The sequence below is a fragment of the Aeromonas sp. FDAARGOS 1417 genome (assembly GCF_019046985.1).
In the GTDB taxonomy this organism is placed as follows: domain Bacteria; phylum Pseudomonadota; class Gammaproteobacteria; order Enterobacterales; family Aeromonadaceae; genus Aeromonas; species Aeromonas veronii.
Map to the genome: position 1 here is coordinate 3,805,001 of NZ_CP077221.1, position 113,420 is coordinate 3,918,420.

General features: G+C 59.1%; 108 protein-coding genes, 2 rRNA genes and 1 riboswitch (2 of these 111 running past the window's edge). Of the genes, 56 read left to right on the plus strand and 54 right to left on the minus strand.

Features of this window, described 5'->3' with window-relative positions; genetic code table 11:
- From I6L47_RS17605 to I6L47_RS17630, 6 genes are all read left to right on the plus strand, one after another.
- Window positions 1-1,869, plus strand: a 23S ribosomal RNA gene (locus tag I6L47_RS17605); it begins 1,021 nt to the left of the window's first position.
- 120 nt (window positions 1,870-1,989) lie between these two features.
- Window positions 1,990-2,104 (plus strand): 5S ribosomal RNA (rrf, locus tag I6L47_RS17610).
- Window positions 2,105-2,387: 283 nt separating this feature from the next.
- On the plus strand, window positions 2,388-2,840 hold the full coding sequence (locus I6L47_RS17615; protein WP_216947978.1) for a pullulanase: 453 nt from the start codon (window positions 2,388-2,390) through the stop codon (window positions 2,838-2,840).
- A gap of 211 nt (window positions 2,841-3,051) precedes the next feature.
- Entirely contained in the window at window positions 3,052-5,199 is a 2,148-nt protein-coding gene (locus tag I6L47_RS17620) for an adenosylcobalamin-dependent ribonucleoside-diphosphate reductase (protein WP_216947979.1), read from the plus strand.
- Window positions 5,200-5,209: 10 nt separating this feature from the next.
- The gene (locus I6L47_RS17625; protein WP_216947980.1) at window positions 5,210-5,893 is read left to right on the plus strand and encodes an NrdJb; all 684 of its coding nucleotides are present in this window, start codon (window positions 5,210-5,212) and stop codon (window positions 5,891-5,893) included.
- A gap of 220 nt (window positions 5,894-6,113) precedes the next feature.
- Window positions 6,114-7,484: a PhoH family protein gene (locus I6L47_RS17630; RefSeq protein ID WP_005339173.1), complete on the plus strand. Its 1,371-nt coding sequence runs from the start codon at window positions 6,114-6,116 to the stop codon at window positions 7,482-7,484.
- A gap of 82 nt (window positions 7,485-7,566) precedes the next feature.
- Here I6L47_RS17630 and thiQ read toward each other — a convergent pair whose 3' ends face one another.
- Genes thiQ through thiB form a run of 3 tightly spaced genes read right to left on the minus strand, consistent with a single transcriptional unit; the run spans window position 7,567 to window position 10,845 of the window.
- Complete coding sequence (gene thiQ / locus I6L47_RS17635) at window positions 7,567-8,262, minus strand: thiamine ABC transporter ATP-binding protein (protein ID WP_216947981.1); 696 nt, start codon at window positions 8,260-8,262, stop codon at window positions 7,567-7,569.
- Window positions 8,249-9,868 (minus strand): thiamine/thiamine pyrophosphate ABC transporter permease, encoded by a 1,620-nt coding sequence (thiP, locus tag I6L47_RS17640; protein ID WP_216947982.1) that lies wholly within the window; start codon window positions 9,866-9,868, stop codon window positions 8,249-8,251. The genes thiQ and thiP overlap by 14 nt, the downstream gene beginning before the upstream one ends.
- Window positions 9,865-10,845, minus strand: a complete 981-nt coding sequence (gene thiB / locus I6L47_RS17645; protein ID WP_216947983.1) for a thiamine ABC transporter substrate binding subunit — start codon at window positions 10,843-10,845, stop codon at window positions 9,865-9,867. Before thiB ends, thiP begins: the two co-directional genes overlap by 4 nt.
- Window positions 10,846-10,905: 60 nt before the next feature.
- A riboswitch (TPP riboswitch) is annotated at window positions 10,906-10,996 on the minus strand.
- A gap of 89 nt (window positions 10,997-11,085) precedes the next feature.
- Between thiB and I6L47_RS17650 the strand changes: the two genes are divergently transcribed.
- Window positions 11,086-11,376, plus strand: coding sequence for a PilZ domain-containing protein (locus I6L47_RS17650; RefSeq protein WP_005339160.1), 291 nt, complete (start codon window positions 11,086-11,088; stop codon window positions 11,374-11,376).
- Between the two features lie 30 nt (window positions 11,377-11,406).
- On the opposite strand, the gene I6L47_RS17655 is transcribed toward I6L47_RS17650, so the two are convergent.
- The 5 genes from I6L47_RS17655 to leuA all read right to left on the minus strand — a co-directional run bounded on the left by I6L47_RS17655 (window position 11,407) and on the right by leuA (window position 17,141).
- Complete coding sequence (locus tag I6L47_RS17655) at window positions 11,407-12,336, minus strand: transglutaminase domain-containing protein (protein ID WP_216949382.1); 930 nt, start codon at window positions 12,334-12,336, stop codon at window positions 11,407-11,409.
- 117 nt (window positions 12,337-12,453) lie between these two features.
- Window positions 12,454-13,053, minus strand: coding sequence for a 3-isopropylmalate dehydratase small subunit (gene leuD, locus I6L47_RS17660; RefSeq protein WP_216947984.1), 600 nt, complete (start codon window positions 13,051-13,053; stop codon window positions 12,454-12,456).
- Between the two features lie 12 nt (window positions 13,054-13,065).
- A complete protein-coding gene (leuC, locus tag I6L47_RS17665) occupies window positions 13,066-14,463 on the minus strand; it encodes a 3-isopropylmalate dehydratase large subunit (RefSeq protein ID WP_216947985.1) in 1,398 nt (465 codons plus the stop codon).
- Window positions 14,464-14,496: 33 nt separating this feature from the next.
- Window positions 14,497-15,582 carry a 3-isopropylmalate dehydrogenase gene (leuB, locus tag I6L47_RS17670; RefSeq protein ID WP_216947986.1) on the minus strand — a complete coding sequence of 362 codons (1,086 nt, stop codon included), beginning with the start codon at window positions 15,580-15,582 and terminating at the stop codon, window positions 14,497-14,499.
- Window positions 15,579-17,141, minus strand: a complete 1,563-nt coding sequence (gene leuA / locus I6L47_RS17675; protein WP_139399027.1) for a 2-isopropylmalate synthase — start codon at window positions 17,139-17,141, stop codon at window positions 15,579-15,581. Before leuA ends, leuB begins: the two co-directional genes overlap by 4 nt.
- Before the next feature lie 408 nt (window positions 17,142-17,549).
- On the opposite strand from leuA, the gene I6L47_RS17680 reads away from it, so the two are divergent.
- The 8 genes from I6L47_RS17680 to I6L47_RS17715 all read left to right on the plus strand — a co-directional run bounded on the left by I6L47_RS17680 (window position 17,550) and on the right by I6L47_RS17715 (window position 24,617).
- Window positions 17,550-18,170, plus strand: a complete 621-nt coding sequence (locus I6L47_RS17680; protein ID WP_005349170.1) for a TetR/AcrR family transcriptional regulator — start codon at window positions 17,550-17,552, stop codon at window positions 18,168-18,170.
- Between the two features lie 126 nt (window positions 18,171-18,296).
- Complete coding sequence (locus I6L47_RS17685; protein ID WP_005339149.1) at window positions 18,297-18,800, plus strand: phosphatase PAP2 family protein; 504 nt, start codon at window positions 18,297-18,299, stop codon at window positions 18,798-18,800.
- The gene (locus I6L47_RS17690; protein WP_005358199.1) at window positions 18,797-19,906 is read left to right on the plus strand and encodes an MJ1255/VC2487 family glycosyltransferase; all 1,110 of its coding nucleotides are present in this window, start codon (window positions 18,797-18,799) and stop codon (window positions 19,904-19,906) included. Before I6L47_RS17685 ends, I6L47_RS17690 begins: the two co-directional genes overlap by 4 nt.
- A gap of 37 nt (window positions 19,907-19,943) precedes the next feature.
- On the plus strand, window positions 19,944-20,096 hold the full coding sequence (locus I6L47_RS17695) for a hypothetical protein (RefSeq protein ID WP_005339147.1): 153 nt from the start codon (window positions 19,944-19,946) through the stop codon (window positions 20,094-20,096).
- A gap of 390 nt (window positions 20,097-20,486) precedes the next feature.
- Window positions 20,487-22,205 carry an acetolactate synthase 3 large subunit gene (locus I6L47_RS17700; RefSeq protein ID WP_043823044.1) on the plus strand — a complete coding sequence of 573 codons (1,719 nt, stop codon included), beginning with the start codon at window positions 20,487-20,489 and terminating at the stop codon, window positions 22,203-22,205.
- Between the two features lie 91 nt (window positions 22,206-22,296).
- A complete protein-coding gene (gene ilvN, locus I6L47_RS17705; protein WP_005311605.1) occupies window positions 22,297-22,791 on the plus strand; it encodes an acetolactate synthase small subunit in 495 nt (164 codons plus the stop codon).
- A gap of 104 nt (window positions 22,792-22,895) precedes the next feature.
- Complete coding sequence (locus I6L47_RS17710) at window positions 22,896-23,522, plus strand: LysE family translocator (RefSeq protein WP_216947987.1); 627 nt, start codon at window positions 22,896-22,898, stop codon at window positions 23,520-23,522.
- Window positions 23,523-23,657: 135 nt separating this feature from the next.
- On the plus strand, window positions 23,658-24,617 hold the full coding sequence (locus tag I6L47_RS17715) for a LysR substrate-binding domain-containing protein (protein WP_216947988.1): 960 nt from the start codon (window positions 23,658-23,660) through the stop codon (window positions 24,615-24,617).
- 90 nt (window positions 24,618-24,707) lie between these two features.
- On the opposite strand, the gene I6L47_RS17720 is transcribed toward I6L47_RS17715, so the two are convergent.
- The 6 genes from I6L47_RS17720 to dusB form a co-directional block, all read right to left on the minus strand.
- Window positions 24,708-25,889 carry a M20 family metallopeptidase gene (locus tag I6L47_RS17720; protein ID WP_064338748.1) on the minus strand — a complete coding sequence of 394 codons (1,182 nt, stop codon included), beginning with the start codon at window positions 25,887-25,889 and terminating at the stop codon, window positions 24,708-24,710.
- Window positions 25,889-26,338, minus strand: coding sequence for a hypothetical protein (locus I6L47_RS17725; protein WP_216947989.1), 450 nt, complete (start codon window positions 26,336-26,338; stop codon window positions 25,889-25,891). Before I6L47_RS17725 ends, I6L47_RS17720 begins: the two co-directional genes overlap by 1 nt.
- Complete coding sequence (locus I6L47_RS17730; protein ID WP_005339140.1) at window positions 26,335-27,153, minus strand: DUF3100 domain-containing protein; 819 nt, start codon at window positions 27,151-27,153, stop codon at window positions 26,335-26,337. The genes I6L47_RS17725 and I6L47_RS17730 overlap by 4 nt, the downstream gene beginning before the upstream one ends.
- Window positions 27,154-27,411: 258 nt before the next feature.
- Window positions 27,412-28,293, minus strand: coding sequence for a DMT family transporter (locus tag I6L47_RS17735; protein ID WP_216947990.1), 882 nt, complete (start codon window positions 28,291-28,293; stop codon window positions 27,412-27,414).
- 112 nt (window positions 28,294-28,405) lie between these two features.
- Window positions 28,406-28,702, minus strand: a complete 297-nt coding sequence (gene fis, locus I6L47_RS17740) for a DNA-binding transcriptional regulator Fis (protein WP_005309538.1) — start codon at window positions 28,700-28,702, stop codon at window positions 28,406-28,408.
- 26 nt (window positions 28,703-28,728) lie between these two features.
- A complete protein-coding gene (gene dusB, locus I6L47_RS17745; RefSeq protein WP_019445016.1) occupies window positions 28,729-29,694 on the minus strand; it encodes a tRNA dihydrouridine synthase DusB in 966 nt (321 codons plus the stop codon).
- A 292-nt stretch (window positions 29,695-29,986) separates the two neighbouring features.
- Between dusB and I6L47_RS17750 the strand changes: the two genes are divergently transcribed.
- The 4 genes from I6L47_RS17750 to I6L47_RS17765 all read left to right on the plus strand — a co-directional run bounded on the left by I6L47_RS17750 (window position 29,987) and on the right by I6L47_RS17765 (window position 34,830).
- A complete protein-coding gene (locus I6L47_RS17750) occupies window positions 29,987-31,402 on the plus strand; it encodes a TolC family protein (protein ID WP_216947991.1) in 1,416 nt (471 codons plus the stop codon).
- A 73-nt stretch (window positions 31,403-31,475) separates the two neighbouring features.
- Window positions 31,476-32,480, plus strand: coding sequence for an HlyD family secretion protein (locus I6L47_RS17755; RefSeq protein WP_088870106.1), 1,005 nt, complete (start codon window positions 31,476-31,478; stop codon window positions 32,478-32,480).
- On the plus strand, window positions 32,480-33,634 hold the full coding sequence (locus I6L47_RS17760; protein ID WP_216947992.1) for an ABC transporter permease: 1,155 nt from the start codon (window positions 32,480-32,482) through the stop codon (window positions 33,632-33,634). The genes I6L47_RS17755 and I6L47_RS17760 overlap by 1 nt, the downstream gene beginning before the upstream one ends.
- The gene (locus I6L47_RS17765) at window positions 33,634-34,830 is read left to right on the plus strand and encodes an ABC transporter permease (protein ID WP_216947993.1); all 1,197 of its coding nucleotides are present in this window, start codon (window positions 33,634-33,636) and stop codon (window positions 34,828-34,830) included. The genes I6L47_RS17760 and I6L47_RS17765 overlap by 1 nt, the downstream gene beginning before the upstream one ends.
- Window positions 34,831-34,940: 110 nt before the next feature.
- Here I6L47_RS17765 and I6L47_RS17770 read toward each other — a convergent pair whose 3' ends face one another.
- The 3 genes from I6L47_RS17770 to I6L47_RS17780 all read right to left on the minus strand — a co-directional run bounded on the left by I6L47_RS17770 (window position 34,941) and on the right by I6L47_RS17780 (window position 37,334).
- Window positions 34,941-35,576: an SDR family oxidoreductase gene (locus tag I6L47_RS17770; protein WP_216947994.1), complete on the minus strand. Its 636-nt coding sequence runs from the start codon at window positions 35,574-35,576 to the stop codon at window positions 34,941-34,943.
- A 133-nt stretch (window positions 35,577-35,709) separates the two neighbouring features.
- Window positions 35,710-36,564: a DnaA/Hda family protein gene (locus I6L47_RS17775; RefSeq protein WP_005349200.1), complete on the minus strand. Its 855-nt coding sequence runs from the start codon at window positions 36,562-36,564 to the stop codon at window positions 35,710-35,712.
- Between the two features lie 71 nt (window positions 36,565-36,635).
- Entirely contained in the window at window positions 36,636-37,334 is a 699-nt protein-coding gene (locus tag I6L47_RS17780; protein WP_216947995.1) for a DnaT-like ssDNA-binding domain-containing protein, read from the minus strand.
- Window positions 37,335-37,574: 240 nt separating this feature from the next.
- On the opposite strand from I6L47_RS17780, the gene I6L47_RS17785 reads away from it, so the two are divergent.
- Complete coding sequence (locus I6L47_RS17785) at window positions 37,575-38,546, plus strand: response regulator (protein WP_129504686.1); 972 nt, start codon at window positions 37,575-37,577, stop codon at window positions 38,544-38,546.
- A gap of 73 nt (window positions 38,547-38,619) precedes the next feature.
- On the opposite strand, the gene I6L47_RS17790 is transcribed toward I6L47_RS17785, so the two are convergent.
- From I6L47_RS17790 to I6L47_RS17810, 5 genes are all read right to left on the minus strand, one after another.
- Window positions 38,620-40,017 (minus strand): peptide MFS transporter, encoded by a 1,398-nt coding sequence (locus tag I6L47_RS17790; protein ID WP_005339123.1) that lies wholly within the window; start codon window positions 40,015-40,017, stop codon window positions 38,620-38,622.
- A 213-nt stretch (window positions 40,018-40,230) separates the two neighbouring features.
- Window positions 40,231-41,142, minus strand: coding sequence for a UTP--glucose-1-phosphate uridylyltransferase GalU (gene galU / locus I6L47_RS17795; RefSeq protein ID WP_100654493.1), 912 nt, complete (start codon window positions 41,140-41,142; stop codon window positions 40,231-40,233).
- 95 nt (window positions 41,143-41,237) lie between these two features.
- Window positions 41,238-41,558: a ComEA family DNA-binding protein gene (locus I6L47_RS17800; RefSeq protein WP_111900685.1), complete on the minus strand. Its 321-nt coding sequence runs from the start codon at window positions 41,556-41,558 to the stop codon at window positions 41,238-41,240.
- 377 nt (window positions 41,559-41,935) lie between these two features.
- Window positions 41,936-44,116, minus strand: coding sequence for a phosphate acetyltransferase (gene pta / locus I6L47_RS17805; RefSeq protein ID WP_005339119.1), 2,181 nt, complete (start codon window positions 44,114-44,116; stop codon window positions 41,936-41,938).
- Between the two features lie 55 nt (window positions 44,117-44,171).
- Window positions 44,172-45,374, minus strand: a complete 1,203-nt coding sequence (locus I6L47_RS17810) for an acetate kinase (RefSeq protein WP_005349210.1) — start codon at window positions 45,372-45,374, stop codon at window positions 44,172-44,174.
- Between the two features lie 304 nt (window positions 45,375-45,678).
- On the opposite strand from I6L47_RS17810, the gene yfbV reads away from it, so the two are divergent.
- On the plus strand, window positions 45,679-46,119 hold the full coding sequence (yfbV, locus tag I6L47_RS17815; protein WP_005339116.1) for a terminus macrodomain insulation protein YfbV: 441 nt from the start codon (window positions 45,679-45,681) through the stop codon (window positions 46,117-46,119).
- Window positions 46,120-46,179: 60 nt separating this feature from the next.
- Here the strand turns inward: yfbV and I6L47_RS17820 are convergent, their stop codons facing one another.
- From I6L47_RS17820 to I6L47_RS17830, 3 genes are all read right to left on the minus strand, one after another.
- Complete coding sequence (locus I6L47_RS17820; RefSeq protein WP_005341125.1) at window positions 46,180-46,680, minus strand: YfbU family protein; 501 nt, start codon at window positions 46,678-46,680, stop codon at window positions 46,180-46,182.
- A 163-nt stretch (window positions 46,681-46,843) separates the two neighbouring features.
- A complete protein-coding gene (bcp, locus tag I6L47_RS17825; RefSeq protein WP_005358255.1) occupies window positions 46,844-47,308 on the minus strand; it encodes a thioredoxin-dependent thiol peroxidase in 465 nt (154 codons plus the stop codon).
- A gap of 24 nt (window positions 47,309-47,332) precedes the next feature.
- Entirely contained in the window at window positions 47,333-47,866 is a 534-nt protein-coding gene (locus I6L47_RS17830) for a glycine cleavage system protein R (protein ID WP_005349229.1), read from the minus strand.
- Between the two features lie 205 nt (window positions 47,867-48,071).
- On the opposite strand from I6L47_RS17830, the gene dapA reads away from it, so the two are divergent.
- The 3 genes from dapA (at window position 48,072) to I6L47_RS17845 (ending at window position 51,350) form a co-directional block, all read left to right on the plus strand.
- Window positions 48,072-48,959 (plus strand): 4-hydroxy-tetrahydrodipicolinate synthase, encoded by an 888-nt coding sequence (gene dapA, locus I6L47_RS17835; protein ID WP_005349232.1) that lies wholly within the window; start codon window positions 48,072-48,074, stop codon window positions 48,957-48,959.
- A complete protein-coding gene (bamC, locus tag I6L47_RS17840; RefSeq protein ID WP_216947996.1) occupies window positions 48,952-50,079 on the plus strand; it encodes an outer membrane protein assembly factor BamC in 1,128 nt (375 codons plus the stop codon). Before dapA ends, bamC begins: the two co-directional genes overlap by 8 nt.
- A gap of 167 nt (window positions 50,080-50,246) precedes the next feature.
- Window positions 50,247-51,350 carry a phosphoribosylaminoimidazolesuccinocarboxamide synthase gene (locus I6L47_RS17845; RefSeq protein WP_254204765.1) on the plus strand — a complete coding sequence of 368 codons (1,104 nt, stop codon included), beginning with the start codon at window positions 50,247-50,249 and terminating at the stop codon, window positions 51,348-51,350.
- Window positions 51,351-51,479: 129 nt separating this feature from the next.
- On the opposite strand, the gene I6L47_RS17850 is transcribed toward I6L47_RS17845, so the two are convergent.
- A complete protein-coding gene (locus I6L47_RS17850; protein WP_216947998.1) occupies window positions 51,480-52,082 on the minus strand; it encodes a short chain dehydrogenase in 603 nt (200 codons plus the stop codon).
- A gap of 97 nt (window positions 52,083-52,179) precedes the next feature.
- Between I6L47_RS17850 and I6L47_RS17855 the strand changes: the two genes are divergently transcribed.
- The 4 genes from I6L47_RS17855 (at window position 52,180) to I6L47_RS17870 (ending at window position 55,100) form a co-directional block, all read left to right on the plus strand.
- On the plus strand, window positions 52,180-53,079 hold the full coding sequence (locus I6L47_RS17855; protein ID WP_216949383.1) for a LysR family transcriptional regulator: 900 nt from the start codon (window positions 52,180-52,182) through the stop codon (window positions 53,077-53,079).
- Between the two features lie 71 nt (window positions 53,080-53,150).
- A complete protein-coding gene (locus I6L47_RS17860) occupies window positions 53,151-53,792 on the plus strand; it encodes a DUF2057 domain-containing protein (RefSeq protein ID WP_216947999.1) in 642 nt (213 codons plus the stop codon).
- 73 nt (window positions 53,793-53,865) lie between these two features.
- Entirely contained in the window at window positions 53,866-54,312 is a 447-nt protein-coding gene (locus I6L47_RS17865; RefSeq protein ID WP_005358267.1) for an HIT domain-containing protein, read from the plus strand.
- Window positions 54,313-54,401: 89 nt separating this feature from the next.
- A complete protein-coding gene (locus tag I6L47_RS17870) occupies window positions 54,402-55,100 on the plus strand; it encodes a DUF3334 family protein (RefSeq protein ID WP_005339098.1) in 699 nt (232 codons plus the stop codon).
- 67 nt (window positions 55,101-55,167) lie between these two features.
- Here I6L47_RS17870 and I6L47_RS17875 read toward each other — a convergent pair whose 3' ends face one another.
- Complete coding sequence (locus I6L47_RS17875) at window positions 55,168-56,154, minus strand: DUF2860 family protein (protein ID WP_019446216.1); 987 nt, start codon at window positions 56,152-56,154, stop codon at window positions 55,168-55,170.
- A gap of 206 nt (window positions 56,155-56,360) precedes the next feature.
- Between I6L47_RS17875 and arcB the strand changes: the two genes are divergently transcribed.
- The 6 genes from arcB to I6L47_RS17905 all read left to right on the plus strand — a co-directional run bounded on the left by arcB (window position 56,361) and on the right by I6L47_RS17905 (window position 68,281).
- Window positions 56,361-58,673, plus strand: coding sequence for an aerobic respiration two-component sensor histidine kinase ArcB (gene arcB / locus I6L47_RS17880; RefSeq protein ID WP_216948000.1), 2,313 nt, complete (start codon window positions 56,361-56,363; stop codon window positions 58,671-58,673).
- Between the two features lie 51 nt (window positions 58,674-58,724).
- The gene (gene dgt, locus I6L47_RS17885) at window positions 58,725-60,089 is read left to right on the plus strand and encodes a dGTPase (RefSeq protein ID WP_216948001.1); all 1,365 of its coding nucleotides are present in this window, start codon (window positions 58,725-58,727) and stop codon (window positions 60,087-60,089) included.
- Window positions 60,090-60,404: 315 nt separating this feature from the next.
- Window positions 60,405-60,608, plus strand: a complete 204-nt coding sequence (locus I6L47_RS17890) for a hypothetical protein (protein WP_167565963.1) — start codon at window positions 60,405-60,407, stop codon at window positions 60,606-60,608.
- Between the two features lie 223 nt (window positions 60,609-60,831).
- Complete coding sequence (locus I6L47_RS17895; protein ID WP_216948002.1) at window positions 60,832-65,073, plus strand: transporter substrate-binding domain-containing protein; 4,242 nt, start codon at window positions 60,832-60,834, stop codon at window positions 65,071-65,073.
- A complete protein-coding gene (locus I6L47_RS17900) occupies window positions 65,054-66,265 on the plus strand; it encodes an EAL domain-containing protein (RefSeq protein ID WP_216948003.1) in 1,212 nt (403 codons plus the stop codon). Before I6L47_RS17895 ends, I6L47_RS17900 begins: the two co-directional genes overlap by 20 nt.
- 39 nt (window positions 66,266-66,304) lie before the next feature.
- Window positions 66,305-68,281, plus strand: coding sequence for a methyl-accepting chemotaxis protein (locus I6L47_RS17905; protein ID WP_216948004.1), 1,977 nt, complete (start codon window positions 66,305-66,307; stop codon window positions 68,279-68,281).
- Window positions 68,282-68,340: 59 nt separating this feature from the next.
- On the opposite strand, the gene rfaH is transcribed toward I6L47_RS17905, so the two are convergent.
- The 4 genes from rfaH to metN form a co-directional block, all read right to left on the minus strand.
- Window positions 68,341-68,841 (minus strand): transcription/translation regulatory transformer protein RfaH, encoded by a 501-nt coding sequence (gene rfaH / locus I6L47_RS17910; protein ID WP_216948005.1) that lies wholly within the window; start codon window positions 68,839-68,841, stop codon window positions 68,341-68,343.
- A 96-nt stretch (window positions 68,842-68,937) separates the two neighbouring features.
- A complete protein-coding gene (gene metQ, locus I6L47_RS17915; protein ID WP_005339072.1) occupies window positions 68,938-69,738 on the minus strand; it encodes a methionine ABC transporter substrate-binding lipoprotein MetQ in 801 nt (266 codons plus the stop codon).
- 25 nt (window positions 69,739-69,763) lie between these two features.
- Complete coding sequence (locus I6L47_RS17920; protein WP_005339070.1) at window positions 69,764-70,417, minus strand: methionine ABC transporter permease; 654 nt, start codon at window positions 70,415-70,417, stop codon at window positions 69,764-69,766.
- Window positions 70,398-71,441 (minus strand): methionine ABC transporter ATP-binding protein MetN, encoded by a 1,044-nt coding sequence (gene metN, locus I6L47_RS17925; RefSeq protein WP_042080560.1) that lies wholly within the window; start codon window positions 71,439-71,441, stop codon window positions 70,398-70,400. Before metN ends, I6L47_RS17920 begins: the two co-directional genes overlap by 20 nt.
- Window positions 71,442-71,946: 505 nt before the next feature.
- On the opposite strand from metN, the gene I6L47_RS17930 reads away from it, so the two are divergent.
- On the plus strand, window positions 71,947-72,402 hold the full coding sequence (locus I6L47_RS17930; protein ID WP_216948006.1) for a hypothetical protein: 456 nt from the start codon (window positions 71,947-71,949) through the stop codon (window positions 72,400-72,402).
- A 104-nt stretch (window positions 72,403-72,506) separates the two neighbouring features.
- Here the strand turns inward: I6L47_RS17930 and ppgK are convergent, their stop codons facing one another.
- Window positions 72,507-73,247 (minus strand): polyphosphate--glucose phosphotransferase, encoded by a 741-nt coding sequence (gene ppgK / locus I6L47_RS17935; protein ID WP_005339062.1) that lies wholly within the window; start codon window positions 73,245-73,247, stop codon window positions 72,507-72,509.
- A gap of 111 nt (window positions 73,248-73,358) precedes the next feature.
- On the minus strand, window positions 73,359-74,513 hold the full coding sequence (gene queG, locus I6L47_RS17940; protein WP_216948007.1) for a tRNA epoxyqueuosine(34) reductase QueG: 1,155 nt from the start codon (window positions 74,511-74,513) through the stop codon (window positions 73,359-73,361).
- Between the two features lie 60 nt (window positions 74,514-74,573).
- Here queG and I6L47_RS17945 point away from each other — a divergent pair, with 60 nt between their 5' ends.
- From I6L47_RS17945 to I6L47_RS17995, 11 genes are all read left to right on the plus strand, one after another.
- On the plus strand, window positions 74,574-76,085 hold the full coding sequence (locus I6L47_RS17945; protein ID WP_216948008.1) for an NAD(P)H-hydrate dehydratase: 1,512 nt from the start codon (window positions 74,574-74,576) through the stop codon (window positions 76,083-76,085).
- Between the two features lie 10 nt (window positions 76,086-76,095).
- Window positions 76,096-76,569, plus strand: a complete 474-nt coding sequence (gene tsaE, locus I6L47_RS17950; protein ID WP_005339056.1) for a tRNA (adenosine(37)-N6)-threonylcarbamoyltransferase complex ATPase subunit type 1 TsaE — start codon at window positions 76,096-76,098, stop codon at window positions 76,567-76,569.
- A 23-nt stretch (window positions 76,570-76,592) separates the two neighbouring features.
- Entirely contained in the window at window positions 76,593-78,281 is a 1,689-nt protein-coding gene (locus I6L47_RS17955) for an N-acetylmuramoyl-L-alanine amidase (RefSeq protein ID WP_254204766.1), read from the plus strand.
- A gap of 70 nt (window positions 78,282-78,351) precedes the next feature.
- Complete coding sequence (locus I6L47_RS22630) at window positions 78,352-78,477, plus strand: hypothetical protein (RefSeq protein ID WP_265177540.1); 126 nt, start codon at window positions 78,352-78,354, stop codon at window positions 78,475-78,477.
- Window positions 78,478-78,480: 3 nt separating this feature from the next.
- Complete coding sequence (mutL, locus tag I6L47_RS17965) at window positions 78,481-80,355, plus strand: DNA mismatch repair endonuclease MutL (RefSeq protein ID WP_216949384.1); 1,875 nt, start codon at window positions 78,481-78,483, stop codon at window positions 80,353-80,355.
- Window positions 80,345-81,274 (plus strand): tRNA (adenosine(37)-N6)-dimethylallyltransferase MiaA, encoded by a 930-nt coding sequence (gene miaA, locus I6L47_RS17970; protein ID WP_216948010.1) that lies wholly within the window; start codon window positions 80,345-80,347, stop codon window positions 81,272-81,274. The genes mutL and miaA overlap by 11 nt, the downstream gene beginning before the upstream one ends.
- Before the next feature lie 72 nt (window positions 81,275-81,346).
- The gene (gene hfq / locus I6L47_RS17975) at window positions 81,347-81,610 is read left to right on the plus strand and encodes an RNA chaperone Hfq (RefSeq protein ID WP_005339045.1); all 264 of its coding nucleotides are present in this window, start codon (window positions 81,347-81,349) and stop codon (window positions 81,608-81,610) included.
- Between the two features lie 63 nt (window positions 81,611-81,673).
- Entirely contained in the window at window positions 81,674-82,960 is a 1,287-nt protein-coding gene (hflX, locus tag I6L47_RS17980) for a ribosome rescue GTPase HflX (protein WP_005339043.1), read from the plus strand.
- Window positions 82,961-83,051: 91 nt separating this feature from the next.
- Window positions 83,052-84,203: an FtsH protease activity modulator HflK gene (gene hflK / locus I6L47_RS17985; RefSeq protein ID WP_005339041.1), complete on the plus strand. Its 1,152-nt coding sequence runs from the start codon at window positions 83,052-83,054 to the stop codon at window positions 84,201-84,203.
- A gap of 3 nt (window positions 84,204-84,206) precedes the next feature.
- On the plus strand, window positions 84,207-85,091 hold the full coding sequence (gene hflC, locus I6L47_RS17990) for a protease modulator HflC (RefSeq protein ID WP_005339038.1): 885 nt from the start codon (window positions 84,207-84,209) through the stop codon (window positions 85,089-85,091).
- 105 nt (window positions 85,092-85,196) lie between these two features.
- The gene (locus I6L47_RS17995) at window positions 85,197-85,385 is read left to right on the plus strand and encodes a DUF2065 family protein (RefSeq protein ID WP_005339036.1); all 189 of its coding nucleotides are present in this window, start codon (window positions 85,197-85,199) and stop codon (window positions 85,383-85,385) included.
- An 81-nt stretch (window positions 85,386-85,466) separates the two neighbouring features.
- On the opposite strand, the gene ispB is transcribed toward I6L47_RS17995, so the two are convergent.
- Window positions 85,467-86,438 carry an octaprenyl diphosphate synthase gene (ispB, locus tag I6L47_RS18000; protein WP_058059475.1) on the minus strand — a complete coding sequence of 324 codons (972 nt, stop codon included), beginning with the start codon at window positions 86,436-86,438 and terminating at the stop codon, window positions 85,467-85,469.
- 242 nt (window positions 86,439-86,680) lie between these two features.
- Between ispB and rplU the strand changes: the two genes are divergently transcribed.
- The 4 genes from rplU (at window position 86,681) to I6L47_RS18020 (ending at window position 90,407) form a co-directional block, all read left to right on the plus strand.
- The gene (gene rplU, locus I6L47_RS18005) at window positions 86,681-86,992 is read left to right on the plus strand and encodes a 50S ribosomal protein L21 (protein ID WP_005304210.1); all 312 of its coding nucleotides are present in this window, start codon (window positions 86,681-86,683) and stop codon (window positions 86,990-86,992) included.
- Window positions 86,993-87,009: 17 nt separating this feature from the next.
- Window positions 87,010-87,267 carry a 50S ribosomal protein L27 gene (gene rpmA, locus I6L47_RS18010; RefSeq protein ID WP_005339028.1) on the plus strand — a complete coding sequence of 86 codons (258 nt, stop codon included), beginning with the start codon at window positions 87,010-87,012 and terminating at the stop codon, window positions 87,265-87,267.
- A gap of 200 nt (window positions 87,268-87,467) precedes the next feature.
- Window positions 87,468-88,670 (plus strand): Obg family GTPase CgtA, encoded by a 1,203-nt coding sequence (gene cgtA, locus I6L47_RS18015; protein WP_005339026.1) that lies wholly within the window; start codon window positions 87,468-87,470, stop codon window positions 88,668-88,670.
- A gap of 366 nt (window positions 88,671-89,036) precedes the next feature.
- Window positions 89,037-90,407: a YjiH family protein gene (locus I6L47_RS18020; protein WP_216948011.1), complete on the plus strand. Its 1,371-nt coding sequence runs from the start codon at window positions 89,037-89,039 to the stop codon at window positions 90,405-90,407.
- A 174-nt stretch (window positions 90,408-90,581) separates the two neighbouring features.
- Here I6L47_RS18020 and I6L47_RS22545 read toward each other — a convergent pair whose 3' ends face one another.
- Both I6L47_RS22545 and I6L47_RS18030 read right to left on the minus strand, forming a co-directional pair.
- On the minus strand, window positions 90,582-90,776 hold the full coding sequence (locus I6L47_RS22545; protein WP_254204767.1) for a hypothetical protein: 195 nt from the start codon (window positions 90,774-90,776) through the stop codon (window positions 90,582-90,584).
- 270 nt (window positions 90,777-91,046) lie between these two features.
- A complete protein-coding gene (locus I6L47_RS18030; protein ID WP_216948012.1) occupies window positions 91,047-91,376 on the minus strand; it encodes a hypothetical protein in 330 nt (109 codons plus the stop codon).
- A gap of 305 nt (window positions 91,377-91,681) precedes the next feature.
- Between I6L47_RS18030 and I6L47_RS18035 the strand changes: the two genes are divergently transcribed.
- From I6L47_RS18035 to I6L47_RS18045, 3 genes are all read left to right on the plus strand, one after another.
- A complete protein-coding gene (locus tag I6L47_RS18035; RefSeq protein ID WP_216948013.1) occupies window positions 91,682-92,671 on the plus strand; it encodes a luciferase-like monooxygenase in 990 nt (329 codons plus the stop codon).
- A 3-nt stretch (window positions 92,672-92,674) separates the two neighbouring features.
- Complete coding sequence (locus I6L47_RS18040) at window positions 92,675-93,118, plus strand: VOC family protein (RefSeq protein WP_216948014.1); 444 nt, start codon at window positions 92,675-92,677, stop codon at window positions 93,116-93,118.
- A 127-nt stretch (window positions 93,119-93,245) separates the two neighbouring features.
- Window positions 93,246-93,746 (plus strand): 2TM domain-containing protein, encoded by a 501-nt coding sequence (locus I6L47_RS18045; RefSeq protein ID WP_021231934.1) that lies wholly within the window; start codon window positions 93,246-93,248, stop codon window positions 93,744-93,746.
- A gap of 119 nt (window positions 93,747-93,865) precedes the next feature.
- Here the strand turns inward: I6L47_RS18045 and I6L47_RS18050 are convergent, their stop codons facing one another.
- Genes I6L47_RS18050 through lptD form a run of 6 tightly spaced genes read right to left on the minus strand, consistent with a single transcriptional unit; the run spans window position 93,866 to window position 100,627 of the window.
- Window positions 93,866-94,687, minus strand: coding sequence for a symmetrical bis(5'-nucleosyl)-tetraphosphatase (locus tag I6L47_RS18050; protein WP_216948015.1), 822 nt, complete (start codon window positions 94,685-94,687; stop codon window positions 93,866-93,868).
- A gap of 6 nt (window positions 94,688-94,693) precedes the next feature.
- Window positions 94,694-95,056 carry a Co2+/Mg2+ efflux protein ApaG gene (gene apaG / locus I6L47_RS18055; protein ID WP_216948016.1) on the minus strand — a complete coding sequence of 121 codons (363 nt, stop codon included), beginning with the start codon at window positions 95,054-95,056 and terminating at the stop codon, window positions 94,694-94,696.
- 4 nt (window positions 95,057-95,060) lie between these two features.
- A complete protein-coding gene (rsmA, locus tag I6L47_RS18060) occupies window positions 95,061-95,873 on the minus strand; it encodes a 16S rRNA (adenine(1518)-N(6)/adenine(1519)-N(6))-dimethyltransferase RsmA (protein ID WP_005339016.1) in 813 nt (270 codons plus the stop codon).
- Window positions 95,863-96,858 carry a 4-hydroxythreonine-4-phosphate dehydrogenase PdxA gene (gene pdxA, locus I6L47_RS18065; protein ID WP_216948017.1) on the minus strand — a complete coding sequence of 332 codons (996 nt, stop codon included), beginning with the start codon at window positions 96,856-96,858 and terminating at the stop codon, window positions 95,863-95,865. Before pdxA ends, rsmA begins: the two co-directional genes overlap by 11 nt.
- Window positions 96,858-98,156 carry a peptidylprolyl isomerase SurA gene (gene surA / locus I6L47_RS18070; RefSeq protein WP_005349338.1) on the minus strand — a complete coding sequence of 433 codons (1,299 nt, stop codon included), beginning with the start codon at window positions 98,154-98,156 and terminating at the stop codon, window positions 96,858-96,860. The genes pdxA and surA overlap by 1 nt, the downstream gene beginning before the upstream one ends.
- Before the next feature lie 26 nt (window positions 98,157-98,182).
- Window positions 98,183-100,627 (minus strand): LPS assembly protein LptD, encoded by a 2,445-nt coding sequence (gene lptD / locus I6L47_RS18075; protein ID WP_088870070.1) that lies wholly within the window; start codon window positions 100,625-100,627, stop codon window positions 98,183-98,185.
- Between the two features lie 174 nt (window positions 100,628-100,801).
- Here lptD and I6L47_RS18080 point away from each other — a divergent pair, with 174 nt between their 5' ends.
- From I6L47_RS18080 to djlA, 3 genes are read left to right on the plus strand one after another with little or no spacing between them, the layout of a single operon-like run.
- Window positions 100,802-101,812: an aminoglycoside phosphotransferase family protein gene (locus I6L47_RS18080; RefSeq protein ID WP_216948018.1), complete on the plus strand. Its 1,011-nt coding sequence runs from the start codon at window positions 100,802-100,804 to the stop codon at window positions 101,810-101,812.
- Window positions 101,809-102,477: an N-acetylmuramate alpha-1-phosphate uridylyltransferase MurU gene (murU, locus tag I6L47_RS18085; protein ID WP_216948019.1), complete on the plus strand. Its 669-nt coding sequence runs from the start codon at window positions 101,809-101,811 to the stop codon at window positions 102,475-102,477. The genes I6L47_RS18080 and murU overlap by 4 nt, the downstream gene beginning before the upstream one ends.
- 19 nt (window positions 102,478-102,496) lie before the next feature.
- The gene (gene djlA, locus I6L47_RS18090; protein ID WP_019444903.1) at window positions 102,497-103,330 is read left to right on the plus strand and encodes a co-chaperone DjlA; all 834 of its coding nucleotides are present in this window, start codon (window positions 102,497-102,499) and stop codon (window positions 103,328-103,330) included.
- Between the two features lie 81 nt (window positions 103,331-103,411).
- Here the strand turns inward: djlA and I6L47_RS18095 are convergent, their stop codons facing one another.
- From I6L47_RS18095 to I6L47_RS18150, 12 genes are all read right to left on the minus strand, one after another.
- Entirely contained in the window at window positions 103,412-104,863 is a 1,452-nt protein-coding gene (locus I6L47_RS18095; RefSeq protein ID WP_216948020.1) for an aminoacyl-histidine dipeptidase, read from the minus strand.
- A gap of 1,137 nt (window positions 104,864-106,000) precedes the next feature.
- Entirely contained in the window at window positions 106,001-106,219 is a 219-nt protein-coding gene (locus I6L47_RS18100) for a hypothetical protein (RefSeq protein WP_216948021.1), read from the minus strand.
- 31 nt (window positions 106,220-106,250) lie between these two features.
- A complete protein-coding gene (locus I6L47_RS18105) occupies window positions 106,251-107,420 on the minus strand; it encodes a phage late control D family protein (RefSeq protein WP_216948022.1) in 1,170 nt (389 codons plus the stop codon).
- Entirely contained in the window at window positions 107,417-107,908 is a 492-nt protein-coding gene (locus tag I6L47_RS18110; protein WP_139461254.1) for a phage tail protein, read from the minus strand. The genes I6L47_RS18105 and I6L47_RS18110 overlap by 4 nt, the downstream gene beginning before the upstream one ends.
- Window positions 107,909-107,920: 12 nt before the next feature.
- Window positions 107,921-110,287 carry a phage tail tape measure protein gene (locus tag I6L47_RS18115; protein ID WP_216948023.1) on the minus strand — a complete coding sequence of 789 codons (2,367 nt, stop codon included), beginning with the start codon at window positions 110,285-110,287 and terminating at the stop codon, window positions 107,921-107,923.
- Window positions 110,284-110,415 (minus strand): GpE family phage tail protein, encoded by a 132-nt coding sequence (locus tag I6L47_RS18120; protein WP_216948024.1) that lies wholly within the window; start codon window positions 110,413-110,415, stop codon window positions 110,284-110,286. The genes I6L47_RS18115 and I6L47_RS18120 overlap by 4 nt, the downstream gene beginning before the upstream one ends.
- A gap of 8 nt (window positions 110,416-110,423) precedes the next feature.
- Window positions 110,424-110,708: a phage tail assembly protein gene (locus I6L47_RS18125; protein ID WP_216948025.1), complete on the minus strand. Its 285-nt coding sequence runs from the start codon at window positions 110,706-110,708 to the stop codon at window positions 110,424-110,426.
- Window positions 110,709-110,771: 63 nt separating this feature from the next.
- Window positions 110,772-111,290 (minus strand): phage major tail tube protein, encoded by a 519-nt coding sequence (locus I6L47_RS18130; RefSeq protein ID WP_164536521.1) that lies wholly within the window; start codon window positions 111,288-111,290, stop codon window positions 110,772-110,774.
- 12 nt (window positions 111,291-111,302) lie between these two features.
- Window positions 111,303-112,481 (minus strand): phage tail sheath protein, encoded by a 1,179-nt coding sequence (locus I6L47_RS18135; protein ID WP_216948026.1) that lies wholly within the window; start codon window positions 112,479-112,481, stop codon window positions 111,303-111,305.
- A 164-nt stretch (window positions 112,482-112,645) separates the two neighbouring features.
- Window positions 112,646-112,921 carry a phage tail assembly chaperone gene (locus I6L47_RS18140; RefSeq protein WP_216948027.1) on the minus strand — a complete coding sequence of 92 codons (276 nt, stop codon included), beginning with the start codon at window positions 112,919-112,921 and terminating at the stop codon, window positions 112,646-112,648.
- Window positions 112,918-113,247 (minus strand): hypothetical protein, encoded by a 330-nt coding sequence (locus tag I6L47_RS18145; protein WP_216948028.1) that lies wholly within the window; start codon window positions 113,245-113,247, stop codon window positions 112,918-112,920. The genes I6L47_RS18140 and I6L47_RS18145 overlap by 4 nt, the downstream gene beginning before the upstream one ends.
- Window positions 113,248-113,256: 9 nt before the next feature.
- Window positions 113,257-113,420 carry the 3' end of a phage tail protein gene (locus tag I6L47_RS18150; RefSeq protein ID WP_216948029.1) on the minus strand. Its footprint extends 844 nt past the window's final position, so 164 of the gene's 1,008 nt are visible here — the last part of the coding sequence; its start codon lies beyond the right edge, outside the window; it ends in the stop codon at window positions 113,257-113,259.

Genomic DNA, 113,420 nt, shown 5'->3' on the forward strand with positions numbered 1-113,420 from the left:
GTGGGAAGGCTCAGACAGCTAGGATGTTGGCTTAGAAGCAGCCATCATTTAAAGAAAGCGTAATAGCTCACTAGTCGAGTCGGCCTGCGCGGAAGATGTAACGGGGCTCAAACCAGGCACCGAAGCCGCGGATTCACACTTATGTGTGAGTGGTAGGGGAGCGTTCTGTAAGTCTGCGAAGGTGTATCGAGAGGTATGCTGGAGATATCAGAAGTGCGAATGCTGACGTAAGTAACGATAAAGGGGGTGAAAAGCCTCCTCGCCGGAAGACCAAGGGTTCCTGTCCAACGTTAATCGGGGCAGGGTGAGTCGACCCCTAAGGCGAGGCCGAAAGGCGTAGTCGATGGGAAGCAGGTTAATATTCCTGCACGACTTGTAATTGCGATGGGGGGACGGAGAAGGCTAGGTGGGCCAGGCGACGGTTGTCCTGGTGAAAGTGCGTAGGTGGTGTTTCTAGGCAAATCCGGAGACACAACACTGAGACACGAGACGAACACACTACGGTGTGGAAGCCATTGATGCCCTGCTTCCAGGAAAAGCCTCTAAGCTTCAGATTACAAGTCATCGTACCCCAAACCGACACAGGTGGTCGGGTAGAGAATACCAAGGCGCTTGAGAGAACTCGGGTGAAGGAACTAGGCAAAATAGAACCGTAACTTCGGGAGAAGGTTCGCTCTTGACAGTGAAGTCCCTCGCGGATGGAGCAGTTGGGAGTCGCAGTGACCAGATGGCTGGGACTGTTTATCAAAAACACAGCACTCTGCAAACACGAAAGTGGACGTATAGGGTGTGACACCTGCCCGGTGCCGGAAGGTTAATTGATGGGGTTAGCGCAAGCGAAGCTCTTGATCGAAGCCCCGGTAAACGGCGGCCGTAACTATAACGGTCCTAAGGTAGCGAAATTCCTTGTCGGGTAAGTTCCGACCTGCACGAATGGTGTAACCATGGCCATGCTGTCTCCACCCGAGACTCAGTGAAATCGAATTCGCCGTGAAGATGCGGTGTACCCGCGGCTAGACGGAAAGACCCCGTGAACCTTTACTACAGCTTGGCACTGAACATTGAACCTACATGTGTAGGATAGGTGGGAGGCTTTGAAGGCGTGACGCCAGTTGCGCTGGAGCCGTCCTTGAAATACCACCCTTGTATGTTTGATGTTCTAACGCAGGGCCCTGAATCGGGCTCGCGGACAGTGCCTGGTGGGTAGTTTGACTGGGGCGGTCTCCTCCCAAAGAGTAACGGAGGAGCACGAAGGTTGGCTAATCCTGGTCGGACATCAGGAGGTTAGTGCAATGGCATAAGCCAGCTTAACTGCGAGACGGACAGGTCGAGCAGGTACGAAAGTAGGTCATAGTGATCCGGTGGTTCTGAATGGAAGGGCCATCGCTCAACGGATAAAAGGTACTCCGGGGATAACAGGCTGATACCGCCCAAGAGTTCATATCGACGGCGGTGTTTGGCACCTCGATGTCGGCTCATCACATCCTGGGGCTGAAGTCGGTCCCAAGGGTATGGCTGTTCGCCATTTAAAGTGGTACGCGAGCTGGGTTCAGAACGTCGTGAGACAGTTCGGTCCCTATCTGCCGTGGGCGTTGGATGATTGAAGGGAGTTGCTCCTAGTACGAGAGGACCGGAGTGAACGAACCTCTGGTGTTCGGGTTGTCACGCCAGTGGCACTGCCCGGTAGCTAAGTTCGGAATCGATAACCGCTGAAAGCATCTAAGCGGGAAGCGAGCCCTGAGATGAGTCATCCCTGACCCCTTGAGGGTCCTAAAGGGCCGTTGGAGACCACAACGTTGATAGGTGGGGTGTGTAAGCGCGGCGACGTGTTGAGCTAACCCATACTAATTACCCGTGAGGCTTAACCATACAACACCCAAGAAGTGTTCTAAGGCTTGTAGCAAATAGAACGAACTACTCAAATTCAGTGATAGTGACAAGCCAAGCGCAACATCACTACTCACGTCAGCTTTCTAGATTAAGAATTTGCCTGGCGGCCATAGCGCCGTGGAACCACCTGATCCCATGCCGAACTCAGAAGTGAAACGCGGTAGCGCCGATGGTAGTGTGGCATTCGCCATGCGAGAGTAGGACACTGCCAGGCACCCAATACAAGAAACCCCGCTCATCGAGCGGGGTTTTTTATTGCCTGCAATTCAGCACGTCGCCGGATTATTAGACTTTACCCTTCTTGTCATTCATTGATTACCCTTCTAAAGCCCCAAAAAGGCCCCTTTTCTGTTCGATATTTCCTCACTAGTTCAATGTGTTGGATATAAAAAGCACAGAATGTGATGCCTCTACCTTTCTTGTGATGCCTGCTCTGGTTTAATTCTTCAGTCCACATGGATGGACCAAGGAATCACAATAATTTAAGGAATAGACCCATGTTCAAAAGAACAGTAACGATGATGCTGGCGGCGGGAACCCTGGTATTAGGCGGTTGCGCATCCAATGGTGGTGCAGAGCAGGCGGGGGCAGACAACAGCGACTTCGGTGGCAAGTCCATCTACCTGCGCGGGGAGATGAACGACTGGATGGCGACTGATGAAAGCAAGGTAGTCAAGGTGGCCGACAAGCTCTATATGGCCAAAGGCACCCTCAAGAAAGAGTGGTCCCCCTACAAGTTCAAGTTTGCTGATTCAGGCTGGAGCTGCGGTACCAACTTTGGCTACAAGAGCCCGAGTGATGGTGTTGCAGTATTGGGTGGTGAGGCGGTGCCGGTCAACCCCTGCTCCAAGTATGAGGACATGAAGTTCTCACCGGATGCCGATGGCGTTTATGAGTTCTATCTGAATATGGCGGGTGAAACGCCGACTGTTTACGTCAAGAAGCCCTGATCTATCTCTGAGTGTTAAATCTCTTAGCAAATTAATCAGTTAAGTGCCCTGGCCCAGAAATCTGCTGGCCGGGGCATTTTTTTAGGTTAGAATCGGCGCCCTCATGGCATCAGGTGTACTATATGTTGTGCCATTAATTTTAGATGGCACCATTGGTTGTGTTTTCTGCTGTTGTCATGATGTTGATGCATTCACATAAGGTTGATTGAAAATGGCTAAATCGAACCCGGTGCTGGAGAGTGAGCTTGGCTCCCGCCTTATCCCCATGCAGGAAACGTCCCTCGAGATCTGGGATAGCAAGTATCGCCTCAAGAGCAAGGATGGCACTCCCATCGACAGCTCTATCGATGAGACTTACCAGCGGGTAGCCCGTGCGTTGGCAGAGCAGGAGCTGGAACCGGAGGCCTGGTATGAGCCGTTCCTGTGGGCGCTGCGCAATGGGGCCATTCCGGCGGGCCGCATCACCTCCAACGCCGGGGCTTTTGAGCACAAGCCTGCCACTTCAACCATCAACTGCACTGTCTCCGGCACTATTGAAGATTCGATGGACGATATCCTCGGCAAGGTGCATGAGGCCGGCCTGACCCTGAAAGCCGGTTGCGGCATCGGCTATGACTTCTCGACCCTGCGCCCGCGCGGTGCCTTTGTCTCCGGTGCCGGTGCCTACACCTCCGGCCCACTCTCCTTCATGGATATCTACGACAAGATGTGTTTCACCGTCTCGTCAGCCGGTGGTCGTCGCGGCGCCCAGATGGGCACCATGGATATCCGCCACCCCGATGTGATCGAGTTTATTCAGGCCAAGCGTGAAGATGGACGCCTGCGTCAGTTCAACCTCTCCCTGCTGATCACCGAAGATTTCGTCAAAGCGGTGAAAGAGGATGCGCCCTGGTCGCTGATCTTCCCCTACACCGCCAAAGAGGTGGAGCAGGATGGCATTGCGCTGGACGATCCCGCTCAGGTGCTCTGGGCCGACTGGCCCAACAGGGAAGGGGTTGTATTCAACGAGTTGGGGCAGGTCGCCTGCAAGGTCTACAAGACCCTGCCAGCCCGCAAGCTGTGGAATGTCATCATGACCTCCACCTATGACTATGCAGAGCCCGGTTTCATCCTGATCGACAAGGTCAATCAGATGAACAACAACTGGTTCTGTGAAGAGATCCGCGCGACCAACCCCTGTGGTGAGCAGCCGTTGCCGCCCTACGGTGCCTGTCTGCTGGGCTCGGTCAATCTGACCAAGTTTGTGCGCGACCCTTTTACTGAAAACGCGGCATTCGATTGGCAGGCGTTTCGCAAGGTGGTGGCCATCTTTACTCGCATGCTCGACAACGTGGTGGAGATCAACCAACTGCCACTGGCCAAACAGCGCGAGGAGATCACAGCCAAGCGCCGGCATGGCATGGGTTTCCTGGGTCTTGGTTCGACCCTCACCATGCTGCAGATCAAGTACGGCTCTGCGGCATCCGTAGCCTTTACCGAGCAGGTATCCCAGGAGCTGGCGATGACCGGCTGGCAGGAGTCCCTGCGTCTTGCCAAGGAGAAGGGCCCAGCCCCCATCATGGAGCAGGAGTTCGAAGTGACCGGCAAGATGCTGCGTCTGCGCCCGGAAATGGCGGCTGATGGCATCAAGGTGGGCGACAAGGTGAAGGGCAAGGTGCTGCACGCACGCTACAGCCGTTACATGCAGCAGGTTGCCGAGGTGGATCCTGCGCTGGTCGCCGAGCTGGCGGAAGTGGGTGGGCGTTTCACACATCACAGCAGTATTGCGCCCACCGGCACCATCTCGCTGTCACTGGCCAACAACGCCAGCAACGGCATCGAGCCGAGCTTTGCCCACCACTACAGCCGCAACGTTATCAAGCCGGGCAAGAAGAGCAAGGAGAGCGTCGATGTCTACTCCTTCGAGCTGCTGGCCTACCGCGAGCTGGTGAATCCGGCCGCCATGCCCTATGCCGATGATGAGGCGAGCCGTCTGCCGGACTATTTCATTACTGCCGATGACATCAGCCCGGCCCAGCACGTGGACATTCAGGCGGCGGCTCAGCGCTGGATTGACTCCTCCATCTCCAAGACCGCCAACGTGCCGACCGATTTCCCGTTCGAGCAGTTCAAGGACATCTACATGTATGCCTCGGATTCTGGGCTCAAGGGCTGCACCACTTTCCGCTTCAATCCGGAGGCCTTCCAGGGCGTGCTGGTGAAGGAGAAGGATCTGGAGAACACCCTGTACGATTTCACTCTGGAGGATGGCTCCGTCGTCTCAGTCAAGGGGAACGAAGAGATTGAATACGATGGTGAGCTGCACACTGCCGCTAACCTCTACGACGCCTTGAAAGAAGGCTATTACGGTAAATTCTGAGAACGACATTATGGTCAAGAAGATCGACAAGAAAATCGTCGCCTACAAGGTGCGAACCAAGGATGAGCCGCAAGAAGATCTCTCTGCGCAGGATGACGTGGTGCACATGCACGAAACCGTGCTGCGCCCGGAGCGGCTGATGGGCACCACCTACAAGCTGAAGACGCCGGAGCATGTCTCCGAGCACTCGCTGTTCATCACCATCAACGACATCATTCTCAACGAGGGCACGGTGCACGAAACCCGCCGTCCATTCGAGATCTTCATCAACTCCAAGAGCCTGGAGCACTACCAGTGGATCGTGGCGCTGACCCGCATCATCTCGGCGGTATTCCGCAAGGGTGGGGATGTCACCTTCCTGGTGGAGGAGCTGCGTTCCGTATTCGATCCCAAGGGCGGCTACTGGAACAAGGGCAAGTATGTGCCGTCGCTGATCGCCGAAATTGGCAACGTGATCGAGAGCCATCTCACCGAGATAGGCATGCTCAAGGCGCCGGGGTTGGACGAGCATCAGCAGGCGTTCCTGGCCGAGAAGCAGGCCGAGTTGAAAGCCGCTCAGGAGGCTGAAGAGCAGCAGGCGAGCAGTGGTTTTCCGGCCAATGCCGTGCTCTGCTACAAGTGCCACACCAAGGCGCTGGTGCTGAAGGATGGCTGCATGACCTGCCTCAACTGTGGCGACTCCAAGTGCGGCTGACAGACATGCCCAAGTAGTTGAACGATAGAAAAAAGACCGGCCACAGTGCCGGTCTTTTTGTTGCTGTTTTTATGCTCAATCAAATCAGGCGGCCAAGTGATTTGTTGCGCGATAGTAAAATCGGGCGTAGCGTTGAGGGTAATAAAACTGTCACGGCCGTGTGGTTTCAATGACATCTGAGATTCACACACGTGGCCCTTCAGTGCCAAGGAGGATGCTTATGGACAATACGGACCGAAAGCTGTTTATCCTGGATACCAACGTTCTGCTTCACGAACCCCTCGCTATCTACTCCTTCAAAGAGCACGACGTGCTCATCCCCATGACGGTGCTGGAAGAGCTCGATAACATCAAGGATCGCAACAAGGATGTCAGCCGCGACGCGCGGGTGGCCATTCGTGCGCTGGAAGATGTGTTCCGCGATGCAACCCCGGATCAGATCACCCAGGGCGTTCCGCTGGCTGGCGAAGCGAGCGGCAATATCTGCATCTTCAGCGATCACCATCTGCCGCAGGATGCCGAGGTGTTTACCGACAAGGAGGCCGACAACCGCATCATCAACGCGGCCCTCTATCTGCAAAAGCACGAGTTGAAGCGTCAGGTGGTACTGGTCACCAAAGACATCAACATGCGCCTCAAGGCCAAGGGGGCCGGGCTTGCTCACGTTGAAGATTACCGTAGCGACCAGCTGATCGACGATATCCGCCTGCTGGCTAAAGGCTTTCAGGTTGTGCCCGGCAGCTTTTGGGAGCGGGTTGGCGAGTGCGAGAGCGAGACCCATGGCCGCGACACCATCCATGTGATCGATGCCAATCTGCTGGAAGGGGTTCACGTAAACCAGTATCTGGTGGATGAAGAGAATTTCTTCGCCGCCCGGGTACTCAGCCACGATGGCAGCAAGATCCGCATCAAGGATCTGGGCCGCGAGCGGCTGATGTCCCGCAAGGCGTGGGGTGTGCATCCCAAGAATGTCTATCAGGGGATGGCGTTGGATGCCCTGCTCGATCCGCACATCGATCTGGTGATCCTGACCGGCCCGGCGGGTTGCGGCAAAACCTTGCTGGCCATGGCTGCTGCGCTGGAGTTGGTGATTGAGAAGGGCATTTACGAGAAGGTGATCGTCACCCGGAATACCCCGGAAATTGCTGAGAGCATCGGCTTCCTGCCCGGCACCGAAGAGGAGAAGATGATGCCCTGGCTGGCGGCGGTGACTGACACCCTGGAGGTGCTGCACAAGCAGGACGAGAACATGAGCGGCTCGCTCAGCTACATCATGGAGAAGGCCAACATCCAGTTCAAATCGGTCAACTTCATGCGTGGGCGCAGCATCCAGAACACCTTCGTACTGCTGGATGAGTGCCAGAACCTGACCGCTTCCCAGATCAAGACCATCATCACCCGCTGCGGCGAGGGCACCAAGATCGTCTGCTCCGGTAACCTGGCCCAGATCGACTCCAACTATCTGAGCCCGGTGACCTCGGGTCTCACCTACATCGTCGAGCGTTTCAAGGATTTTGACGGCAGTGCCAACATCTTCCTCAATGGCGTGGTGCGTAGCAGATTGGCATCCTTTGCCGAGGAAAACCTCTGATTTAGCTGACTATCTTCATATGAAAAAGGGAAGCCACTTGGCTTCCCTTTTTTGATCCCGTCACCAGTTCAGTGTCCTTGGGTCACTGTCCAAGGTAGCGCAGCAGCCCCGGGTGGTTGCTGTTTTGCAGAATATCCGGCTTGCCTTGCAGGGCGATGCGCCCCTCGTCGACAAACAGCACCTGATCGGCAATCAGCTGGGCATCTTCCGGATTGTGGGAGACCATCAGTACGGTAATACCCTGTTCGCAGGCTAGCCTCGCCACTTCCGCCAGCATCTCCCGGCGCAGGGCGGGATCGAGGGCAGAGAAGGGCTCATCCAGCAGCAGCAGCGGTTTGCCGCGCACCAGCGCGCGAGCCAGCCCGACTCGCTGCTGCTGGCCGCCGGAGAGCTGCTCAGGCAGACGGTTTAGCATCTCGCCAAGACCAACCCGCTCGGCTGCATCGATCACCTGTGCCCGCTGGGCGGCACTCAGGCGTAGACCCGGGTGTAGGCCGATAGCGATGTTGTCGAACACCGACAAGTGGAGGAACAGGTTGTGATCCTGAAACAGGGTGGTGACCGGTCGCTCGGCGGGGCCCAGTGGCAGCAGATCTTCACCATCGAAGCTGAGACGGCCTGATTCCACCTGCACGAAGCCTGCGATCATCCCGAGCAGGGTCGACTTGCCCGCGCCGCTTGGGCCGATCAGTGCGGTGATCTCTCCCTGGGGCAGGGTCGCGCTGAAGCTGACGCGCCAGTCCGGGTAGCTGGTCGCAAGCGTATCAATGTTCAGCATGTTTTCCTCCAAGCCCCCGTTCCACCAGCCAGAACAGGGAGAAACAGAGTGTCAGCAGCAGCAGGGCGGTGGCGGCTGCCTCGGTCAATCGATAGCTGCCAAGCTGCTGGTAGAGCAGCCAGGGCAGGGTGGTAAGCTCCTGACTGCCAAACATGGCGATGGCGCCAAGATCCCCCAATGAGAGGATCATCGACAGCGCCATCGCCAGTGCCAGCGGGCGGCGCAGCAGCGGCCACTCCACCAGTCGCAGGCGATGCAGGCCACGTACCCCCAGGCTATCCGCCAGCCGGTCATACTGACGCACCACCAGCTGCATGGGGGCGGAGAGGGTGCGCAGCACGTAGGGTAGCGCCATCAGGGCGTTGACCAGCACCACCAGCCAGGGGCCGAGTGCGAATACATCGGCAAAGGGCATAAACAGGATGAAGAGACCGGTGGAGAGCACCACCGCCGGGATCATCAGGATCATCGAACCGCTGGCCTCCCACAGGGCGGCAGCCCGTCGCTGGCGAGTGCGCACCTTGAGGTGACGGCTGGTGAGTAGCAGGCCGCTGCCAAGCAGGGTCGCCAGGGTGCCCGCCGCCAGCGCAATCAGCAGCGACTGGCCGCTCGCCTGCCACAGCTTGCTGGAGGTGAGCGCTGTCAGCAGGCCGGGTTGAAGGCCTGCCACTACGATGGCAAGCAACGGTGGCAGAAAGATGGCGAGCCCGATACCGAGCGAGAGCAGGTCCACCACTGCCGTGCCCGGCTGATGACGGTCCGGCCGCAGACAGGGGCGACGGGGGGCCACCCTGCTGGCCGGGGTGCTCTGCAGCTTGTGCTGCAGGGCGAGCAGGGCGGCGGTCAGGATGAGCTGCACCAGCGCCAATCCGCCCGCGGTGGCGAGATCGAAGTCAAAGCGCAGCGCCTGATAGACAGCCACCTCCAGGGTGGTCGATTTGGGCCCGCCCCCCAGCGCCAGTACGGTGGTGAAGCTGGTGAAGCAGAGCATAAAGATGAGGCTGGCCAGCCCAGGCAATATGCCGCGAATAAGCGGCCACTCCAGCAGCCGGAAGATGTGGGATGAGCGCATGCCGAGCTGGCTGGCGAGGCGCCAGCTCGATTCGGGGATGCTCTCTATGCTCTGCAACATCAGGCGTGCTGCCAGCGGCATATTGAAGAAGACGTGGGCCAGCAGGATACCGAACAGGCCGTAGAGATAGTTGCCGGGATCCAGCCCCAGTGAGCGCAACAGTTGCGGCAGCCACCCCTGTTTGCCGTGTACCGCTACTATGCCGAAGATGGCGATGATGACCGGCAGTACCAGTGAGAGGCCAAACAACTTGATCAGCAGGGTGCGGCCAAGGAAGCGCCGCCGTGCCAGCGCGCGGGCCACCGGAATGGCCAGCCCCAGGCTCAGCAGGGTGGAGAGCAGTGCCTGCCCCAGACTGAAGCCCAGTACATGACGTAGATAAGGATCTGCGAGCAGAGTGCGGGGGGCCAGCGAACCGGCCTGCCACAGCAGGGCCGCAAGCGGCCCGAGGGATAACAGCAGGATCAACAGGGTGGCAGCACTTCCCGGCAACCACCAGAGGGAACGAGCCTGTGGTTTCAGATGACGGCTCACTGGGTGACGGCTTGCAGCCACTCGCGGATCCACCCTTTGCGATTGGCGGCCACCTCATCGCTGCTGAAGGCGAGCGGCTTGGCTACGGTGATCATCTGCTCGAAGCCCTTGGGCAGCGGTGTGTCGATAACGGGATACATCCAGTTGCCGGTCGGGATCTCGTTCTGGAAGGCGGGGCTCACCATAAATTGCAGGAACTGGTCAGCCAGCTTCTCCTGTTTGGCGCTCTTCAGCTTGGCAGCCACTTCTACCTGACGGTAGTGACCCTCTTCGAAGGCGGCAGCCTGATACTGGGGCTTGTTCTCGGCAATCAGGTGATAGGCCGGAGAGGTGGTGTAGGAGAGCACCATGTCCGCTTCGCCATCGAGGAACATGCCATAGGCCTCTGACCACCCCTTGGTGACGGTGACCGTCTTTTTGGCAAGCTCGCCCCAGGCGGCAGGCGCCTTGTCGCCGTAGACAGACTTCATCCACAGCATCAGCCCCTGCCCCGGGGTGGAGGTGCGGGGATCCTGATAGATCACCTTGAGGTCGGGACGCTCCACCAGCTCTTTCAGGCTCTTGGGCGGCTGCTTGAGTTTGTCTTTGTCATAGACGAAGGCGAAGTAGCCGTAGTCGTAGGGGACGAAGGTGTCATCCTGCCAGCCACCCGGCACCTTGATGCCATCCAGCTTGGCGGGATGGGGGGCGAACAGGCCGCTCTGTTTGGCTTCGCTGATGAGGGCATCGTCAAGCCCCAGCACCAGATCGGCCTTACTGTGGTTGCCCTCCAGCCGCAGCCGGTTGAGGATGGCGACCCCATCTTCGAGGGGAACCAGATTGAGGGTGCAGTCGCACTCTTTCTCGAAGGCCTGTTTGATCTTGGGCCCCGGACCCCACTCGGCAGTGAAGGAGCTGTAGGTGTAGACGGTGAGGGTGTCGGCGGCGAACACATTGGCCGACAGCAGGCCGGTGGTGACCAGCAGCAGGGTCTTCATGGGTGGCACTCCCTATTGCTTGTTAATAACGAGGTGCCAGCGGGTGAGGGCGCAAAAAATGAGCGCCATGCCTCAAATTCCTCCGCCAGCATTATCTGGATCAGGTACACGGGTATAATCTCAGCGGTAAACCGCACCCCGTTTGAGAAACGAACCGCATTGTATTAACGTTCTTTTGGGTAGACCAGCACAATTGTGCAATACCCATGAGATGACGCCCACCCAACAGAGGATGTTCGCGTGCTTACCAATACCAAGGAAAGGCGTGCCTTTGCGCGCATGGTCATCAATGCTCCGGTCACCGTCTATCAGCAGCAGCTGGTGCTGGAGGGGATCTGCCGGGATCTCAGTGCCAACGGCATGGGGATTGCGGTCTCTGAACACCAGCTCGACATCAATCAACCCATCCGGATCAGTCTTGCCACCAACAACAACCTGTTACCTCCCTTTGAAGCCCATGCCCGTATTATCCGGGTGCTGGAGGAGGAGAGCGGGTTGTTGCTGGCGGTAGAGTTTCTGCCTCAAGGTTAATCCTCTCTCCCCATCGGCAGAGGGAGGGGATTAACCTTTCTCCTGAACCGGCTGCACACTCAACTGCTTGCTATCGACCAGCGTTTTGCTGGTCGATGCTATTTGGCCCGCAGGCCAGGTGGCGGGGCCGGTAGGTTCGAGCAGCAGGTAGTTCTGCCCTTGCCAGTTGAGGGTCACATCCCCCGGCTTGGCGGGCAGGTCAACGGCCAGCAGGGCATGGCCGGGGACGAACACCATGGCCTGTTTCAGCTCGGGAAAGAGCTGGGCCAGCATGGCAGCCATTAGGGTTACCTTGCTGTCGCAATCACCCCGGTTCTGCTCCAGCACCTGACGGGGCGGGAGAAAGCCCTTGCCCTGCCTTCCGTTCAGGCTGTCGATCTGCTGATAGGGGATGCTCTGGATAAAGGTGAGCATGTGGGCCACGGTCTTCTGGCGCGCTTCCGTTTCGGTACTGCCTTGCTGCTTGAGTTGATCCGCCAGTGGAGCCAGCCCGCTGCGACTCTCCAGCGCGATGCGCACATGATCCTGCTTCACCGCCAGCTGCCCGTCCGGGGTGTTGAAGTACTGGAAGTAGTGTTTGGTCAGCCACGCCTGCTCCTCTTTGCTCCGCTTGGACTGCAGAAAGGCCATCGCCTCGCGCGCCTTGTCCTGATTGCGGCTTTTCAGATGCAGCTCCAGCGAGGGACGGGCGAGGGTGAACTGCACCTCGGGGTAGTTCTGGCGCACCTCCCGCAGCAACACCTGCAACACCTCCTCCTGCATTCTGGCCGGGCGATAGGCGATGAGAGGCGGCAACTTGCCCTGTTCGAGTCGGTAGGTGAGCTGTTGGGGTTTACCTTCGCTATCCTGCCAGCCGACGCTGATCTGGCCGAGGCTGTTGTTGAAGCTGGTTTGGCTGGCCCCCGCAGGCAGGGCAAGCAGCAGGGCACAGAGCAGAGGGATTGCCGTCGGTCTCTTCATCATCCTTTCCTGTGGCACGGGCCAGTTCCGGTGGCCCAAAGTGGGAAGCGTCGCGGACAGTAAAACAGGGAGCCGAAGCTCCCTTTTGATTCTACTCGTTTTTTTGCAACTGGCGCGTTAAATCCAGCTCGGCTGCTTCGCCTCGAAGGCGCTGATGGCGGCTTCGTGTTGCAGGGTCAGGCCGATGGCATCCAAGCCGTTGAGCAGGCAGTAACGGCGGAATTCGTCGATCTCGAAACCGAAGCTGAGGCTACCTGCTCGCACCTGATTGGCTTCCAGATCCACCTCGATCTCGATGCCCGGTTTGTCGGCCACCAGCTGGAACAGGGCATCGACCTCCTCCTCATTCAGGCGCACCGGCACCATGCCATTGTTGATGGCGTTGCCGTAGAAAATGTCGGCAAAGCTCGGGGCAATGATGGTCTTGAAGCCGTAGTCGGCCAGCGCCCAGGGGGCGTGCTCGCGACTAGACCCGCAGCCGAAGTTCTCGCGGGCCAGCAGAATGCTGGCACCGGCGAATTGCGGCTGGTTCAGTACAAACTCGGGGTTGGGCTGCTGGCCGGCATCGTCGAGGAAGCGCCAGTCGTGGAACAGGTGCTTGCCGAAACCAATGCGGTTGACCTTCTGCAAAAACTGTTTGGGAATGATGGCGTCGGTGTCGACGTTGGCGCTGTCGAGGGGGACGACGATCCCTTTATGCTGTTTGAATCCTGTCATCGTAATGTCCTCTTACAGTACGCGAATGTCGGCGAAGCGGCCGGTGACGGCGGCGGCGGCGGCCATGGCCGGGCTGACCAGATGGGTGCGGCCGGCGCGGCCCTGACGCCCTTCGAAGTTGCGGTTGCTGGTGGAGGCGCAGCGCTCTCCCGGTTGCAGCCGGTCGTTGTTCATCGCCAGACACATGGAGCACCCCGGCAGGCGCCACTCAAAACCGGCCTCGATGAAGATCTTGTCCAGCCCCTCGGCTTCGGCCTGCGCCTTCACCTGCTCGGAACCCGGCACCACCAGCGCCTGCACGCCAGCGGCAACCTTGCGACCGCGAGCGATGGCGGCGGCGGCGCGCAGATCCTCAATGCGGCTGTTGGTGCACGACCCGATAAATACTTTGTCGATGGCAACGTCGGAGAGCTTCTGACCCGGTTGCAAGTCCATGTAGGCGAGCGCCTTGCGGGCTGACTGCTGCTCCATCAGATCGCTGAAGGATTCCGGCGCCGGAATGGGTTCATTAACGGCAATCACCTGCCCCGGGTTGGTACCCCAGGTGACCTGTGGGGCGATATCGGCGGCGTCCAGCACCACTTCGGCATCGAAACGGGCACCTTCATCGCTCTTGAGGCTCTGCCAGTAGGCGATGGCCTGCTCCAGCGCCTCGCCCTTGGGGGCGAACTCCTTGCCGCGGATGTAGTCGATGGTGGTCTGGTCGGGGGCTATCATGCCGGCCTTGGCGCCCAGCTCGATGGCCATGTTGCACACCGTCATCCGCCCTTCCATGGAGAGGCTCGCAATGGCCTCGCCAGCAAACTCCACCACGTAGCCGGTACCACCGGCATGGCCGACCCGGCCTATGATGGCCAGCACAACGTCCTTGGCACTGATCCCCTCGGCCAGCTTGCCGTTGACCGAAATGCGCATGGTCTTGGCGCGGCCCTGTTTCAGGGTCTGGGTCGCCATCACATGTTCCACTTCGGAAGTGCCGATGCCGAACGCCAGCGAGCCGAAGGCGCCGTGGGTTGCGGTGTGGGAGTCGCCGCAGACGATGGTGGTGCCGGGCAGGGTAATGCCGAGCTCGGGGCCCATCACATGGACGATCCCCTGATATTTGTGGTTGAGATCGTAGAGGCGAACCCCGAACTCTTTGCAGTTGTCGGCCAGCGTCTCCATCTGGATGCGGGCCATCTCGCCGGAGGCGGCGATGTCCTTGGTGGTGGTGGATACGTTGTGATCCATGGTGGCCCAGGTCAGATCCGGGCGGCGCAGCTGGCGATTCATGGCGCGCAGGCCGTCGAATGCCTGCGGGCTGGTCACTTCATGCACCAGATGGCGGTCGATGTAGATGAGGGGGGTCTCCCCTTCCACTTCCCGTACCACGTGGGCGTCGAATACTTTCTGATAGAGGGTCTTGGCCATTGCTTCTCTCTTCCTTGTTGTCTGTTATGCGGCTCAGATCCGGGCGGCGATCAGGCTACCCATCTCGGACGTGCTCTGCACCGGATGGCGGGCGCTGGCCTGATGCAGGTCGGCGGTGAAGTAACCCTCGGCCAGGGTCTGGGCCACGGCCTGCTCAATGGCCTGGGCGGCAGCTTCCATCCCTAAGCTGTAGCGCAGCATCAGGGCGGCGGAGAGGATCTGGGCGATGGGGTTGGCAATCCCTTTGCCGGCGATATCCGGGGCCGAACCACCGGCCGGTTCGAACAGGCCGAAACCCGATTCGTTGAGGCTGGCGGAGGGGAGCAGCCCCATGGAACCGGTGATCATGGCGCACTCGTCGGAGAGGATGTCACCGAACAGATTGGAGCAGAGCAGCACGTCGAACTGGGACGGATCCTTGATGAGCTGCATGGTGGCGTTGTCGATATACATATGGCTCAGCGCCACATCCGGATAGGACTTGGCGACTTGCGTCACCACCTCGCGCCACAGAATGGAGGAGGCGAGCACGTTGGCCTTGTCGATGGAGGTGACCTTGCCACGGCGCACGCGAGCCGATTCGAACGCTATCTTGGCGATGCGCTCAATCTCGAAGCGGTGGTACACCTCGGTATCGAACGCCTTCTCGTTCGCCCCTTCTCCCTCGCGCCCCTTGGGCTGGCCGAAGTAGATGCCACCGGTCAGCTCGCGCACACAGGCGATGTCAAATCCGCGATCGGAGATGTCGGCACGCAGGGGTGAGAACTGCTCTAAACCGGTATAGATACGGGCCGGACGCAGGTTGCAGAACAGCTTGAAGTGGGCGCGCAGGGGCAGCAGTGCGCCACGCTCAGGCTGATCGTTAGGGGGCAGATGTTCCCATTTCGGGCCGCCCACCGAGCCAAACAGCACGGCATCGGCCACTTCACAGCCTTTGATGGTGCTTTGCGGCAGCGGGGTGCCGTGGTTGTCGATGGCGATACCGCCCACGTCATGGCGATCATACTCGAAGGCGAGGCCGAACCTGGCCTGCACCTTCTCCAGCACCTTGATGGCCTCGGCCATCACTTCAGGGCCAATGCCGTCACCCGGCAATACTGCGATCCGATAACTGCTCATACTGTCTCCGTCTTGATAGTGTTATTTCGTTCCATCTGTTCGGCGACCTGATCGGCGCGCCAGATGCTGTTGATCACATGGAGCAGGGCGTGGGCCGAGGATTCGATGATGTCGGTGGCCAGACCCATGCCGTGGAATTTGCGCCCCTTGTACTCGGCGACGATATCGACCTGACCGAGGGCATCTTCCCCTTCGCCCTTGCTCTTGAGAGCATATTTATCGATGCGGATCTCATAGCCGGTGATGCGGTTGATGCACTGGTAGACCGCATCCACCGGGCCATTGCCGGTGGCCGCTTCACAGATCAGATCCTGACCCACCTTCAGTTTGACCGAGGCGGTGGCCAGCACCGAGCTGCCACTCTGCACTCCGAGATACTCCAGCTTGAAGTGTTCCGGCTCCTCGTGGATCTGGCTGAAGAAGGCCAGTGCTTCGAGGTCGTAGTCGAACACCTGCCCCTTCTTGTCGGCAAGGGTCAGGAACTTGCCGTAGAGGTGGTCGAGGTCGTAGCTGCTCTCGGCGTAGCCCATGGACTCCATCCGGTGCTTGATAACGTGGCGGCCGGAGCGGGAGGTCATGTTGAGGTTGTTCTGGGTCAGGCCGATGCTCTCGGGAGTGATGATTTCGTAGGTATTTTTCGCCTTGAGCACCCCATCCTGATGGATGCCGGAGCTGTGGGAGAAGGCGTTGGCCCCGACGATCGCCTTGTTGGGCTGCACCGGCATATTGCACAGCTGGCTGACGAGGGTGCTGGTGCGATGAATTTCGTTGTGACGGATATTGGTTTGCACCCCGAGCAGGTCGGCGCGGGTTTTGAGGATCATCGCCACCTCTTCCAGCGAGCAGTTGCCCGCCCGTTCGCCGATGCCGTTGATGGTGCACTCGATCTGGCGGGCCCCCATCTGCACCGCGCCGATGGAGTTGGCCACCGAGAGCCCCAGATCGTCGTGGCAGTGGACCGAGATGATCGCCTTGTCGATATTGGGGACCCGGTTGAACAGGGTGTGGATGATGCCGGAGAACTCGGTCGGCACCGTGTAGCCCACGGTATCCGGGATATTGATGGTGCGGGCGCCAGCCTTGATGGCGGCCTCCACCATGCGGCAGAGATTATCGATCGGCGTGCGGCCCGCATCCTCGCAGGAGAACTCCACATCATCGGTGTAGCGCAGGGCGTGCTTGATGGCGCCGACCCCCATTTCCAGCACATCCTCGAAGCTCTTTTTCAGCTTGCTCTCCACATGGATGGAGGAGGTGGAGATAAAGGTGTGGATGCGAAACGCCTCGGCGACCCGCAAGGCTTCACCGGCGGCATCGATATCTTTTGGCAGGGCGCGGGCGAGGGCGCAGACCCGGCTGTTCTTGATGTGGCGGGCTATGGTTTGCACCGATTGAAAATCGCCGGGAGAAGAGACCGGGAAGCCCACCTCCATGACGTCGACACCGAGCCGCTCCAGCGCCTGGGCTATCTGCAGCTTCTCCTTGACTGTCAAACTGGCCGCCAGGGCCTGCTCACCATCACGCAAGGTGGTGTCGAATATGATGACCCGATCTGACATGTGACTTCCCTCTTCCTAAGTTCGGTAACGTGCATCCTGCGGCGGCATAAAAAAACCCGTGCAGGGTGCACGGGTTTTTGTAAATTCCGGCTATGCCTTAGCCCGGCTACAAGGATCCCGCGCGAGTTAACGCGATTAGGGAGATTAGTAGTAGCGGGGTGGCAATACGCATGACGTTGTTATTCCTTCCAGTCGATAACGCTTTTACCAATATCGAGATTTTTATGCTGTGTCAACACGGAAGGTCAGGGGCAATCTGCTGACGTATTTAATCGGATTGTAAAGGATTGCAAATTTCCTTGTCCCATATTCGGCCCATGACCGATTATCTGGTCATTCCTGCTGTGCTCTATTCTCTGCACAACCAGATCGACTTATCAGCATTGGCTGAATTATCTGAGGTGTTAAATGGAAAAACGTAGACCTGGTCGTCCGGTCGGACGTTCTGACATTCGTGACAAGTTGCTTGCTGCCGCCCGTGAGCGTTTTCTCAATACTCCCTATAGCAAGGTGACTACACGCGAAATCGCGGAGCTTGCTGGCTCTAATCTGGCAATGATCCACTACTACTTCGGCAGTAAAGAGGGTCTTTACAAAGCGGTGCTGGGCGATGTCGCCGAGCCCCTCGACCATGCTTGGCAAGATGAACACAGCAATCACAGTCTCAACGAGCTGCTCAATACCTACTATCAGGTGATGGCGCCCAACAGCGAGCTGACCTCTGCCATCTCCAGTGCATTGTCGACCGAGAAAAGCCCGGGCCGGGATTTTGTGCTGAACCGCCTGCTGGAACGTCAGCTGCCGCAGTTCGATGCCCTGCTGGAAACCATGAAGTCCAACGGTGAGCTGGGTGACAACCTAGATCCCGACATGCTGAAGATCTCCTTCCTCAGCATGATGTGGCAGCCGTTCGTGATGAAAGACCTCTACGAGCAGGTGTTTGGCCTGAAAGTGGATGAGCACTTCATGGCCCGTCTGGCGGACCACAACTGCCGTCTGATGGAGACCGGTCTGCGCGGCAGCCACTGATTTTGCCGCCACATCGAGATTAAAAAGGGCCATTCGGCCCTTTTTTCATAAATCTGTTATCCCTTGTTCAACGTAACGTCATCCCGCTTTCTTACTCTGCAAGCAGAATTCAGGGAAGGAGGGGATATGAACAAGATCCAGCAATGGGACCTGCAGGTGTGCCGGGTCTGCCTGCTTCACGGCTACAACCGGCAGCAGGCGAGGGTGAGTCGTCTCATTTCCCGCACCGGCGATGGCCCGCTTTACGCTGTGCTGGCCGCCCTGCTCTGGTGGCAGGGGGAGGCAGAGCGGGAGCTGGTGCGACTGGCGCTGCTAGCCTTCGCCATCGAACTGCCCCTCTATCTGCTGCTGAAAAACAGCCTGAAACGGCAACGGCCGGTCGGCTTGCCGGTCTTTATCACTCCTTCCGATCGTTACAGTCTCCCCTCCGGCCACACCGCCGCCGCTTTTCTGATGGCCACCATACTGGCCACCGGCTTTCCGCTCTGGGCGCCCCTGCTGTTTGGCTGGGCTGCGCTGGTGGGGGCATCCCGGTTGTTGCTCGGGGTACACTACCTGAGCGATCTGGTAGCCGGTGCCCTGCTGGGTGGCGGTTGCGCCGTGCTGGCGCTCGGCTGGAGCCACTCATGAGGATACTGTTCGGGGTGCAAGGCACCGGCAACGGCCATATCAGTCGCAGTCGCACCCTGGCGCGGGCGCTGCGCACGGCAGGGGTCGAGGTGGATTATCTCTTTAGCGGCCGCCCCGCTGACCGCTACTTCGACATGGAGGAGTTTGGCGCCTACCGCGCCTTTCCCGGCCTCACTTTTGTCAGTCACGAGGGGCGAGTTTCTCCGTGGCGCACCCTGCAAGCCGCCTCGCCGCTCACCTTCTGGCGGGATCTGCGGGCTCTCGATTGCAGCGAATACGATCTGGTGGTGAGCGATTTTGAGCCGCTGACCGCCCACGCCGCCCGCCGCTATGGCAAGCCGAGCCTCACCGTCAGTCATCAGGCCAGCTTCAACTGGCCCATCCCGCGTTGGGGGGAGGATGGGGTCAGCCGCCAGCTGATGCGCCACTTTGCTCCTGTGGATCAGCCGCTCGGGCTGCACTGGTTTCACTTCGGTCACCCCTTGTTGCCGCCGGTGATCGACCCTATCGCCGCTGCGCCGGATAACGGCGAGATCCTGGTCTATCTGCCGTTCGAGCAGACCGAGGCGATCGCCGCCCTGTTGTCGCGCTTTGGTCAGCAACGCTTCGTCTGCTTTCACCCCGCCATTCGCACCCCCAGCCAATGGCGCAACCTGCGCTTCGAGCCGCCGTCGCGGCACGGTTTTATCGCCGTACTGGCCGGTTGTCGCGGCGTGATATCCAACGCGGGTTTCGAGCTGGCTTCCGAGGCGCTCACCCTCGGCAAGAAGCTGCTGGTCAAACCCCTCGGCGGCCAGTTCGAGCAGCTGACCAACGGCAAGACCCTCGAGATGATGGGACTGGCGACCCTGATGGATGTGCTCGATGCCAATCTGGTGCGCACCTGGCTCGACAGCGCCTCGCCGGGGGCAGTCTGTTACCCCGATGTAGCAGGGGAGCTGGCCCGCTGGCTGGCGGCGGGCGCTGACGAGAGCGTGGCCTCTCTGTCGCGGCGGCTCTGGGCTCGCACTCTGTTTCCGGAGGAGGTGAGTGATCGTCTGAGCGAGCTGGATGGCGGCGACTGTTTATCCAGTTGCTGGTTATCGCAAGTGAGCGTTGTTGACTAGACTGAAAGGCGATCCCACCAAGGAGAGGACGGAGCAAATGCGCTTTACCAATGAAAACGGCGAAGTCATGAACCTGGCTGACAATCTCACCCTGCACGAGTTGCTCGATATGGGTGTCAGCATTTCGGTCAGTGAAGAGACCGATCCGGATCAGCAGATCTGGTTGGCAGAGCCGGATCAGGAGAACTGAGTCATCATTCGGCATCAAGCCCATCGCTGAGCGGTGGGCTTTTTTGTGGCTGTTTTTCCCCTCTGCGGAATGATCCGCTGGCCATTCCCCGACTTCCTTCCCTTTTGTCTCATGGTCGCTACGGCAAGTCATTGAATGTTAATAGCCGGTTGAAATGTATGACTGTTCTGGTCAGATAAAGCCGTGGACAAGCGTTATGAAGCGGGTTAAGTTGGTTTTTCACCCTATTTTCGGGTGAATGACGGAAAAATCCTTTTTTTCTACTGTCGACGGGGCTGAATTGGGCCGATCTGCATTCAGATAACAACAAGAAACGGATCGGGCCGTGCCGGGAAGCACGGCATCGTCGGCGGGATTCGCTAAACGGAGCAAAGCCTGGAGGGCTTTATCATGGAGATGTTATCAGGCGCCCAGATGGTGGTTAGAGCGCTGGAAGATCAGGGAGTTGAGCACGTCTTCGGCTACCCTGGTGGCTCAGTGCTCGACATCTATGACGCTCTCTTCGAAAACGGCAAGATGGAGCATGTCTTGGTGCGGCACGAGCAAGCCGCGGTTCACATGGCTGACGGTTACGCCCGTTCCACCGGCAAGGTGGGGACTGTGCTGGTAACGTCAGGCCCGGGAGCGACCAACTGCATTACCGGTATTGCCACCGCCTATATGGATTCCATTCCGCTGGTGATCCTCTCCGGCCAGGTGCCGACCAGCATGATCGGTGAGGATGCGTTCCAGGAGACCGACATGATCGGTATCTCCCGCCCGGTGGTGAAGCACAGCTTCCTGTGCAAGAAGGCGAGCGATATTCCCGAGGCCATCAAGAAGGCCTACTACATTGCCGCCAGCGGCCGCCCGGGGCCGGTGGTGGTGGATCTGCCCAAAGATGTGCAGAACCCGAAAGAGAAATTCCCCTACCAGTATCCCGAGACGGTCTCCCTGCGCTCCTACAACCCGACCAAGTCTGGCCATAAAGGGCAGATCAAGCGGGCAGCCAAGCTGCTGGTGGATGCCCAGCGCCCGGTGATGTACGTGGGTGGTGGCGCCATCAACGCCAATGCGGACCATCTGGTGACCAAACTGGCGGAGCTGCTGAACCTGCCGGTGACCACCACCCTGATGGGGCTGGGGGCCTTCTCCGGTGTCCATCCGCAATTTATCGGCATGCTGGGGATGCACGGCACCTTCGAAGCCAACAAGACCATGCACAACGCGGATCTCATCTTCGCCGTGGGTGCCCGCTTCGATGACCGCGTCACCAACAACGTGGCCAAGTTCTGCCCCAATGCCACCGTGGTTCATATCGATATCGACCCCACCTCCATCTCCAAGACGGTGCAGGCCCATGTGCCCATCGTCGGCTCGGTGGAAACCGTGCTGGAGCAGATGCTGGAAGTGATCCGCGAGTGTGGCTTCGATAACGACAAGGAGGCGCTGGCGGACTGGTGGAGCCAGATCAACCAGTGGCGCTCCCGTCACTGTCTGGCCTACGAAAAGTCGGCTACCCAGATCAAGCCGCAACAGGTTATCGAGACCCTTTACAAAGTGACTCAGGGTCAGGCGTTCGTCGCCTCCGACGTCGGTCAGCACCAGATGTTTGCTGCCCTCTACTACCCGTTTGCCAAACCGCGCCAGTGGATCAACTCAGGGGGCCTCGGCACCATGGGCTTTGGTATTCCGGCCGCCATGGGGGCCCAGTTTGCCAACCCGGATGCGGTGGTCTGCTGCGTCACCGGGGATGGCTCGGTGCAGATGAACATTCAGGAGCTTTCTACCTGCATGCAGTACGGGGTGCCCATCAAGATCATCTCCATCAACAACCGTGCACTGGGCATGGTCAAGCAGTGGCAGAAGATGTTCTACGGCGGCCGTCACAGCCACTCCTACATGGAGTCCCTGCCGGACTTCGTCAAACTGGCGGAAGCCTACGGCCACGTCGGTATCGCGGTGAGCGATCCGGCGGAGCTGGAGAGCGCCATGGAGAAGGCCTTCGCCATGAAGGATCGGCTGGTGTTCATGGATATCTCGGTCGACCCGGATGAGCACGTCTATCCGATGCAGATCAAGTTTGGTGCCATGGACGAGATGTGGCTGAGCAAGACGGAGAGAACCTGACGATGGAACATATTATTTCGGTCGTACCCAAGGAGCTCATGTTTGGTTCCATCAAGGACGAGATGTGGCTGAGCAAGGCGGGGGAAATATCATGAGACATATAATTTCCGTTCTGCTGGAGAACGAATCCGGCGCCCTGAGCCGCGTGGTGGGCCTCTTTTCCCAGCGCGGCTACAACATCGAGACCCTGACGGTGGCGCCGACCGAGGATCCCACCCTGTCGCGCATGACCATAGTCACCATGGGTGACGAGCGGGTGCTGGAGCAGATCCAGAAGCAGCTGCACAAGCTGGTGGATGTGCTCAAGGTGTGCGACCTGAGTGAAGGGGAGCATATCGAGCGGGAGATCGCGCTGGTCAAGGCGCGTGCCGCCGGTGGCGCCCGTGACGAGCTGAAACGGCTGGCAGATATCTTCCGTGGCCAGATCGTCGACGTCACCCCCGAGCAGTACACGGTACAGCTGGTGGGCACCAGCGAGAAGCTGGATGCCTTTATCAAGACTGCCGCCCAGACCAACGAGATCATCGAAGTGGTGCGCTCCGGCGTCTGCGGTATCTCCCGGGCGGACAAGGCGCTGCGGCCCTGATGGCTGGCGGGACAGCTGATGATGCGTCAGCTGCCGCAGAGTGAAAGGAAAGAGGGCTCTGCGGAGCCCTTTTTGTTTGGTTTTTCTTTACGATGGGGGGAGGGATGTTCGGTATTCATGATCTTGCACTGTTTATGGTCTCTGGGCTGCTGCTCAATATCATGCCGGGGCCCGACTCCTTGCTGGTCATGCTGCGCAGCGGTTCGCAAGGGTGGCGTGCCGGTTCGGTCGCGACCCTTGGCATCGGCACCGGTGTCATGGTGCATGTGTTGGCGGCGGCCCTCGGTCTGTCGGCCCTGCTCAGTGCCTCGGCCGAGTTGTTTGCCCTTATCAAGCTGGCTGGCGCCATCTACCTCATCTATCTGGGGTTCTCCCTGCTGCGCCAGCAGGCAACGGGGGCAATGGACGAAGGGGCCACCCTGCCTGCACTCTCCTATGGCCAGATTTACCGGCAGGGTGTGCTGACCAATGTGCTCAACCCCAAGGTCGCGCTTTTTTTCCTCGCCTTCGTGCCCCAGTTCATCGCACCGGATGCCCCCGACAAGGCGCTCGCCTTTATCTTGCTCGGTTGCATCTTCAATCTGGGCGGTATCATCTGGTGTCACTTGCTGGTCTTTACCACCGTCTATGCCAGCCACAGGGTACGGCTGTCACTGCGTCTCGGTCGCTGGCTCAAGCGGGGCATCGGCACCCTGTTTGTCGGGCTCGGGATCAAGCTGGCCAGCGACTAGCTCGCCGCTTTCTGACCTGGGGCAGATTATCGTGCGCCGCGCTGTGGTATGGTCGGCGGTTAGTTGCGGGGCCAGCCCCGCTCTCTCTTTTTCAGGTCAGCCCCACTGGCCGCAGCAGCGAGATCCCTTGCCCAGATGAACATCGCCCGGCTCAAGAACTTTACCGAGATTGTGAAGAACAACTTCAACATCTCGGCGACGGCGGAGAAGCTCTATACCTCCCAGCCGACCCTCAGCAAGCAGATGAAGATGCTGGAAGATGAGCTCGGGCTCGCCCTCTTTACCCGCAAGGGAAAGAATCTGGTCGGCTTGACCAGCGCAGGCGAGCAGGTGATGGAGTTGGCCAAGGGGGTAGTGGCGCAGGTGGAGCAGATCAACCAGCTGTCGCTCGGGGAGCAACTGGCTACCAGCGGGGTGCTGCGTATCGCCACCACCCACACCCAGGCGCGCTACAAGCTGCCAGCGGTGATTACCGAGTTCAGCCGTCGTTATCCCGATGTGGCGATCCAGCTCCATCAGGGGGCGCCAGCCCAACTGGCCCAGATGGTGCAAAGCGGCGATGTGGATATGGCGATCGCCACCGAGTCCATGTATCTGTTCGACGAGCTGGCCGCAGTGCCCTGTTATCGCTGGGGGCGCAGCGTGGTGGTGCCCCACGGTCATCCGTTGATCGACTGCCAGCCGCTCTCGATGGCCGATCTGGCTCGTTATCCCCTCATCACCTATGTATTCGGCTTTACCGGCCGTTCCAAGATGGACAAGGCCTTCAGCCGCCACGGCCTGTCGCCGAAAACCGTGCTGACCGCTACCGATACCGATGTGATCAAGCACTACGTCCGGCTTGGTATGGGGGTCGGGGTGATTGCCAGCGTGGCCTTCGACGAGGGGGACAGGGAGGATCTGGTGAGCCTCAACATCGACCACCTGATCGCCTCGAGCGCCACCCACATCTGCCTGCGCAAGCATGCCCATCTGCGCGACTACATGTACGACTTTATCCACCTCTACGCCCCCCATATCAGCCGGGAGACGGTGCAGCTGCACCTTATCAACCAGCCGCCCGCTACCAATATGGCGGAGTTGCCGTGGCTCTAACCGCGGGGTGTCTGCCGCGTACAGAGCAAAAATACAGAGACAAAAAAAGAGAGGCCTTGGCCTCTCTTCTGGTTTTATCGGTATACGGGATTAAGCGCTGTGGGTCGCCAGATTGATAAAGATCTGGGCTCCGACCAGCAGGCAATCGTCATCCAGATAGTAGGGATTCGCATGCAGGTAGTTGCAGATCCCCTTGGCCTGACAGCCGCTGCCGAGGAAGAACATGGCCCCCTTGCGGCCACGGCAGGCGTTGACCATGTAGCTGAAATCTTCGCTGCCGGTCATCGGCTGACCCTGAGCGTTGATCCCCTCAGAGGGTAATACGTCGGCGGCCGCTAGCAGCAGACGGGCGCAGGCATCGGCGTGGTTCTCGACCGCTGGATACCCGGCATAGACCATCTTGGTCTTGAAGCCGCGCAGTTCGCTCTGGGCCACGATCTCCTTGAAGCTGTTCTTCAGGATCTGGTCGGTCTCGGCATCCATGGCACGGATGGTGCCACGCGCCTGCACATGGTCGGCGATGGCGTTGGGGATGGTGCCGCCGTTGATCATGCCGCAGCCGAATACCGCCGGGCTGAACGGACTGGTGCGTTTGGCAACGATGTAGTCCATATCCTCGATGATCCGCACCGCTTCGCGGATGGCATCCAGCCCCTTGTGGGGGGTCGAGCCGTGGGCTGAGATACCGTGCACATCCAGTGTCCAGGCGGAGCCCCAGGAGGACATGACACCGTGGTTGAACTTGATGGTGCCGGTTTCCATGGCGCCGTCGTTATGGAGGGCATAGACCTCGTCCACCCCCTTCATGCAGCCCAGCTCCACCATCTTCTCGGCGCCCGGTACCCGCATGTCCTCTTCCGCCATCTGGAAGATAAAGCGGACGTTGTACTGCAGGCGATCGCGGTTGGCGGCCAGAAACTTGGCTGCGGTCAGAGCGATCGCCATATGGGAGTCGTGACCGCAGTTGTGAGCCATTCCCTCATGGGTTGACTTGAACGCAACGTCGCTCATGTCGTGCATCTCGAGGCCATCCATGTCGGCCCGGAAGGCGATGGTCGGCAGCACAGGATCAACCACCAGATCGCCGTGAAAACCGGTGAAGCCCGGGTAGTCGGTGAGGCGGTAGCCAAAGCTTGCCATCAGCTCGCGGCAGTAGGCCGAGGTCTTGAACTCGACGCCGGAGGCCTCCGGAATGGTGTGTAGGTGGTGGCGTACTTCGTGGCTGAAGTCGCGCAGGGCCAGCAGGGCCGCTTCAATGTGGATGTTGTTCATCAGATGATCCCTTGCATGGAGAAGCCGATCTGGGCAACCAGCGAGGCGCCGAAGAAGCAGCAGGTGGAGACGATCATGAAGATCAGAATGACTTTCCAGGACATCTTCTTCAGCTCTTCCAGCTGACCGCCCACCGAGAGACCGGCAAAAGCCAGCAGCGGTACGCAGCAGGAGAGGAAGGAGATCTTGGCAACTGCGTCGATAAAGAGACCGCGCACCGGGGTCTCCGGCAGGCAGATGAGAATGCCGATGATGGTGGCATAGGCAAACGCCGGCAGGGAGGAGGGCAGGTAGCGCTTGGCAATCAGCGAAGCGAACACCACCAGCGACATGGCGATGAAGCTGTCACCCATCAGCCAGAGCGGGGTGCCGGTGGTCAGGGTTTGGGTAAACATGGCCAGCAGGATCGCCAGAAAGACGAACCGCATATCCATTACGACGCTTTTCATGCTTTCTCTCCTTTAGCGGTCAGGGCATAGATTTTTTCAGCGAGCGGCAGACCCAGATAGGTGAGGGAAAGCGCGCCAAGAGCCGAGGAGAGCAGGTTCGAGGCTGCCGCGATGCTCAGCACCTGCTGAGCCAGTGCTTCGTCGAGACCGTTGATCAGGGCGCCTGAGGCGGCACTCAGCATGGAGCCTGAGCCCACACCGGAGCCGGCAGCCAGCGCCAGCGGGTGCAGACCGGTGAGCGGGGCGATACTGCCCAGCACGCTGAACCAGAGGGTGCCGATAACGGAGCCGCACAGGTAGATGGCCAGCACGCCGATGTACTCCTGAGAGCCGGTGCCGAACTTGCCCTGAATTACCGCGACGGATGGCTCACGGCTGATGGAGGAGCAGGCCCCGATGGCGCGACGGCCAAAGCCGAACTTCACCGCCAGCGGGATGGCGATCAGGATCGGCAGCAGGTTGCCAATCTCCTGCAGGAACAGCGGCACGCCGACGCTAAGGATCATCTTCAGGTTGGGGATGATCATCCCCGCATACTGGGTGCCCAGGATCAGCAGGCTGAAGCCCACCATCTTGCCGCAGAACCCCTCTTCTTTTTCGGTGAAGAGCTGCTTCCAGCCGGGGATGCGATCCTTGACCGGTTTGGCGGAGACAATCATGCCGATGATCACGGCAAAGAGCATCGGCAGGATCGGGATGATGGCGATGCCGATCTTGATCTCCTGTTTGCCTATCAGGTACTGGGCCACAAAGATCAGCATGGCGGTTGCCAATATGCTGACCGTGACCGTCTTGAGGGGGCTGGTTTGCTGCATAGTTTTTTCTCTTGTTATTCCCATGTGTGGCCATCGTCAGGATTGTCCAGACCGATGATGGGGGCATGATAGGGAGGGTCGCGGGGGAGGAATGTGACCTTCATCAAGCTGGCCATATGGCATTTTTTCATGGGGTATGCCCTTTAACCCTATGGATACCAAGGATTAAAGGCCGTTAACAGAACGTCAGCATTGGCAGGACAAGATAAGCAAACAGGAGGGAAATGGTGACACCGCCCCGCAGGGCGGTGACGCGGATCAGACGGGCGTTTTGAGCCGTGCACTGCGCAGCAGCAGGGGAAGCTGGTAGAGCACCAGAGCGCCGAGCACCAGTCCGGCACCGGCCAGTTTGGCGCCGCCGAGGGGTTCGCTGTAGAAGAGGGTGCTCAGCAGCAGGGTCCAGACCGGTTCCAGCAGCATCATCAGGGCGGCGTGGGCGGTGGTCATCCTGCTCAATGCATGGGTGAGCAGCCAGTAGCGCAATGTGGTGGCGATCAAGACGCTCGCCACAAACCAGCCCCATATGCCGTGGCTGACTCCAGCCTCGGGCCACTGTTCGGTCAGCAGGGAGAGCTGGGTGCCGAGCAGGCCGGTCATCGCCAGCTGGATGCAGGTGAGCCAGGTGGGGGCAATGGATTGGGCGAAGTGGCGATGGACAGCAAGCTGGATGCCGAGGGTGGTGGCTGCCGCCAGAAACCAGAACAGCGAAAGCGACACGCCCCAGTGGGTACTGCTGGAGAGCAGCAGCAAACCGGCGATGGCGATGGGCAGGGTGAGCCAGTAGTGGCGGCCGGGCTTGGCTCGAAAGGCTCCCCAGGCGGCCAGCGGGGCCATCAGGGTGGCGACGCTCATGATAAAGGCGCCGCTGCCCAGTGCATCGCTCTGGCTGATGGCGGTGACCCACAGCAACAGGCTGGCACCGAGCAATGTGCCGCAGCCGGCGGCGCGCGCCAGCTGGGCTCGGGTCGGCGGCGGTTCACGCAGCCAGGCGAGGGGGAGCAGCAGCAGGGCGGCCAGCAGGAAGCGGCTGCCGATAAAGGCGGCAGGGGGCAGTTCGCGGATCGCCTCTTTCGAGAAGAGCCAGCCAGCGGCGGCCAGCAGGGTGACCAGTACCATCAGCAGCAGGGGAGTGCGGTTCATCGGGGTCGCCATGGTGAAATGGAGGGGAGAGCATAAAGGAAAGGCGCCAGGTATTGCTACCTGGCGCCTTTCGCATCTGCCTTGAACCGCCGTCGCGGCTCGCGGCCAGCAATCAGTTCATGCCGTAACGCTTGAGCTTCTTGCGCAGGGTGCCACGGTTGATACCCATCATCACGGCAGCGCGAGTCTGGTTACCACGGGTGTACTGCATGATCACGTCCAGCATCGGCGCTTCGACTTCGGAGAGAACCATATCGTACAGATCAATCACTTCCTGACCGTTCAACTGGGCCAGGTAGTTACGCAGGGCCTGTTGCACAGAGTCACGCAGGGGGCGCTGGGTCGGCTCGGCAGCGTGATTGTGAGTAGTTGTTACCAATGCATCAGAAGTCAGGGTTTGTTCGAACATATTCGGTCGGCTCTTTAGTTATCTTGTTAACCTAATCCATCGAAATACGCTTCGAGTGCCTCAAGTTGCGCGTCTGCGCAATCCAGGGCATTGAAGTGCTTACGGAATTCTCGGCCCGTCTCTTCTTCATCCAGATACCAGCCCACGTGTTTACGGGCTATGCGCGCTCCCAGATATGCACCATAAAACCGGTGCAGGTTGGTTACATGCTCGTTCATCAGGGTGCGAACCTCTTCCCTCTCGGGAGGCGGCAGCTTGGTGCCCGTCTCAAGAAAATGACGGATTTCCCGGAAAATCCAGGGTCGTCCTTGCGCAGCTCGGCCGATCATCACGGCGTCAACACCGGTATAGTCGAGGACATACCGGGCTTTTTCCGGGCTGTTGATGTCACCATTGGCGACAACAGGAATCGATACGGCCTGCTTAATCGCCCTGATCGTGTCGTACTCCGCTTCGCCCTTGTAGAGGCAGGCACGGGTACGACCATGCACGGCAAGGGCCGCGATACCGCAATCTTCGGCGATTCGGGCGATCTCCACGCCATTGCGGTTATCCGGATCCCATCCTGTGCGGATCTTCAAGGTGACAGGTACCTCCACTGCATCCACCACGGCCCGGCAAATTGCTTTGACCTGATCGGGGGCACGCAGCAGGGCAGAACCTGCCAACTTCTTATTCACTTTTTTTGCCGGACATCCCATGTTGATGTCGACGATCTGTGCGCCCTGCTCCACGTTGTAGCGGGCAGCAAACGCCATCATCTCGGGGTCGGCCCCGGCAATCTGGACCGATCGCAATCCGCCTTCTGCAGAGTGATCCATCCTCATCCGGGTTTTCTGGGTATCCCAGACATCCGGGTTGGCCAGCAGCATCTCGGAAACGGCCATGCCAGCCCCCAATCGCAAACAAAGTTCACGGAATGGTCGGTCAGTTACACCGGCCATGGGAGCCACAATCAAGGGAGTTTCAAGCGTGTGGGGACCTATCTGCATTCCACGGTTACCATCGGCTTAGGGCGGCGTATATTACGCATTTTTTAGGCAGGAGAAAAGGTTAGTATTTGAGCGTCAGCCATTTTTTTCTGAAAAAAACGTCGCGCCAAGGCTTGCAAATTCTGGAGTTATTGAAAAACGGCCAGATTGCCGGAGAGTGAGCGCTGTACCATTCGGGTCGGACGCCTGCATAATTGTCAGTCCACTTGCAGGCCCGCTTTGCGTTATGATAGCTGGCTTAAATCGAGCAAATGCTCCAAACATTTATGCAACAAAAGCGGATTGGGGATCTATGACGTCAAGGTTCATTAAATCACTCTGGCCGTGTCTGATGGGGGCCGTGCTGGGGTCGGCGCAGGCGCAAACCATCAGTTTTGGCGAAGCCTGGACCCGGGTCATCCAGCAGGATGAAGGGCTGGCTGCCGAGCAGGCTGGGGTCGATCGGGCCAAACAGCTGCGTGAGGCGGCCAAGGACATGTATCTGCCCAAAGTGGATCTGGGGGCCAGCTATACCCATCTTGATCAGCCGATTGAACTCGACATGATGGATCTCAACCCCATCGCCAACCATCCGGAGATGCTCAAGGCGCTGCAGCAGCTCCTGGGCGGCTTGCCGATCCCGCATCTTACCCCCAATGACTTCGTTACCCCCCTGACCAAACAGAATGTGGTGAGCAGCTCGGTCAAGATGCTCTGGCCGTTGTTTGCCGGTGGTCGCATCGATGCGGCGCAGGATATCCGCCAGGCGCAGGTGAGCGAGGCGCAGCAGTTGCTGGTGCTCAAGCAGCAATCCACCTTCGAGAGCCTCTCCCAGACCTATTTCGGCGTGGTGCTGGCTGCTCAGGTGGTGCAGACCAAACAGGAGATCGAAGAGGGGCTCGCCCACCATCTGGATCACGCCAAGAAGCTCGAAGTGCAGGGCCAGATCGCCAGGGTGGAGCGTCTCTCCGCCCAGTCGGCCTATGACAGAGCGCGCATCGATACCCAGAAGGCGCGCCGCAGCCTCGAGATCGCCGAGCTGGCCCTTGGCCGCATGCTGAAGTTGCCAAATGCCCAGCCGGGCAGCGGCCTGTTCGTCAACAAGGAGCTGCCGCGCCTCGAGGGGTTGGTGAGCCAGACCCTGGAGGTGCACCCCGGTCTCAAGCTGCTCACTGCCAAGAAGGAGCAGGCCAAGGGGCTGATCCGGGTCGAGCAGGGCAAATATGCCCCTGAGGTGTTCCTGTTCGGCAACTACAACCTCTATGAAGATGATTCGCTCGCCTCCAAGACCGCGCCGGACTGGCTGGTGGGGGTGGGGGTCAGCATGCCGCTGGTGAGCCGTGATGGCCGCTCCGAGACGGTGCAGGCCGCCAAGAGCGCCGAGCTGCAGGTCAATCTGCTGCAGGCCAAGACCCGCCAGGATCTGGAGTTGCTGGTAGAGAAGACCTGGCGCGAAGCGGCGCAGGGGCTGGAGGAGTATCAATCCCTCTCTTCCACCCAGGCGTTGGCAGAGGAGAACGTGCTGCTGCGGGACAAGGCCTTCGGGCAGGGGCTCTCTACCTCCCTTGATGTGGTGGATGCCCAGAACCAGCTGGCGGGGGTCAAGACCCAACGTGCGGCGGCGGCCTATCAATATGTGGTGTCGCTGGCCCGCCTGCTGGCGCTCTCCGGCCAGATGAACAGTTTCAATCAATATCAGCACGGTCAGGTGATCGAGGTGAGCTCATGATCGCACTCCAGTCCGTTCCTTTTTCTATCTCTGTTTCGACCGCCAAGGGTCGCCCGTTTGTCGAGGTGAAGTGATGAGCCATCCCCCCATCAAAAAGAAGATGAGCCAGGGTAAACCGCTGTTGTTGCCGCTGGCGCTGGTGATCCTGGTGGTCTGGCTCGGCTGGCGCTTCTGGCTCGCCTATCAACCCGAGCCGGTTCATCTGCAAGGGCAGATTGAAGCGCAGCAATATTCGGTCTCCTCCAAGGTGCCGGGTCGCATCGACGAAGTGTTGGTGAAAAAGGGCGATCAGCTGGCCAAGGATCAGCTGGTCTTTACCCTGGCGAGCCCCGAGATCGAAGCCAAGCTGAGCCAGGCCAAGGCCGGTGAGGCCGCAGCGGGTGCGTTGGCGCAAGAGGCTGAGAAAGGGGCCCGAGCCCAGCAGATCGCCGCTGCCAAGGATCAGTGGCAAAAAGCCAAGGCTGCAGCCCAGCTGCGTGGCAAGACCTATGAGAGGGTTGCCAGTCTGCACCGCGACGGCGTAATGCCCCTGCAAAAGCGAGACGAAGCCTGGACCGCCTGGCAAGCCGCCCGCTACAGCGAAGGGATGGCGTGGCAGCAATATCAGATGGCGCTGGAAGGGGCGCGGGAAGAGACCAAGATCGCCGCCCGCGAGAAGGCCAAGATGGCGGCCGGTTCGGTGGCCGAGGTTGAGGCCTATCTGGCCGATACCCGTATCGTCAGCCCCCACTCAGGCGAGGTAAGCCAGGTGCTGCTGCGCAGCGGCGAGCTGGCGCCCCAAGGCTTCCCGGTGGTGACCCTGCTCGACATGAGCGATGCCTGGGCCCAGTTCCACGTGCGCGAGGATCTGCTGCCCCGCTTCCCGGTCGGTACCGAGTTCGATGCCCGCATCCCGGGCCTTGGCGACCAGACCGTACGCTTCAAGGTGACCCATGTGGCCGTGATGGGGGATTTTGCCACCTGGCGCGCTACCGATACCCGTCAGGGCTTCGACATGAAGAGCTTCCAGGTAGAGGCTCGCCCGCTGCAACCGGTTGAGGGGCTGCGGGTTGGCATGAGTGTGCTGGTTGAACTCTGATGGGACGTGAATTTCGGCTGCTGTGGCAGGATCCATTCAGTCGTGCCCTGATGAGCTGGGTGCCGCTGCTGCTGATGGGGATCCTCTGCTGGATCTTCTCGGCAGGGTTGGCCCGCGACCTCAAGGTAGGGCTGGTGGATCTCGACCACAGCGTGCTCTCGCGCCAGCTCGCCTTCTCGCTGGATGGCTCGGCCGGGCTCAAGGTCGCGCAACAGTTTGACTCCACCGATGCCGGGGCGCACGCCCTGCGCGGTGGCGACATCTATGCGCTGGTGGTGATCCCCAACCATCTGGAGCGGGATGCCCGTCAGGGCACCCAGCCGCAGGTGACGGTGTTCAACAACGGCCAGTTCATCCTGATCGCCAAGCTGGTCAACTCGGCGCTGGCGCAGGTGGTAGGTACCCTTAACGGTCAGGTCGGCGTGCTGGAGGCGATGGCCGATGGCAAGGCACTGCCCGGCGCGCTCGGGCAGTCGGTGCCCATCAGCAGTCAGGTGACGGCGCTCTATAACCTCAACTCCAGCTACGCCCAGTTTCTGCTGAGCGCCATTCTGCCAGCCGTATGGCAGATCCTGGTGGTGCTGTTCGGCCTCAATGCGCTGGCCCGTACCGATCGGCTGGGGCTGGACTGGACCACGCGCGGTGTCTGGTTTGGTCTCTGGCGTACCCTGCTGCCCCACGTGCTGATTGGCTGGGGCTGGGGGATTGTCTGGACGCAGCTGCTGTTCAAGGGCTTCTCCTACCCCATGCACGGCAGCTGGCTGGTGCTGGTGGTGGGTCTGGGGCTGGCCTCGGCCGCCTGCGTTACCATGGGGGCCTTCTTTTACGGCATCATTCGGGATCCGGCCCGCGCCCTGTCGCTGGCGGGGGCTTACACTGCGCCCGGTTTTGCCTTTATGGGAGTCACCTTTCCGGTGAGCGCCATGGGGGATTTCGCCCGCTTCTGGCGCAGCCTGTTGCCGGTCTCTCACTATGTGGAGCTGCAGATTGGCCAGAGCAACTACGGTCTGCCCCTCGCATCGGCGCTACCGCAACTGGGGGCTCTGCTGCTGTTCCTGCTCCCCCTGCTGCTGGTGGTGCGTCGTTACAAGCAGCAGGCCGAGCTGTCCCGTCAATCAGCCGCAGTGGCGAGCGCCGAAAAGGAGCCTGAGTGATGCTGGGATTTGTCGATCTGTTGCGCCTAGAGCTGCGCACCCTGCTGGCGGATCGTGCCATCATGCTCACCCTGTTTGGCGGGGTGATCTTCTACTCGTTTCTCTATCCCCAGCCCTATCTGCATCAGCTGCCGCGGGAAGAGGCGGTGGTGGTGGTCAACGAGGATGGCAGTCAGTTGTCCCGTCAGCTGGAATTTATGGCCGATGCCACGCCGCAGGTAAAGCTGGTGGCGCGAGCCAATTCGCTGGCCGAGGCGCGCCAGCTGATGATGGCCGGGGAGGCGAGCGGGATCCTGCACATTCCCAACCACTTCTATCGGGACCTGATGCTGGGCAAGAGCGTCACCCTGAGCTATGCCGGTGATGCCTCCTACTTTCTGGTCTACGGCACCATTGCCGAAGGACTGGCACAGGCTGGGGGGACCCTCGCTGCGCAGGTGAAGGTGGCGCGGCTGCTGAGCCATGGCGAGGCACTGCCGCAAGCAGCCATGGGCTGGAACGCGGTGGCCCTCAACGTGGTACCGGTGTTCAACCCCACCATGGGCTATGTGAATTACGTGGTGCCGGCGGTGTTCGTGCTGATCCTCCATCAGGTGTTGCTGATGGGGGCGGGGATCCTGGGGGCGACCCAGAACCAGCGCAGTTGCCGCGGCGAGCATGGGTACTGGCAAAGCGCGCCGGTGTTGCCGCTGCTGCTGGCCAGAACTCTGGTGCTGGCGGGGTTGTTCCTGCTGCCGGTGAGCTACTTCCTCGGCTTCTGCTTCGATCACTACAACATCGCCCGTCATGCCGATCCGCTGGAGTTGTGGCTGTTCGCCCTGCCGTTCCTGCTGGCGACCTGCTGGTTCGGTATTGTGCTGGGCGCCATCTTTACCCGGCGGGATCTGCCCACTCAGGTGGTGCTGGTCTCCTCCCTGCCGCTGGTCTTTCTGGCGGGCTTTATCTGGCCGCTCGAGCTGATCCCGGCGCCTCTTAACTGGCTGGCTCAGTGGGTGCCCACTATCCCCGCTATCGAGGGTTTTCTGCGCCTTAACCAGATGGGGGCCGACTTTGCGCAGGTTTCCCGTTACTGGTGGCAGCTGTGGGGTCTGGCGCTACTCTACGGCGCGCTGGCCTGCCTGCTGCTGCGTTGGCGGCAGCAGTCACTGCCGGTGGCCAGTCAGCCGGTCGTACAGAGTGAGACGACCGCCGGTTAAGCGGGATGGTGCAAGCGCCCGTGAGATGGCGTGTGCGGTATAGCGAGAACGGTCAGCCCTTGGGCTGACCGTTTTGTTATGTGGTGGGATTAAGCGGTTTTACTGCTGCTTTAGCCGCGCTGGAGCGTGGGATCTCCGATGGCGTAGATCTGCTCCACCGCCGTCTCATCCGCCAGCAGGCGCAGTCCTTGGGCGGCCACATCGGCACGGCGTACCAGTCCATGGACCTCCTTGCCCTGACTCAGCTCGGCGCGGCCGGTGGCGTCGCCATCCTGCAGGCCCGCCGGGCGCAGAATGGTCCACGCGAGGGCGCTGGTCTGCAGCCAGCTCTCCGCCAGACTCTTGAGACGTACCTCGTGACCGAAGGCGGCGCGGGCCCGCTCCGGCAGATACTGCCAGCTGTCGCCACAGCCGAGGGAGGTGACCAGCAGCAGCCGTTTCAGGCCTGCCTGCTCCATGGCATCAATTACATGGCGGTTGCCCTGATAGTCCACCGGCGCGGCTTGACGGAAGCTGCCGAGGGTAGAGACGACTTGTGCATTTTGCCCTGCCCGGACACATGCCTGCTGCACCGCAGCCAGATCCAGCGCATCCCCTTCGATCACCTCAACTCCCAGCGCACTCAGTTCGGTGGCCATCTCGGGGTTGCGTACCAGCGCAACGACCCGGTGACCCTGGCTCAGGGCGTGATGAGTAAAGGCGCGGCCCAGCCCGCGGCTGGCTCCGAAAATCAGTGTGGTTGGCATAGATGAGCTCCCTTGGCAAAAGGGGCTAGCCTAGTGGCTTGTTCGCCTACTGTAAATGAGAGTTGTTTCTATTTGTGAGCTGACAGGGAGGAGAGAGTGCGAGCCGCCAGCGACTCGCACTCTTTGGGAGGGATCAGCCGTTGTAGTTGCCGATGCTGGGGCGACGGCTTGGGCCACTCAGGTGGATATCCACCGGATTGAATGCCTTGATCGCCTCATAGCTGAAATCACCGATCGCCTGATGCAGGCTCTGGGGCGTGTGGTTGGTGATGATGATGACGCTCTTTGACAGGTTGCGACGGCGGCGCAGCAGGTGGCCGAGGAAGCTGGACTGGCTCTCCGCCATTTTGGCGCGGTTGGCCGATACCTCGTCGATGATCAGCAGATCCACCTCTTCCAGTGCGCGGCGGTACTGGTTGCGCTCATCCTGGTCGGGGATGACGTTGAAGAACAGCCGATCGACGATGGAGGCCCACTGCTGGAAGATCACCGATTTCTGGTGACGGGCGATCAGCTCATGCGCCACCGCTCCCGCCAGCGTTGACTTGCCGGTGCCGTAGTCGCCGTAGATCAGCATGCAGCCGCCACCGCTCTTCTCCCAGTGCTCGAAGCCGCTGATAAAGTAACGGGCTGTTTCGATGGGGTATTGCAGCGCCGGGTCACCGGCATCCATCTTGTCAAATACCCAGTCGGGGTTGAGGTCGGCCTGGGCGATCAGCTTCTGGATCCGCTCCTGACGGGCTGCCTTCTGCAGCTCGCGCACCTCGGCGTTGGCCTTGGCGTCATACTCCTTGCGCAGGGTCTCGTAGTCATACTGGCCGCCACCGGTCTCTTGTTGCAGGCGACGAATGCGCTCCAGCAGGCCACCCACATGGCGGCTCAATTCCGGGTCGTGAATGCGGTGATCCTGCTTGGCCTTGGCGATCTTCTGGCGCTTGGCTTCGATCTCTTCCAGCTCCTGGCGCAGGGGATCTTGCGGGTCAGTCATGGAATGCTCCTTCTGCTCGATCAGGGATGGGTAGACAAGGGGTTGATTCTGCCTGCAGGCGGGGGCCGCTATCAATCATTATCCGGCTCCTGCTGCGCTGCGGGTTCTTGCGTCTGCTGTTGGGCCAGTCGCTTGGCCTCTTCGATCATCTGTTGGGCCCGTTTGCTGGGGCCCGGCTCCGCCGGGGGCGGAGTCACCTGCTGGTAGCCCTGCACCTCCATCGGTTTGCGACGGGTATAGCGGCGGGTCTTGAGGGCGCGAATGAACTTGAGCATCCATTGATGCTGGGAGTCGAACACCTCGGGGCGCCCTAGCCAGTAGGCGATAAACTCCCCCAGATCTTCTTCGCTATAGCTGGCATCGATCACCCCGCACAGACGGGCGAGGGCGGGCAGCTCTTCGTCCGGTCGCCACTGCAGATGCATCTGGAAAGGGCGCTCCGGCAGCGGGCTGCGCAGTTTCTGGGTCAGCAGCGGCAACTGAAACGGGCACTGGTGGTAGTGCTCATTCTCGGGCTGCGCCTCGACCTGCAGCAGACCAGCCTCCATCAGTTCATCGAACAGCTCGGTGAGCTGGCGGGCATTGACCTGAAACGAGAAGCCGCAGGGATCTCCCGGATCGGCCACCGCCAGCGCCCGACCCAGCTCGGGATAGTTGAGCCTGGCCGCCTGATTTTCCAGTACCAGTCGGCGCAGCTGCAGGGTGTAGAGACTGCGAGCCGGATGGGACAATCTGGGGTGGGCAAGGGCGCTGTATTCGGCTGGGGTCATGGTCTTCTTCACGAGCTGGAGTGGGGGGCATTATCCCTTATGGCGCCCACTTGCACAATTCGGATGGCGGTCGTAGTCGTGGGGCCTCCCGAGTGAATAGAGCTGCGCGGACGGATGGGGTTCTCTTGATGCCATCGTATGATTGAGGTCTACTTTTGACGCAGGGTTTCCGCGCTGACCGCACTTTTGAGCTAGTCTTAATACCTAAATAACCAATTGACTAATAAGAGCTTTATCAAGATGTCAAAAGCCGGGCTACGGATCCTGGTGGTGGAGGACGAGGCTGTTTTTCGCCACTCGTTAGTAAGTTACCTCGCACGGGACGGGGCAACGGTCTTTCAGGCCGAAGATGGTATTGAGGGGCTATCGGCCGCTGCTCTCTACCATCCTGATGTGGTGTTGTGCGATCTCAATATGCCCAATATGGACGGCCACGAGGTGATCGCCTGCCTCTCTGCGCGCTATCCCCATATTCCGGTTATCGTCATTTCGGCCCAGAGCACCATGGAGGCAGTCGCCAGCGCCTTGCGTGCCGGTGCGCGGGACTATCTGCTCAAACCCCTTGAGGATTACGCGCTGGTAGAGCGCAGCATTGAACAGTGTCTCAACGGCAGCGCCAACCGGGCGCAGCAGCTGGAGCTGATGGATCACATCGACTATTTCAGTGCCCATGACAAGGCGGCTAGCCGCCTGCTGGCGGGGCTCAAGCCACCGGGCTTGCAGGAGTGGGGTCCCTGGCAGGTCACGTTCAAGGGGCTGGGGCAGTTGTTTATTCCAGATACCTTTAGGGTGGAAGACAAGCTGTTGGTGCTGGTGATGGAGCTGCCCATCATGGGTACGGATGCGGCATTTTGTGGTGCGCTGGTGCGATCCTTGATGAACGTCCCCTACCGCCAGTTTCAGCAGAACGAGAGCCGGTTGCTGAGCCAGCCGCACCGGTTGCTCGACTACCTCAACCATCAGTTGATGGCGTCCGGGCTTCGCCACTCTTTTGCCATGGCTGCGCTGCTGTTTGATCAGCATGATGGGTTGGTGTTTGCCAACGCAGGGCTCACCTCTCCCCACTGGCTGATGCGCTCCGGCGGCCTACCCCTTGGTCTGATGCGCAGCAGCCACTACGCCCTGCACAAACGCAGCTGGCATGAACCGTTCGCCCTGCAGTTTCGCAGCGACAGCGGCGGCTCGCTGGATGTGCAGGTTCGTCATCACTGATGCCGCATGACAATAAGCTAAAACAAACAGGGCGCCGATGGGCGCCCTGTTTGTTGTTTACAATCCTGACCGTTTAGACGGTGGCGGAGTGCAGTTTCTTCTCTTGCGCTTGCGGCTCTTTGGCCGGGCCTTCGGCACCGTGCATCCAGTAAACCAGGCGGTTGGCCATGGTCAGCAGGATCAGGGCGCTCAGTATCGCAGCCAGGGCGATGCCACCGAAGATGGCGATCGGACCGGCTTCACCTACGAAGGAGCCGATAAAGCCCGCAGCGTAGTTGGCCAGGGCAACGAAGCCAAACCAGGCCCCCATCATCAGGGAAGCCAGACGCAGCGGAGCCAGTTTGGTCACCATGGAGAGGCCGATCGGGGAGAGGCAGAGCTCGCCCAGGGTGTGGAACAGGTATGCGCCAACCAGCCAGAACATGGAGGTCTTGACGGTGTTGTCACCACCCTGCTGCAGCACGGCACCGACCATGAACAGGAAGCCGATAGCCAGGAACAGCAGACCCATGGCGAATTTCACCGGAGAGTTCGGCTCTTTCTTGCCGAGCTTGATCCAGATGGCCGCAACGACCGGTGCCAGAGTGATAATGAAGAAGGGGTTCAGGGACTGGAACCAGGCAGTCGGCACTTCGAAGCTGCCGATCATGCGGTCGGTATACTCCTGGGTGTAGAGGTTCATCAGACCACCGGCCTGCTCGAAGCCGGCCCAGAAGATGATGGTGAACAGACCCAGTACCAGAATAACCTTGATGCGATCCACTTCCTGCTTGGTCAGCGGTGCTTTCTGCTCGGTAGTACGCAGGGCGGCTGCGCGCTGGGCGGCAGTGACGCGACCGATGTCACCCAGGAAACGCTGGGCCATGGTGGCCTGGATCACCAGAGAGAGCAGCATACCGATACCGGCGCCGACGAAGGCGGCTTGCCAGCCGTAGGCGGTGGCAGCAGCACCACAGATCACGCCTGCCAGCAGGGAACCCAGGTTGATACCCATGTAGAAGATGGTGAAAGCACCATCACGGCGGTGATCGCCCTCTTCATAGAGGTCACCCACCATGGTGGAGATGTTCGGTTTGAACAGGCCGTTACCCACGATCAGCAGCGCGAGGCCCGCGTAGAACATGGTGTTGACCATATCCGGGAACATGGCGTGGGGCAGTGCCAGAGTGAACTGACCTGCGGCCATCAGCACGGCACCGATCAGGATGGCGCGACGTTGACCCAGGAAGGTGTCAGCCAGCCAGCCGCCGATCAGCGGAGTGATATAAACCAGACCGGTATAGATACCGTAGAGTTTGAGGGCATCTGCCTGACTCCAGCCCAGACCGCCGTTGGCAGTCAGGTCGGTCAGATAGAGCACCAGCACGGCACGCATGCCGTAATAGGAGAATCTCTCCCACAGTTCGGTACTAAAGAGCAAAAAAAGCCCTTTAGGGTGACCTAAAAAGGTCCCTTTTGACGGGTTATTCATTGGAACTTCCACCTGTGTCTTATATTTTTTTGAGTTTTTTATGCAAGGGCGAGAAACACGCCTCAATCCTTATAGAGCATGTGTGAATAAATTACAACATTATGATTTGCTGAGAGTTTATTTACTCTTGATTGATTTTTTGTTGCAAAAATGAAAAAGGAGCATCATTTGATGCCCCTTAAATACGTCTATAAAAAACAGATTTATCAGCGATTACAACTGCTTGACGAACTGCTTCAGCCAGCCGATGAATTCACCATTTAGCTCGTGATGGCGCACACCATATTCCACATTGGCTTTCATGTAACCGAGCTTGCTGCCGCAATCGTGGCTCTTGCCCTTCATGAAGTAGGCGTTGACTTGCTCCTGCTCCATCAGCATGGCGATGGCGTCCGTCAGCTGGATCTCGTCACCGGCACCGGCCGGGGTTTTCTCCAGCAGCGGCCAGATATTGGAGGAGAGGACATAACGACCCACCACCGCCAGATTGGAGGGAGCTTCGTCACGGGGTGGCTTCTCGACAATGGCCTGCATCGGCAGGGACATCCCCTCGCTCAGAGCCTCGCCCTTGATGTCGGCGATGCCATACTTGTCCACTTCGCTCTCGGGAACCGCTTCCACCATGATCTGGCTGATCTGGTTCTCTTCGTACATGTGCACCATCTCGGCCAAGTTGTCCTGCTTGGGGTTGCTGGCAACGTCGTCGATCAGCACATCCGGCAGCAGCACGGCAAACGGGTTGTCACCGATCAGCGGACGGGCACACAACACAGCGTGGCCCAGACCTTTGGCCTCGCCCTGGCGGACGTGCATGATGGTGACGTCTTTCGGGCAGATCTGTTGCACCTCTTCCAGCAGCTGACGCTTGACTCGCTTCTCGAGGGTCGCTTCCAGTTCGAAACTCTTGTCGAAGTGGTTTTCGATGGAGTTCTTGCTCGAGTGGGTGACCAGAATGATCTCCTTGATCCCGGCGGCGATAGCTTCGCGCACTACGTACTGGATCAGCGGTTTGTCGACCACCGGCAACATCTCTTTCGGGATGGCCTTAGTGGCTGGCAGCATACGGGTACCCAGACCGGCTACCGGGAGCACGGCCTTACGAACAACAAGAGGAGTTTTTTTCATGGAAAACTATCCAGCGGGATTAAAGTGCGGCAATCATACCCCAAGAAAAATGGGGCAGCCACAGGCTGCCCCATTTGCAACTGATCCATTCGACTTTATTTGACTATTATCATGTCCCTGTTGGCTTCCAGCGTGGCCGGGCCAATGCCATTGACATCCGCCAGCTGATCGACCGAGGTGAACTTTCCCTGTTTTTCCCGATAGTCGACGATGGCTTGTGCCTTCTTGTCACCAATCCCTTTCAGGCTGGTGAGTTCGGCAAGGGTGGCGGTATTGATATTCAGCTTGCCGGACTCCTTGGCAACCGCGGTCGTGGTTGTTTGCTTGGGCGCTGCCTTATCTACGGCCAGCACAGGTTGGCTGAACAGGGGCAAGCAGGCCAGCAGCATGACAGCAGAGAGCTTCTTCATCAGCATTTCCATTCCTCCATGATGTGGATATTGCCGAGTGGCACATTGATGAATAGCGTATCGAACGGGTCTTTTTCACTGTTATTTCTAACAGGTCAAATCCTCATGCCGATGGCGAAATATTTGCTATAAGCGCTTCACTATGAATGCCCTCATAAATCCAACCGTATGATCTTGAATCTATTTTAGATACATCTTTAAGGTGGCGGGCACGCTTTCCCGCGGCGCTACGCCCGAGACATTTCTGGCACATCACATGGCATTGTTCTGTGCAACACTGCGCTGATGGCATGTTTCACTGGTCTTCAAAAGAGAACCAATAAAAAAGGCTGCTCACCTGGGGTGAGCAGCCTTTGTGATCGGTTTTTTCAGACTAAAGCTGATTAGGCTTGTTCGTCAGCCTGGGCAGCCTGGATACCGGTCAGGGCGATGGTGTAGACGATGTCGTCAACCAGGGCGCCGCGGGAGAGGTCGTTGACCGGCTTGCGCATGCCTTGCAGCATCGGGCCGATGGAGACCAAGTCAGCGGAACGCTGTACCGCTTTGTAAGTGGTGTTACCGGTGTTCAGGTCCGGGAAGACGAACACGGTGGCTTTACCGGCAACTGGTGAGTTCGGTGCCTTGGACTTGGCCACGTTCTCCATGATGGCCGCATCGTACTGCAGCGGGCCGTCGATGATGAGGTCGGGGCGCTTGGCCTTGGCCAGCTCGGTCGCTTCACGCACTTTCTCTACATCGGCACCGGCGCCAGAGGTACCGGTAGAGTAGGAGATCATGGCGACGCGCGGCTCGATGCCGAAAGCGGCAGCAGAGTCGGCGGACTGGATGGCGATCTCGGCCAGCTGCTCGGCAGTCGGATCCGGGTTGATCGCGCAGTCACCGTAGACCAGCACCTGGTCAGGCAGCAGCATGAAGAAGATGGAGGAGATCAGGGAAGAGCCCGGAGCGGTCTTGATGATCTGCATCGGCGGACGGATGGTGTTGGCAGTGGTGTGCACCGCGCCGGATACCAGGCCGTCAACTTCATTGCGCTCCAGCATCATGGTACCCAGTACCACGTTGTCTTCCAGCTGCTCGCGGGCAACCACTTCGGTCATACCCTTGTTCTTGCGCAGCTCGACCAGACGCGGCACATAGCGCTCGCGCACAACGGCCGGATCGATGATCTCGACGCGATCGGTCAGAACTACACCCTGCTGCTCGGCAACGCGACGGATCTCTTCCGGGTTACCCAGCAGTACCGGACGGGCTATGCCACGCTCTGCACAGATGGCGGCAGCCTTGATGGTGCGCGGCTCGTCGCCTTCCGGCAGCACGACACGCTTGTTGGCCTGACGGGCCAGCTCGGTCAGCTGATAACGGAATGCCGGCGGGCTCAGGCGACGGGAACGGGTAGAGCTGACAGTCAGCGACTCGATCCAGTGCTTGTCGATGTGGCCAGCGACGTAGTCCTGTACCAGCTCGATACGCTCGCGGTCATCTTCCGGAATATCGACGTTGAAGTTCTGCAGGCTGACGGCGGTCTGCCAGGTGTTGGTACCGGTCATCATGATCGGCAGGCCGGTGGCCATGGCCTGTTGGCACAGCGCCATGACCTGCGGCTCCGGATGATAGTTACCGGTCAGCAGCAGGGCGCCCAGCTTGACGCCGTTCATGGCGGAGAGGCAGGCAGAGACGATAACGTCAGAGCGGTCGCCGGAGGTGACCAGCAGGCTGCCCGGACGGAAGTGCTCGACCATGTTGTGGATGGAGCGGGCGCAGAAGGTCACGGTCTGCAGGCGACGGCTGTCTAGCTCGCCCTTGTGCAGGATCTTGGCAGCCAGATGCTTGGCGAGATCCTTGGCGCGCGGGGCGATCAGCTGGGTGTTCCAGGGGATGCAACCCAGGATGCGCAGCGGGCTCTTGCCGAATACTTGCAGTACTTCCAGGTTGTGAGCTGCGTCAGAAGCGTGGTGATGGGCTTCGAACATCTCGGTCAGGTCAGGGCGGGTTACGCCATGCTCGTCAACCGGCGCGCCAACCTTGTTGATCACGCAGCCAACGATACGGGGGTTGTTGACACCACCGAAGTTGGAGCAAGCCAGTTCGATGCGCTCTTTCAGCTTCTGGCTGGAGTCATGGCCCGGATGGGTCACGAATACCATGTCGGCATCCAGAGCTTTAGCGACGTCGTAGTTCAGCTTGTTGGCAAAGGGCTGCTTGTCGGTCGGCACCATACCTTCGACAACCAGCACTTCGGCACCACTGGATTTCACGTGCTCTTCGAAGCGGGCAACGATCTCTTCCAGCAGGATGTCGGTGTTGCTGGAGCTGATCATGTTCTCGGCGTAGGAGAGGGTGAACGGCTCGGGCGGGTTGATGTTGGCAGCAGCGCGGATAACGGCGGTTGAGCGCTCGGCACCGGTTTCACCCGGACGCGGCTGGGCAACCGGTTTGAAGAAGCTGACATTGACACCGTGACGCTCCATGGCGCGAACAACGCCCAGACTCACGGAAGTTACGCCGACACCAGTGCCGACCGGGATAAGCATAATAGTGCGTGCCACTTTATACCCCTTGTTCATTTTTTGGGATCAGGAAAAGGCCGCCCTGGTGGGCGGCCTCGAGTTACTGCGTCAATTAAGCGCCGACCAGTTCCAGCGCGTCGTGGGCGATAACCCACTCTTCGTTGGTCGGGATAACCAGGGCCTTGGTAGAACCAGCCTTGGTGATCTCGCCACCCTTGCCGAAACGAGCCTTCAGGTTGGCGTCGTGATCAACGTCAAAGCCCAGCAGACCCAGCTTGTTCAGGGTGATTTCACGGATCGGGGCAGAGTTTTCACCGATACCACCGGTGAAAACAACGGCGTCCAGACGACCGTCCATGGCGGCAGCGTAGGCGCCGATGTACTTGGCCAGGCGATAGCAGTAAACGTCCATAGCACGCTTGGCTTCTTCTTTGCTGTCGTAGTTGTCTTCAACGAAACGGCAGTCGGAGGTCACTTCGGTCAGACCCTGCAGGCCGGACTCTTTGGTCAGCATGGTGTTGATATCGGCCACGCTCATGCCCAGCTTGTCGTGCAGGAAGAAGATGATGGCCGGATCCAGATCACCGGAACGGGTACCCATCACCAGACCTTCCAGCGGAGTCAGGCCCATGGAGGTATCAACAGATTTGCCGTTCTTGATAGCGCAGACGGAACCGCCGTTGCCCAGGTGGCAGTTGATGATGTTCAGCTCTTCAACCGGCTTGTTCAGCTGCTTGGCAGCCTCCAGGCTGATGTAGTAGTGGCTGGTGCCGTGAGCGCCGTAGCGACGGATGCCGTTCTCTTTGTAGAGCTTGTACGGCAGGGCGTACAGGAAGGCTTCTTCCGGCATGGTCTGGTGGAACGCGGTATCGAATACGGCCACGTTCTTGTCAGCCAGCGCCGGGAATACGCGGCGAGCTTCACGAATACCGATCAGGTGAGCCGGGTTGTGCAGCGGTGCATACGGAACGGCGGCTTCGATGCCGGCAATCACGTCTTCGCAGATGACCACGGAAGAGGTGAAGCGCTCGCCGCCGTGAACAACACGGTGACCGATGGCGATCAGGTTCTTGGACAGTTCCGGATTGAGCGGCAGGATCTTGTTGACGATGAAGTCCAGCGCTTCCTGGTGAGCGGCACCCGCGCCCAGATCGGCACTGCCTTTCTCGCCATTCAGTTTCCACTTGATGCGGGCGTCGTCGAGGTTGAAGCACTCGGCCAGGCCGGACAGCAGGTCATCACCGGTGGTTGCGTCAATGACGGCAAACTTCAGGGAAGAGCTGCCACAGTTAAGAACAAGAACCAGCTTACTCATGAATAAATCCTATCGCAGATTGGGTTGTGTAGGCGGATGCGTTGGACGCGGTGCGGCCAAAAACTTTCAACTTATCCTTATGAGGGTTGGCAATCTGTTGCTTGCCCCTTGTATAGTGATACAAGACCCGAAATCCAGACGTCCCTGACAGGTCAATAGCAAGAAGCTTTTGACGCAAAAATGGGCGTACAAAGGATAACCCGATTGTTGAAAAATAACAAAGTCATCCTCAACCTTTGTTACTTTGCATCAAATTTTGTCGAGGTTTTGCCGTTGGTACGTTCAAAAAGCGCTCGGAGGTAGTATGAGCATGAACATTTTTGGAACTAAGTTACAGCAAGGCCGCCATTATATGACGCTTTGGCCGCGCCGTCCCGAGCTCAATTCGATGTTTCCTGAAAATCGGGTGATCAAGGCGACCGAGTTCGCCCTCAAGGTGATCCCCGCGCTGGCGGTGCTGAGCGTGATGCTGCAGTTCCAGTTTGGCGAGCTGCACTACTGGCCTTCCGTTATCACTTCCGTGCTGTTTCTGCTCAGTTTGCCGCTGCAAGGTTACTACTGGCTCGGCCAGCGTGCCGACACCCGTTTGCCACCTTCGCTGGCGAGCTGGTATCGGGAGATCAACGGCAAGATGAACGAGCAGGGTGGACGCCGCCAGCTGGTGTCTCAGCCGCGCTATGAAGAGCTGGCCGATACCCTCAAGGCCGCCTTCCAGCAGCTCGATAAATCCTTTCTCTACGAATAACCCGTTTCAGATGCAAAAAGGCGCCAGTGGCGCCTTTTTTGTTGCGGTCTGCGTGAGGGATCAGGCCGCCAGCACCTTGCGGATCTCCTGGATGGAGAGCTTGTACTGACGTGGACACTGACGCCACACCTGCAGCATCCGCTGGTACTTGTCGCGCATGGCGATGTCGCTGGAGAGCTCATCGCACGGGCACTTGAGCTCGGGGAAGCGCTTGTCCACCTCCAGCAGGAAGCAGACGTAGTCAGCCAGCTCACGCTCCTGGCTGCGGCTGTAGCCGTTGAACTCCAGACGGCTGGCGTTGATCTCGCCCTGATCGGCTGCATCCAGATTGCCCCATGAGATGGCCAGTGCGTGGTGCAGCTCCAGGGTGTCGATCACCTCTTGGCAGGTCGCCAGATCCAGATGGCCGAAGCTCTTCTCCAACTCGAGGATCTGCAGGCAGTAGCCGCGCTCGATGATGGTGCTGGCGCGCTGGTAGACGTCCGCTTTCTCCGGATTGAGTTTCGCCAGAATTTCGTACTGGTTGCTCAGGATCAAACGCTCAGTGTTGCTCATGTTCATGGGATATCTCGCTGGAAGATGATTCTGGGGCCACGTTAACCCATATATAAAATGAATTTTTTGATCTGGGCGGGGGAGTTGGTGAGAAAAATCCGCTGGCAAGGGGCGGCTGAGCAGACGAAAAAGGCCTGCATGGCAGGCCTTTCAATGACGCAGGGGAGGATTATCCCTTGAGGAAATCCAGTACCACCTGATGGTGATCGCTGGTTTTGAACTTGTCGAAGTGGTGGGCAATCTTGCCCTCTTCATCGATCAGGAAGCTCTGACGGTGAATGCCGTCATACTCCTTGCCCATGAACTTCTTCGGGCCCCAGACGCCAAAGGCATCGGCGACGGCGTGGTCTTCATCGGCCAGCAGGGTGAAGTTGAGCTGGTCCCGCTCTTCGAACTTTTTCAGCCGTTTGGCCGGATCCGGGCTGATGCCAAGTACCACCACATTGAGGGCGGCCAGCTCGGCGTTCACATCGCGCAGGCTGCAGGCCTGGGTGGTGCAGCCGGGGGTCATCGCCTTGGGGTAGAAATAGACCAGCACCTTCTTGCCGCGCAGGCCAGCGAGGCTGACCTGATTGCCATTCTGGTCGGGCAGGGAGAAATCGGGGGCGGGGCTGCCAGCTTGTAGTGGTTGCATGGGGTCTCCTCGGGTAAAACGCCCTCAGGCGTGTTTGCGATTGACGATAAACTCGAACGATTCGGCACCCAATTGACGACAGAATTCGGCGAAGGCGGTTTGCGAACCTTCCACTTCACCCTCTCTGGCCAGATTGAGCTGAAAACTGATCTTCAGCAGGTTGAACGGCTGCTGCTCCAGGGTCATGGATTGCATCGCCTGAATGTTCCAGCCATGTTCGCTGAAGAACTGGGTGCACTGGCTTACGATGCCGGGCTCGTCGCGGATCAACAGGTCGGCACTGGCGCGGACGTCATACTGCAGGGACTGGTGGCGTTCGGTGCGTTTCATCATGGTGATGAGATCCCACTCCTGGCTACGCAGGGGCAGGCTGATTTCGAGTTGCATCATGCTGTTCCAGTCGCCCGAGAGCAGCATGATAAAGGTAAATTCATTGCCGAAGATGCCAAGGCGGCTGTCCACAATGTTGCAACCACAGCCACTGACGTGGCGGGTCACTTCATTGACGATGCCAGGCCTGTCCGTGCCGATGGCCGTTACGACCAGGTAGTGAGTCATAAATCTTCTCTCGTCCGTTATTTCGTTGCGAAAGCCGCGCTGGCAAGCCAACCCTCCGGCCCTGATGACCACTCCCTGAGGGACGCTGCCGACTTTCGTTCATTACTTTTTGTTCCGGATGGTATCACGGCTTGCCCCCTCTCTCCCTTGTTTTTCAAAGGGGGCAGCTTTACCATTACGCCCCTGAAAATCGGGAGAAAAGTCCATGTTACGCGGTAGTATTGTTGCGCTCGTTACCCCCATGCTGGCTTCAGGTGAAGTCGATTGGGCCAGTCTGGCCAAACTGGTCGACTATCATGTCAGCGCCGGGACCAGCGCCATTGTTGCGGTGGGTACCACGGGGGAATCGGTGACCCTGAGCGAGCAGGAGCATATCGCCGTCGTTGAAAAGACCGTTGAGTATGCCGCCGGACGCATTCCCGTCATCGCCGGTTGCGGCTCCAACAATACTGCCCATGCCATTGAATTGGCAAAGCGACTGGCCAAAACCGGCGTGGTGGCGGGTCTCTCGGTGACTCCTTACTACAACAAGCCCACTCAGGAAGGTCTCTATCGCCACTATTGTGCGATCGCCGAGGCTAGTGGTCTGCCCCAAATTCTTTATAATGTGCCCGGTCGCACCTGTTGCGATCTCAAACCGGAGACCGTGGCTCGTCTGGCCAAGGTTCCCGGCATTATCGGTTTGAAAGAGGCAACCGGCGATTTGAGCCGCACCCCGCTGCTGCGCGAGCTGTGCGGGCCGGAGTTTGCCCTTTACAGTGGCGACGATGCCACTGGTTGTGATTTTATGCTGCAAGGTGGCGATGGCGTGATTTCGGTCACCACCAATATTGCAGCGGCCCAGATGGCCGACATGTGTCGTGCTGCGCTGGCCGGTGATGCCGGGCAGGCGCATGACATCAACAATCTCTTGATGCCGTTGCACAAGACTCTGTTCTGCGAACCGAGCCCCACCCCGGTGAAATGGGCCTGTGCCCAACTGGGGTTGATTGCAACAGCCACCTTGCGCCTGCCGCTGGTTGACCTCACCCCCGAGGGCGAACAGCTGATGGCGCGAGCACTGACCACTGCGGAGTTGATGGCGAGTGTTTAAATCTAATGGAAAGGGAAATAGAGCCCGTCTGGTGCTGAGCGTTGCGACTGTGGCCGTATTGGCCGGTTGCAGCACCCCCCAGGATCGCAAAATGGCCAACCGCGACTTCGATTATGAAGATGCCCGCCTCGAGGGCCGCGCGTTCTTGATCCCCGCAGGATTGAGTGCCCCCACCTTCAACAGCCAGTACGACATCCCGCCGCTTCCCGAGAGCAGCCGTGAAGGTGCCCTCGGCGCCCAGGTCGATGTGCGCCCGCCAGCCCAGCTGCTGACCGTGGTACCGGGCAGCCAGGTGGTGCAGAGCGCAACCGAACCGACCGTTGCCTTCTATGCCCTGAGCACCAGCCAGAGCGTGGAGCGCGATACCTGGTCGTTCCTGATGAACTTCCTGGCCAAATACAAGGTCACCACCGAGAAGCTGGATCAGCAGGATGGCGTATTGCAGACCGGCTGGTTTGACAACACGGTCGCCCTCGATGGCTGGGGGGAAGATGACGAAGACTTCAAAATCCGTCAGCGTTACCAGTTCACCGTGCGCAACGATGCCCAGCGCCACGCCGTCAATATGTCGGTCCGGGTACTGGATCACGAAGAGACCATCGACGGCGAGACCAGCAACAAGCTGACCCCTGCCGATGCCCAGCGCTATGCCGCGCGAGTGCTGAACCAGTTCTCTCTCTATTACGACAGCCAGCTGAAAGCCCGCGAGCAGCACAAGTCCAACGATGGCATGGGTCTGCAACTGGGTCTGGACAACAACGAACTGAGCGCCTGGATTGCCGAAGGCTCCTTTGATCAGGTGTGGCGTCGCCTCAATCAGGTACTGCCCGCTTACGGTTTCACCATCAAGGATACCCAGCAGTCACTGGGCTGGATCGACGTCGAGTACGAAGAGCCGGGTGCCGAGTTCTGGAAGGCGAAAGGGAGTGAGCCATTCAAACTGGAGGAGGAGAAATACCGCTTCCAGCTTGGCGAAATGGCGGGAGGCAAGACCTCCATCACCCTGTTCGACAAGGACAAGAAGCCGGTATCGTCCGGGGTTATCTCCCAGATGTATATCAGCCTGTCCGAGGCGTTCGCCAAGGGGCTGGCCGATCAGGCAGCAGCAAAAGCAGAATAAATACAGGGGCCTTGTGCCCCTGTTTTGTTATCTGAATCCCCCTGAAAACGCGGGGATTCCGAGCGGTTTTCGATGATGCGAGCCCCCTTGCCAGCCCGTTGCAAACAGAGCGCTCAGGTGAGGAACTCGCGATGTTTACCCCCCACAAACAGGAAGTGTTATTAGCTATGAGTCTTGCAGATCAAGTATTGGCGGTGAATGACGATTTGCCGATCCGTACCGATAAACCTGTCCATTCCGGCAAAGTGCGCAGCGTCTACTGGTTGACCCCCGAAGACAGTGCCCGGCTCATAAAAGAGAAAGGCTATGATGTGCCGGCCGATGCGCCTCTCGCCCTCATGGTGATCAGCGATCGCATCTCGGCCTTCGATTGCATCTGGCAAGGTGTGGATGGCCTGAACGGCGTGCCGGGCAAAGGGGCGGCGCTCAACGCCATCTCCAGCCACTGGTTCAAGCTGTTCAAGGAGAAGGGACTGGCCGACAGCCACATTCTGGATATTCCGCACCCCTTCGTCTGGATCGTGCAAAAAGCCCGTCCGGTGATGATCGAGGCGATTGCTCGCCAATACATCACCGGCTCCATGTGGCGTGCGTACAAGGATGGCGAGCGCGAGTTCTGCGGCATCACCCTGCCGGAAGGGCTGAAAAAGGATCAGAAGCTGCCGGAAATTCTCATCACTCCGTCCACCAAGGGCGTGCTGACAGGGCTGGATGGCGTGCCGGAAGCCGATGATGTCAACGTCTCCCGTGCTGATATCGAGCGCCATTATAAAGGCTTTAACTTCAGCAAACCGGCCGACATCGACCGTTACGAAGTGCTGCTCAAAGAGGGCTTCAACGTCATCAGCGACGCGCTGGCCGGGCTGGATCAGATCTTCGTCGATACCAAGTTCGAGTTTGGTTACGTCCACGATGCCGCCGGCAACGAAAAGCTGATCTACATGGACGAAGTGGGCACCCCCGACAGCTCCCGTATCTGGGATGGCGCCGCCCTGCGCGACGGCCAGATTGTCGAGAAGTCCAAAGAGGGTTTCCGTCAGTGGCTGCTCAACCACTTCCCGGATCCGGACATCCTGCTTAACAAGAACCGCATGCCGGAACGTTTTGCCCTTGCTCGCGACAACAAGCTGCCGACCGAAGTGATGATGGATATCTCCAACACCTATGTCGGGATCGCCGAGAAGATCATCGGCCACAAGCTGGCGCGTTCTGCCAATCCCAAGCTGGAGATCATCGAGGTGCTGCGCGATCAGTACGGTCTGATCGACTAAGGGTTGCTCTCTTTTTTTTGTCGTCAACAAACAAACGTTTGCTGATAGTGAGGGATATAGGCAGAGAAACAGACGGGCCCCGCTACGGGGCCCGTTTTTATTGCTGGTCTGGCGGCAAGCGAGCGGCGATCAGCCGTTGACTCTGAACACCTGACCGGTCTGGATGCCCAACACCGACTTCTTGTAAGCCTGCGCCACCTTGGCGGCTGGCACCGGCACGAACCCCGGGAAGAAGTCGGCGTATTTGTCCATCGACTCCGCCAGCACGGTGGGGCTCACCACGTTGATGCGAATGCCCCTTGGCAGCTCGCAGGCGGCCGCTTTCACAAAGTGATCGATGGCGCCGTTGACGGTGCTGGCGCTCACGCCCCAGTTGATCGGCTCCTCGCTCAGAATACCGCTGATCAAAGTGATGGAACCCTTGTCAGTCAGATAGGGAATGGCGGCTCGGGTCAGGTTGATCTGGCCCATCAGCTTGCTCTCCAGTCCCACCTGCCACTGCTCGTCGGTCATCTCGGTCAGGCCGTTGAAGGCCACGCTGCCGCTGGCCACCACCAGCGCATCAAACTGGCCTACTTGGGCAAACAGCGCCTTGATGGAGGCGGGATCGCGCATATCGACCGTGGCATCACCACGGCTGTGGCCGACCCGGATCACCTGATGATCTTTGGCAAGCAGTTCACTGACAGCGGAGCCGACGGTGCCGGAGGCACCCATAATCACAATTTTCATCTGCATCACTCCTGGTTGGGATGTATCGATTCTAGCGCAACAGAAAATGCGAAAAAGCGCGTAAAATAAACCCATTGTTTCCATATTGGAGCTAATGATGGATATCGCCCATCTGGCCAGCTTTTACGAGGTGGTGCTGCGCGGCAGTTTCTCGGCTGCTGCCGATACGCTGGGGGTCAGCAAGGGGATGCTGAGCCGCCATGTCAGCGCGCTGGAGACCTCCCTCAATGCACAACTGTTGCAGCGCACCACCCGCCGCCTCAGTCTGACCGAGGCGGGCAAGACCCTCTATCAGCAGGCGGGGGAGATCTTCGCGCTGGCTCGGCAGGCGGAGCAGGATATTCAGGCGCTGACCGAAGAGGATTGCGGACGACTGCGCTTTACCTGCCCGGTCAGCACCGGCGACCGCATGGTGAGCGAACTGCTGACCAGCTTTGCCGCGCTCTGCCCGGGAGTGGAGGTGGAACTCAATTTCACCAACCAGATGGTCGACATGAGTCAGGGAGAAAACGACATCGCCCTGCGCGCCATGAGCGAGGTGCCGGACAATCTGGTGGCCCTGCCGCTGGGGCGGCTCAAGGATGTGGTGGTGGCCAGCCCCGCGCTGGTGGCGCGAGAGGGGTATCCTGCCACTCCCTATGAGCTGAGCGGGCGCAGCTGCCTGTTGCAGGGGCACAATCCGGCCTGGGAGCAGTGGCACTTTATCCGTGAGGGGGAGGAGGCCCACATTCTGGTGCAGGGCAAGGTGCGAGCCAACCACTACAGCACAGTGTTGCAACTGGCGCGCGCCGGTATGGGCTATGCCAAGTGCCCGCTGATGCTGGTGGAATCGCTGCTGACGGCGGGGGAGCTGGTGTCCGTGCTAGATGAGTGGCAGAGCGGGCTGCATCAGCTCCATGTGCTGCATGCCCAGCAGCGACGGGTGCCACGCAAGATCCGGTTGTTCAAGCAGGTGCTGGCCCAGTGGTTTGCCGAGCGACCCCACTACCTGCTCTGAGCGGCGTTATTTTTCTGTCATCTTCGGCTGCTACCCTGCGCCCATCATCGGCATCAGGAAGATCAGCGGGAATGAAGAGTAATAGAGGGTTGACCGGTTTTGTGCTGCTCTGTGCAGTGTTGGGGGCTGGCAGTGTGCAGGCCATGGTGGAAGTGAAGGTGCCGGAGAATTTCCGCATCCTCGCGGTGAGCAACGGTACCTTGCAGGACGAGCAGCATGCCACCCTGGCGGATGGCGAGCAGCAACTGCTGGTGCGCTTCGAGGGGGTGATCCCCAGTCGCAGCAGCAGCGAGAATGATCGGCAGGTACGCTCCGAGCCGCAGGTGGTGCGCTATCAGGGCAGCAATCAGCATTTGCAGCTGACGGCCAGTGTACCGGGAGACGAGCAGGGGATGCAGGCCTATGCCAAGGCTCCTGTGGTGGCGTTGCAGGAGAATGGCCGCGCGCTTGCCATCCAGCAGGACGCACTGGTGACCAGCGGCATGCTGCTTGGGGTGGATTGGAACGGCAAACTGGCTGAATACAACCGCAGCGGCGGCAAGGCGGCGCTGACGGTTGGCGCCGTTGCTACGCAGCCAACGGCCACGGCCGCTGGTGGTGCTCAACCCGTTGTGGCAGCCAGCGAGCTGGAAGGGCAGTTGCAGCAGCTGTTCCTCCAGGCCGATCCGGCCCTGCGCAAGCGCTTTATCGGTTGGGCGGTCCCACAGCTTTAAGTTTTCTGCCCGTTGCAGTAACGTGGACACTCCTTTTTCAGGCGCTCTGTTCATCGTACTCAACGAGGTTTTCATGTTTGAATTGCATTCACGCCTGCAGGCAGATACCCGGTGGCTCGGGGATCTGCCCCTCTGCCGTGTCTTGCTGGCCAAAGACAGCCAGTATCCCTGGCTGATCCTGGTACCGCGAGTAGCCAACCTGCGGGAAATTCACCATCTGGCGCCGGAGCAGCAGCAACAGCTGATGCAGGAGTCCTGCGCCGTCGCCGCCCTGATGGAGCAGGCCCTCAGCCCGGACAAGATCAACATCGGAGCGCTGGGCAATCTGGTGCCGCAACTCCACCTTCACCATGTAGCCCGCTTTGCGACGGATCGCGCCTGGCCAGGCCCCATCTGGGGTGCTCATCCGGTCGTGCCTTATGAGCCACAAGTTTTGGCCCAGCAGGCCGATATATGGCGTGCCCGGCTCGCCAAGCTGAGCGGTTTCACCCCTGTGGCTGCTGATAACGGAGTCAACTGAGAGGCGTGTCGCTATTTCAGTCTCCGGGCCGCGCCATCTGTTAGAGTTATGGTATAGATAAGCCCATTTTCGATGTTCAGGAAGGTCCCATGATAGTGACAAGATCCGATGACGATGCCGTATTGACCACAGAGGATGTGCTGCTCAGCCTGTGCAACTCGGTGACGGACGTTTTGAGTGCCGCGACCATGAGTCAGGTGCGCTTTTCCGGCATGGTGCAGCGGATCAGCAAGACCTGCCTCAAGCCGGATATCGGCTGTTTCGTGCTGTTCGATGGCGGTTTTTCCGGTCTGGTGGTGATCAACTTCTCCGCCGCCGCCGCCATGGAGCTGTACGAGAGCTACATGCTGAGCATGGGGCTCTCCAAGGAGGATCTCGCCATCTCCCACACCTCTGACGAGGTGAGCAACGTGATGGGCGAGCTGATGAACCAGATCGTCGGTAGCTTCACCGTCAAGGTGGGCCGGGATCTGCAGACCCACATCACCCAGAACCAGCCGAAGATGCTGGCGCTAAACAAGCAGGTGATGCTGAGCGTCGATACCAATCTCGACAGCCCGGAGTCCCGCCGCGTCACCTTCTTCACCGCCCGCAACAACATCTTCTATCTGGAGCTGGCGATGGACAAAACCGAGTTCATCCGCATCCACAATGAGGGGATGGAGCACGAGGAGCTGGATCCCGATGCGCTGATTGCCCAGGCAAAGCAGGATGCCGCCAAGCCGGCTCAGGCTGCGGCCCCGGTCGCCAACGATCACGACGATCTACTCGACTCTCTGGGTATTTGAGGCAAATGCCGGATAGCAACAAGGCCACCTTCGGGTGGCCTTGTTGTATCGGTGCGCACAACCGTTGTTAGAAGTTGTAGAGCAGGCCGGTGTTGAACATCACGGATTCAGAATCGTAGAAGTTGATGTCGGAATCGGACTTGGCATAGCCAGCGGTAAAGGTTGCGGAGAGCGGCGCAATACCGAACAGGCGGTGCCAGAAGAAGGTACCGGTCAGGGCAAACTCGTCGGAGTCGGCGTTTTGGCCAAAGATCGGGTTGGCCTCATCATATTTGGTCTGGCCCAGATAGGCGTTGCTGACGAAAGACCACTGGGAAGCGCGCATGCCGTAGGTCAACTGGAGGCCGTTGCTCTTGTAGCTTTGGGCGCTGCCATCCAGATCCGCTTGGCGGTAGATAAAGGCTGGCTCCAGCATCTGACCGGGTGCCAGCTGCCATTTGTAGGAGAGGTCGAGGGCGTGGATCTTGCCGTTGCGATCCAGTTTGGCTGCTGTATCGGCGCCGTACTGGCTGCCGCTGCGCTCCTCATCCACCTCGATGTTGCGGGTGGTCAGGCTACCATTGAAGTTGCTACCCCAGATGCTGTCCCAGGCGAAGCGAACCCCTTTTGACTTGATATCGGTCGACTGACGGTCGACACCCACCGCGAAGGGATCGCTCCATTGCTCGGTCGGCATGGCATTAAAGACCACGGAGCCAGCTACGATGCCCTTGTCGCTCATCTCCTGACGGATACCGAGCTGCTGGGTGAAGTCGAAACGGATGGCATCCTGGATCAGGTTACCGAGGAAGACCTGGGTGCGGGTATCGGCAAAGGTGTAGCGGATATCGGCGTTGAGCAGCGGGGCAACGGCGGAGCTGCTCTCGGCACTGCCCAGTCCGCTCAGGCGGCGGTTTTCATCATCACCGCTATAAAAATTCGATTCGTAATTGATGACACTGACCCCGCCGAGCAGGAAACCGGACCAGCCAGACTCCTTGGGAATTTCACCCAAATCAGCATAAGCACTATTTGCGACCAGCAGGCCCAGGCCCAGCAAGGTGGTGTTGCGCATCGGATAACTCCTAAATTAAATGGTGGTGAATTTTTTCGGCCGGTGAGTATAAAGAAAAAACCTTAATGGCAACTGACTCAATATTGCCAATTATCCTAACCCACTCATTTCATTCGGCGAATCGTTAATTAATTGTGCGAGATTAAGAAGAGTTCACTCGGTTGTGCTGGTATTCTGTACCGCGAATATCGGGGGAAAACAATAAGATGAAACAGATTAAATCCTGGGCGCAATATTATGTCGATCTGATGACCAAGCTGGGACTGGTGCGCTTTAGCATGTTCCTGGCGGCGGGCATTATCGTGCTGGCGGTCGCCATCCAGATGGGGGTGACCCTGTTCCTGCGCGGCAACATCGATGTGATCGACTTCGTTCGCTCGGTCTTCTTTGGCCTGCTGGTGACTCCCTGGGCGGTCTATTTTCTCTCCATCGTGGTGGATCAGCTGGAGGATTCTCGTCAGCGACTGAGCCGTATGGTGCGCAAGCTGCAAGATATGCGTGAGCGGGATCTGGAGCTCAATACCCAGCTGCAGGAGAACATCAGCCGCCTCAACGCCCAGATTGCCGAGACCAACCGGGCCGAGAGCCTGCGTCTGCAGGCCATCGAGGATCTCGAGAACGAGGTGTTCCAGCGAGAGAAAGCCCAGCTTCATCTGGGGGAGCGCACCGCGCTGCTGCGCTCCTTTATCGACTGCTCCCCTGATCTGGTCTACTACCGCAACGAGGACGAGCAGTTTTCCGGTTGCAACCGCGCCATGGAGGAGCTGACCGGCAAGGTGGAGGCCGAGCTGATCGGTCTGACCCCGTTCGATGTCTACAAGCAGGAGATTGCCAACAAGGTGGTAGAGACCGACAAGCAGGTTTTTGCCAGCAACGAGCCGCTCACCTACGAGCAGTGGCTGGAGTATCCCGATGGCCGCAAGGCCTACTTCGAGTTGCGCAAGGTGCCCTTCTTCGACCGCTTCGGTAAGCGACTCGGCTTGCTCGGTTTTGGCCGCGACATCACCGAGCGCAAGCAGTATCAGGACAAGCTGGAGAAGGCGAGCCGCGACAAGACCACCTTTATCTCCACCATCAGCCACGAGTTGCGCACCCCGCTCAACGGCATCGTGGGCTTAAGCCGGATGCTGATGGATACCCCCCTCGATCCCAAGCAGCACCAGCAGCTCAAGACCATTCACCTGAGTGCGGTGACCCTTGGCAATATCTTCAACGACATCATCGACTTGGACAAACTGGATCGTCGTCGCCTCGAAATTGCACCAACCCGTATCGATCTGCCTGCCTTCCTCGACGAGCTGGAGACCCTGTCGCGCATTCAGGCGGAGCAGAAGGGGCTCTATCTCCATTTCGATCGGGATGGTGACATGCCGCAATTTGTGATGGCTGACGGCACCCGCCTGCGTCAGGTGCTGTGGAATCTGGTGGGCAACGCGGTCAAGTTTACCGATGAGGGGGGGGTCACCGTGCGCTGTCTCTCCCATCCCGCCGATGAGCCGGGCAAGCTGGCCCTGCACTTCGAGGTGGAGGATACCGGTATCGGTATCCCGCGCGCCCAGCAGGAGAAGATCTTCGCCATGTACTATCAGGTGCAGGGCAAGAAGCACGCCACCGGCACCGGCATTGGCCTCGCGGTCTCCCGTCAGCTGGTTCAGGCGATGGGCGGGCAGCTCTATGTGGATAGCGATCCGGGCGAAGGTTCCTGCTTCACCGCCGAGCTGGAAGTGGCTTGCGCCGAGCCTGTGTTGCCAGAGCAGGAGGAGGAGATGCCCTCCCTCGATATCCTGCTGGTGGAGGATGTGGAGCTCAACGTGACGGTGGCCTGCGCCCTGCTGGGCAAGTTGGGTCATCAGGTGCAGGTGGCACGGGACGGCACCCAGGCGTTGGCGATGGCCAACCCGGATGATTTCGACCTCATTTTGCTCGATATCCAGCTGCCGGACATGACCGGCTTCGATGTGGCGCAAACCCTGCTGGAGCGTTATGGCGACAGCCTGCCACCCATGGTGGCACTCACCGCCAACTCCACCGGTGATCGCCAGTACTACCGGGATCACGGCATGCAGGATGTGATTAACAAGCCGCTTGGCTCCAAAGCGGTGCGGGAGGTGATTGGCCACCTGTTTGCCGATCTGGCCGAGGATGAAGCGGACGAGCAGGCTGATGCGGGCAATCAGGATGCCCTGCTGGATATCCCTTTCCTCACCGATTACGCCGATACCGTGGGCAAGCCGGTGCTGCTCTCCAGCGTTGATCTGTTCGAGAAGATGATGCCGGACTACATGGCAGTGCTCGACTCCAACATGATTGCCAAGGATCAAGCGGGGGTGGTGGAAGAGGCACACAAGATAAAAGGGGCGGCAGGCTCCATCGGCCTGCGCCGTCTGCAGCAGACGGCCCAGCTGATCCAGAGCCCGGATCACCCCGCTTGGTGGGAAAACGTGGAAGACTGGATTGAGACGCTGCGCCGGGAATATCCGGGCGATATCGCCCGTCTGCGGCGCTGGTTGCTGTCTTGATGCTGGAGGTTGTCTTGAGTCTGATGGAAGTTGCTGGCAAGGAGCTGCGAGATGTATAGCCGTTTGATTACCCCTGCGCGCATCCACCCCTGGGGGGACGAGGATCTGCTGGAGGCGACCGAGCAGGATCGCGCCCGTATCGTGCAGGCCGCACCGGTGCGCCGGTTGCAGCAGAAGACCCAGGTTTTTCCGCTCGATGTGAAGGCCTCGGTGCGCAGCCGTCTCACTCACTCGCTTGAAGTACAGGAGACCGGTCGCCAGATCAGCCGTTGTATTCTGGCCGCCTTGCCTGCCGGGATGGTCTGTGAAGGGGCTTTTATCAATCTGGTGGAGATGTCCTGCCTGCTTCATGACGTGGGCAACGCGCCGTTCGGCCACTTTGGCGAGCAGGTGATGAGCCAGTGGCTCGGCGAGATGCTCGATCCCCTCTATCAGCAGGCGCTGGCGCAGCCACCTTCGGCCCAGTGGGCTGAATTGCGTCAGGATCTGCAACTGTTTGATGGCAACGCCCAGAGTCTGCGGCTGGTGCACAGCTTGCACGAGCTCAACCTGACACTCGGACAACTGGCGGCGCTCTGCAAATACCCGCAGCAGCCGCAACCTGGGGTGAGCTATGGCCAGCATCATGGCTGGAGCAGCAAGCGGGGCATCTTCTTCAGTGAGCAGCCGCTCTACCGCGCCCTCGGTCAGAGCCTGGGATTGGCCCCGGGCTGCCGTCATCCGTTGGTCTACATCATGGAGGCGGCCGATGACATCTCCTACTGCATCGCCGATCTGGAAGATGCGGTAGATCGGCGGATCCTGACTAAGAGTGAACTGCTGGCGGCACTGCGGGCCGCTGACCAGAGTGACTACATGGGCACCTTGCTGGATGAGGCGCTGGCTTCTGGTCGGGGCTTTTTCCCCCATTTTCGCCAGCAACTGACCCGGGATCTGGTGGCGCTGGCGGCGCAGAGCTATGTCAGCGAACATCAGGCCATTTTGCAGGGCTCCTATCCGCAAGCGCTGCTGCACGGTCAGGCGCCGGCGGCGCGGGTGCTCGATATCCTAAAGCGGGTGGCCCGCGAGCTGGTCTTTATGCGCCCCGAAGTAGAGGCCCTCGAGCTGGAGGGGTATGCGGCGCTGCGCGGGGTGCTGACCAGTTATGCCTGCCTGTTGGCGCTGCCAGCGCCACAGTTTGCCCGTCTGCTGGCCGGGGAGGGGAGTCAGGCGCTTTTCTTTGCGCGCCGCCTCTATCACCGCCTCTCGGCCCGCCATCTCAAGGCCTATCGATTGGCGATCGCCACCCCGGATCCGCGTTTTGCCTGCCAGAACGAGCAGGAGTGGTATTACCGGGTGCGGTTGCTGCTCGATTATGTCAGCGGCATGACGGATACCTACGTGCTGGAGGAGTACCGGCTACTCTCGGGGATCTGATGCCCCAAGCTCCCCTTCGGACAGCATAAAATACCGTAAAAACGTTTAAAAAGGAGTCGCAAGAGGCTTGTTTTAAATTCGGATATTTTTTAGACTTCTGCAACCTGTTCAACTTTTATCCGGTAAGGAGACGAATATGCAACATCTGATGCTCAATATTGCATTCTCTCGCGGCACTGCGTGCGGCGTGAAATCTCGTGCTCTTTTACCGCGTGGCGTAAACAGGTAACCCCTGTCTTTTTATCACCCGCGGTTCGTCCCGCAGGGTGATATCCACTTTCTCCGGGAGAACCGCATGTTCAACTGGAGAATTTCATGTCTATCGAACTGGTTTTACTGCGCAGTGTTGAATCCCTGGTCCAGAGAAGGATTGCCTGGGTCGAGCGTCGTCTCGTGCAGGTCAATCTGTCACCCGCCCTGCTCAGGGATATCGGGCTGGAAGGATATCAGGGTCAAATCGCCCTCGTTCGCGAGCGGGAGTATCAAACCGGCTTCCGCCTCGGGAATCGAATAACCTGATCGCGAGGGGGAGAATAAGATCCCCCTCGCTAGTGAAATGGCAGGCTGCATGCCTGCCATTTTTCCATCTTACGGTTGATTCCAGGTTCACATGTTGGTGACTCAGTATTATTCTCTCTGCCCTCTTTGTAACAGCTGTGATTGTTTTCTCGCCTTGCGTCGTCATGATCTGCAAGATTAGAGGTGGCAGCCGTATCTGTTTTACTTATCAGGACAAGACCTTATGCCACTCTTTCGTCAGCTTTTTCTTCCCATTTTGCTGTTGCTTTCGGGCATGTTGGCTGTTGCGGCCCCCCAACCGCAAGATGAGAGCACAAGCAACGAAATCTCCGCACACAAGGAGCTGCTGATCGGGGTTCCCCGTGGCGGCTATCTCCCTTTCATCTATCAACTCCCCAACCAGCGTTATGTCGGTCCGCTCAAGGAGCTGGCCTCGCGCATTGCAGCAGAAATGGGCGTGTCATTGCGTTATATCCCCTACAACTCCTACGTGGATGCCCAGATTGCTCTCCAAGGCGGCCAGATCGATGCATTAATCGGGGTCGAACGTAATGCTCTTGAATTGAAGGGGATAAACCCTATTGGCAGTATCGGTTCTTATGCTCGCTCCATTTTAATGCATACCCCGGATCAGCGATTGACCCTGGAGCAGGCGCGCAAGTTACGCTGGGTCTGTATTCGCGGGTTTGGCAGTTGCACTGAGTTGGATCGTTTGGGGATCTCTGATGTAACTGAGCTTGAGAGCCGTGACGAGGCGACCTATATGGTCAAGCTGGGCGCTGTCGATGCATATCTTGATTTGGAACCCATTGTTTCCCTCAAGATGGAGAGAATGCCTGCATCAATGGGGGTTGTCGCTCCTGGGTGGCTTTCTGGCAGCACGCTGACGATGGCGACCAGCTCCCGCCAGCCAGAGCTGAGCGAGAAGCTTTGGCTGGCATATCAACGGATACCCGTTGCAGACTCACGATTACGGTTGCATCAGAAAAATGAACGCGCCAACGCAGGTCTGTTGCTGGAACCAGATGAGGCTAGTTGGCTGAAGCAGAGAAACAAGGTCATCAAGTTCGCCGTTGCCCCCGGATTTGCCGGCATCAGCGAAATCGATGACGAAGGTGAATTGCATGGCTATACGGCAGACCTGATGAAGTTACTGAGTCTGCGCTCCGGGATCCGCTTTGAGCTGGCGTCGACAAATACTTGGCAAGAGTCACTTAAACTGCTGAAAGAGCATAAAGTGGACCTTATTCCCTTGATGACACCGCTCAAGGATCGTCAGTCCTTTGCCTCTTTTACCTCCTCCTATCTGAAGTTCGACAGCTATGTCGTAGCCAGACACGGTGCTCGCCCGCTGAAGTCGTTGGTCGAGCTGAAAGGGCGTCTGATTGGTGGTGTAACGGGCTCTTATGAAGCCTCTCTCATTCACTCGCTGGGCGCCAATATTATCGAAGTAGGCAAAGATGCCGATTTACTGACCTTGCTCGACACAGGGCGAGCTGAATATGTGCTGTTGACCATGACCAATCTGGGACAGCAGGCAATGAAGGGTTTCAATGAGAAGTATAAGGTGGTGCTGAGCTCCCCCGAATTTTCCGTACCTATCAGTATGGCCGTCGATAATGCTCAGCCCGAGTTGCTCCGCATCATGGACAAGTTGCTGCTGACCATCACGGATGAGGAGTGGCAACTGCTGGAACGACGCTGGCTCAATGTGTCGGTCAATATCGAGTCTGATTACACCCTGATTTACAAATGGTTGGCCATAGGGGGGGGCGCCTTGCTCGTCAGCGGTTTGCTGGTGATGTTCTGGGCTCGCAGTTTGCGTCGCCAGATTGCGCAGCGGAAAATCGCAGAGGACAAGCTGAATGAACAGTTGCTGTTTGTGCAGACCTTGCTCAACTCACTGCCAACCATGGTGGCGCTACGTGATAGCGAGCAGCGGATCACCTTGTGCAATCAGGCCTATCGCGATGCTTTTCTCGGTGCTGGCAGTAGCAGTGAGGAGCTCCAAAACATGCCCGAGACACTCAGAAACAGTGTGTTGGAAGAAGAGCGCCGGGTGTGGCAGACCGGACAGGATCTGGAGGGGGCAGGGAGCAACCTGCGAGCTGATGGTACGCCCTGCCATGTTATCTATGCCAAACGTCCTTATCGCGATCCCGATGGCAATATGCTGGGGGTGTTGACAGTACTGACCGATGTCAGCCGGATCAAAGAGGCGGAGGAGCGCGCCCGTCAGGCTGAAAATCGCCTTACCCAGATTACCGACAGCATGCCTGGGGTGGTCTATCAGTATTTGTGGCAAGGACCCGGCAAGGGGCGGTTTTTGTATGCTTCTCAGGGGGCCAGCGAGATCCTCGGGGCTTCCCGGCAGGATCTGTTCAATGCCGAATCGGGTGGTGAGGTGTTCGGCTTTACCGAAGAGGCGCTCCAGGATTTTGTCAGCAAGGTGGCCAATCATGCCGAGACTCTGGCGCCCCTCGATCTGGAGGTCAAGGTGGAGCAACCTGATGGAGATCGCTATCTGCAAGTGCGTGGCAACTTTGTCAGACAGGAGCAGCAGGCACTGATCCTTAACGGGGTGATTCAGGACATCACTGCCCTCAAGCAACAGGAATATGAGCTGCGCGAAGCTCGCGCCTATGCCGAGCAGGCGATGCAGGCTCGCAGCCGCTTTTTGGCAACCATGAGCCATGAACTACGAACACCCATTTCAGGCATGCATGGCATGCTCGAATTGCTGCAAATGAGCGAGCTCAACGACGACCAGCGTTTTATGGTGCGCAATGTGGTCACCTCGACCAATAACCTGCTCTATCTGGTCAATGACATCCTCGATTTTTCCAAGATAGAAGCGGGTCAGTTGCAGTTGAATTACCAGAGCTGCCGGTTGCAAACGGTGATCTGCGATGCCATTCGTGGCCACGCGGCACTGGCTCATAACAAGGGGCTCAACGTGGTGCTGGAGTGGGAGCATCATGTGCCGGATTGGGCCGACATCGATGGGGTGCGTATCGGTCAGGTCATCTCCAACCTGCTCAATAATGCGGTGAAGTTTACCGAACAAGGGGGGATTACTATCCAGGTCAGCTACCTGAGCGAGCAACTGACCATCAGTGTCAGTGACACCGGTATCGGGATCGCCGAAGAGAAGCAGGCGCTGCTGTTCACGCCTTTTGAGCAGGTGGAGTCAGATATCAACCGTCGTTTTGGTGGCACCGGCTTGGGGTTGGCAATCTGTGAGCAGCTGGTATGCAAAATGGGGGGGGCACTGACACTGACCAGCAAGGCAGGGGAGGGCTCCAGCTTCCGCTTTACCGTGCCGCTAACCAATCCGCAGTGGGATCCCCCTGCTCTGGCTGATACAGAATGGTGGTTTTTCAGCGATGACACCAACCTTGAAGCGGCCATGGTACGGCAGGGGGCCAAGCTCAGGTACTTGGGGGCCAGTGAGCTCAGTCGCTCACTGGAAGGGTTGCTGTTGGCCGATCAACGGTGGCTTGAGCAAGCGCTGGGAGGGGAATGGCAAAGCTGGCTGCAACACTCTGCGCTGAAGGGGATCATAGCGTCACCCGATGAGGCGTTACGGGGGCGGATTGGTGAACAGAAATGGTGGCGCCTGGGTCTATCTCCTCTCTATCCGGATCTTCTGCTGGAGAGTTGCCACGAATTGCTACAGGAGCGGGTCACACCAATCCTCCCTGCGCTTGCAGAGAAGCTGGGTGGCAAAGTATTGGTGGCCGATGATCATCCGGTCAATCGTGCCTTGCTGGCACGGCAGTTGGCCATTCTTGGTATCGAGGCTCAGGTCGTGGAAGATGGCGAGAAGGCTCTGCGGGCCTGGCAGGGACAGCAATTCTCTATGCTGCTGACTGATTGCCATATGCCGGTGATGGATGGTTATGCCCTGACCAAGGCGCTGCGGGCTGCGGGAGTGACGGCCCCCATCATAGGGGTAACGGCAGATACGTCGGAAGAGGCGAGTGCTCGTATGGTAGAGGCAGGCATGAGTGACATGTTACTGAAGCCCTACCCGCTGGATGTCTTGCGCCAGATGCTGGCCCATTGGCTGGCAGAGAGGACGCCAACCAGAAGCGCGGTTGCGCCCGTTGATGGGGCTACAGGCATGCAGGCTGAGCGCTGGTTGGCGCTATTTGGTGACGAGCTGACCGCGCGAGCCATGGCGGTGGAGTATCTCGATTCCAACCGGCAGGATGGCGAGGCCATGATGGCAGCGCTGATTTGTCATGATGCCAGCGCTTTGGTTGAGACCGCCCACCGGATCAAGGGGGCTGCCCGAATGGTCGGGTTGGAGGGGCTTGCCAGCCAAGCTGCCATGCTGGAATCGGCTGCGCGATTGAAGCGGCTCGACGAGCTCGACGATCTGGTCAGCACAGTGCAGAGGTTGATGACGGCGATTGCCTACGACATTGGATTATGGCTCGATGAAAAAAGCACAACATGAGTTGGTCATCATGGTCGTGGAAGACCATGGATTTCAGCGCAAGGCGCTGCTGCACCAGATCCGCAGCCTGGGTTACCAGAATCTGCTGGAAGCGGTTGATGGTATCGAGGCGTTGGCGCTTAGCCAGCAACACAACGTCGATATCCTGTTTTGCGATCTGCGAATGCCCGGAATGGATGGCATGGCGCTGTTGCGCCGCCTGTCGCTGGGTGGTTTTCAGGGCGGCATTATCCTCTCCAGCGCGCTTGAGGGGGATGTGGTGGAAGCCGTATTGCGTATGAGTACCGCTTATGGCTTGCAGGTGCTTGGTCGCATAGAGAAACCCTCAACGCCGCAGCAGCTCCAGCGGCTTATCCAGGCTTGGTCCCCCCAGCAGGAACCCGTCAGGGAGGAAGAGGGGCACAGAATAGGACTCGATGAGTTGCGTCGGGCGATCGAGCAAGATCAACTGCTGCCCTGGTATCAGCCTAAGGTGAGTTTTGCATCCGGCGAGTGGGTCGGGATGGAGGCGTTGGCCCGCTGGCAACACCCCGAGTTTGGCCTGATCCCTCCCGGGCGTTTTATTTCGCTGGCGGAGCACAACGGGCTTATCGATCCGTTGACCGAGGTGATCATCAGCAAATCTCTGAGTGATGGCCATTTATGGGAGGAAACCGGGTTGTCACTCAATCTGTCGATGAACCTCTCCACCACCTCACTCATTGAAGGGGAGCTTTGCAACTTATTGATTGATCAGTGCAAGCGCTGGAGTATCAATCCTGAGCTCATCACCCTCGAGGTGACCGAGAGCGCATTCGTGCAGGATCTGGGCAAGTCTCTGGAGGTGCTGACCCGGCTAAGGATGCATGGTTTTGGCCTCTCCATCGATGATTTTGGTACCGGCTACTCCTCGATGCAGCAGCTGGCACTGTTGCCGTTCACCGAACTCAAGCTGGATCGCTCTTTCGTCGATCGCTGCCATGCCGATCCGTCACGTTTGGCTATCATCGAGTCCAGTATCGAGTTGGCCCGCAAGCTGGGGCTGAAGTCGGTGGCGGAAGGGGTAGAGGATGAGGCGACCTGGCGAGTGCTGGCCCAACTCGGTTGCGACCTCTGTCAGGGATTTTTCTCTGCCCGCCCGATGCCGCGCAGTGAATTGGCTAATTGGCACCGGACTTGGCAAGATAGATTGCCTACACTGATATCTATCTGATTCTGTTGGCTGGATCCCTCCGTTTGAACAAGGATGTTCATGAAAATCTCAAGCAAGTTGCTGCTCAGCTTCGGTTTTATCAACCTGCTGATCCTGCTCTCCTCCACGCTGGTCTATTACCGGCTGACCCAGATCAATCAGGCCCAACACACCCTGCTGGAGCAGGCGCTGCCCGCTTTGCAGCGGGATGAAACGAGCCAGAAGGCGCTGGTGGCCACCGTTTCTGCCTTGCGTGGCTATCTGATCCTCGGCAAGGATCCGGCTCAGGCTTCCCGCCTCAAGCAGGAGTGGGAGTCGGCCTGGCAGGCCATTGCCCATCAGGCCTTCAGTCCGGCGCTCGCCAAGTCTCTCGAGACCTTCAAAAGCCATCAGGAGAAGGTGTGGACCATCGCCCAGAGCGAAGAGAATCTGCCCGCTCACACCCTGATGTTGCAAGAGGCGGGGCCGTTGGCGGAGGCGGCGCTCGATCAGTTGCAATCCTTTGCCAATGAAGAAGTTGGCACTCCGCAGGATCAACTATCCGGCGATCGCCGCATGCTGCTCAAACAGGTGGGGGATGCCTACAACAGCCTCGCCAACGCCCTCTCAGCCCTGCGGGATTTTCTCATCTCAGGCGACCCCGAATACCGCAGCAAGTATCAGGATTACTACCAGTTTCATCAGCAGCGTGTGGCTGAGGTTAAGCAGCAAGCCGCGCTCTTTACCGACACCCAGCAGAGCCTCTGGCAGCTGTTTGAAGAGATGGCGACCCCTTTCTCCGAGCTGGTGGGGCAGGTGATCGAGAAACGCCAGGCGCCGGATTGGGATCAGGCAAACTACCTGATGGCCACCGACATCGAGCCGATGCAGTCCAGCCTCAGCGAGCAGCTGGTCCAGCAGGTGGGGAAAACCCGTGCCGAGGTGGATCAGATTTCGGCGCAGATGACCGGAGCCGGGAGGGCCATCAACCAGACTCTGCTGTTGGCTACCGGCAGCGCCATCGTGCTTGGCATGGTGGTCGCCTGGTTCTTTAGTCGCCGTCTGACCCGTGACATTGCCTGTCTGGTGAACCGGGCGGGGCAGGTTGCGGATGGCCGGCTGGCGGCTGAGCCCTTGCCAATCACAGGGCAGGATGAGTTGGGAGAGTTGACCGGTTCCATCAACCGGATGTCTGCCCAGTTACATCATCTGGTCGGGGAGTTGCAGGGAGCAGTGGGGCAGGTCGAGGTGGCCTGTCTCGATGTGGGCAGCACTACCAGAGCCATCGTGGCGGATCTGACGGAGCAGGATCAGCGGGTCGATGCGGTGGCGGCGGCTATCGATCAGATGTCAGTGAGTGCTCGTGATGTGGCTGGCAACATTGCCGGTGTGGCGGATGGAGCCCATCAGGTGCGGCAGCAGACCCGTCAGGGAGAGGCCGCGCTGGCACGAATGAGCGATACCATGCAGCAGATTGCCATCATGATTGGGCAGGCCAACGAGGCCATGGGGCTGTTGGAGCATCAGAGTGAACAGGTGGGGCAGATCACCGAGGTGATCGCCACCATTGCGGAGCAGACCAATCTGCTGGCACTCAATGCGGCGATAGAAGCGGCGCGGGCAGGCGAGCAGGGGTGCGGTTTTGCGGTGGTAGCCGATGAGGTACGCCAGCTGGCGACCCGCACCCATCAATCAACCGCCGAGATCAGCCAGACTATTGCGGCCATCTCCCAGCAGACTCGCCAGACGGTAAGTACCGTCAGCAGCGGAACCCGGTTGGTAGAGCAAGGGCGGGATGCAGTTGGATTGGTGACCGATACCCTGAGTGCCATGAACCAGCTGGTGCAGTCGCTGTCGGGCCAGCTGGAGGCCATTTCGGTGGCAACCGAGCAGCAGTCGCGGGTGGCCGCCGAGGTATCCGGGACGGTCGATGACATTGCTGCGCTCAGTCGGCAATCCTGTCAGCGCAGTCAGCAGGGGGAGGAGATCGTAGCCAGACTGGCTGGTGATACCGGCAAGCTGAAGGCGGTCATCGCCCGCTTTGATCTTGATGCGTGAGATGGCGGGATTATCCCGCCATTGCTATTGCCATTCACCGGGCCGTCTGGCCCGTGGGTTTAGTCCAGACGTCTGAAGGTGTGGTTGTCGAAGCTGCTGGTGGTCTCCCGGTTGAGCAGGCTGACCAGCAAAATCGCCCGTTTCTCTCCATCCGGCTCCATATAGATGGCTTCGAAGCCGGCAAGCGGCCCCTCTTCAATCAGCACCTTGTCGCCCGAGCAGGGCAGGCTGGCGTAGCTGGCTCTCGCCTCATCGCTGTCATCGCGACTCATCAGCTGATAGACCAGCTTGCAGCTGATGGGGGTCCATTCACTGCCAAAGTGGATGATCCGGCTGATGCCGCGGGTCGATTTCAGGGTGACCGGTGTCACCTCTTCCAAATCAACGAAGATAAACAGATAGTTGGGGAACATGGGTTCCCGTACCGGAACTCGCTTGCCCCGGCGCAGCTTCTCGATCTCCACCATGGGGTAATAGGATTCGATACCCTGGGCATCGAGGTGGGCGCGGGCGCGGGCCTCTTCTTTTGGCTTGCAGTAGGCCAGATACCATTTTTTCATGTTATGAGTATGTTCGTGTTGCCGTGCTCGCGGATATGATAGCGGCGCCAATAAAAAAGGCCACGCATTGCGTGGCCTTTTTTGCCAAGTGAGCAATTACCAACCTTTTACCAAGCCGCCTTTGAACAGCTCCAACCCTTTCTTGTAGACATCATCGGTCTGGAAAGCTTGTACGAACTGTTTGACCTTCTCGTCATCCTTGTTGTTGTCACGGGCGACGATCAGGTTGACGTAGGGGGACTCTTTGTCTTCAACAAACAGGCCGTTCTCGGTCGGGGTCAGACCAATCTGACCGGCGAAGGTGTTGTTGATGATGGCCAAGTCCACGTCTTCCAGCGAGCGCGGCAGTTGGGCTGCTTCCAGTTCCACAATCTTGAAGTTACGCGGGTTGCTGGCGATATCCAGTACGGTCGCTTCCAGACCGGCACCATCCTTCAGGGTGATCAGACCCTGTTTGGCCAGCAGGATCAGGGAGCGGCCCAGGTTGGTCGGATCGTTCGGTACCGCGATCTGGGCGCCATCTTGCAGCTCGCTCAGCGCCTTGATCTTCTTGGAGTAACCGGCGATCGGGTAGACGAAGGTGTTGCCAACCGGCACCAGCTTGAAGCCGCGATCACGCACCTGCGCATCCAGATAGGGTTTGTGCTGGAAGGCGTTGACGTCGATGCTGCCATCGTTCAGCGCCACGTTCGGGGTGACATAGTCGGAGAAGTTGACCACCTCGACTGTCAGACCGTATTTCTCTTTGGCGACCTTGGCAGCCACTTCAACCAGTTCGGTCTCGGGGCCGGCAATAGCGCCCACTTTCAGAACCTTGCTCTCTTCTTTTTGACCGCAACCGGCCAGAACCAGACCAGCCAGCAGGGCAGCCGCAACGGATTTGATGCCAAATTTCATAAAACCTCCTGTCAGAAATCGACGATTAACGATGATCACATTTGTTGACCAGGCGCTCACCCGCGCTCTGGATAAGTTGAACCAGTACTACCAGGATAACCACGGTCACCAGCATGACGGTCGGGTCAAAGCGCTGATAACCATAACGAATACCCACATCCCCCAGACCGCCGCCACCGATGGCCCCGGCCATGGCCGAGTAGTTCACCAGAGTGACGAGGGTAATGGTGACGCTGTTGAGGATGCCGGGCAGGGCCTCGGGCAGCAGCACCTTGGTGATGATTTGCAACGGCTTGGCGCCCATTGCCTTGGCCGCTTCCAGCAGGCCGTCCGGCACTTCCATCAGGGCCCCTTCCACCAGACGGGCGATGAAGGGGATGCAACCGACAGTCAGCGGCACGATGGCAGCGATGGTGCCGATACTGGTGCCGACAATCAGCCGGGTTAGCGGAATGATGGCGACCAGCAGGATGATAAAGGGCACCGAGCGACCCACGTTGACCACCATACCCAGAGTACGGTTGAGCAAGGGGTTGGCCAGGATCTGGCCCGCCTTGGTCACATGCAGTGCCACGCCGAGCGGCAGACCCAGCAGGCAGCCGAACAGGGCGGAGGCAAACACCATGATCAGGGTGTCGCCCAGGGCCGTGATGAGCAGATTAATCATGGCTTCGGACATAACCCATTACCTCCAGCTGAATGTGGTTGTCGATAAGGAACTGCTGGGTGGCCTCGCATTGGGCTTCATCCCCGAACAGCTCGGCCAGCAGGAAACCGAATTTGACGCCACCGGCGTATTCGATGTCTGCGCTCAGAATGCTGATGTCGATATTGAAACGGCGGCTCGCCTCGGAGATCAGCGGCGTATCGACCGTGCTGCCGGTAAAGCCAAGCTTCACCAGCGGGTAGCTGCCCGGCACCCGCTCGCTGCTCATCCGATCCTGATACTCCTGCGGTACCTCCAGATGGATGGTGGAGTGGATGAAGTCACGGGCCAGCTGGGTCTTGGCGTTGCTGAAGAACCAGGCCACTTCGCCCTGTTCGATCAGACGGCCGTCGCTGATGATGGCCACTTCGTCACAGATCCCTTTCACCACATCCATCTCGTGGGTGATGAGCAGGATGGTGAGCCCCAGCTTGACGTTGATCTCCTTGAGCAGGGTCAGGATCGAGCGGGTGGTCTGCGGGTCGAGAGCAGAGGTGGCCTCGTCACACAGCAGTACCTTGGGGGCCGGTGCCAGTGCGCGGGCAATGGCGACGCGCTGTTTCTGACCGCCGGAAAGCTCGGACGGATAGGCATGGGCACGGGCTTCCAGCCCGACCAGCGCCAGCAGCTCGGCAACCCGTTGCTGGATCTTCTCTTTGCTCCAGCCTGCCAGCTCCAGCGGAAAGGCGATGTTGGCAAACACGGTACGGGAGGCAAGCAGGTTGAAGTGCTGGAAAATCATCCCGATCTGGCGGCGAGCCTGGGTCAGATCCCGTTCGCTCAGGGCGACCAGATCCTGGCCATCAACGATGACTTGACCCTCTGTCGGGCGCTCCAGCAGGTTGACACAACGAATGAGGGTACTCTTGCCGGCACCGGAGGCACCGATCACCCCGAAAATTTTGCCTTGGGGTACATGCAGACTCACATCACGCAGGGCGTGCACGGCGTCACTGCCTGTACCGTAGACTTTGTTGAGACCGATCAACTTAATCATGGATTCTTCCGTGCTAACAGCCTTAAAGCACAGGGCGCTACAGGCGGGGAAATTGGGCAGAGGTTCCACTGGGTTACTCTGTCATCATGGAGGATGATGCTAAGATGTCTGGATGGCCATGTCAACGCATGTTTTTACGTCTAGACGTCTAAAAAAGTGATAAGGATTTCTGTCAGGCGGATAACGATCAGGATGGTATTGTTGCTCTTCCAGATCCTGTTTCGTCCCTGCGGCATATAACCGAATTAAAGATGGTTTATACCGGGTAAATGCTGGTTTTATTAGTGTGTCAGCCCGTTTCTGTTCACATCTGCTGTCGAGCTTAATGCTCCTACATCGTTACACAAATTGCTGCACAAATCGTTCCCTATTCGCGACCGGATCACCTGACGGCCACTTTGTCGGCGTCAACCTTGATGCAGCGCAAGAGGGGCACGGATAGGGATTGGGTCGGTGGCGCCGGTTTTTTATACTGATGATGTCGACAAGCATGGAGGGCTGTGCGATGAGATTCCAACAGATCAAAGAGTTGCTGCACTATCTTGAGCAGGTTCATCACCAGCTCGGGCTCTGTTACGGGCGTTTGACCAGTCAGGTGGACAACGAACGGAGCCGGATGTTGCTGGTCTATCTGCAAGGGCGTGAGGATGCGGCCAGTGCCCATCTGCACGAATATGCCGCTCAGCTGGGAGAGGCGGTCAGGGAGACCTGGCTGCACCAGAGTTTCAGCGAGGACATGCTGCCTGCCATTACCCGCTTCGAGCTGCCGGCATCAGTCCAGACCCAGGATATCGTCACTCAGGTATGCCGCTGGGAAGAGCAGCTGGTGGGCGAGCTGAGCCATCTGGCACGGGAGTGCCCGACACCGGCCACCACCGCTTTGCTCGAGAATCTGGCCGGGCTGGAGCAGACCCGCCTGACTCGGCTGGTGCACGGGGTGCATCGATTCGACGACATGTAACGGGTGATAAGCTCCAAACACGCAAGATGGCCGCAAAACAAAAGGGCCCGGCAGCAGTGCCGAGCCCTTTCCATTGGTATCTGCTGACTTGCAGTGAGCGTCGGTTAGCCCTGCTGCTCGGCCGCGTAGAGGGCGGCCCCGATAATGCCCGCCTGATTGAGGCTGGCCGCCGGAATAAGCGGCGCCCGGGTCTCGATGCGATCGACAAACTTATCCAGCTTGGCTGCGCTGCCGCCCCCCAGAATGAAGAGGTCGGGGGAGAAGAGAAACTCGAGGCGCGCCAGATACTTGTTGAAACGCTTGCCCCAGCGGTTCCAGGAGAGATCTTCCCGTTTGCGCGCCGCATCGGAGCAGTAGTGCTCGGCGACCATTCCTTCCAGCATCAGATGGCCCAGCTCGGTGTTGGGCAGCAGATGGCCGTTGACGAAGATGGCGGTGCCGATGCCGGTGCCGACCGTGATGAGGATGATGACCCCCTTGCGATCCTTGCCGGCGCCAAAGCGCATCTCGGCCAGACCGGCGGCATCGGCATCATTCAGCACATAGCAGGGCTTGCCGGTGACATCGGCAAACAGATGCTCGGCATCGGTTTCGATCCAGCTCTTGTCGATGTTGGCGGCACTCTTGGCAACCCCGTTGTGGATGGTGGCGGGAAAGCCGCAGCCCACCGGCCCTTTCCAGTCGAAGTGTTCGACCAGCGCCTTGAGGGTATGGGCGATGGCGGCCGGGGTGGCCGGTTGCGGTGTGGCAATGCGATGGCGCTCGCCAATCAATTCGCCGGTTTTGGTATCGACCAGACAGCCCTTGATCCCTGAGCCTCCAATATCCACTCCCAACATATGCATCTGTGTTGTCCTTGTTGTGTGCCGAGCAGTTTGCAGTGACCACGCTGTTATGGGCACTGCAGGTCGGCAGAGCATGAAAAAAGTGCTGCAATCCGGCAAGGGGCAGATCACTTATGCGTGATCCGACAGACCTTTTTCGATGCAGCGGATCAGCAAACGGGTCTTCTTGTTCTCTTCATCCTGACGCCGGGCAAGGGTGGCCAGCGCCCATTCGATATGTTCGGCCACCATGGGCTCGGCGGTGGTCAGCCCCAGTTGCAGGGCCGCGATCACCTCGGGGGTCGCTGGGCCATTGCCAAGGGCGACTGCCAGATTGCGGCGCCAGCGCTGGTAACCGATGCGGCGGATCGGGCTCCCTTCGGTTTGCTTGAGAAAGTCGCTCTCGCTCCAGCACCACAGCGCCAGCAGGGGCGGGCGGTGCAGGCTTGGGCGGGGGCTAAAATCGGGTTCCGGGCTGGCATCGGCGTAGCGATTCCAGGGGCAGATAAGCTGGCAGTCGTCGCAGCCGTAGATGCGGTTGCCCATCAGGGGCCTGAGCTCCTCGGGGATGGTGCCGTCATTCTCGATGGTGAGATAAGAGATGCAGCGGCGGCCATCCACCACATAGGGGGCGACAATGGCGCCGGTCGGGCAGATGTTGATGCAGGCGACGCACTTGCCGCACTGCTCCTTCTCCACTGGCTGGTCGAGCGGCAGCGGCAGGTTGAGCAACAGCTCGCCGAGAAAGAAGAAAGAGCCGGCCGACTCGTTGAGCAGCAGTGAGTGTTTGCCAACCCAGCCGAGGCCCGCCTTGGCTGCCAGTGGCCGCTCGAGGATGGGGGCGGAGTCGACGAAGGGGCGCCACTCACCCAAGGCCTCTTCAGTGCCTTGAAACAGCTCGGCGCAGCGCGCTTCGATGCGATCACCCAGCTGTTTGAGACGGTTGCGCAGCACCTTGTGGTAGTCGCGACCGAGAGCATAACGGCTGATATAGCCCAGAGTCGGATCGCGCAGGGTGGCAGCAAAGCCTGCCTCGAACGGCAGGTAGTTCATCCGCACCGACAACACCCGCACCGTGCCCGGCAGCAGCTCGTGGGGGCGCGCGCGCATCATGCCGTGGCGCGCCATGTAATCCATGCTGCCGTGATAGCCCGCATCCAGCCAGGCCTGCAATCTCGGCTCTTCGATACGCAGGTCGGTGTCGGTGATGCCCGCCTGGTCAAATCCTAGCTCCCGTGCCCAGAGCTTGATATCGTGGGCCAGCTGGTGGAAGTCAGGTGCGCTCATGCGGCTTGGCCTGGCCGGCGTTTGCTGGCGTGGGTCGATTGATAAGAGGCGGGAGCCGTCATGGTAGAGATCATCAGGGGCGCGTTGGGCACAAAAGAGGGGGGCAGTTTACCACAGGGGCTGTGGCAGACTGAACAGATCCGCACACTGGAGCGCAACTGGGCCGCGCGTGAGGGGCAACCTCTCTATGCCCTGATGGAGCGAGCCGGTGCCGCGCTGCGTACTTATGCCACCCTGCATTGGCCCGACAGTCGCTGCTGGTGGATTTTCGTCGGCCCCGGTAATAACGGCGGTGATGGCTATGTGCTGGCCCGCCTTGCCCGCCAGATTAGCATCGAGGTGGTGGTGATTGCCGCCAGGGCACCCGACCAGCTGAAGGGGGATGCCAGACGGGCCGCCGATGAGTGGCTGGCGGCCGGAGGCCGGGTCTGGCTGGCCGAGCAGTTTGATAAGGACCAGCACTCCCCCCCGGAGCTGGTGGTCGATGCCCTGCTTGGCACCGGCGTCAACACGCCCCTCTCGCCACTACTGACAAAGATCGTCGCAACAATCAATGGCTTGGCTGTGCCCGTGCTGGCGGTGGATCTCCCCTCCGGCCTCAACGGCGATACCGGCCGTGCCATGGGGGCCGTGGTGCAGGCCACTCGCACCCTCACCATTATCGGTATCAAGCAGGGGATGCTCACCGGCGACGGGGTGGATTGTGTCGGCCAGCTCGACTGTGATCCCCTTGGTGTGACGCCTGATGACACTATGCTGCCCGCTGCCTGGCGTATCGATTATCCGCAGCTCAGCACGCAGCTGACCCCGCGCCCGCGCGCTTCCCACAAGGGCTCTTATGGCAAGGTACTGCTGGTGGGGGGCAATCGCGGCATGCAGGGGGCCATTGTGCTGGCTGCCCGCGCCTGCCTGCGGGCGGGGGCCGGGCTGGTGAGGGTGTGTCAGCATCCGGAACATCCGCCGGTCAGCCTCTACCAACCCGAGCTGATGAGCCTCACCAGCGCTGATGACGAGGGGTGGGCGTCGGTGCGGGTCATCGGCCCCGGACTCGGTCAGGATGAGTGGGGAAGCGCGCAAATCGCTCGTAATCTCACCGATCGGCTGCCACTGGTTTTGGACGCCGATGGATTGAATTGGCTGGCGCAATCTCCCCGCCATCAGGATAATTGGGTGCTCACGCCCCATCCCGGCGAAGCGGCGCGACTGCTGGGATGCTCCATTGCCGACATTGAAACCGACCGGTTTGCCGCCGTGCAGGCGCTGCAGCGGCGCTATGGCGGTGTGGTGTTGTTAAAAGGGGCGGGGACACTTATTTATGACGGCGAGCGGGTCGCTCTCTGTTGTGAAGGCAATCCCGGCATGGCAAGTGGCGGCATGGGCGATCTGTTATCTGGTATAATCGCCGCCCTTTTGGCCCAGGGCTGGTCTGCCACCATGGCAAGCTGGCTGGGCGCCGTGATCCACGGCGAGGCTGCAGATCAGGCCGCCGCTGACGGCGAGCGGGGCATGCTGGCGTCAGACTTGCTGCCGCTGATCCGCAAACTGGTTAATCCCGACACCATTACAAGTTAAAAAGAAGAACATGGCAAAACAGTTGATGATGACACTGCCGGACGAGGCAGCAACCGTGGCACTGGGTGGCCGTCTGGCACAGGCCTGCCAGCAGGCGACCACAGTGTTTTTGCATGGCACACTTGGCGCCGGTAAAACCACCCTGACCCGCGGCTGGGTGCAGGGCCTTGGCCATCAGGGCAAGGTAAAAAGCCCGACTTACACCCTGGTCGAACCCTATGAGCTCGATGGTTGGCAGGTCTACCATTTTGATCTCTATCGCCTGGCTGATCCGGAAGAGCTGGAATTCATGGGCATTCGGGACTATTTTGCCGCCAACACACTCTGTCTGGTGGAGTGGTCCGAGAAGGGCGAGGGCTGGTTACCGGCTCCCGACCTGGAAATTACCCTCACTTATGTAGGCGAGCAGCGCGAGGTTCTGATAGAGGCTCGCACTGCTATTGGCGAAGCCATTCTGGAACGGTTGTCATCTACGTGCGCTTGATCCTTGTTATTGCTCTCTCTTTGATGGCGTTACCCTCTTGGGCGAATCAGCTCAAGAGCGTACGAATCTGGCCATCACCGGATAATACCCGGGTGGTGCTCGATATGAGCAGCGCCCCCAATTACAACTACTTCACCCTCACCGGTCCGGATCGGCTGGTGATCGATCTGAAAGGGGCGAGCAACGCCGCCAATCTGGCGCGGATCGAGAACAACAGCGAACTGGTGCGCAAGATCCGCCAGAGCACACCGCTGGAGAAGGGCGGTCTGCGACTGGTGATGGATCTCAGCTCCGCCATCAAGCCGGTGGTCTTTCCGCTGGCGCCAGCCGGGCCCTATGGCCACCGTCTGGTCATCGACCTGCCTTATGAAGAGAAGCGCTCGGCGGCTGCGGTGCAGTCCACGCCTGTCGGTGGCAAGGGCAAGGGGGTGGTGATTGCCATCGACCCGGGCCACGGTGGGGAAGACCCGGGTTCCATCGGCCCGCGCCGTACCTACGAGAAGCGGGTCACGCTGGCGGTCTCCCAGAAGCTGGCTGCACTGATCGACCGCGAGCCGGGGATGCGCGCCGTGCTGACCCGTCGTGGCGACTATTTCGTCGACCTCAACAAGCGTTCCGAGATTGCCCGCAAGGCCAAGGCGGATCTGCTGGTCTCTATCCATGCAGACAGTTTTCATAACTCGACTCCGCGCGGTGCCTCGGTCTGGGTCTTGTCGACCAACCGTGCCAACCGCGAGATGGGTAGCTGGCTGGAGAAGCAGGAGAAGCAGGGCGAGCTGCTGGGTGGTGTCGGCAAGGTGTTGGCGGAATCCGATCCCAACCCTTATCTGGCGCAGACCTTCCTCGACCTCTCCATGGACAAGTCCCGTGCCGAGGGTTATGACGTCAGCCGCCAGATCCTGCGCTCCATGGGCAAGGTGGCCCGACTGCACAAGAAGGCGCCGGAGCACGCCAGCCTGGCAGTGCTGAAAGCGCCGGATATTCCCTCCGTGCTGGTGGAGACCGGATTTATCTCCAACCATGCGGAAGAGAAGCTGCTGGCTACTGCCAGCTATCAGGACCAGCTGGCCCGCGCCATCTTCGAGGGGATCCGCAACTACTACCGCGCCCACCCGACCAAGGGGGCCATGCTGACCGGCAAAGGGCAGGTGAGCCAACCTGCCGCTACTCGCCCTGCACCGGTAGCCCGGCAGCCGGTGAGCCAGCCCAGGCAGACACAGTCGCAGCCGGTGGTGACCAACAAGATGCCCGCCACTGCCCGCGACGGCGGTGCTGGGAGCGGCTCCGGAGTCGGGGTGATCAAGCCTTACTCGGCGGCAGCGCAAGAGAGCGGTGCGCCGGTCAGCAGTGTGGGCGACTATGACAAATCGCGGATGCTCCGCCATGTGGTCAAACGGGGCGAGAGCCTCTCTCGACTTGCCGAGAAGCATGGGGTGAGTCAGTCCACTCTGGTGGAGATCAACCAACTGCGCAGCCGGGATATTCAGATTGGTCAGACCATCTATATCCCCCAGCAGGGGCAGAGCCGCAGTGCCGCCCCTGTTCGCAGTGACAACAAGTCGCAGATGATCCGCCATGTGGTCAAGCGGGGGGAGAGTCTCTCCCGCCTTGCCGAGAAACATGGGGTGAGTCAGGCACAGTTGGTAGAGATCAACAAGCTCAAGTCGCGGAATATTCAGGTAGGGCAGGTGCTCTACATTCCGCAAAACTGACGCGCGGGAGCGGGCGATGCCGCTCCCGCTGTTAGCGAATACCATCAGCAAGATTGAAATTCAGGAGTAAATGATGCCGATCCGTATTTTGCCCCCTATCCTTGCCAACCAGATTCCGGTTGGTGGAGAGGTGGTGGAGCGGTCCTCCTGGAGCCTTAAGAGACTGACCATCCGCAAGATAGAAATTCAGGAGTAAATGATGCCGATCCGTATTTTGCCACCCATTCTGGCCAACCAGATTGCAGCCGGAGAGGTGGTGGAGCGGCCCTCTTCTGTGGTGAAAGAGCTGGTGGAAAACAGCCTGGATGCGGGGGCCGACCGGGTCGAGATCGACATCGACAAGGGGGGAGCCAAGCTGATCCGCATCCGTGACAACGGCTGTGGCGTCGCCAAAGACGAGCTGGTGCTGGCGCTGTCGCGTCATGCGACCTCCAAGGTGGCCACGCTGGACGATCTGGAAGGGATCAACAGCCTCGGTTTTCGTGGCGAGGCGCTCGCCTCCATCAGCTCGGTCTCCCGCCTCACCTTCACCTCCCGTACCGCCGAGCAGTCCGAAGCCTGGCAAGCCCAGGCGGAAGGGCGAGAGATGAGCGTCACCATCAAGCCGGCGGCCCATCCGGTGGGCACCACGGTGGAGGTGGTGGATCTCTTCTTCAATACCCCCGCGCGGCGCAAGTTCATGCGCAGTGAAAAGACCGAGTTTGCCCATATCGACGAGCTGGTGCGCCGCATCGCGCTCTCCCGCTTCGATGCCACCCTGATCCTGCGCCACAATGGTAAGGTGGTGCGCCAGTACAAGGCCGCCAATACCGTGCCGGAGCAGGAGCGTCGCCTCGCCGCCGTTTGCGGCACCCCCTTCATGCACCATGCGCTGGCGGTGGAGAGCGAGCACAGCGATGTGCGGCTGTGGGGCTGGCTGGCGACTCCGGAGGGGGCAAGACCGCAAAACGACCTGCAATACACCTATGTAAACGGCCGGATGATGCGCGACAAGCTCATCAACCACGCCATTCGTCAGGCCTATGACGAGTTGCTGCCTCCCGACCGCTTCGCCGCCTATGTGCTCTATATCGAGCTGGATCCCCGTCAGGTGGATGTCAACGTCCACCCGGCCAAGCATGAGGTGCGCTTCCATCAGGCGCGACTGATCCACGACTTTATCTTTCAGGCGCTGTTTACCGCGCTGCGCCGCGAAGGAGTCAGCGCCGCTCATCAGGACGCGCCGCTGGCCGAAACCCTGGTCGAGTTGCCGGTCAGTCCGCAGATTGAATATCCCGGTCAGGCGCCACGCCCGGAGTGGTACGGTGCCGAGCACAGCTACCGGGCACCTGCACAGGTGCGGGAAGGGAACGGTGGTGGTGCAGGCAGGGTCAGCAACTATCAACCGCCCGAGCCCCCAAGCCGGGAGGCGATGCGCGGCATGGGCGCTCTGCTCACTACGCTGCCTATCGCAATTGCGGCTGAAGCTGTTCCCGCACAGCCCACCGACACAGTGCCGTCACCCAAACAGGGGGGATGTCGCGCCCTGACACTGGTGGAGCAGGCCTACCTGTTGATCGAGAGGGATAATCAGCTGGCGCTGCTCTCGCTGGTACGCGCCGAGCGGGTACTGCTACGCCACTGGCTGCTGGAGACCTGGGGCCAGGGACTGGCGGCCCAGCCACTGTTGCTGCCGGTCTCCTTCAAATTGCCGAAGAATTTGATCGCGCTGGTGACCGAGCAGGAACGTTTGCTGAAACGGATGGGGCTGGAGTTGAAAAGCGGGGGGCGCGACACCATGATCCTGACTCGGGTGCCGGCTCTGCTGCGCCAGACCGATCTGGGGCGTCTGTTACCCGAATTGCTGCAAATTATCGAGGGCGGATCTGACAGTGATGCTGGTCAGCAGGCTGAAGTATTATGCCAATGGCTGGTGGAGCAGGGGATAAGCCGCGAGAAGATATACGATTTTTCAACTGCCAGTCGTCTGCTGATGGAACTTGTGACCGATTTCAGTGACCAACTGGCAGACATTCGCATGGTGCGCCCCCTTTCGCTGGCGACCGTGCTGGAGGAGTTTGAACATGGCGAGTGACTTGCCGACCGCAATTTTTCTGATGGGGCCGACGGCCTCCGGCAAGACGGATCTCGCCATTGAACTGTGCCAGGCGCTGCCCTGCGACATCATCAGCGTCGATTCGGCGCTGATCTATCGCGGCATGGACATAGGTACGGCCAAGCCGACCGCTGATGAGCTGGCGCGGGCCCCGCACCGGCTGATCGACATTCTTGACCCCGCCATGAGCTATTCGGCTGCCGATTTTTGCAAGGATGCCCTGCGGGAGATGACAGAGATCGCCGACCGTGGCCGCATTCCGCTGCTGGTGGGCGGTACCATGCTCTATTTCAAGGCGCTGCTGGAGGGATTGTCCCCGCTGCCCTCCGCCGATCCCGCCATTCGAGCCGGGATTGAGGAAGAGGCTGCCCGCCTCGGTTGGCAGGCTCTGCACGATGAGCTGGTGCGCATTGACCCTGTGGCCGGGGCGCGGATCCACCCCAATGACCCGCAGCGACTCTCCCGGGCGCTGGAGGTCTACCGCATCAGCGGCAAGACCCTTACCGAGCTGACGCAAGTGCAGGGGGAGGGCTTGCCCTATCGAGTGCAGCAGTTTGCCATCGCCCCGAGTGATCGTGCCGTGCTGCATCAGCGTATCGAACAGCGCTTTGACAAGATGCTGCAAGGTGGCTTTGAACAGGAGGTTCGTGCGCTGATGGCGCGCGGCGATCTGCACCCGGATCTCCCCTCCATTCGCTGTGTGGGTTATCGCCAAATGTGGGACTACCTGTGCGGTGAAGTGGGGTATGATGAGATGCGTTATCGTGGCATTGTTGCCACACGCCAATTGGCAAAACGACAGATGACTTGGTTGCGCGGCTGGCCCGACGTGACCTGGTTGGAATCTGGTGAGTCTGGCAATCTCGACCGCGTGCTTGCTCGCGCTGGTGCGGCTTGACACTCCCTGTATAATCAGGTTGTTATATTGATATTCGGTGTTTAAAAACAACAAACTATAAGGAAAAGAAAAATGGCTAAGGGGCAATCTCTCCAAGACCCGTTTTTGAATGCGCTGCGCCGTGAGCGGATTCCTGTTTCTATCTATTTGGTGAACGGCATCAAACTGCAAGGTCAGATCGAGTCTTTTGACCAGTTTGTTATCCTGCTGAAAAACACCGTGAGCCAGATGGTTTACAAGCACGCCATCTCGACTGTCGTACCGGCCCGTGCCGTCAATCATCACCAGCCCACTCCGGGTGGCGCGGCTGATGAACAGGGTGATGCCGAGGCGTGATATCCCTGGGCGAGTCAACTCGCCAACTCAGATTCATCATGATTCCTGTTAAGGAGCAAGCGCTTGTTTGACCGTTATGAAGCTGGCGAACAGGCCGTTCTGGTGCATGTCAACTTCAGTGATGAGGGTGAGCGGGAGGATCTGGAAGAGCTCAAGATGTTGGTGAGCTCGGCCGGAGTTAATGCGCTGGGGGTAATTACCACCAGTCGCAGTGCGCCCAGTGCCAAATTTTTTGTCGGCAGTGGCAAGGCTGAAGAGATCGCGTCCCAAGTCCAGATGCTGGATGCCGACGTCGTCATCTTCAACCATGCCCTGACCCCCGCCCAGGAGCGCAACCTGGAGCGTCTGTTCCAGTGCCGGGTGGTGGACCGAACCGGCCTGATCCTCGATATCTTTGCCCAGCGCGCCCGTACCCACGAAGGTAAACTGCAGGTCGAACTGGCACAGTTGCGCCATCTTTCCACTCGTCTGGTGCGAGGCTGGACCCACCTTGAGCGTCAAAAGGGCGGGATCGGTCTGCGTGGCCCGGGTGAAACCCAGCTTGAAACTGACCGACGTCTGCTGCGGGAACGCATCAAGGCGATTTTGCGTCGGCTCGACAAGGTGGCCAAGCAGCGGGAGCAGGGACGCCGCGCCCGCAACCGCAACGAAGTGCCGACGGTGTCACTGGTTGGTTATACCAACGCCGGAAAGTCCACTTTGTTCAACCAACTTACAGCTGCCAGCGTGTATGCTGCCGACCAATTGTTCGCAACTCTGGATCCCACCCTGCGTAAACTGGTGATCCGGGATGTGGGTGATGTGATTTTGGCGGATACAGTTGGATTTATTCGACACTTGCCCCATGATCTGGTCGCGGCCTTCAAGGCAACCCTGCAGGAGACCCGTGAAGCGGATTTGCTGCTGCATGTGGTGGACTGTGCCGATGAGCAGATGCAGGAGAATATCGACTCCGTGCAGCAGGTATTGGCCGAGATTGAAGCCGATGACAGGCCCCAGCTGATGATCTGCAACAAGATCGACAAGCTGGCGGATCGTCCGGCAGGTCTGGAGCGAGATGACGAGGGGCGCCCGTTGCGCGTCTGGTTGTCGGCCCAGACCGGTGAAGGTTGTGAGCATCTGTTTACGGCGCTGACCGAATTGCTGGCTGGCTCCATGGTGCATCACACCCTGCAGTTGCCTCCTTCTGCCGCGAGATTGCGCAGTGCGCTCTATCAGCTGAAAGGGATTGAGCAGGAAGGTTTTAGCGAGGAGGGTGATTTCGTGCTGGAAGTCCGCTTGCAAGTGGCCGACTGGAACCGCCTCGTGAAACAGGAAGGTGAGAGTTTACAACGCTTTATCAGGCATTGATTCGTCGATGAAGGTGACCCCTTAGGGGCTTCTCAACGTATGATGGCCCGATAGAGATGATATCCATCCGCATGTATTAATGGAGACGCTGATGGCTTGGAATGAGCCTGGTAACAACGGCAAAGACCGTGACCCTTGGGGGAATAACGGCAAGAATCAGGGACCCCCTGATCTGGATGAAATGCTGCGCAAAGTGAGTCGCCGTTTCGGTGGCTTGTTTGGTGGCGGCAAATCTGGCGGCGATGTAGGTCGCTTTGGTATCTCCATCGCGCTGGTTGTGGCTGTGGTGGTGTGGGTCGTCAGCGGCTTCTACACCATTCGCGAAGCGGAGCGTGGTGCCGTGCTGCGGTTTGGCAAGTTTTCCCATATTGTCGAGCCGGGCCTGCGCTGGAAGCCGACCTTTATCGATCAGGTGATCCCGGTGGACGTCGAGTCCGTGCGTTCCCTGCCTGCCTCCGGTTTCATGCTGACTCAGGATGAGAACGTGGTACGGGTCGAGATGGACGTGCAGTACCGTGTGGTCAATCCCGAGCAATATCTGTTCAGCGTGACCAATGCCGACGAGAGTCTGGGTCAGGCCACCGATAGCGCCCTGCGCTATGTAGTGGGTCATACCCGGATGGATGACGTCCTGACTACCGGTCGTGAGAAGGTGCGTCAGGAGACCTGGCAGGTGATCGATGGCATCATCGAGCCCTACCAGATGGGTCTGCAGATCGTCGACGTCAACTTCCTGCCGGCGCGTCCGCCGGAAGAGGTGAAAGACGCCTTTGATGACGCCATCTCCGCTCAGGAAGATGAACAGCGCTTCATTCGTGAAGCAGAAGCCTATGCTCGTGAAGTGGAGCCCAAGGCCCGTGGCCAGGTGAAGCGTCTGGAGCAGGAAGCGGAAGCTTACAAGTCCCAGATCGTGTTGAAAGCCCAGGGTGAAGTTGCTCGCTTCAACGAGCTGCTGCCCCAGTATCTGGCTGCCCCCGAGCTGACCCGTGAGCGTATCTATCTGGAAACCATGGAAGAGCTCTATCAGCAGGCCAACAAGGTGGTGGTCGACATGCCGGCTGGCAACAACAGCATGATCTACCTGCCGCTCGACAAGCTTTCTGGCAAGCCGAAGGCTGCCCAGTCTGATCGTGCCACTGTCGCCCCGGTTACAGAGCAGGTCCCCGTTTCCAACGAGGGTGCCAACTCTACGCCGACAATGCCGCTGCGTAGCGGTGACCGCTTCAGCTCAGGGAGAAACTGATAGATGAAAAAGCTAGCTATTGGTGCAATCGCTGTCGCGGCCATGGTCTGCTTCTCCTCTGTCTTTATCGTTGATGAAGGTCAGAAGGGGATTGTGGTGCAGTTTGGCAAGGTGAAGCGGGTTGACTCCGGTGAACCCCGCCTCTATGAGCCGGGCCTGCACTTCAAGGTGCCGCTCATCGACCAGGTTCGCAAGATGGATGCCCGCATCCAGACCATTGACAGCCAGGCCGACCGTTTTGTCACCTCCGAGAAGAAAGACCTGATCATCGACTCCTACGTGAAGTGGAAGATCGAGGACTTCTCCAAGTACTACCTGGCAACCGGTGGTGGCAACAAGCTGCAGGCTGAAGATCTGCTCAAGCGCAAGATCAACAATGGTCTGCGTTCCGAGATCGGTAACCGCACCATCAAGGACATCGTCTCCGGTGAGCGTAGTACCGTGATGGAAGATGCCCTGAAGAAGATGGCGCGCTCCTCCGAGCTCGGCATCAAGGTGGTGGATGTGCGGATCAAGCAGATCAACCTGCCGGTGGAAGTCTCCAACTCCATCTACCAGCGGATGCGCGCCGAGCGTACCGCAGTCGCCCGTGAGCACCGCTCTCAGGGTCGCGAGAAGGCTGAAATCCTGCGTGCCGATATCGACCGCAAGGTAACCGTCATGATCGCTGACGCCGAGAGTAACGCTCGCCAGCTGCGCGGTGAAGGGGATGCGGAAGCCGCCAAGATCTATGCCGACAGCTACAAGAAAGACCCCGAGTTTTTCAGCTTCGTGCGTAGCATGGAGGCCTATCGCAAGAGCTTTGCCGGTGGCAACGACCTGATGGTGTTGAAGCCGGACAGCGAGTTCTTCCGTTACCTCAAGTCTCCTCACGGCACCAAGCAGTAATCGCCACGAGGTCACATTCAAAGGGTCTGCATTGTCAGACCCTTTTGTTTTTGGTGCCAATGCCAGCCGTCGACCCAGGGGGCTGGTTGCATTGAAGGAGGTCGGATGCTGACATCCATGCTGATGGGGTTGGGATTGCTGCTGTTGTTCGAGGGGCTCGGCCCGCTGTTGATGCCAAGGGCATGGCAGCAGATGTTGCGGCTGCTGAGCGATCAGCCACCGGAGCAGTTGCGCCGTATCGGCGGCTCGCTAGTGGTTGCGGGTAGCGTGATCCTCTGGATGCTGAGTCGCTGAGTCTGGCGCAATGCACTGTCCAGCAGATAGCAGACAATAAAAAAGAGGCCGAAGGCCTCTTTTTTCATCCATGTCGTTTACTCAGGCACTGCGCTGCACGGCCATGTGGGCCAGTGTTTCCAGCGCGTGCTTGTGCTGGGAGTCAGGCAGGATGGCGAGAGCGGCAATGGCCTTGTCGGCCTCTTCCCTGGCACGCATGCGGGAGTACTCCAGCGCGCCGGTACGATCGAGAATGCCGAGGATCTGCTCAAGATGCTCCATGCCGTTGCGGTGCTCGATGGCATCGCGCACCAGCTGGCGCTCTTCCGGCGTGCCCACTTCCATGGCACGCAGCAGCGGCAGGGTTGGTTTGCCTTCGGCCAGATCGTCGCCGACGTTCTTGCCCATCTCTTCGCTCTGGGAGCAGTAGTCCATCACGTCATCAATGATCTGGAACGCGGTGCCCAGATACTTGCCGTAATCGGTCATGGCCTGCTCGACGGGCTCGGGCTGATGGGTCAGCACGGCGGCAAGGCGAGTGGCGGCCTCGAACAGCTTGGCGGTCTTGCAGTAGATGACCGTCATGTAGCTCTCTTCGGTGGTATCCGGGTCGTTGCAGTTCATCAGCTGCAACACTTCCCCTTCGGCGATGGTGTTGGTGGCATCCGAGAGGATCTCCATCACCCGCAGGTTGGAGAGTTCGGCCATCATCTGAAAGGAGCGGCTATAAAGGTAGTCACCGACCAGCACGCTGGCGGCATTGCCAAACATGGCGTTGGCGGTCTCCCGGCCACGGCGCAGGTCGGATTCGTCGACCACGTCGTCATGCAGCAGGGTCGAGGTGTGAATGAATTCGATGATGGCGGCCAGTTTCAGGTGATCCTCACCCTCATAGCCCAGCGCACGCGCAGCCATCACGGTCAGCATGGGGCGCATCCGTTTCCCGCCGGCGCTGACAATGTAGAAACCCAGCTGATTAATCAGACTAACGTCGGACTGGAGTCGGGCCAGGATCAGTTCATTGACCGCCGTCATGTCGGCGGCACAGAGCGCACGGATAGTCTGTTGGTCCATAAGTCTCGTAACGTGACAGCAGCAATAACTGCGATTTTAGTAATGGCAGGGATTCTACACGATTTCACAATGGGTTACAGTTAGGCGTTTATCCACGGCGGCAGATATGCGCACAAAATAAACTTTTTGCTAAATTGGCCTTGCCTGAGCAGATCGATTTGCGTAGAATGCCCGCCCATTGTTATAGGTTTTTGCGCATGTCTAGCCTTGAGCAAAAGACATGCCTTTACGGAGTTAATCAAATGTACGCGGTATTCCAAAGCGGCGGAAAACAACACCGTGTGGCCGAAGGTCAAATCGTTCGTCTGGAAAAGCTGAACGTTGAGACTGGCGCTACCATCGACTTCAACGAAGTTCTGATGGTTGCTGCAGGCGACACTTTTAAAGTAGGTGCTCCTTTCGTTGAAGGTGGCAAGGTTGTAGCTGAAGTTGTGGCTCACGGCCGTGGCGAGAAAGTGACTATCGTCAAGTTCCGTCGTCGTAAGCACCATCGTAAGCAAGCGGGCCACCGTCAGTGGTTCACTGAAGTCAAAATCACTGGCATCAGCGCTTAATTAGAGGAGTCCGATAAATGGCACACAAAAAAGCTGGCGGTTCATCCCGCAACGGTCGCGATTCTGAAGCTAAACGCCTGGGCGTGAAGCGTTTCGGCGGCGAAACAGTTCTGGCTGGCAGCATCATCGTTCGTCAACGTGGTACCAAGTTCCATGCTGGCACCAACGTTGGTCTGGGCAAGGATCACACCCTGTTCGCAACTGCGACTGGTAAAATCCTGTTCGAAGTTAAAGGTCCGCTGAATCGTAAGTACGTTAGCATCGTTGCTGAGTAATTACGGACCGCAAGGATCCGAAGCCCCGCCAACAGGCGGGGCTTTTGTTTTTCTGACGTCTTTCTGATGTCGTTGACGAAAAAACGGAACGCAGCTGACTTTGGCTCTGACGGGCATGATTGGCAAGATGCGTATCGCCCGCAGGGGTCTGTACCACTATAATTGCGTATCGGTTTTTCGAATTAAGGTGACGGTTACCTATGAAGTTTGTTGATGAAGTCCAGATTCGAGTCGATGCCGGTGACGGTGGTAACGGTTGTGTAAGCTTTCGCCGTGAAAAATATATTCCCAACGGTGGTCCGGATGGCGGTGACGGCGGTGACGGTGGCGACGTATATCTGATCGCCGACGAGAACCTCAATACCCTGATCGACTACCGTTTCGAGCGTTTCCATGCTGCCGAGCGCGGTGAGAATGGCCAGAGCGCCAACTGTACCGGTCGCCGCGGCAAGGACAAGATCCTGCGTGTGCCTGTCGGTACCCGGGCGACCGATGAGGATACCGGTGAACTGCTGGGGGATCTGACCCACCACGAGCAGAAGCTGCTGGTTGCCAAAGGTGGTTTCCACGGTCTGGGCAACACCCGCTTCAAGAGCTCCGTCAACCGTGCTCCCCGCCAGAAGAGTAACGGTACTCCGGGTGAAGTGCGTACTCTGAAGCTGGAGCTGCTGCTGCTGGCCGATGTCGGCATGCTGGGTCTGCCCAACGCCGGCAAGTCTACCTTTATTCGCGCCGTGTCTGCGGCTCGCCCGAAAGTGGCTGACTACCCCTTCACTACCCTGGTACCGAACCTGGGTGTGGTGCGTGGTGAGAACTCCCGCTCCTTCGTGATCGCCGATATCCCGGGCCTGATCGAAGGCGCTGCCGAAGGTGCAGGTCTGGGTATCCGCTTCCTGAAACACCTCGAGCGTTGCCGCGTGCTGATCCACCTGGTGGATATCTGCCCGGTTGATGGCTCCGATCCTGCTGAAAATGCCGTGACCATCGTCAAGGAGCTGGAGAAGTACAGCCCGGAACTGGCTGGCAAGCCGCGCTGGTTGGTGTTCAACAAGATGGATCTGATCCTGGAAGAAGAAGCCCAGGAGGTGATGGATCGCGTCAAGGCGGCCCTGAACCACGAAGGTCCGGTCTATGCTATCACTGCCATCAGCAAGGAAGGCACCAAGAAGGTCTGCTACGACATTCTGGATCTGCTGGATACCATGCCCCGTCAGCTGGCGGAAGATGCCAAAGACGCCATCGAGAAGGTGGAGTTCAAGTGGGATGACTACCACAAGAACCAGCTGGCCAAGGCTGAAGCGGAAGCACTGGCTGCCTCTCTTGCCTTCGATGAAGGGCTTGATGATGACGATTGGGATGACGACGAAGATGATGGCGTTGAAGTCATCTACGTCCGTGACTGACCCCCGTCACTCTGATTGAAAACCGGAGCCTGAACAGGCTCCGGTTTTTTTATGTCTATCGAGCAGCAACTCATTAGGTATATTTGTGATGTCACTTATTGCCTGCTACTGATAACCGATTATACTGCCCACCAAAATTAACAATAATGAAACAATCATCTGGCGATGTCGATTGAATCGATATGCGCCGCTGTATCTTATTGTTTTGATGGAAGGTTTGCCTGTGGAAATATTTATGCGCACATTTCTGCCTTAAAGGCTTGTTTGTGCATTTTTTTAGAGTATTCTTGCGCCCGTTTTGCCGGTTAATGCATGAATACGCAGGTTGGCCGGGCTAGGGAAAAGTAACATTAGGGCAGTCATATCATGTTGGAAAAGAGTCTCGAAGCACCTGCGGTCAATACTCGCCGTAACTTGTTGATGTTTCTGATTCCGTCACTTATCGGGATCCTGTTGTTCATGACGCCGGTCGTCTATGACGGTAACGTCACCATCCCGGTGGCCGTGCTGGCCAAGCTGGTACAGCGCGTTTTTGCCGATTATCTGGTCGCCATGGTCAGTGCGGTGATCACCACCACCATGCTGATGACGGTGATTGCCTGGTTGTTCAAGCCAGCGATTCTTGTGCGTCGTCCTTTCCTCAACAGTTTGTTCAATGTCTCCCCTTTCTGGGCCTGCGTGCGGGTGCTGGGCGGTATCTTCGTGCTGTTGACCTTCTTCCAGGTGGGGCCAGAGGTGCTTTACTCCGGCGCAACCGGTGGACTGGTGCTCAACGATCTACTGCCGGTGCTGTTTTCAGTCTTCATCTTTGCCGGCCTGCTGCTGCCGTTGCTGCTCGATTTTGGGTTGCTGGAATTTGTCGGCACCATGATGACCCGCATCATGCGTCCGGTGTTCCGGTTGCCGGGTCGCTCCGCAGTGGATTGCTTTGCCTCCTGGCTCGGCGATGGCAGCGTCGGCATCCTGCTGACCAGCAAGCAGTACGAAGGGAAGTTCTATACCCAGCGTGAAGCCGCGGTGATTGGCACCACCTTCTCTGCCGTCTCCATCACCTTCTGTCTGGTGGTGATCTCCCAGGTGAAGCTGGAGCACATGTTCGTCCCCTTCTACCTGACCGTCTGTCTGGCAGGGGTGGTTGCCGCTATCGTGGTGCCGCGTCTGCCACCGCTCTGCTGGAAGAAGGACATCTATGCCGATGGCACCCTCCTGTGCCGCAAGCAGGAAGCAGTGCCGCACCAGCACAGCGTAATGAGCTATGGTTTCGAGCGTGCCCTGACCAAGGCTGACAGCATGACTGATCTCGGTGCCGTCGCGCGGGAAGGGGTGAAGAATGCACTGGATATGGTGTTTGGCGTGCTGCCGGTGGTGATGGCGATCGGCACCTGTGCCCTTATGCTGGCCGAACATACCCCTATCTTCAACTGGCTTGGCGCTCCGTTCGTCCCCTTGCTGGAGCTTTTGCAACTGCCGGAGGCGGAAGCGGCTTCCAAGACCATCATGGTCGGTTTTGCCGACATGTTTATTCCGGCGGTGCTGGCCTCGACCATCGAGAGCGACATGACCCGCTTCGTGATTGCCGCCATGTCGGTCACCCAGCTGATCTATATGTCCGAAGTCGGCGCCCTGCTGCTGGGCAGCAAGATCCCGGTCAAGCTGTGGGAGTTGTTCGTTATCTTCCTGCTGCGCACTCTGGTCACCTTGCCGGTTATCGCCGGGGTAGCACACCTGCTGTTCTAAGGGCGCAACGTAGTGAAAAACGGTCAACCTCGGTTGACCGTTTTTTTATGGCTTTTCCTCTTTTCTCCGGGCTGATGGATGACGCGGGTTATTCGCAAAACGTCCTGCCTTGCAAGGTGTGGGTCATTCGCCGTGGGCTGAGTGTGGGTAACAAGAGAGAAGGGCCCTTGCTCATCAGTGTCCCTGCGGGTGGGGCTGTGCCGGCTTGCGGGGACACTGCACCAGCAGGGTATGGATGGTGAAGGTGCTGATCTGGGGGAAGCTCGGGCTAAATCCCCTCATCGGGTCGGTGCCCCCCATGCTCATCTGAACCTTGGTGAAGGTGTGCTGGCTGTGATCGGTTTCCTGATAGCCCTGCGGACAGCTCAAGCTTGCCTGTTGCTGGCAATCATCCGGCGCACTGCACTCGATCTGGAATCGTTAGCGAGGAATCTGCGGAGGTGAGCTCAGTGACAGTGGCGGGGGCGCAACCGGACAGCAATATACTGCCCAGCAGGACAATTCTCTGTGACATAAAAGGCGCGTGCTCTGTGGGGCAAGAAAAGGGGGGAGCGTGCCGGCCGGACCCTTGGTATCCCGCGCCGGCCGGACCCTTGGTATCCCGCGCCGGCCGCCCTATGGGTTAGCGTGACGTTATGCTCAGATCGGACACTGGATGGTTAACGAGTGGACCGTGTTGGCGATGCGATAGGGCTTGGCAGCTTGGTAGATTTGCTTCTCCTTGTCATAGCTTCCCCCCAGATACTGGGTGCTGTAGAGCGTCTGCTGACGGCGGTCGGTCTCCTTGTAACCTTGCGGGCAGGTCTGGTTGGCCTGCTGGAAGCAGGCTTTCATGCTGCTGCATTCGATGTAGAAACCGCGCTGGCTGGTATCGGCAAGGTGCACCGGGGTGACGGTGGGGGCGGGGGGAGACAACAGGGCGCAACCGGAGAGCGTCAGCGTGCCCAGCAGAACGAGATGTTTTGACATAGATAACCTGAACAGTGTGGTGTGACAAAAAGTGAGGGGGAGTCTATTGCTCCCCCTTCGCTATAGGGGCACCGTTATAACCAGCCGGGGGCGCTCAGGCCAGCCCGCAAATGTAAGAAAATATGATCCACCCCCGTGCATGCGCGGCCAGCAGGATGAGCGTTCAAACAATACGTGCCTGAGATTTGTTCCGTTCGATTGCTGCCGCTTGGCAGGCAGAGTGTGGCAGGAGATAGTGATTCAGTCAGGTATCCCGTGCTACATTGCCCCACTTGTTACTGGCCTGTAAATCAATGGAGTGACCCATGTCTGCCATCCCCTATTCCGTGCTCGATCTGGTGCCTGTTGCCGAAGGTTCCGTGCCTGCCGAGTCGTTTCGCCGTTCACGGGATCTTGCCCGCCATGCCGAGGGTTGGGGTTACAAGCGCTACTGGCTCGCCGAACATCACAACATGCCGGGCATTGCCAGTGCCGCCACCTCGGTGCTGATCGGCCATCTGGCCGAAGCCACCACCACTTTGCGGATCGGCGCGGGTGGCATCATGCTGCCGAACCACTCGCCTCTGGTGATTGCCGAACAGTTTGGCACCTTGGCTTCGCTCTATCCCGACCGCATCGACCTTGGCCTTGGCCGCGCCCCCGGTACCGATCAGCGCACCATGCGGGCTCTGCGGCGAATGCGCAGTGGCGAGGTGGATGATTTTCCGGCCGATGTACGCGAGCTGATGAGCTACTTTGGCGACGAGATTGGCGCCGTGCAGGCGGTGCCCGGTCAGGGGTTGCATCTACCCATTTGGCTGCTGGGCTCCAGCCTCTACAGCGCGCAACTTGCAGCGGCGATGGGCTTGCCGTTCGGTTTTGCCTCCCATTTCGCGCCCGCCATGCTGCTGCAGGCGCTGGAGATCTACCGCGCCCAGTATCGCCCCTCTGCTCGCTGGCCCAAGCCCCATGCGGTGGTCTGCATCAACATGATCGCCGCCGACAGCGAGCGGGAGGCACGCTTCCAGTTCACCACCCTGCAGCAGCAGTTCCTGCGCCTGCATCGCGGCAACGCAGGCAAGCTGCCGGCCCCTGTCATCGAGCTGGGGGAGGAGTGGTCGGAGCGCGAGCTGCTGGCCATGGAGCAGACCCTGGCCCGTTCTCTGGTGGGCAACCCGGATCAGGTGCGTCACGGCCTCAAGGCGCTGCTGGCGGAAACTCGGGCCGACGAGCTGATGTTCAACGGTCCCATCGTCGATCATCAGGCCCGACTGCATTCTTTCGAGATTGCCGCCGAGCTGATGCAGAGCCTGTAAGCCATGACGAACCCTCCTGTCGCGGTGGATGGGCCGTATTGGAATCCCATGGTACCGGAGCTGTCGGTTACCGATCTGGCTCGATCTCTGGTTTTCTATACCGGTTTGTTGGGCTTCTCGGTCCGCTATCGGCGCGATGACCCTCCTTTTGCTTATCTTGAGCAGCAACAGATACAGCTGATGCTGGAGCAGGTACATCCGGCGGGTTGGCAGGTCGGGGCGCTGGAGCCACCGTTCGGTCGGGGGATCAATCTGCAGATGGAGCTGACCGAGATCCAGCCGCTACTCGACCGATTACAGGCCGCCGAGATTGCACTTTTCCGGCAGCCCACTGAGGTCTGGTATCCAGTGGGCGAGATGCTGGCCGGGCAGCGCGAATTTTTGCTGCAGGATCCCGATGGTTATCTGCTACGGTTTGTGCAATATCTGGGGGGAACGAGCGGTTGACTGACAAGATAAAAATCTTAACCATCTGATTTTAAAGAATTGTCAGATGTATGTCGGCCATCTGTCGTGTCACCTTTCGCGGCGTTAGCCCTATGCTGGCCCTGTCAATTACCACAAGGAGTTCGAGATGATCGTCAGGAAGTTGAGATTGCAACGGGGTTGGTCTCAGGATCAGTTGGCAACGTTGACTGGTTTGAGTGTCCGCACTATCCAGCGGATCGAGCAGGGGCAGCAACCCGGACTGGAATCTCTCAAGGCCCTGGCCGCTGTCTTTGAACTCGATGTGGCTCAACTGGATGGATCAGAGCAACAGGAGCGCGAGATGAGAGGAAGTGACACTATGGGGCAGGATGCGGTGCAGGTATCGGCAGAGGAGCGGGCGGCAATGCGCTATGTGGAGGAGCTCAAGGGCTTCTATCACCATGTCGCCAGCTATGTGGTGGTGATCTGCGGGCTGTTTGTCATCAACTACCTGAGCAATCCGGAGTACATCTGGGCATGGTGGCCAACCTTGGGTTGGGGGCTGGGACTTGCCTCCCATGCTGTTCGGGTGTTTCAGCCCTTCAAGCTGTTTGGCCCCGAGTGGGAGCGGCGCCAGATCGAGAAGCGGCTGGGGCGCAAGTTGTAACTTCATTCGTCGGAAAACAGGGAACCTAAAACAGCAAGCCCGGCAACCTGCCGGGCTTTGTTATTGGAGCGGGTTGTGGCCATCCGTGCGGCAGCAATCGCCTGATTGCTGCGCACTTTCTAGCTGGCGTGAACCGGGCAGGGGGTGGTGGTCAGGGCATCATCCTCGTAGCGCCACAGGGTGAGGCTGTTGCCCCAGACGCAGCCGGTATCGAGCGCCTTGATATCGCTCTTGCCGGTGTTACCCATCAGGGCCGCCCAGTGGCCGAACACCAGAATGGGGTCATCCACGTGGTGTTCGCGCTGTTCGAACCAGGGACGCAGCCCCGGGGTCGACTCCTTGGGCCCCTTCTTGCATTTGAAGTCGAGACGACCGTCGAAATAGCAGAAGCGCATCCGGGTGAAGGTGTTGATGATATAGCGGTAGCGGTCGATCCCGACCAGATCATCTTTCCAGCCATCGGGCTGGTCGCCGTACATGTTGTGCAGCAGCCAGCTGTACTGGTCACCGCGCAGCAGGCTCTCTACCTCGCGGGCGCAGTTGCGCGCGGTGCGGGCATCCCACGCCGGGGAGATACCGGCATGCACCATCATGATGGGCAGATCCGGATGTTCGGCCAGTAGCGGGCGGTGGCGCAGCCACTCCAGCAGTTCATCCCGATCAGGGGCATCCATCAGGCTTTGCAGCTTGTCTTTCTTCTTGAGCGGTGCAACGCCATCGGCGACCGCCAGCAGGTGCAGGTCGTGGTTGCCGAGCACGGTAACGGCGCGGTTGCCCAGCCCTTTGACAAAACGCAGGGTATTGAGGGAGTCCGGGCCGCGGGCGACCAGATCGCCGCAGAGCCAGAGCACGTCATTTTCGGGATCGAACGCGGCAAGATCCAGCAGACGGCGCAAGTCGTCGTAACAGCCCTGGATGTCACCGACAAAACAGTTCGCCATGAAACCTCAGTTGATAATATTGGGGATGGCCAGCGTGAAAGGGGCGATGGGCGCCTCGAACTGCTGACCTGAGCCATCTTGCAGGGTATAGCTCCCTTCCATCACCCCAAGCGGGGTCGCCAGCGGCACGCCGCTCTGGTAGCGGTAGGTCTCACCTTCGGCAATGACGGGTTGTTCCCCGACCACGCCCGGGCCTGCCACTTCCTGCATCTTGCCATTGGCATCGGTGATGAGCCAGCGCCGATGCAGCAGTTGCACCGGGCCGGGCCCCAGATTCTCAATCTCGATCAGATAGTGAAACTGGTAAGGGTCTTTGGAGTCCGCCACATACACGGGGTATGGGCGGATCTCGATGTGCGGGAGTGCCACAGGATCAGGCCTGTTGCTGATCCGCCAGCCAGTTGGCGATCATGACAAACTGCTCAAGGGAGAGATTCTCCGGGCGCAGGTTGCCATCGATACCAAGCTCGGTCAGCTGGGCGTCGGTGATGAAGTTGGAGAAGCTGTTGCGGATGGTCTTGCGACGCTGGCCAAAGCCCTCGGTACAGACGCGATTCAGACAACGAATGTCTTTTGCGACTATGGTCGGATTCTTGTGCGGGATCAGGCGAACCACGGCAGAGTCCACTTTCGGCGCCGGTTTGAAGGCGCCCGGGCCCACTTCCAGCACAGGCACTACCTGACAGTAGTACTGGGTCATCACGCTCAGCCGGCCATAAGCCTTGCTGCCCGGGCCAGCGGCCAGACGCAACACCACTTCTTTTTGCAGCATGAAGTGCATGTCCTCTACCCGATCAGCGAACTCGCACAGGTGGAAGATGAGCGGGGTGGAGATGTTGTAGGGCAGGTTGCCGAAGATGCGCAGCGGCCCCTTACCTTCACCCATCAGGGTGCCGAAGTCGAAACGCATGGCGTCCGCCTCGATGACGGTCAGCTTGTCTTTGAGTGTCGGGTGCTCGCGCAGGCGCGCTGCCAGGTCCCGGTCAAGCTCGACCACGGTCATTTTGTCCATCTGGGCGGCAACCGGCTCGGTCAGCGCGGCCAGACCCGGACCGATCTCCACCAGATTCTGACCCGGCTGCGGGTTGATGGCGGCGACGATCTGATCGATCACATACCGGTCGTGCAAGAAGTTCTGACCGAAACGCTTACGGGCCGTGTGGCCCATGTGCACCTTACTGCTCATATCTTTTTTTCTCTACCATCTTGATGGCGTGGTTAATCGCGGTGACAAGGCTGCCCGGATCGGCCAGGCCCTTGCCTGCCAGATCCAGCGCGGTGCCGTGATCCACCGAAGTGCGGATGAAGGGAAGCCCCAGGGTGATATTGACCGAACTGCCGAAGCCCTTGTATTTGAGCACAGGCAGCCCCTGGTCGTGGTACATGGCGAGTACCGCATCCGCATCCTTGAGGTATTTCTCCTGGAACAGGGTGTCGGCCGGCAACGGGCCGACCAGATCGATCCCTTCCTGGCGCAGCGTGGCCAGAGCGGGTTCGATCACGTCAATCTCTTCACGTCCGAGATGGCCACCTTCCCCGGCGTGGGGGTTGAGGCCGCAGACGTAAATACGGGGTTTGGCGATGCCAAACTTGGTTGCGAGATCCTCGTTGAGGATCCGGATCACCTTGCCGAGGCGATCCTCGGTGATGGCCATCGCTACATAGGCCAGCGGAATATGGGTTGTCGCCAGTGCGACCCGCAGCCCCTCGGTTGCCAGCATCATCACCACATCTGCGGTGTTGGATTGCTGGGCAAAGAACTCGGTGTGGCCGCTGAACGAGACCCCGGCCTGGTTGATGATCCCCTTGTGCACCGGCCCGGTCACCACGGCGGCAAATTCGCCGCTCATGTTGCCATCACAGGCGCGCTGCAGGGTTGCCAGCACATAGGCGCCATTGCCTTCGTTCAGCTCGCCCGGCACCACGGGGGCGCCGAGGGGGACCGGACAGACGGTCAGGGTGCCCGCCCGCTGGGGGTGGGCAGGGGCGGTTGCGTCATAGGGCTCAAGCTCGATGCTGAGCCCCAGCAGGGCTGCCCGCTCGCACAGCAGCGCCGGATCGGCGATCACCACCAACTGGTGGTGCCAATCCTGCTGGGCAATCTGCAGCACCAGATCCGGGCCGATCCCGGCCGGTTCGCCCGGGGTAACGGCAAGGCGACGGCAGCTCATCAGCTACCGGCTCCTTCGATCTGGATGTATGCCTCGTCACGCAGCTCATCCAGCCACGCCTGGGACTCTTCCACGAAGCGACGATTGTAGATCAGCTGGTAGGCGCGCTGCTCCTGAGCCTTGTCGGTCGCATCCTGGCTGCGGCGATCTTCCACCTGCACGATGTGCCAGCCGTGGCTGGTACGGAACGGGGCACTGATCTGGCCCGGTTGCAGACGGTTGACCATGTCGCGGAACTCGGGGACATAGACGTTGGGATCAGACCAGCCCAGTTCGCCACCCTGCACCGCAGAGCCCGGATCTTCGGAGTACTTCTCCGCCATGCTGGCGAAGCTTGCCTTGCCGCTCTTGATGTCGTGCAGAATGCCATCCAGCATCCCCTTGGCTTTCTCTTCGCTCAGGATGATGGAGGGCTTGATCAGGATATGACGGGCCTTCACCTCGGTCTGCATCACTTGCTGCTGACCCTTGGTGTCGAACACCTTGACGATGTGCAGGCCGGCACCGGAGCGCAGCGGGCCGACGATGTCGCCCTTCTTGGCACCCTGTACCGCTTCCGCCATCAGGGTCGGCATCTCTTGCGGGCTCATCCAGCCCCAGTCGCCCCCTTCCAGCGCCTTGGGACCGTTACTCTCGGCAATGGCCAGTTTGCGGAAGTCGGCACCTTGCTTGAGGGCGGCCAGAATGCGCTCGATCTTGCTCTTGGCGGCATCCAGCTGGGCGGCTGTGGGGTTGTCCGGCAGGGCAATCTGGATATGGCCGACGTGGTATTCGTTCTGCTGTTGACCCTGTTTCTTCAGGATCTCCACCACCTGCTTCACCTCCTGCTCGGAGATGTTGATACGGCGGCGCACCTGGTTGCGGCGCACCTCGTTCATCAGGATCTCGCGGCGCACCTCTTCCCGATACTGGGCATAGGTCATCCCTTCACGGGCGAGCTGGGCCCGCAGCTGATCCAGGGTCATCTTGTTGTCGGCAGCGATGCCCTGAATAGCCTGTTCCAGCTGGGTGTCGCTGATCTTCAGCCCCTGGCGCTCCGCCAGTTGCAACTGCAGGCTCTCCTGGATCAGCCGATCCAGCGCCTGTTTGCGCAGGGTGGCATCGTCAGGCAGGGACTGGCCGCTCTCTTGGGCGGAGAGTTTTACCTTGTTGACCAGTGCGTCCTGTTGGCTGGACAGCACCACGTCCTTGTTGACCACGGCCAGAACCTTGTCCATCAGCTCGGGCGCAGCCAGTGCGGCCTGGCTCATGGCACCGAACATTCCCGCGGTCAGCAGGGCAATCAGGGTCTTTTTCATATCCATCTCTCAAGGCTGGGCCAGCATCATTGCTGGCCTTTCAGATTAAACGGGCGAACATAGGGCAACAGCTCGGTATCCAGGGTGACGCTGCGGCCACCGGTACCCACGCTGCCAAGTCCCTTCATTTCAAACTGCAGACCAATGACTTTTTCCGAAGTGGGCTTCAGGGTGACGTTGTCCGGCTGATTGTGCCACTCCAGGCTCATGTTGATGCTCCAGCAGCAGGAGTCGTATTTGACACCGATCTTGCGGTCAATGTTCACATCCTGCTTGATGTCACGGTAGTAACCGCCATACATCTGCCACTGATCGGCGATCGGCGCCATCATCACCAGACCCGCCTGGCTCAGATCTTCTGCCAGTGCCGTGTTGGTCGGATAGCGATAGTCCAGGTTGCCATCCTTGATGTAGCGGTAGTTGACCTGAGTGGTCAGCTTGCCGGTCCGGTACTCGACTGCACCGTTGCCAGCCGTAAATTCACCCTCGGAGGTATCGTACTGGGTTCCTGCGTGGGCAAACCACTCATCGGTGATCCGTGCATCCCCCTCAAACGAGAGCAGGGAGCGGGCGTTGGTGCTTTCCGGATTTGAAGGGTAGAGGCGCACCTTGGGTGGTGTCATTTCGAAGGCCTGGGCCACCGCCAGACGCAACCGTTCATCACCCACATTGTCATAGACCCGGCTGGTCAGGCCAACGGTGACCCGGTTGGCATCGCTAATGCGGTCGAGACCGGCAAAGCGGCGATCACTGAACAGGCTGTAGTAGTCCTGACGGGTGGTGGTGGAGTCGTAGATCCCGATCTCGTCCTGATTTTTGTAAGGGATATAGAGGTACTGGAACTCGGGCTCCAGGGTCTGGGTGCCCTTGCCATCATACCAGTCGAGCGGCCGATCGAAGTTGACGCCCCCCTTGAGGCGGAAGGAGGGCAGAGTACGGGTAATGGTGCCCTCTTTCAGGGTCAGCTGTTTGCTGTCTGCATCGGTGAAGCGGCTGCGGTCCTGGCTAACCAGATTATCGGGTACCTCCTGGTTGTAGGAGGTAAACATCAGCTTGTACTGACTGGTCAGGTAGTAACCCGGTGCATCCACCAGGGGCACGGTCAGGGTTGGCGCCAGATGCAGGCGGGTGGCGGTATAGCGCTCACCTGCTTGCAGAGTGGCGGCACTGCCACTGTCATAGCCAAACTTGGTCAGTTCACTGTTCCAGGCCAGATCGAACCACTTGCCTTGCTGATAGTAGTTGTAGTCGATACGCGGCAGCATCTCGTGGGGCAGCAGCGCATATGGGCTCAGGATCTGGTAGCGGCGCACCTCGGAGGTGAGGTTCCAGTTAGGCTGGTAATAGCCGGCGGTAAAGGATTGCTGCAACTGGCTGTCGACCTGAGTGCCCACTTGCGGGCTGAAGTCGTTGAAATAGTTGTAGTCCTTGTCGCGCACCTGGGTGTAGTCGATACCAAAACGCAGGCTGCCATCCATCAGGGCGGAACCGTGGCGGACGTTCATCAGGTAGCGATGTCCATCGGACAGGCCAGCCAGACTCGGATTGCTCGGGCTGTACTGCTTGTCATCCGCCAGATTTTCAAAATAGAGGGTGCCGGTGTGGGCGGGGTCCGGCATGTAGCGGAACTCCACCTGCTCCATCAGGCCGCGTTTGTCCATAAAACGGGAGGTGATGGTGGCATCATAGTTGGGGGCAATGTTCCAGTAGAAGGGCTGGGTGATATCCATGCCGTTGCTGGAGCTTTGCTTGTAACCCGGGTAGAGCAGACCGGTCTTCCGCTCATCCTTGATGGGGAAGTTGATATAAGGGAAGTAGAACACCGGGTAGTCATAGAGCCAGAGGCTGGCGTTCCAGGCTTCGCCGAACACCTCTTTCTGGTCGATGTCGATGCTGCCCGCCTTGAGGGTCCACACTTCCTGACCGGGGGGGCAGGTGGTGTACTGGGCCCCCTCCATGGTGATGTTCTGGTTGTTGTTGGTCATCACCACGCGCTTGGCAAAGCCGCGCACCGGTGAGCCATGCACCTGATACTTGCCCTCTTCCAGCTCGGAGTTCTTGGTATCCAGATTGGATTTGAGGGTCTTGTCGCTGGTGACGGTCACCTGACCGTCATTGTAATAGATGTTGCCGATGGCGATGACATCCCGGCTCTTCTGGTCGAGCTGGGCATAGTCAGAGTCAAACTTGCGAACACCCTGACGAACCTTGACGTCACCTTCATAGACGGCGGTGCCGCCCTGTTTGGCCTCGAGACGGTCAGCATCAACCTCGACCGGCTGTGCGTTGGCATCCTGATCCGATGCAGGCTTCTCTATCTTGGGAACATAGTCATAGCAGAGACTATCTAGAATGCCGGTGGCTGGCGGCGCTTCGAACGGGGCCGCCTGCACCATCATAGGGGTGAGTGCGGGGGCCAGGCTGATAGTCAGGGCGATGGGATAGCGGTACCCCAGTGTCCATTTTGTCATGTGAAAGACTCGTGCAATCCGTGATAGATACGGTTGATCCAAGGCATGCATTTTACGACAGGTTTCATCGAGTTGACATTGCATGTCATTGCTTTATGTTAGCCGGCAATGATAAAGCATTATTGCGGCCAGGGCTAACAGCCAAGTGCTGCTTTCCACCTTGGTCCTCTACTTATGCACGATCGCGATTCCCTGCTATTGCAGTGGGCACGCCGTATTTCCGGTGATGCCAATCTTCAGTTGACCCTCATTTCCGGTGATGCCAGCTTCCGCCGCTACTCTCGTGGTGGTGGTCTGGTGTGGGTGGATGCCAATCCGAAAACCGAAAAAAATCATGAATTTGTTCGTAACGCGGCCGCCTTGCAGGCGCGTCAGCTGTTGGCGCCAGAGGTGAAGGCGGTGGACTACGAACAGGGGCTGCTGGCGGTCAGTGATCTGGGCGATACCCAGCTGATCAGCTGCTTGAACGAACACAATGTGCTGGCCTGGTATGGCAAGGCGATTGATTTGCTGCCCCGCCTGGGGGCGGTTGAACTGGCGCTTGAACCCTTCGATGCCGCTTTTATGGCGCGGGAGAACAGCATTTTCCCCGAGTGGCTGCTGGGCCAGCATCTGCAGCTGACCCTGAGCCATGAAGAGCAGCAACTGCTGGACGAGACCTTCGCCTGCCTCACTGCCTGCAATCTGGCCCAGCCGCAGGGGGTGATGCATAGAGATTTCCACAGTCGCAACCTGATGGTGTGTGGCGGAGACACTCCTGATAGCAGCGAACTCGCTATCATCGATTTTCAGGATATGGTCATCGGCCCGCTCACCTATGATCTGGTTTCCCTGCTGAAAGATTGCTACGTACGCTGGCCGGACGCGGTGATCGAGCAGGGGATGCAACACGGTTTTGCCACTCTGCAGCAGGCGGGACTGCTTGGCGAGCGCGACTACGCCAGTTTCCGCCGCGATGCCGACCTGACCGGTATGCAGCGCCACCTCAAAGCGGCGGGACTCTTCACCCGGCTCTATCATCGCGACGGCAAGTCCGGCTATCTCAAGGATATTCCCCGTACCCTCGGCTATGTGGTGGATGTCTGTCGCACTCATGGTCGTGCCTATCCGGTACTGGCCCGTTTTGGTCAGTGGCTGGAGCAGGTGGTGTTGCCGGGGATCGCCAACGCTGGGGTTAAACCATGAAGGCGATGATCCTGGCCGCTGGCCGTGGCGAGCGGATGCGCCCGCTGACCGACCTGCTGCCCAAGCCGCTGCTGGCGGTGGGGGGCAAGCCGCTTATCGTCCACCATATCGAAAAGTTGAAGTCAGCTGGCGTGACCGAGCTGGTGATCAACCACGCCTGGCTCGGCCACAAGCTGGTCGAGAGCCTTGGTGATGGCAGTGCGCTGGGCGTGACCATCCACTGGTCAGCCGAGGAGAGCGCACTGGAGACCGCGGGCGGCATTGTGCAGGCGCTGCCGCTACTGGGCTCTGAACCCTTTTTGGTGATCAACGGCGATACCTGGCTCGATCTCGATTATCACACCTTGGTCAGCCAGCCCCTTGGTAATGATCTGGCCCACCTCTGGCTGGTGCCCAATCCGCCCCAGCACCCGAGCGGGGACTTTGCCCTACAAGGGGGGCGAGTCATGGATACGCCAGCGTTTACCTTCAGCGGGGTCGGACTATATGATCCGGCGGCCTTTGCCGGTCTCGCGGGCGGTGCCCGCAAGCTGGCGCCCCTGCTCCGTGACTGGATGGCTCAAGGGCGGGTGGGCGGCAGCCTGCTCGCTGGCGAGTGGCGCGATATCGGCACGGTCGATCGACTGCGCGAGCTGGATGACCAGCTCCAGACCCGCACTCATTAACTTCAAGAGGTCTTGAACCATGCGTATTTGGGGTAAGGTGCTGGGCGCCTTCTTCGGTTTTCTGCTCGGCAATATCATCGGAGCCCTGATTGGCCTCTGGATCGGCCACCGTTTCGACCGTGGCATGGGGTTGCAGGGGGCGTTTCGTCGCGGCCCGAGTCAGGAGCAGCAAGCCGTCTTCTTCCATGCCACCTTCTCGGTGATGGGTCACATCGCCAAGTCAAGCGGTCAGGTGACCGAACAGGAGATCCGGGTTGCCTCCAACCTGATGGATCGGATGCGGCTGGCGGGCGAACAGCGTGCCCGGGCGCAGGAGTCGTTTCGTCTCGGTAAGGAGGCCGACTTCCCGCTGCGCGAGACCCTGGCCGAGTTCCGCCGTGCCAGTCTGGGGCAGCGCGATATCCTGCGCTTCTTCCTCGAGGTGCAGTTGCAGGCGGCCTTTGCCGACGGGCGGGTGGAGGAGGGCGAACGCGCCATTCTGCACACCATTGCCGACGAGCTGGGCTTCAGCCGCATCGAGCTGGCCCGCATTCTGGCGATGGCCGAAGCGCAGATGAACTTCTTCAATCAGGCCCATGGCCAGTATCAGGGGGGCCATTCCGGTAGTCAGCAGTATCGGCAGGCGGCACCCTCTGCGGATCGCCTCAAGAATGCCTACCAGTTGCTGGGGGTGAGCGAGAGCGACAGCGATCAGGATATCAAGCGCGCCTACCGCAAGGAGATGAGCAAGCATCACCCGGACAAGCTGGCTGCCAAGGGGTTGCCGCCGGAGATGATGGAGATGGCCAAGGAGAAGACCCAGGAGATCCAGCAAGCCTGGGAGTGGATCCGCGAGGCGCGCGGCATCCGGTAAGTGCCAACGTCAGGTTGGAACAGACAATAAAAAGCCCCGCAGCAGTGCGGGGCTTTGTTTTACTGTGTGGCGTAGGCCGGGTTATTTGGCCGGAATCGCTTCCAGCACGTGCACCAGCAGTTGCCAGAAACGTTCGACCGCCGGGATATGTACCTTCTCGTCAGGGGAGTGGGCACCGCGGATGGTCGGGCCGAAGGAGACCATGTCCCACTCCGGATAGGCGCTCTTGAACAGACCGCACTCGAGACCGGCGTGGATCACCATGACGTTGGGCATGGTGCCGAACAGGGTCTGGTAGCTATTGCGTACCAGCGCCATGACGGGGGAGTCGACGTTCGGCGCCCAACCCGGATAGGCACCGGTGAATTCGCAGCTGGCACCTGCCAAGGTGAACAGGGAGCGGGTCATCTGCTCGATGCTCTCGCGGCCGGAGTCAATCAGGGAGCGGATCAGGCACTGGACGTACACTTCGCCATCCTGAGTCTTGATGACCCCCAGGTTAGTAGAGGTTTCGGTCACGCCGGGCATGGCATCGCTCATGCGCATCACGCCGTTCGGGCAGGCCATCAGGGCATCCAGCAGGCGCTGCTGCAGGGAGACGCTCATCAGCTTGGCCGGTTTGGCGGCGTTGTTGACCAGCACGGTCAGGTTCGGCTCGGTGGCGGCCAGTTCTGTCTGGTAGATCCCGGTGTAGCGGTCAACCAGTGCCTTGAACTCGTTTACGCTGACAGCAGGTACCAGCAGGGTGGCACGGGCTTCGCGCGGGATGGCGTTGCGCAGCGTGCCGCCGTGGATCTCGGCCAGACGAACACTCAGCGGCTCTGCTGCTTTGAGCAGGCGAACCAGCAGCTTGTTGGCGTTGCCACGGCCGCGATGGATATCGCAACCTGAGTGACCGCCGCGCAGCCCTTTTACGGCCAGTTCGAACGCTTCGCCTTCGCTGGCGTCAACCAGTTCGAGCTGGAAGCGGATATTGGCATCCACACCGCCAGCGCAGCCCATATAGACTTCGCCATCCTCTTCGGAGTCGGTGTTGAGCAAAATTTCGCCCTCCAGCCAGCCCGCTTCCAGACCGAAAGCGCCGGTCATGCCGGTCTCTTCGTCTGTGGTCAGCAGCACTTCCAGCGGACCGTGCTTGATGGTCTTGTCAGCCAGCACAGCCAGGCAACCGGCCATACCGATGCCGTTGTCGGCACCCAGGGTGGTGCCACGGGCAGTGACCCACTCGCCATCTACATAGGCATCGATGGGATCGGTCGCGAAGTCGTGTTTGGTGTCTGCGTTAGCCTGCGGCACCATGTCGATGTGGGCCTGCAGTACCACGGCTTTGCGGTTTTCCATCCCCGGGGTGGCCGGTTTCTTGATGATAATGTTGCCGACCTTGTCCTGCTTGACCGCCAGACCTTCCCCTTGAGCCCATTGGATGATCCAGGCGCTCAGTTTGGCTTCATGTTTGGAAGGGTGGGGAATGGAGCAGATCTGTTCGAAGAAATGCCAAATCAGTTTGGGAGAGAGAGAGCTAAGCTGTGCCACGTCGGGACTCCTTACCAGCACGGAATTAACAGGGCCCCATCAGCGGGCCGGGGAAGAGGATAACGATAATACAGTCAATCACACAAAAATGTGAGCAATCAGCGCAAATCGCAGGCAGCTTGTGCTGGCTGATGGCAACCAGGCAGTACGATCGTCAGGTTCGGACGACGCTGACCGATAGAAAAGAAAATGTGTGACCGATCTCACAAAAATATTGAATTTAACGCACCGACTGGTAAATTAGCTCCCGTGGTTCGCCACCCGTCAGGATGACGATGAAAGCCTCCAGGGAACCGAAGCAAAGCAAGTGCGCCTCCATGGAACCGAGTGTTCGTTCAAGGATTTGAGCCCGCATTAAAGGTACGTAACTTGTTAAGCAATCAGGAGTTTCAATATGCCAGGCAGCAACTCAACCTATTGGTTTGCCCCCTCTTTGTATACCCAGGGTTTCAGCTACCCTAACCCCTTCGTCACTCGTCGCTAAGACGAGCTGCCCAACCAGGCAGAGGCGAGAAAGCAGCAGGTGCGTGAGGTAAATCCTCCCCCTGCTATTTTTTTATCTGCGATTTGCCGCACAGCCCATTAGGACTCGGCAGCAGGGACGGCAGGTTAGTCGTTTGGCGCTCTAGATGTGCCGAATGGAGAGGGTGATGCCGATTTTTCCTGTTTTTGGCATACGTTTGCCAGGCATTTTCTCTGCAAACGGTGCTATCATATCGGCCCAACAGCCTGTCCGCGGTTTGGACACATCATCTAACCGATCGCCGGATAAGCCCATCTTGCTTCCATTGTTATCAGATTTGCTGCCGAGGCTTAGCCCTGAGGCAGCCGAAGTGCAATCTGAATTCAGTCGGGCAAGGGCCGCCATTTACTGGCATCCGCAGGGATAATTGCGGATGTTTTTATTTTAAGTGATTGTTTTTAAATAACTATTCGAGATCGATAACATGCCGAAAAAGTTCTATGCTCTTTAGTATGGGATTTTTAACACATCAAAAGGCATTTAATATCAGTGGTTTACGTTGGTTTGCTGACCCGTTTGTTTCGATAGTGGCGGCAAAGTGGCGGCAGGAAAATCTGATGATCGGAAAAGGCGGCAGAGTGTTGGCTCTGCCGCCTTTTTGTTTTTCAAACCCTTTATGCCTTTGCTTCTAGCTTGTTTTTTGCTGACTGCAGCAACTGTATTGCTTCTTCCAGTTCCTTTGATGCTGCTGATATGAACTCATCCTTTTCCTCTGTTTCGCTGGCTTCATACTGAACCTTTACCAGCAACCCCATATCCTTGTACTTCTGCAGTCCCTTTGTCATCGTTACTGCCAGCGTTACAGCCATCCACTCCTGTTCTGTCAGTTCCACGCTCGTTCCCCTTAACCAGATATTTAGTTTGTTACTCTACCTCAGGCAGGTCGTCGATGGCGACTTCTAGGCTGATGTTGTTGGTGTAGCCGCTGTTGGTCAGGCTGTGGCTGACTTTGGTCAGCACCCAGCTGGCCTCGTCGATCTGCGGTTTGAATCCCCTGACTGTGGTGGGTTGTTCCGGGTATAGCTCGGGGCGGCCTTTGGCGAGGGTGATCTCGAACTCGGCAACACCACGTTGCAGGCGTTCCCACTCGGCGCGGGCGGCGCGCATGGCGTTGGTCTGGTTGGCGTAGATGTGGCGCAGCACCTTGACGTTTTCGCTGTCGCCAATCAGCAGTTCGCGGCCTTCTTTGTCTACGGTGGTGTCACTCGGCAGCGCCTGCTCCGGCTTTGGTTTCTTCTTGCGTTTGCGCTTGATGGTCGAGCCTTCGGTGGTGGCCTTCTTCGGGTCGTGCCAGTTGGCCGATACGCCGGTGTAAGCGTCGCGGTCAGCCACGGCGAAGCGGTGCTGATCGCCGTCCTGGCGGGTGATGGTGACTGATGGGAGCGGTTTGCCGCTGGCGGTGAGCCCCTTGCCTTGGCCGATAAAGAGCAGCCGCCCCGATTTGACGGTGGTCAGGGCGCCACATTGACCGGCCAAGCGGGTGAGGAAGGCGGGATCGCTTTCGTTCTGCTGGTCGATGTGGTCAATCTGCATGCCCTTGAAGCGTTCGGCGCAGGCGGGGATCAGGCTGTGGCGCTGGGCGATGGCATCGACAATGCTGCCGACGGTCTGCTGGTGATAGCTGGTCTGGCGCAGCTTGTTGAGGTTGCCGCGCAGATCGGCCGATTTGCCCCGGATGGTGAGCTTGTCCGGGGTGCCGGTGTGCTCCACCTCGTCGATGGTGTATTCCCCCTTATCAACCAGCGGTTGGCCCTGCCAGCCGATCATGACGCGCATTCTGGCGCCACGGCGCGGCATCGCCAGTTTGCCGTCGCTGTCGTCGAGTTCGATGTCGATGGTGTCGGCTTCAAACCCGCGATTGTCGGTGATGTTGAGGCTTATCAGGCGGGGCCGGATGGTGGCGGATACGTCCGTGCCGTCGATCAGCAGCTGGTAAGCCGGGGCCGGATGATCGGCCCCGGTGATGCTGAATTGCCCCAGCTGGCTGGTCAGGGTGCTGGTGACAGCCGTCACCACGTTATCTGTCAGGCTCACAGCAGGCCCCCGATCTTGTTGCCGATGGTGCCGACGATGTTGCTGATGCCCAGCCGACTGGCGATGCCACCGATGGCGCGGCCCATCAGCTTGTTGCCCAGGGTGTTTTCGTCGTCGTCCACCCGCTTGAGGTTCATGGTGAAATCCAGCTTGCGGGCGGCGCCGTCCGAGAAGAACTCGGAGCGGGTGACGCTGGTGCGCTCGATGACGAAATAGCCCCGCATCACGCCATCCCCCTGGATCAGGGGGAAGGCTTTGCCGGTGGCGGCCATTTCATGGAGCAGGTCGAGGGTAACCGGCCCGCCCGTCAGTTCAGGGTAGAGGGTGCCGGATAGCACGGTGGTTTCATCATCCGGCCCTGTGTACTGGTAGGCCGGACGGGCGCCGACCCGAGGGTTGCCCGGGTGGCGCCATGCGCGGTCATCCTGTTGTGACTGGGGGGCGAAGGTGGAGCGCTGGAACACGAACCAGCCCAAGGTCATCATCATGGTGGTGTCTCCTTAGTTGGTGTCGCGCAGGCTGGCGCGGGTGCGGGCAGATGCCAGCCGTTCGCGGCGGTCCAGTTCGCGGCTTACCTCTTGCGCCACATCGGCGCCAGATTGCCCCGGCTGCTGCACGATGCTGATGGGGGCGTGGATCTGGGTTGTCCCGCCCCCTCTGGCAGGTGCCAGCTTGGGCGGTTGGTACATGGTCGGCCCGTAGCCGGTGGCCATGGCGGGCTGGTTATAGTTGCCCGTCAGGTAACCCGATTGCCGAACGGTGGCCGTGATGGCCGATCCCCCTTTCATCCAGTCCGGCAGAATGTCGGTGATGGATTTCACCTTGGCCTTGAGTTCTTCCCATTTTGCCGAGATACCGCCGATCAGGCCGTCGATGATGGCTTTGCCCGCGTTGAGCGCCCGGGATGGCAGGGTGGTCAGGTAGTCCCAAAATTCACTGGTGGCCGCTTTGCACTGCTCCCAGGTGGATTTGAACCACGGCCCGAGCTGGTCCCAATTCTTGTAGATGAGGTAAGCGCCGGCAGCGATGGCGGCAATCCCCGCGATAATCCAGCCGATGGGGGTGGTGAGGATGGCAAGCCCCAGTTTTACAAAGCCCATGGTTAGCCCCTTGAGCACGGTCAGCAGTGGCCCGCCCATGGTCAACATCATGCCAAACCCCATCTTGAGTGCTGCGATTGGCCCCAGCAGGCCAGCCAGCACCAGCAGCAGGCCGCCGCCCACGGCAGCGGTGACGGCGATGATGGCGGCGACCTTGGTGATGGTGGCGGTGAGCTCTGGGTTTTCACGCATCCAGACGCCAGCGGCTTGGGTCATGCTGGTCACTTGCTGGATCAGGCCGCGCAGTGGCCCGTTCTGGGTTTCCAGCAGCTGGATGTTGAGGTCTTCCCACGCCGAGGTCATGTTATCCAGATCGCCGCGAGCGTTGTCCCCCATCACGGCGGCCATCTCTTTCGCCACCCCTTTGCTCTGTTGCCGGATCATGGCGGCGTATTTGGCAAAGCCACCGGCCCCGGCTTGGCCGATCAGTTCGGCCATCCCTGATGCGGCTTCTTCACCAAAGATCTCTTTGAATGCGGCCAACTGGTCAGCGTTGCCCATCTTCTCCGTTTGCTTGGCGACCTGGGCCATGATGTCCACGATGTTGAGCATGTTGCCGCTGGCGTCTTTGGTGGTCACCCCCAGACTTTTCATCAGCTTGTCGGCTTTGCTGGTCGGCCCTGCCAGCCGGTTCAGCATGGCGCGCAGGGCGGTACCCGAGTTTGACCCCTGAATACCGATGTTCCCCAGCAAGCCAGCGGCGGCGGCCGCTTCTTCAAGGCTCATGCCTGCCTTGTTGGCGATGGGGCCCATGTATTTCATGGTTTCCGCCAACATGTTGAGGTCTACGTTTGAGGTGGTCATGGTGAGCGCCAGCGTATCGCTGACCCTGCCCATCTGGGCCGCCTCCATCTTGAAGGCGCTGAGAATGTTGGAGGCAATATCGGCCGTCTGGTCAAGCCCCACGCCGGATGCTTTGGCGAGGTCGAGCATGTCCGGCATCGCAGCCTTAATCTGTTTCGGGTTAAAGCCAGACATCGCCAAGAAGCCTTGCGCCTGCGCGGCATCCATGGCGGTAAAGCTGGTTGATGCCCCGAGATCCCGCGCTTGTTGACGCAGCATGGCCAGCTCGGCGCTGCCTTTCTGCAGGCGGGTGAGGGCCTGCACTTTTGACATCTGGGCGTCGAAGTCGAGACCGACCGAGGCGATCGAGTTGATTTTGTAGAGCCCCGCCGCACCGGTGGCCATTCCGGCGGCGCCATGTCCTGCCATTGAATTCCGCAGGTTCATCGTCTTGTCGTAGTTGGCTTTGACTTGGGCGAGGCGCTTTTGCTGTGCGCTGACCTGGGCCAGCTTGCTGCGTTGCTGTTCCAGTTGGGCGGTGGTGGAGGCCAAATCTGTCTTGAGTTGGCGCTGGTGCTGGCTGAGTTGCTTGGTGTTGATTCCTGCCTGCTGCATGGCGGTTTTCATGGCGCCGTGTCGGCTGACCATTTCCCGCTCTTTGTTGGTGAGGTCACGCACTGCCACCTTGGCCTTTTCCAGATCGCGGGTCATGGCTTTGGTCGGGTTGCTGGTCGCTGCCAGTTCGCGGGCCATGCGCTGGGCGGTTTGCTGCGCCTGAGTCAGTTCTGCCCGGGTGGCGCCGATCTGTTTGCCGAGGGTGCGATAGCCGTCAATCTGGCCGGACTGTTTTTCAAGGTCTCGCATTTTGGCCTTGGTGTCGGCGAGGTCTTTGGCGGTGATGCGGCTTTGGCCGGTGACGGCCTTGAGGGGGGCGGTGAGTTTGTCCACCGCCCCGAGCAGGATTTGTAACTTGAGGGTGCTCATGATTCGTCTGCCCCGTTGATGTGGTTGTATCGCTCAACAAGGCGTTGGTGCCAGCCCATCAGCTCGTCGAGCTCCATGGCGTCCATCTCTGACGGCGGCCAGTGGACGATGATGGCCAAGTCGGCCATCAGGTCGTCTACGCAGTGAGGTAGGCCATTTTCTTGGGTACCAAAAAAGTGGCCACCTCCTGTCCCAACTGCATCAGGTCAGCCGGATCCATGCCGCTGATGTCCACTTCGGTCAGTGCCGGACTGGTGATGCGCGGCAGCAGTTTGGAGAGGGCGTTGATATCCATCTGCAGGATGTCGGTCATGTTGAGGCCGCGCAGCTGGCCCGCCATGGGTTTGCGAACTGTCACGTCGCTGATGGTGGTTTCGCCGCGCTGGATGGGGTAATCGAGGGTGACGGTTTTCTGAGTCATGGTGTGTTCCTTATTCGGTATGTAGTAACGGGCGGCCATGCCGCCCGGATGTGGTTGGGTGGATTAGAGGCCCATGGCCTTGCGGTGTTCCGCCATGCGGTCGACGCCATCCGGCCCGATCTCGATCATGTTGACGGTGTCGATTTCGTGGATGACGGCGCCGTTGATGGTCTCTTTGTAGTAGGTGCAGGTCATGCTGACCTTGGCCTGGGTGTTGTCGCCCGCCTTGAAGGTGCCACGGTCGATCTCTTTGACCCGGCCACGGGTGAGGATTTCGACGGCGGTGACTTCGCCAGTGTCATCACGCTGGACGGAGCCGGAGAAGCGGATCATGGTGCCGTCTACTTTCGGTTCGCCGACGTAGCCGAGCACTTCGTCGCCATAGCCGCCCAGGGTGAAATCAATATCGAGGGCGCTGTCATCGAGCCCCATGTCGATGTTTGCAACGCCCGGCATGCCGCCGCCGCGATAGGCTTCAAACTTGCGGCTGAGTTTCGGCGGGGTGAACTCTTCGGCAACGCCGATCCAGTTTTCACCCTGACCGAACATGTTGAAGCGCTTGAGTTTGCGAGGTAGTGCCATGGTTGATGCTCCTTATGCTGCGGCCACGCGGGCGGCGAAGTCGACCAGATAGCGGTCGGTGATGCGCTGCTGGAACATGAGGTTTTCAAGCGGCGGCACGGGGGTGTAGTCGTAATCGATGTAGAGCTTGCCCGCCTTGAGGGTGTCTTTGTCGTTGACCTCTTCGTTGTACCAGCAGTCGAAACCGATGAGGTAACCGAGGCTGACCAGCTCGCGGCCCTTGGCCTTGATGCCTTCGATGATGTCTTTGACCAGGGTGGGGGTCATCGGCTTGTCTACCGCCCACATGTGGGCCTCGGCGATGGTGTCGGCGAGGATCTGGGCGGTGCGGGTGTAGTTTTCGAACTGGAACAGGGGATCTTCCGAGCAGGTGCGGGAGCCCCAGAAGAGGAACCCATTGGACTGGATCAGGCAGGTGATGTCTTTTTCGTTGAGCAGGCCCGCGTCGGTGTCGGGGTCTTGCAGGCTCCAGAACACTTGCTTGGTCAGCCCTTGCACACCAGTGACGGCGATGTTGGATAGGGTTTTATGCCAGCCAACCTCTTTGTCAATCTTGGCGCGCATGGCCATAGCTTTGGCGGTGGCCCAGACCTGCGCCTCTGCGTTGGCAGCGGTATCCCACTTTTTAAAGTCGCCGTGGATCAGCATGACTTCGCGCTGGCCGAAGTTCTGGCGGTAGGCCAGCGCCTCGGTCGGGGTGTTGCAGCCGTGGGTTGAAACGTAGGTGAAGGCGCGCAGCTTGACCGCCACGGCGGCCAGTTCAGTGGCAACCGGCAGGGTATCGAGCCCCGGCGCGCCGATGATGCGCGGGGTGATGCCGGTGGCAGAGCTGGCCCGTTGCAGAGCCTTGAGGCCGGTATAGCTGCCATCCGGCTTGGCGGCGCCGATGACGTTTGAGGTGGTCTCTTCGTCGGTGGCGCCTTTGGGAACGCGCACGACGATGGTGATGGTGTTGACGGTGTCGGCGATCGCTTGCAGCGCTTTGGCCAGGGTGCCCTGGGTGCCAGCTTTGCCAACGGCTTTTTGCACGTCGGTAATGATGACCGGGGTGTTGAGCGGGAAGGTGGTGGCGTCGGCATCTTCCGCATGGCCAAGCAGGCCGATCACGGCGGTGGCAATGGTGCGGATGGTGCGGGTGCCTTCGTTGACTTCGACGACGCGCACGCCGTGGTGGTAACTGTCGAGTGCCATGGTGGCGGTTCTCCTGTGTCCGGACGGAGGTGATCAATATGAGCACGGTCAGGATGCAGGGGCGACGCAGGTTGGGCGAGTTGGTGCGGGTGTGTGGGGCCGCTACACACCCGCAGACGGTGGCGGACAGAAAGAAAACACCCCGCACAGGGCGGGGTGGTTGGTTATGGTTGTTGCAGCCATGAAGGTGGTGTCGGGATGTCGATGTAAGGCCAGCCAGTGGCTGATGGTAGGTCTCTGAGCTGCTGACGATATGCTTGTAAGTCACTGTACTGGCCAGCTGATAATGTTGTCGCCATAGCAGATTCAATTTCGTCTCGATGGCGTTCAACTAGCCATGAGGTAGAACCGAGTACGACATCACGCTGGTTTCGTAATGATTCAGCAGTTTGCGTAAATATGTGCTCTTGTGTAATTTTCTGCTGCCAGTCAACATTCATAACACTAAGCCCTCCTGATAAATATCATACGGTGGCAAGATTACCTCACCATTTTTCACGTCCATCGGCATTTCATAAGCAGTCGGGAATTTTGTTTCATGTGGTGCCATATACCCATGAGGCAATCTAAGTGTTAAATGAATTTCTCCATTAAGGCGTTGAACGTCCCCTAATATCCAATTGGTTGCTATAGCAGCACATGGGAGTAGTTCTCCCTCTTGCAATGGTTCGAAGTTAAATTCGATTCCATTAAGAGTGAGACAATCCCCCTTCACTGATGCATTCAACCTTTCGTCAGTTTGGATAGGAGATAGTTTAATTTTCATATGCAACCCTTAGTTCCAGCGCCCAAACGCGACCATGCCAAAACTTAGCGTTATGTTTGATACTGGGGCAGATGTAAATGAAACGAAATTCCACGTGGAAGAATGCTGAGCTTGACCAGCATTTCCGCACCACCGTGGCATAGTGCTTTCTCCTGTTTCCCAAATAGGGAAAC

Coding starts and splice junctions, on each gene's coding strand:
- I6L47_RS17615 (WP_216947978.1), top strand. CDS start 2,388: ATGTTCAAAAGAACAGTAACGATGATGCTGGCGGCGGGAACCCTGGTA.
- I6L47_RS17620 (WP_216947979.1), top strand. CDS start 3,052: ATGGCTAAATCGAACCCGGTGCTGGAGAGTGAGCTTGGCTCCCGCCTT.
- I6L47_RS17625 (WP_216947980.1), top strand. CDS start 5,210: ATGGTCAAGAAGATCGACAAGAAAATCGTCGCCTACAAGGTGCGAACC.
- I6L47_RS17630 (WP_005339173.1), top strand. CDS start 6,114: ATGGACAATACGGACCGAAAGCTGTTTATCCTGGATACCAACGTTCTG.
- thiQ (WP_216947981.1), bottom strand. CDS start 8,262: ATGCTGAACATTGATACGCTTGCGACCAGCTACCCGGACTGGCGCGTC.
- thiB (WP_216947983.1), bottom strand. CDS start 10,845: ATGAAGACCCTGCTGCTGGTCACCACCGGCCTGCTGTCGGCCAATGTG.
- I6L47_RS17655 (WP_216949382.1), bottom strand. CDS start 12,336: ATGAAGAGACCGACGGCAATCCCTCTGCTCTGTGCCCTGCTGCTTGCC.
- leuD (WP_216947984.1), bottom strand. CDS start 13,053: ATGACAGGATTCAAACAGCATAAAGGGATCGTCGTCCCCCTCGACAGC.
- leuC (WP_216947985.1), bottom strand. CDS start 14,463: ATGGCCAAGACCCTCTATCAGAAAGTATTCGACGCCCACGTGGTACGG.
- leuB (WP_216947986.1), bottom strand. CDS start 15,582: ATGAGCAGTTATCGGATCGCAGTATTGCCGGGTGACGGCATTGGCCCT.
- leuA (WP_139399027.1), bottom strand. CDS start 17,141: ATGTCAGATCGGGTCATCATATTCGACACCACCTTGCGTGATGGTGAG.
- I6L47_RS17680 (WP_005349170.1), top strand. CDS start 17,550: ATGGAAAAACGTAGACCTGGTCGTCCGGTCGGACGTTCTGACATTCGT.
- I6L47_RS17685 (WP_005339149.1), top strand. CDS start 18,297: ATGAACAAGATCCAGCAATGGGACCTGCAGGTGTGCCGGGTCTGCCTG.
- I6L47_RS17690 (WP_005358199.1), top strand. CDS start 18,797: ATGAGGATACTGTTCGGGGTGCAAGGCACCGGCAACGGCCATATCAGT.
- I6L47_RS17695 (WP_005339147.1), top strand. CDS start 19,944: ATGCGCTTTACCAATGAAAACGGCGAAGTCATGAACCTGGCTGACAAT.
- I6L47_RS17700 (WP_043823044.1), top strand. CDS start 20,487: ATGGAGATGTTATCAGGCGCCCAGATGGTGGTTAGAGCGCTGGAAGAT.
- ilvN (WP_005311605.1), top strand. CDS start 22,297: ATGAGACATATAATTTCCGTTCTGCTGGAGAACGAATCCGGCGCCCTG.
- I6L47_RS17710 (WP_216947987.1), top strand. CDS start 22,896: ATGTTCGGTATTCATGATCTTGCACTGTTTATGGTCTCTGGGCTGCTG.
- I6L47_RS17715 (WP_216947988.1), top strand. CDS start 23,658: ATGAACATCGCCCGGCTCAAGAACTTTACCGAGATTGTGAAGAACAAC.
- I6L47_RS17720 (WP_064338748.1), bottom strand. CDS start 25,889: ATGAACAACATCCACATTGAAGCGGCCCTGCTGGCCCTGCGCGACTTC.
- I6L47_RS17725 (WP_216947989.1), bottom strand. CDS start 26,338: ATGAAAAGCGTCGTAATGGATATGCGGTTCGTCTTTCTGGCGATCCTG.
- I6L47_RS17730 (WP_005339140.1), bottom strand. CDS start 27,153: ATGCAGCAAACCAGCCCCCTCAAGACGGTCACGGTCAGCATATTGGCA.
- I6L47_RS17735 (WP_216947990.1), bottom strand. CDS start 28,293: ATGAACCGCACTCCCCTGCTGCTGATGGTACTGGTCACCCTGCTGGCC.
- fis (WP_005309538.1), bottom strand. CDS start 28,702: ATGTTCGAACAAACCCTGACTTCTGATGCATTGGTAACAACTACTCAC.
- dusB (WP_019445016.1), bottom strand. CDS start 29,694: ATGCAGATAGGTCCCCACACGCTTGAAACTCCCTTGATTGTGGCTCCC.
- I6L47_RS17750 (WP_216947991.1), top strand. CDS start 29,987: ATGACGTCAAGGTTCATTAAATCACTCTGGCCGTGTCTGATGGGGGCC.
- I6L47_RS17755 (WP_088870106.1), top strand. CDS start 31,476: ATGAGCCATCCCCCCATCAAAAAGAAGATGAGCCAGGGTAAACCGCTG.
- I6L47_RS17760 (WP_216947992.1), top strand. CDS start 32,480: ATGGGACGTGAATTTCGGCTGCTGTGGCAGGATCCATTCAGTCGTGCC.
- I6L47_RS17765 (WP_216947993.1), top strand. CDS start 33,634: ATGCTGGGATTTGTCGATCTGTTGCGCCTAGAGCTGCGCACCCTGCTG.
- I6L47_RS17770 (WP_216947994.1), bottom strand. CDS start 35,576: ATGCCAACCACACTGATTTTCGGAGCCAGCCGCGGGCTGGGCCGCGCC.
- I6L47_RS17775 (WP_005349200.1), bottom strand. CDS start 36,564: ATGACTGACCCGCAAGATCCCCTGCGCCAGGAGCTGGAAGAGATCGAA.
- I6L47_RS17780 (WP_216947995.1), bottom strand. CDS start 37,334: ATGACCCCAGCCGAATACAGCGCCCTTGCCCACCCCAGATTGTCCCAT.
- I6L47_RS17785 (WP_129504686.1), top strand. CDS start 37,575: ATGTCAAAAGCCGGGCTACGGATCCTGGTGGTGGAGGACGAGGCTGTT.
- I6L47_RS17790 (WP_005339123.1), bottom strand. CDS start 40,017: ATGAATAACCCGTCAAAAGGGACCTTTTTAGGTCACCCTAAAGGGCTT.
- galU (WP_100654493.1), bottom strand. CDS start 41,142: ATGAAAAAAACTCCTCTTGTTGTTCGTAAGGCCGTGCTCCCGGTAGCC.
- I6L47_RS17800 (WP_111900685.1), bottom strand. CDS start 41,558: ATGCTGATGAAGAAGCTCTCTGCTGTCATGCTGCTGGCCTGCTTGCCC.
- pta (WP_005339119.1), bottom strand. CDS start 44,116: ATGAACAAGGGGTATAAAGTGGCACGCACTATTATGCTTATCCCGGTC.
- I6L47_RS17810 (WP_005349210.1), bottom strand. CDS start 45,374: ATGAGTAAGCTGGTTCTTGTTCTTAACTGTGGCAGCTCTTCCCTGAAG.
- yfbV (WP_005339116.1), top strand. CDS start 45,679: ATGAGCATGAACATTTTTGGAACTAAGTTACAGCAAGGCCGCCATTAT.
- I6L47_RS17820 (WP_005341125.1), bottom strand. CDS start 46,680: ATGAACATGAGCAACACTGAGCGTTTGATCCTGAGCAACCAGTACGAA.
- bcp (WP_005358255.1), bottom strand. CDS start 47,308: ATGCAACCACTACAAGCTGGCAGCCCCGCCCCCGATTTCTCCCTGCCC.
- I6L47_RS17830 (WP_005349229.1), bottom strand. CDS start 47,866: ATGACTCACTACCTGGTCGTAACGGCCATCGGCACGGACAGGCCTGGC.
- dapA (WP_005349232.1), top strand. CDS start 48,072: ATGTTACGCGGTAGTATTGTTGCGCTCGTTACCCCCATGCTGGCTTCA.
- I6L47_RS17845 (WP_254204765.1), top strand. CDS start 50,247: ATGAGTCTTGCAGATCAAGTATTGGCGGTGAATGACGATTTGCCGATC.
- I6L47_RS17850 (WP_216947998.1), bottom strand. CDS start 52,082: ATGAAAATTGTGATTATGGGTGCCTCCGGCACCGTCGGCTCCGCTGTC.
- I6L47_RS17855 (WP_216949383.1), top strand. CDS start 52,180: ATGGATATCGCCCATCTGGCCAGCTTTTACGAGGTGGTGCTGCGCGGC.
- I6L47_RS17860 (WP_216947999.1), top strand. CDS start 53,151: ATGAAGAGTAATAGAGGGTTGACCGGTTTTGTGCTGCTCTGTGCAGTG.
- I6L47_RS17865 (WP_005358267.1), top strand. CDS start 53,866: ATGTTTGAATTGCATTCACGCCTGCAGGCAGATACCCGGTGGCTCGGG.
- I6L47_RS17870 (WP_005339098.1), top strand. CDS start 54,402: ATGATAGTGACAAGATCCGATGACGATGCCGTATTGACCACAGAGGAT.
- I6L47_RS17875 (WP_019446216.1), bottom strand. CDS start 56,154: ATGCGCAACACCACCTTGCTGGGCCTGGGCCTGCTGGTCGCAAATAGT.
- arcB (WP_216948000.1), top strand. CDS start 56,361: ATGAAACAGATTAAATCCTGGGCGCAATATTATGTCGATCTGATGACC.
- dgt (WP_216948001.1), top strand. CDS start 58,725: ATGTATAGCCGTTTGATTACCCCTGCGCGCATCCACCCCTGGGGGGAC.
- I6L47_RS17890 (WP_167565963.1), top strand. CDS start 60,405: ATGTCTATCGAACTGGTTTTACTGCGCAGTGTTGAATCCCTGGTCCAG.
- I6L47_RS17895 (WP_216948002.1), top strand. CDS start 60,832: ATGCCACTCTTTCGTCAGCTTTTTCTTCCCATTTTGCTGTTGCTTTCG.
- I6L47_RS17900 (WP_216948003.1), top strand. CDS start 65,054: ATGAAAAAAGCACAACATGAGTTGGTCATCATGGTCGTGGAAGACCAT.
- I6L47_RS17905 (WP_216948004.1), top strand. CDS start 66,305: ATGAAAATCTCAAGCAAGTTGCTGCTCAGCTTCGGTTTTATCAACCTG.
- rfaH (WP_216948005.1), bottom strand. CDS start 68,841: ATGAAAAAATGGTATCTGGCCTACTGCAAGCCAAAAGAAGAGGCCCGC.
- metQ (WP_005339072.1), bottom strand. CDS start 69,738: ATGAAATTTGGCATCAAATCCGTTGCGGCTGCCCTGCTGGCTGGTCTG.
- I6L47_RS17920 (WP_005339070.1), bottom strand. CDS start 70,417: ATGTCCGAAGCCATGATTAATCTGCTCATCACGGCCCTGGGCGACACC.
- metN (WP_042080560.1), bottom strand. CDS start 71,441: ATGATTAAGTTGATCGGTCTCAACAAAGTCTACGGTACAGGCAGTGAC.
- I6L47_RS17930 (WP_216948006.1), top strand. CDS start 71,947: ATGAGATTCCAACAGATCAAAGAGTTGCTGCACTATCTTGAGCAGGTT.
- ppgK (WP_005339062.1), bottom strand. CDS start 73,247: ATGCATATGTTGGGAGTGGATATTGGAGGCTCAGGGATCAAGGGCTGT.
- queG (WP_216948007.1), bottom strand. CDS start 74,513: ATGAGCGCACCTGACTTCCACCAGCTGGCCCACGATATCAAGCTCTGG.
- I6L47_RS17945 (WP_216948008.1), top strand. CDS start 74,574: ATGGTAGAGATCATCAGGGGCGCGTTGGGCACAAAAGAGGGGGGCAGT.
- tsaE (WP_005339056.1), top strand. CDS start 76,096: ATGGCAAAACAGTTGATGATGACACTGCCGGACGAGGCAGCAACCGTG.
- I6L47_RS17955 (WP_254204766.1), top strand. CDS start 76,593: ATGGCGTTACCCTCTTGGGCGAATCAGCTCAAGAGCGTACGAATCTGG.
- I6L47_RS22630 (WP_265177540.1), top strand. CDS start 78,352: ATGATGCCGATCCGTATTTTGCCCCCTATCCTTGCCAACCAGATTCCG.
- mutL (WP_216949384.1), top strand. CDS start 78,481: ATGCCGATCCGTATTTTGCCACCCATTCTGGCCAACCAGATTGCAGCC.
- miaA (WP_216948010.1), top strand. CDS start 80,345: ATGGCGAGTGACTTGCCGACCGCAATTTTTCTGATGGGGCCGACGGCC.
- hfq (WP_005339045.1), top strand. CDS start 81,347: ATGGCTAAGGGGCAATCTCTCCAAGACCCGTTTTTGAATGCGCTGCGC.
- hflK (WP_005339041.1), top strand. CDS start 83,052: ATGGCTTGGAATGAGCCTGGTAACAACGGCAAAGACCGTGACCCTTGG.
- hflC (WP_005339038.1), top strand. CDS start 84,207: ATGAAAAAGCTAGCTATTGGTGCAATCGCTGTCGCGGCCATGGTCTGC.
- I6L47_RS17995 (WP_005339036.1), top strand. CDS start 85,197: ATGCTGACATCCATGCTGATGGGGTTGGGATTGCTGCTGTTGTTCGAG.
- ispB (WP_058059475.1), bottom strand. CDS start 86,438: ATGGACCAACAGACTATCCGTGCGCTCTGTGCCGCCGACATGACGGCG.
- rplU (WP_005304210.1), top strand. CDS start 86,681: ATGTACGCGGTATTCCAAAGCGGCGGAAAACAACACCGTGTGGCCGAA.
- rpmA (WP_005339028.1), top strand. CDS start 87,010: ATGGCACACAAAAAAGCTGGCGGTTCATCCCGCAACGGTCGCGATTCT.
- cgtA (WP_005339026.1), top strand. CDS start 87,468: ATGAAGTTTGTTGATGAAGTCCAGATTCGAGTCGATGCCGGTGACGGT.
- I6L47_RS18020 (WP_216948011.1), top strand. CDS start 89,037: ATGTTGGAAAAGAGTCTCGAAGCACCTGCGGTCAATACTCGCCGTAAC.
- I6L47_RS18030 (WP_216948012.1), bottom strand. CDS start 91,376: ATGTCAAAACATCTCGTTCTGCTGGGCACGCTGACGCTCTCCGGTTGC.
- I6L47_RS18035 (WP_216948013.1), top strand. CDS start 91,682: ATGTCTGCCATCCCCTATTCCGTGCTCGATCTGGTGCCTGTTGCCGAA.
- I6L47_RS18040 (WP_216948014.1), top strand. CDS start 92,675: ATGACGAACCCTCCTGTCGCGGTGGATGGGCCGTATTGGAATCCCATG.
- I6L47_RS18045 (WP_021231934.1), top strand. CDS start 93,246: ATGATCGTCAGGAAGTTGAGATTGCAACGGGGTTGGTCTCAGGATCAG.
- I6L47_RS18050 (WP_216948015.1), bottom strand. CDS start 94,687: ATGGCGAACTGTTTTGTCGGTGACATCCAGGGCTGTTACGACGACTTG.
- rsmA (WP_005339016.1), bottom strand. CDS start 95,873: ATGAGCAGTAAGGTGCACATGGGCCACACGGCCCGTAAGCGTTTCGGT.
- pdxA (WP_216948017.1), bottom strand. CDS start 96,858: ATGAGCTGCCGTCGCCTTGCCGTTACCCCGGGCGAACCGGCCGGGATC.
- surA (WP_005349338.1), bottom strand. CDS start 98,156: ATGAAAAAGACCCTGATTGCCCTGCTGACCGCGGGAATGTTCGGTGCC.
- lptD (WP_088870070.1), bottom strand. CDS start 100,627: ATGACAAAATGGACACTGGGGTACCGCTATCCCATCGCCCTGACTATC.
- I6L47_RS18080 (WP_216948018.1), top strand. CDS start 100,802: ATGCACGATCGCGATTCCCTGCTATTGCAGTGGGCACGCCGTATTTCC.
- murU (WP_216948019.1), top strand. CDS start 101,809: ATGAAGGCGATGATCCTGGCCGCTGGCCGTGGCGAGCGGATGCGCCCG.
- djlA (WP_019444903.1), top strand. CDS start 102,497: ATGCGTATTTGGGGTAAGGTGCTGGGCGCCTTCTTCGGTTTTCTGCTC.
- I6L47_RS18110 (WP_139461254.1), bottom strand. CDS start 107,908: ATGATGATGACCTTGGGCTGGTTCGTGTTCCAGCGCTCCACCTTCGCC.
- I6L47_RS18115 (WP_216948023.1), bottom strand. CDS start 110,287: ATGAGCACCCTCAAGTTACAAATCCTGCTCGGGGCGGTGGACAAACTC.
- I6L47_RS18120 (WP_216948024.1), bottom strand. CDS start 110,415: ATGGCCGACTTGGCCATCATCGTCCACTGGCCGCCGTCAGAGATGGAC.
- I6L47_RS18125 (WP_216948025.1), bottom strand. CDS start 110,708: ATGACTCAGAAAACCGTCACCCTCGATTACCCCATCCAGCGCGGCGAA.
- I6L47_RS18130 (WP_164536521.1), bottom strand. CDS start 111,290: ATGGCACTACCTCGCAAACTCAAGCGCTTCAACATGTTCGGTCAGGGT.
- I6L47_RS18135 (WP_216948026.1), bottom strand. CDS start 112,481: ATGGCACTCGACAGTTACCACCACGGCGTGCGCGTCGTCGAAGTCAAC.
- I6L47_RS18140 (WP_216948027.1), bottom strand. CDS start 112,921: ATGAATGTTGACTGGCAGCAGAAAATTACACAAGAGCACATATTTACG.
- I6L47_RS18145 (WP_216948028.1), bottom strand. CDS start 113,247: ATGAAAATTAAACTATCTCCTATCCAAACTGACGAAAGGTTGAATGCA.